Here is a 110,741-nt window from a genome sequence, read left to right as displayed (position 1 = left end):
GGATCTCATTATGATCTCCTTGGGATCAATTATTGGATCGAGACCATGAATAACCCAGATACAAGCCCGGAAGCGCCACACCAGATATCCAGAACCCTGGCCTTATTTTCCTGAATACGCTCTGGAAGATTGAGATCTACAGGTACAACAATGAAACATTGACTGCGGTATGCTGAGTCGTCTTTCCTCTTCCTCGACACAGATGCGGTAAGCATCATACCATAGTCAATATATTACATACCGCAGTCAATTTCATTATTACTGGCTGATCCCGAGCCATCTTTAGCAACCCGACGTACGTGCAATCTGTGAATTCTGTGATTTTCCGCTTCCTCGCCGCTTTCTCACTGTGTGAGATCGCTTACTGCGGCGAGCGGCAGTGATTAATATTGCCTGCGGTATGTACTCTTTTGTAATCCCCTGCGTTCTTTCATTACCCAATGTGGTTCACTTTGCACTTTTTCGTGTACTTTGCGATTTTATTGTTGCTTTGCAATGAATTCCAAGATTTAATAAAATAATGCAAAGTGATGATTAAAGGATGTTCAGTATGGGACTCATGGATACACTCAACCAGTGCATAAGTGCTGGTCATGAAATGACGAAAGCAATCGCCATTGCACAGTTTAATGATGACAGTCCGGAAGCCCGGAAAATAACCCGGCGCTGGAGGATTGGTGAAGCGGCAGATTTAGTTGGCGTGTCATCTCAGGCTATCAGGGATGCCGAGAAAGCTGGCCGGCTGCCGCACCCTGATATGGAAACCCGTGGGAGAGTTGAGCAACGCGTTGGTTATACCATCGAACAAATCAATCACATGCGGGATGTATTTGGTACACGACTGCGCCGTGCTGAAGATGCGTTTCCGCCGGTGATTGGCGTTGCAGCTCACAAAGGTGGTGTTTACAAAACCTCAGTATCCGTTCACCTGGCTCAGGATCTTGCTCTGAAAGGACTCCGTGTTCTGCTTGTTGAAGGCAATGACCCACAGGGAACTGCTTCTATGTATCACGGATGGGTGCCCGATCTTCATATTCATGCTGAGGACACTCTCCTGCCCTTTTATCTTGGGGAAAAGGATGACGCCAGCTACGCTATAAAGCCCACCTGCTGGCCTGGCCTTGATATCATCCCGTCCTGTCTGGCACTGCACCGCATTGAAACCGAGCTGATGGGGAAATTTGACGAAGGCAAATTACCTGCTGACCCGCACCTGATGCTCCGTCTGGCCATTGAAACTGTCGCTCATGATTATGACGTGATAGTTATCGACAGCGCACCCAACCTTGGTATCGGTACGATAAATGTTGTATGCGCTGCTGATGTTCTGATTGTCCCTACTCCGGCAGAGCTGTTCGACTACACCTCCGCACTGCAGTTTTTCGATATGCTTCGTGACCTGCTTAAGAACGTGGATCTTAAAGGCTTCGAGCCAGATGTCCGTATTCTGCTTACCAAATACAGTAATAATAATGGCTCGCAGTCCCCGTGGATGGAAGAACAAATTCGGGATGCCTGGGGAAGCATGGTCCTTAAAAATGTTGTGCGCGAAACGGATGAAGTCGGCAAAGGTCAGATCCGTATGAGAACCGTTTTTGAACAGGCTATTGATCAACGTTCTTCAACCGGTGCCTGGCGTAATGCCCTCTCTATCTGGGAGCCTGTTTGCAATGAGATTTTTGATCGTCTGATTAAACCACGCTGGGAGATTAGATAATGAAGCGTGCTCCTGTCATTCCAAGACATACCACACATACTCAATCGACTGAAGATACTTCATCACCGGCGCCGGCCGCGCCGATGGTGGATTCATTAATTGCGCGCGTGGGTGCTATGGCCCGCGGTAATGCAATCTCTCTTCCGGTAAGTGGACGGGAAGTAAAATTTACCCTTGAGGTGCTCCGGGGAGACTCTGTTGAGAGCGCTTCACGCGTATGGTCAGGCAATGAGCGCGATCAGGAACTACTTACCGAAGATGCTCTGGATGATCTCATTCCTTCATTTTTACTGACCGGTCAGCAGACTCCAGCTTTCGGCCGCCGGGTTTCTGATGTCATAGAAATTGCAGACGGCAGCCGTCGCCGTAAAGCCGCAATCCTGACGGAAAGTGATTATCGCGTTCTGGTTGGTGAACTGGACGATGAGCAGATGGCTGCATTGTCCCGACTGGGTAACGATTATCGGCCGACGAGTGCTTATGAACGTGGCCTGCGTTATACAAGCCGGCTGCAGAATGAGTTTGCAGGAAATATTTCTGCGCTTGCCGATGCGGAAAACATTTCACGTAAGATCATTACCCGCTGTATTAATACGGCCAAACTGCCTAAATCCGTTGTTGCCCTGTTTGCACATCCTGGAGAACTGTCTGCCCGGTCAGGTGAAGCCCTTCAGAAGGCTTTTGCAGATAAAGAAGAATTACTGAAGCAGCAGGCTGAGACTCTCCACGATCAGAAGAAAGCGGGACTAATCTTTGAAGCTGAAGAGGTCATTAGTCTTTTAACATCCGTACTGAAACAATCTCCCGCATCAAGAGTTAATCTGAGCTCACGTCATCAGTTTGCTCCAGGGGCAACAGCATTGTATAAGGGCGATAAAATGGTGCTTAACCTGGATAAGTCCCGCATTCCTGCGGAGTGTATAGAGAAAATAGAAGCCATTCTTAAGGAGCTTGAGAAACCAGGAGTCTGATGCGGACACGCATTAGTCTACGGTGATCTCCCTTTACTTCATTTCCTTTCTCACAGGCCAGAAAACATAACTGGCCTGAATATTCTCTCTGGGACCACGGTCCCACCTGCGTCATCTGTCAGCTTATCTGCCTTGGACCACGGTCCCACCTGCATCGCCGGTCAGGTTATCTCCCTGGGACCACGGTCCCACCTGCATCGTCGGTCAGCTTATCTGCCTGGGACCACGGTCCCACCTGCATCGCCGGTCAGGTAATCTGTCTGGGACCACGGTCCCACCTGCGTCATCGGTCAGGTTATCTGACTGGGACCACGGTCCCACCTGCGTCGTCGGTCAGGTTATCTGCCTGGGACCACGGTCCCACCTGCGTCATCGGTCAGCTTATCTGTCTGGGACCACGGTCCCACCTGCGTCATCGGTCAGCTTATCTGTCTGGGACCACGGTCCCACCTGCATCGTCTGTCAGGTTATCTGCCTGGGACCACGGTCTCACCTGCGTCATCGGTCAGGTTATCTGTCTGGGACCACGGTCCCACCTGCGTCGTCGGTCAGGTTATCTGACTGGGACCACGGTCCCACCTGCGTCATCGGTCAGGTTATCTGTCTGGGACCACGGTCCCACCTGCGTCATCGGTCAGGTAATCTGCCTGGGACCACGGTCCCACCTGCGTCATCGGTCAGCTTATCTGCCTGGGACCACGGTCCCACCTGCATCGTCTGTCAGCTTATCTGCCTGGGACCACGGTCCCACCTGCGTCGTCGGTCAGGTAATCTGCCTGGGACCACGGTCCCACCTGCATCGTCGGTCAGGTAATCTGCCTGGGAGCACGGTCCCACCTGCATCGTCGGCACATTATTAGTTTGGGACAACGGTTAAGCAATGCCTGTCACGAACAGGTATTGGCTTGTCGCCAGCAACCTGTTGAGCGGAGTAATCACGCAGCAGGGCGGCTATTACAGGTGATGGTGAAAGCTCTGTTGGGATCTGAACGAAGCATGTTGAGTGAAATTTGCAAAATTTCGCGGGGTGTGCGGCTTAATTTTAAATTTCCGCCAGCATTTTTAAAACCAGCTGCCGCCGCTGCGCGTTGGCCGGTCCTTCGTCCGGCCGGTAACCAGTCCCGGCCGTTCTTACGACCCTGGATGAACATGGTCCCGTCATCAGCGTCTCCAGTGTGATGTCGTTTGTCACGCCGTCCGAGGGGATATCAGGGACACAACATATGGTAGAAAAAGCAGCTGTCTGAGACACAATATATTGATTATCCACAGTAACGGGGGATAACCGTGTGGGTAACATATTGAAAGTCCAACACGTTATCTGATTAACTGACTTTGTAAACGCCGCTGAACCATGAAAAAAATCCGGGGGAATCATCACAGCGCATAAACATACCGTTATGTTTTTGGGTGACGGCAAGGAGGCCCCTGTTATCACCACATACCTTGTCAAAGGTTTCCATTCCTATCCTTATCAGGCTCTTTTCGTTATTTTCGGGAGAGATCCGGAGATGTTTTGTCAGCCAGACAGGATAGGTATCAGCGTTACGCCAGTACTGCAATTCAATCACTGAAGCCATTCCCCAGACAGTGAAGAATAAGAAAACCACACCTGCGATTTTGCTACCCATATTGTTCCTTAACATTGATTTAATACATTCCTTGCTCCTCGCACCGGAGCACATCACAGATACTGATTGAGATCCACTCCACGCAGCGGCTGGTTTTGACGTTCTGTGATCAATTGCACCAGGTCTTTTTCGTCCAGCGCATCGAGCATTTGTTCATACAGAGCCGCGGGCACACAATAAAAAACAGGGCGGTTGCGGTCAATAATCGCGACCGGGTAGCCGCCGCCGGCACTGGCGGTGGCCACCGGATCGTTTTTAAGTTCGCTGACGCTGGCAGTCACATCACACAGAATGATGTTTGTCATGGTTCCCCCCTGAGACAAGTCATCTGTATGATCGGTAAAGTAAGCTCTGGCGGCAAGTCCCTTCTGTCATTTCAACGGTCAGAAACGGGCAACCGGCAGCTCCTTCCAGCGGGTGGTATATGCCGGTGACAGCATCTCCCGTTTCATCTGCCAGTCCGGCGCAATACCCCGTCCGGCAAACCAGACTTTCCCGAGTCCGGAATGATTAATACCGTCGAGCACCTTCATCAGCGCATCGCTGTGCGGCCGTGGCTGCACGTCATCGAACAGATTCAGCTGTGCAACGCCGTTCGGGCTGAAATCATTGAGCATTATCCCCGCTTTTGCGTAGCGGTGGCCATCGAGCCAGATCCTGTCCAGAGACCTGACCGCTGCCGCTATAATGTCCCGGGTGTCACGGGTAGGGGTGTTCAGTTTCTCAGTGGCCACGTTACCGTAGTACGGTTCATTAACCGCAAAAGGGGAGGTTTTGATGAAGATGCTGATATGCCGGCAGTACTGCCGCTCACCTCGCAACTTTTCTGCTGCGCGCTCGGCGTACTGGCAGACGGCCTGGCGCATTTCTTCATAGGTGGTGATCCGCTGCCCGAAGCTGCGACTGCAGACAATCTGCTGTTTCGGCGGCGGCGCTTCCTCCAGTGAAATGCAACTCTCGCCGTTCAGCTCACGTACCGTGCGCTCCAGCACTACGTTGAAGTTTTTGCGGATAAACGCGGGGTTCGTCAGCGACAGCTGCAGGGCGGTGGTGATCCCCATAACGTGCAGCTTTTTCGCTATCCGGTTCCCCACGCCCCATATTTCTTCCACCGGCTGCAGGCTGAGTAATTTTGCCGTCCTGCGTGGATTATCGGGCGACAGCGCCAGCACCCCCCTGAATTGTGGCCATTCCTTTGACGCCCACTGCGCCGATTTGGCCAGTGTTTTTGTGGCGCCGCAGCCGACACCGATCGTCAGTCCGGTTCCACTGAGAACGTGCCCACGCAACTGCCTGCCAAAATCCTCCAGATCCATACATTGGCCAATTCCCCGGGCATCCAGGAAACATTCGTCTATCGAGTATTGTTCGACGCGGGGAGACAGCTCCTCCAGCAGGGCGACCACGCGGTTACTCAGGCTAGCGTAGAGCTCGTAATTGCTGGAAAAAACGTACAGTTTTTCAGGAAACTGCGCCTCTTTGAGCTGGAACCAGGGGGTTCCCATCTTTATACCCAGCCGTTTGGCTTCAGCACTCCGGGCAATAACGCAGCCATCGTTGTTACTGAGAACGACGACCGGTTTTCCGCGCAAATCCGGCCTGAAAACCCTCTCGCAACTGGCGTAGAAGGAGTTGACGTCGGCCAGGGCGAACATCAGTCTGTCCCCCGGGTTTTATGAATGAAGGCCGTCACCACACCGAAAATTTGCAGCGTTTCCGGATCCGGGTACAGGGAAGGGAAGTCCGGGTTCATCGCCTGCAAGGCCGGCCGTGGCGTCAGAAGCAGGCGTTTTACCGTAAATTCACCCTCAATTTCCGCGATAACAATATCCCCGTGCCGCGGCTGTTCTGCTTTATCCACGACCATCAGATCGCCGGAATAGAGGCCAATATCAGTCATTGAGTTGCCAATCGCCCTGACAAAATAGGTGGAGTGGCGCCGGTGAATGCAGTACTCATTCAGATCCAGTTCAGACTCAGTGTAGTCCGCAGCCGGTGACGGAAAACCCGCAGGGCATCGCTCTGTGAACAAAGGAATTTTTACTATGCTGGCTTCTGATACTGCAGGAATGAACTTCATCGTATTTTCCCCTCGCTTGAAACTGTATATATATACAGTGTGCGCCGGGAGACCGGTAAAGATCAAGGGGTGAAAGTCCCCGACCATTGAAGGACCAGCAATCCACAGGGTCCCTGAGTCATGCGTTGTATACCGTGAGGTATGGGGCGAAGCGTTGACAGGGGTGTTGACAGGCCAGCCATTGAGCCACGAAATGTATATTAAATTCCCGGGTGCCGACGTTGTACTGTTTACGGAAGGCAACATCATAGGGTGCGTTACTGCGAGTGCCATATGGACCCGGCGGGGTCTGAGACCCTGGCATGTCAATACGATCTTTACGCGGGAACCGGGAGATCTCCCCTCTGACCATCTGCCAGTGCCGGAGATGGCCCGCACCGGGAAGGCGAGGAGCCGAAGCCGGTGATGTACGGAGAGGAGAAGTCGGACTTGCTCATAGTAGCTGCGAAGCTGGCGAACAATCCGCAAGGAGCGGAGTCAGTGGAGCGAAGGAGCGGGGCCAAGGGAAACGCGGAACAGCCACACATGCGCCGGACGCAGAGCCGGGAAAGTATGTCACAGAGGCTGTCACGCGTGCGGGAAGCTGCGAAGCAGCGGAAGAAAGAACGGTTTACCGCATTGTTCCACCTCCTGACAGCAGAGGCACTGGAGAACGCATTCCTCTCCCTGAGCAGGAAAGCGGCTGCCGGAGTTGATGGTGTCAGGTGGAAGGACTACGCCGAAAACCTGAAGGTCAACATAGCAGATCTGCACCGGAGGCTTCATCAGGGCAGTTACAGGGCTCAGCCCGGCAGGCGGCACTACATCCCGAAAGCGGATGGAAAACAGCGCCCGCTCGGCATCGCCTCACTGGAGGACAAAATCGTCCAGTATGCGCTGGTTAAGATCCTGAATGCAGTCTACGAAAATGACTTTATGGGGTTTTCATACGGGTTCAGACCCGGGCGAAGCCAGCACAATGCGCTGGACGCACTGGCCACAGGGCTGGTTCGGACCAATGTAAACTGGGTACTGGATGCCGATATCAGTCAGTTCTTCGACAAGGTAAGCCATGAATGGCTAATCAGGTTCATAGAACACAGAATCGGCGACCAGAGGGTAATCAGGCTCATACGAAAGTGGCTCACAGCCGGGACCTCAGAGGAAGGAGAATGGCGGGCATCGGAGGAAGGCACCCCACAGGGTGCGGTTATCTCGCCGCTGCTGGCAAACATCTACCTCCACTATGTCTTCGATCTGTGGGCGCATCAGTGGCGACGCCGCCATGCCACAGGCAATGTGGTCATGGTCAGATACGCAGATGACATAGTCATCGGGTTCGACAAGCGAATCGACGCTCAATGCTTTCGTAGGCACTGTTGCAAATAGTCGGTGGTGATAAACTTATCATCCCCTTTTGCTGATGGAGCTGCACATGAACCCATTCAAAGGCCGGCATTTTCAGCGTGACATCATTCTGTGGGCCGTACGCTGGTACTGCAAATACGGCATCAGTTACCGTGAGCTGCAGGAGATGCTGGCTGAACGCGGAGTGAATGTCGATCACTCCACGATTTACCGCTGGGTTCAGCGTTATGCGCCTGAAATGGAAAAACGGCTGCGCTGGTACTGGCGTAACCCTTCCGATCTTTGCCCGTGGCACATGGATGAAACCTACGTGAAGGTCAATGGCCGCTGGGCGTATCTGTACCGGGCCGTCGACAGCCGGGGCCGCACTGTCGATTTTTATCTCTCCTCCCGTCGTAACAGCAAAGCTGCATACCGGTTTCTGGGTAAAATCCTCAACAACGTGAAGAAGTGGCAGATCCCACGATTCATCAACACGGATAAAGCGCCCGCCTATGGTCGCGCGCTTGCTCTGCTCAAACGCGAAGGCCGGTGCCCGTCTGACGTTGAACACCGACAGATTAAGTACCGGAACAACGTGATTGAATGCGATCATGGCAAACTGAAACGGATAATCAACGCCACGCTGGGATTTAAATCCATGAAGACGGCTTACGCCACCATCAAAGGTATTGAGGTGATGCGTGCACTACGCAAAGGCCAGGCCTCAGCATTTTATTATGGTGATCCCCTGGGCGAAATGCGCCTGGTAAGCAGAGTTTTTGAAATGTAAGGCCTTTGAATAAGACAAAAGGCTGCCTCATCGCTAACTTTGCAACAGTGCCTTCTGACGCCGGACATCGGCGGTACGGCAAAAACCGCGGATGTGACCAACGCCGTGGTTGAATTTATCACCTCGAAGGCAACCGTAGCTGAGACGGCATAACGATGAGAAATGAACAGGCCGCAGAGATTCTGCAAAATATCTTTCAGCGTGCTGTTGACAGTGCCCGTCCCGGGCCTGTCATACCCCCGGCACTACCTGAAAAACCGAAAGGTCGTTGTGTAGTGATTGGCGCGGGTAAAGCCTCTGCCGCGATGGCCGCAGCGGTAGACGCGGCCTGGCCGGATGTGGATGTCAGCGGTGTCGTGGTAACTCGCTATGGTCACGCCGTCCCTGCCGGTCGTATTCGTATTCTGGAAGCGGCTCATCCGGTGTCCGATGCCATGAGCGAAATCGCCGCGATGTTGATCGTGGAGTCGTTGCGTGGACTGACCCCGGATGATCTGGTGCTGGCGTTGATTTCCGGTGGTGGTTCGGCGCTGATGGCACTTCCTGCACCGGGGCTGACCCTGGCCGATAAGCAGGCGATTACCCGCGCGTTGTTGCACAGCGGGGCCAATATCAGGGAGATGAATCTGGTGCGCCGCCATCTGTCAGCGGTTAAAGGGGGCAAACTGGCGCTGCTGGCACAACCGGCACGGCTGGTTTCTCTGATTATCAGCGATGTTCCGGGCGACAACCCAACCGACGTGGCGTCAGGTCCAACGGTTGCCGATAACAGTACTCCGGGGGATGCGCTGAAAGTGCTGGAACGCTATGGCATTCCCGTCGCAGAGCCGGTGCGTTATGTGCTGACTCATCCTCAGCAAGGACAACCGCAGCCTGGAGATGCTGAAACTAAACTGATTGCTACCCCGGCATTAGCCCTTGCCGCCGCAGCAGCAGCCGTGCGGCAACATGGCTTAACGCCGTTGATCCTCGGTGATGCTATCGAAGGTGAGAGCCGCCAGGTTGCTGTCGTGATGGCGGGGATTGCCCGATCGGTGAAACAGTATGGTCATCCCGTTAAAGGGCCAGCGGTGTTGCTGTCAGGAGGGGAAACCACCGTCACGGTGACCAATGGCCGCGCAGGTAAAGGCGGGCGTAATACTGAATTTCTGCTCAGTCTGGCCTGTGCCTTACAGGGAGAAGCCGGTATCTGGGCGATTGCCGGAGACACTGACGGTATCGATGGTACGGAAGATGCAGCCGGTGCCATGATCTCACCGGACACACTGACACTCGGGAAACTGAATGGTCTGAATGCCGCCATGTATTTGGATGAACATGACAGCTACAGTTATTTCCACTCCATTGGCGACCTGGTGATAACCGGTCCCACCCTCACCAACGTGAATGATATTCGCGCCATATTAATTGCCTGATTGCCTGACTCTACCCCACAGTTTTCCCGGACATCCGGGAAAACTGTTATTTCTGTAATCACCTTCGTGATTTATTAAATATTTTGAGATCAAAAAAGGCTTTGGTGAATAAATCGAACTTTTTTTGAGTTGAAGGAGCAGAGCACGCATCTGATCCACCGAAACACCATTTTTCAGTAGGTTTCGATTAGTCACTTAAACCTGCCGTCAGAAGAGTCAACTTTAAAGTCCTAAGGAAATAAGCTCCTTGAATTAGGAGGATGTCTAACAGAGGACACTCCCCCTGAAGGTCACCAGGGGGCCAGGCCGTGATGTAAAAACCATTACTAATTGTCCTTTCCTGAAACCCCCTGTCGGACCATCAGTGTAGGGGGCCGCTTGGAAAACGAATCTATGGTCACTCCCGTTTTTGCAACACCGATTTTGACGACAAGTTGGCTTGCTTGAATCTATCCGGCGTCTGAATGGGATTTTATTCCCGCGCCTTGATGAGTTCCGCGCCTGATGAACCTCCAGAAAATATACGGCTTCAATGAGCCTTTCCGTTTTACAGGTTCCTCAACAGGCCGGTGGGCCGTTAGTATCATCAATATCAGTATTCGCAAAACCAGATCAGTAATTCTTTAAACCGGTGTATTTCTGCCGTTATGCTACATAAGTTTGCTGTCGTGCCGTTAGGGCCCAGGCTATTCTGGCCAGCTTGTTTGCCAGAGCACAAGTGACGACAAAGTTGCTTTTCCGGCACAGTAAATCCCTGACCCAATCGGCCAATTTGCCAGACTGGTGTTCCAGTTTTTGTATGAATACCCTGGCACATTGAACCAACAAAGTTCGGATCTTTTTATTACCTCGCTTACTAATTCCCAGCAATGTCGTCCTACCTCCCGTGCTGTACTGCCGAGGTACAAGCCCTGTTGCCGCCGCAAAGTCACGGCTGCTGGCGTACTGCTTCCCGTCGCCAATCTCAGTTGAAATAGTACTCGCTGTCAGTGTTCCGACGCAGGGAATGCTCAGCAAGCGCTGTCCAACCTCATCTTCGTCCAACTTTCGTTTCAACTGGGATTCCAAATCTTTAATCTGCTCAACAAGATAGTGATAATGCTGTTGTAATTTCAGCAATAACTGGCTGAGGTAAAGAGGCAAACTATTATCCTCAAGAATGGTACTCAGTCGGCTAATAACGGCAGCTCCTCGGGGAACGCTAATGCCAAATTCCAGCAGAAAAGCATGCATTTGATTGGTTGTTTTTACCTTATCCTGAACCAGGGATTCACGGACACGATGCAGAGCCCGCATTGCCTGCTGAGATTCCGTTCTGGGCTGCACAAAACGCATAGACGGACGCGATGCAGCTTCACAAATAGCTTCGGCGTCGACAAAGTCGTTTTTATTGCTTTTAACGAACGGGCGGACAAATTGTGGTGATATCAGCTTTGGGGAATGCCCCAACTCTTCCAACTTGCGTGCCATAAAGTGAGAACCGCCACAGGCTTCCATTGCGATGGTTGTAGCGGGGCATGTCGCCAAAAATTCGATCAACTTTGGCCGGGTAAATTTTTTACGGTAAACAGCCTTCCCGCGACGATCCTGGCAATGAATATGGAAAGAGTTTTTACCCAGATCGATACCAATGAGCGCAATGTTTTCCATGATAGTTCTCCGAATGAAAGCCTGTCCTCAGCATAGTACCGGGAAGGAGGGAGTGACCATCTCATTAAATATCCTACTATAAGGGCTTCCCCGAACAGTCAACGCCGGTTTTTAATTTCTGTCTGTTCATCAATGAAAGGCAAGGGATAAGACTGCGCTACTATAAACGGTCATGCTGAATCGCTAGTGATTCGGACCCTGATGAAAGACGCTCGTGAGATCCTCCTTCGTTAATCGGATAGTGATATCCAGTAGGATATGCAGATACTTCTCACGGGGGTCTAACCCTTTACCATCAACAATTTACAGTTCAGTTACTACTCAGTTAAATTTTTCATGTTGTTGAATACAGTCTGAAGTCATCGCCGTAATGTAATGATGCCCAGCACAACCTCGCATTCTTGGCGGCGATTGCAACGACAGCACGCCAGTATCCCCGCCTACCAATCAACGAGCAGACCCAACGGCTAAACGGGTCCGTTCTATTCTCTGCCCCTACCATTACAGAACGGGCTCCCTGGACCAGTAGGGTTCGCAGATAGGCATCACCCGCTTTTGTTATCCTGCCAAGCTTTGATTTTCCGCCACTACTGTATTGTGATGGCGTTAGCCCCAACCAGGCTGCCAGTTGGCGCCCGTTCTTAAAATCATGGGCATTGCCAATACTGGCGACCAGCGCACTCGCTGTGGTGGGCCCAACACCTTTCAGTTCCATTAACTGCTGGCTGCGATGATCTGTTTTGGCCACACGAGATAATACCCTGTCATATTCGGCGATTTTCTCTTCAATATTAGTGACATGTGTCAATAGATCATCAATGCACAGCCTAACCTGTACTGGCAGAGTTTCCTTCTGGTCAGAAACAACATGACGCAGAGCATCAGTGCTTTGTGGGGCAATAACCCCGAATTCAGATATCAGGCCCCGAAGACGGTTATACGTTGCTGTTCTTTCCTGGATAAATCCCTGTCTTGTCCGATGTAAGCATTGCATTGCCTGCTGGCTTTCGTCTTTGACTGGTACAAAGCGCATATGCGGCCGCTGCACTGCCTCACAAATAGCTATTGCATCAGCTGCATCATTTTTCCCGGTCTTACCCGCCATGCGATAGGGTGAGACAAATTTCGGAGCCATCAACCGGACATCATGGCCATACTGCCTGAATAATCTTGCCCAATAGTGGGCACCCGAGCAGGCTTCCATTCCAATGACACAGGGAGGTAAACCTGCGATGAGTTCAGAAAGTGCTGCACGCGACACCTTGGGTTTAACCAGAACAGCTTTACCATTTTGGTCAATGCAGTGAACAGCAAACACATTTTTAGCAAGATCGATACCGACAGTGGTGATGGTCATAACGAATCCCTCTGGGTCAATGTTTATCCTATGATTGCACGAAAGTTAATCAGGCGCATATCTAGGGGAAGTCCCTTCCATTCGTTAAGCCTGTTTTTTGAGCTGGCATGACGGGCAGCTATGAGCGAAGTATAGTCATTCGCCCTATCTCTTTTGTCGCACTTTCAACAAGGGGGTCGCTTGGAAAGCGGAACGAGGTCAGTCTCCGCCCGGACTGCTCAGCTCTTTAAACAGCAAAAGAGAGGCATCTTATGAGAAGGGATTGTTCAGTATGTCAGGGCAGACTGCTTTTTCATCCGCAGGTACTGAGGGTAAATGCTCAATTCCGGTACGATTCTTACTCTATAGCCAGACAGAATTCAGCATTGTGCTGAACCCGAATCTTTTTTTACTCTGACAGGCCTGTTCATCAGAACCCTGAAAAAACAATTTTCCCGTTCACATTTTTATTTTCCATGTCCTCATGAGCCCGGCGAAGTGCTTTAGCATTCAGCCTGCCATACTCTGCCAGCAACGGAGGTTTGAGCTTACCGGAATCCAGCATGCATGAGAGTTTGTTAAGAATATCATGCTGTTTAGACATGTCCGCAGTAGCATGCATGGGGCGGGTAAACATTGCCTCCCAGTGAACAGAAACGCTCTTAAATTTGATCAAACGCAGATCCAGTGGTTCAGGGTCGTCGATGAGTCCGATACGGCCTTGTGGGGCAATAATTTCGGCCATATTTTCCCAGGCAGATGGCGTGGTGTACGTTGAGAAAATCCGGGTAACGGGAGGAAGCCCAGCAATACTGGCAACCTGTGGCGCAAGCGCACATGAATGATCCAGGACATAATGCGCACCAAACCCGCGAACCGCTCTGACACTCTCCTGCCGGGAGGCAGTCCCGATGATGTTCACCCGACTCAGAGTGCGGGCAAGCTGTATAGCCATACAAGGGACTCCGCCCGCACCGCCAAGCATCAACAGGGTCTGATCAGCATCTCCGTTCACTGACAACTGCAGACGATCAAATAACATTTCCCAGGCTGTCAGACCGGTCAGAGGAACCGACGCTGCAGCTTCAAAACTTAGTGCTGCCGGCTTTATCCCCGTAATGCGTTCGTCAACCAGCTGAAACTCTGCGTTGGCTCCCTGGCGATCGAGCACACCGGCATAGAAAACGTGGTCACCTGGCCTGAACAGCGTCACATCTGGTCCGGTTGCTTCAACAACACCGGAAGCGTCGTATCCCATAACTACCGGATTGCCTGCAGAGGGACTGATGTTTCGCCGGCTTTTCAGGTCCCGTGGGTTAACCGCGACCGCCCTGACTCTGATCAAAAGATCACGCCCCTTGGGCATGGATGGGTGGGGAAGCGACAAATCTTCAATAACGGATGTACTTTCCCCGGGTTGCCAGAAACCAACGGCTTTCATTCTGTCTCCTTAAAAAGGTCAGTCACCAGATAAATAAATGTAAAAGTGTGCGGAACGCGATACCCGCCAGTGCCCCCGGCAGTGCAAATCGAAAAATACGCGGAAAGCGGGCGCTGATGCCCATGAATATACCAATGCCCGGCAAATCAAAACTGTTGATGAGAAATCCGGCTGACCGGTTAATTTCGTTAACGGTCAGGTTACCGCTATGGATAAGGTCAGTCGGTAATGCTGTCAACCTGTTGATGACTATTTTAATCTGTAGTCATTCAATCCTTGTAACATCAGGATGATCCTGGTGTCAGTGAAAATACGAAATCAACACGTTGGTATCATTACCCACCAGTGAACTGACGTCGGCATTTTGAATCTCACTTCGGCGTGCCCCCTCCGAATGGCGCAAAACATTTCGTGGTATGGCATGATAGCACCCGAAGAGAGTCAATTCAGGGTGGTAAATGTGAAACCAGTAACGCTATACGATGTCGCAGAGTATGCCGGTGTCTCTTATCAGACCGTTTCCCGCGTGGTGAACCAGGCCAGCCACGTCTCTGCGAAAACGCGGGAAAAGGTGGAAGCGGCGATGGCGCAGCTGAACTACATTCCCAACCGCGTGGCACAACAACTGGCGGGCAAACAGTCGTTGCTGATTGGCGTTGCTACCTCCAGTCTGGCCCTGCACGCGCCGTCGCAAATTGTCGCGGCGATTAAATCTCGCGCCGATCAACTGGGTGCCAGCGTGGTGGTGTCGATGGTAGAACGAAGCAGCGTCGAAGCCTGTAAAGCGGCGGTACATAACCTTCTCGCGCAACGCGTCAGTGGTCTGATCATTAACTATCCGCTGGATGACGAGGATGCCATTGCTATGGAAGCTGCCTGCGCTAATGTTCCGGCCCTATTTCTTGATGTCTCTGACCAGACTCCCATCAACAGTATTATTTTTTCCCATGAAGACGGTACGCGACTGGGCGTGGAGCATCTGATCGCATTGGGTCACCAGCAAATCGCGTTGTTAGCCGGTCCATTAAGTTCTGTCTCGGCGCGTCTGCGTCTGGCGGACTGGCATAAATATCTCACACGCAATCAAATTCATCCGATAGCGGAACGGGAAGGCGACTGGAGTGCCATGTCCGGTTTTCAACAAACTATGCAAATGCTGAATGAGGGCATCGTTCCCACTGCGATGCTGGTTGCCAACGATCAGATGGCGCTGGGCGCAATGCGCGCTATTACCGAGTCCGGGCTGCGCGTTGGTGCGGATATCTCGGTAGTGGGATACGACGATACCGAAGACAGCTCGTGTTATATCCCGCCGTTAACCACCATCAAACAGGATTTTCGCCTGCTGGGGAAAACTAGCGTGGACCGCTTGCTGAAACTCTCTCAGGGCCAGGCGGTGAAGAGCAATCAGCTGTTGCCCGTCTCACTGGTGAAAAGAAAAACCACCCTACCGCCCAATACGCAAACCACCTCTCCCCGCACGTTGGCAGATTCCTTAATGCAGCTGGCACGACAAGTTTCCCGACTTGAAAGCGGGCAGTGAGCGCAACGCAATTAATGTGAGTCAGCTCACTCATTAGGCACCCCAGGCTTTACACTCTATGTGTCCGGCTCGTATGTTATGCGAAAATGTGAGCGGATAACAATTCACGCAGGATACAACTATGACAATGATTACGGATTCACTGGCCGTCGTATTACAACGTCGTGACTGGGAAAACCCTGGCGTTACCCAACTTAATCGCCTTGCGGCACATCCCCCTTTCGCCAGCTGGCGTAATAGCGAAGAGGCTCGCACCGATCGCCCTTCCCAAGAGTCGCGCAGCCTGAATGGTGAATGGCGCTTTGCCTGGTTTCCGGCACCAGAAGCGGTACCAGAAAGCTGGCTGGAGCGCGATCTTCCTGACGCCGATACTGTCATCGTCCCCTCAAACTGGCAGATGCACGGTTACGATGCGCCTATCTACACCAACGTGACCTATCCCATTGCGGTCAATCCGCCGTATGTTCCCACGGAGAATCCGACGGGTTGTTACTCGCTCACATTTAATATTGATGAAAGCTGGCTACAGGAAGGCCAGACGCGAATTATTTTTGATGGTGTTAACTCGGCGTTTCATTTGTGGTGCAACGGGCGCTGGGTCGGTTACGGACAGGACAGTCGTTTGCCGTCTGAATTTGACCTGAGCGCATTTTTACACGCCGGAGAAAACCGCCTCGCGGTGATGGTGCTGCGCTGGAGTAACGGCAATTATCTGGAAGATCAGGATATGTGGCGGATGAGCGGCATTTTCCGTGACGTCTCGTTGCTGCACAAACCGACCACACAAATCAGCGATTTCCATGTTGTTACTCACTTTAATGATGATTTCAGCCGCGCTGTACTGGAGGCAAAAGTTCAGATGTACGGCGTGCTGCGCGATGAGCTGAGGGTGACGGTTTCTTTGTGGCAGGGTGAAACACAGGTCGCCAGCGGCACCGCGCCTTTCGGCGGTGAAATTATCGATGAGCGTGGCGGTTATGCCAATCGCGTCACGCTACGTCTGAACGTCGAAAACCCGGCGCTGTGGAGCGCCGAAATCCCGAATCTCTACCGTGCGGTGATTGAACTGCACACCGCCGACGGCATGCTGATTGAAGCAGAAGCCTGCGATGTCGGTTTCCGCGAGGTGCGGATTGAAAATGGCCTGCTGCTGCTGAACGGCAAGCCGTTGTTGATTCGCGGTGTTAACCGTCACGAGCATCATCCTCTGCATGGTCAGGTCATGGATGAGCAGACGATGGTGCAGGATATCCTGCTGATGAAGCAGAACAACTTTAACGCCGTGCGCTGTTCGCATTATCCGAATCATCCGCTGTGGTACACGTTGTGCGACCGCTACGGCCTGTACGTGGTGGATGAAGCCAATATTGAAACCCACGGCATGGTGCCAATGAATCGTCTGACCGATGATCCGCTCTGGCTACCCGCGATGAGCGAACGCGTAACGCGAATGGTGCAGCGCGATCGTAATCACCCGAGTGTGATCATCTGGTCGCTGGGGAATGAATCAGGCCACGGTGCTAATCACGATGCGCTCTATCGCTGGATTAAATCTGTCGATCCTTCCCGCCCGGTACAGTATGAAGGCGGCGGAGCCGACACCTCCGCAACCGATATTATTTGCCCGATGTACGCGCGTGTGGATGAAGACCAGCCCTTCCCGGCTGTGCCGAAATGGTCCATCAAAAAATGGCTTTCGCTGCCTGGAGAACTGCGTCCGCTGATCCTTTGCGAATATGCCCACGCAATGGGTAACAGTCTTGGTGGCTTCGCTAAATACTGGCAGGCGTTTCGTCAATACCCCCGTTTACAGGGCGGCTTCGTCTGGGACTGGGTCGATCAATCGCTGATTAAATATGATGAAAACGGCAACCCGTGGTCGGCTTACGGCGGTGATTTTGGCGATACGCCGAACGATCGCCAGTTCTGCATGAACGGTCTGGTCTTTGCAGACCGCACGCCGCATCCAGCGCTGACAGAAGCAAAACACCAGCAGCAGTTTTTCCAGTTCCGTTTATCCGGGCAAACCATCGAAGTGACCAGCGAATACCTGTTCCGTCATAGCGATAACGAGCTCCTGCGCTGGATGGTGGCGCTGGATGGCAAGCTGCTGACAAGCGGTGAAGTGCCTCTGGATGTCGCTCCACAAGGAAAACAGTTGATTGAACTGCCTGAACTACCGCAGCCGGAGAGCACCGGGCAACTCTGGCTAACGGTTCACGTAGTGCAACCGAACGCGACCACATGGTCAGCAGCCGGGCACATCAGCGCCTGGCAGCAATGGCGTCTGGCGGAAAACCTCAGCGTGACACAACCCTCCGCGCCCCACGCCATCCCGCAACTGACCACCAGCGAAACGGATTTTTGCATCGAACTTGGTAATAAGCGTTGGCAATTTAACCGGTTGTCAGGTCTTCTTTCACAAATGTGGATCGGCGATGAAAAACAACTGCTGACGCCGCTGCGCGATCAATTCACCCGTGCACCGCTGGATAATGACATTGGCGTAAGTGAAACGACCCGCATTGACCCTAACGCCTGGGTCGAACGCTGGAAGGCGGCGGGCCATTACCAGGCCGAAGCAGCGTTGTTGCAGTGCACGGCAGATACACTTGCCGACGCGGTGCTGATTACCACGGTCCACGCGTGGCAGCATCAGGGGAAAACCTTATTTATCAGCCGGAAAACCTACCGGATTGATGGAAGTGGTCAAATGGCGATTACCGTTGATGTTGAAGTGGCGAGCAATACGCCACATCCGGCGCGGATTGGCCTGACCTGCCAGCTGGCGCAGGTAGCAGAGCGGGTAAACTGGCTCGGATTAGGGCCGCAAGAAAACTATCCCGACCGCCTTACTGCGGCCTGTTTTGACCGCTGGGATCTGCCATTGTCAGACATGTATACCCCGTACGTCTTCCCGAGCGAAAACGGTCTGCGCTGCGGGACGCGCGAATTGAATTATGGCCCACACCAGTGGCGCGGCGACTTCCAGTTCAACATCAGCCGCTACAGTCAACAGCAACTGATGGAAACCAGCCATCGCCATCTGCTGCACGCGGAAGAAGGCACATGGCTGAATATCGACGGTTTCCATATGGGGATTGGTGGCGACGACTCCTGGAGCCCGTCAGTGTCGGCGGAATTCCAGCTTAGCGCCGGTAGCTACCATTACCAGTTGCTCTGGTGTCAAAAATAATAATAACCGGGCAGGCCATGTCTGCCCGTATTTCGCGTAAGGAAATCCATTATGTACTATTTAAAAAACACAAACTTTTGGATGTTCGGTTTATTCTTTTTCTTTTACTTTTTTATCATGGGAGCCTACTTCCCGTTTTTCCCGATTTGGCTACATGACATCAACCATATCAGCAAAAGTGATACGGGTATTATTTTTGCCGTTATTTCTCTGTTCTCGCTATTATTCCAACCGCTGTTTGGTCTGCTTTCTGACAAACTCGGGCTGCGCAAATACCTGCTGTGGATTATTACCGGCATGTTAGTGATGTTTGCGCCGTTCTTTATTTTTATCTTCGGGCCACTGTTACAATACAACATTTTAGTAGGATCGATTGTTGGTGGTATTTATCTAGGCTTTTGTTTTAACGCCGGTGCGCCAGCAGTAGAGGCATTTATCGAGAAAGTCAGCCGTCGCAGTAATTTCGAATTTGGTCGCGCGCGGATGTTTGGCTGTGTTGGCTGGGCGCTGTGTGCCTCGATTGTCGGCATCATGTTCACCATCAATAATCAGTTTGTTTTCTGGCTGGGTTCTGGCTGTGCATTCATCCTCGCCGTTTTACTCTTTTTCGCCAAAACGGATGCGCCCTCTTCTGCCACGGTTGCCAATGCGGTAGGTGCCAACCATTCGGCATTTAGCCTTAAGCTGGCGCTGGAACTGTTCAGACAGCCAAAACTGTGGTTTTTGTCACTGTATGTTATTGGCGTTTCCTGCACCTACGATGTTTTTGACCAACAGTTTGCTAATTTCTTTACTTCGTTCTTTGCTACCGGTGAACAGGGTACGCGGGTATTTGGCTACGTAACGACAATGGGCGAATTACTTAACGCCTCGATTATGTTTTTTGCGCCACTGATCATTAATCGCATCGGTGGGAAAAACGCCCTGCTGCTGGCTGGCACTATTATGTCAGTACGTATTATTGGCTCATCGTTCGCTACCTCAGCACTGGAAGTGGTTATTCTGAAAACGCTGCATATGTTTGAAGTACCGTTCCTGCTGGTGGGCTGCTTTAAATATATTACCAGCCAGTTTGAAGTGCGTTTTTCAGCGACGATTTATCTGGTCTGTTTCTGCTTCTTTAAGCAACTGGCGATGATTTTTATGTCTATTCTGGCGGGCAATATGTATGAAAGCATCGGTTTCCAGGGCGCTTACCTGGTGCTGGGTCTGGTGGCGCTGGGCTTCACCTTAATTTCCGTGTTCACGCTTAGCGGCCCCGGCCCACTTTCCCTGCTGCGTCGCAAGGTGAATGAAGTCGCTTAAGAAATTAATGTCGGATATGGCGCGAACGCCTTATCCGACCAACTTATCAGGACGGAATGTTAAAAATGAACATGTCGATGACAGAAAAAATAAAAGCAGGCAAGCTATTTACCGATATGTGCGAAGGCTTACCTGAAAAAAGACTTCGTGGGAAAACATTAATGTATGAGTTCAATCACTCGCATCCATCAGAAGTTGAAAAAAGGGTAATGACTCCAACTTATTGATAGTGTTTTATGTTCAGATAATGCCCGATGACTTTGTCATGCAGCTCCACCGATTTTGAGAGCGACAGCGACTTCCGTCCCAGCCGTGCCAGATGCTGCCTCAGATTCAGGTTATGCCGCTCAATTCGCTGCGTATATCGCTTGCTGATTACGTGCAGCTTTCCCTTCAGGCGGGATTCATACAGCGGCCAGCCATCCGTCATCCATATCACCACGTCAAAGGGTGACAGCAGGCTCATAAGACGCCCCAGCGTCGCCATAGTGCGTTCACCGAATACGTGCGCAAACCGTCTTCCGGAGCCTGTCATACGCGTAAAACAGCCAGCGCTGGCGCGATTTAGCCCCGACATAGCCCCACTGTTCGTCCATTTCCGCGCAGACGATGACGTCACTGCCCGGCTGTATGCGCGAGGTTACCGACTGCGGCCTGAGTTTTTAAGTGACGTAAAATCGTGTTGAGGCCAACGCCCATAATGCGGGCGGTTGCCCGGCATCCAACACCATTCATGGCCATATCAATGATTTTCTGGTGCGTACCGGGTTGAGAAGCGGTGTAAGTGAACTGCAGTTGCCATGTTTTACGGCAGTGAGAGCAGAGATAGCGCTGATGTCCGGCAGTGCTTTTGCCGTTACGCACCACCCCGTCAGTAGCTGAACAGGAGGGACAGCTGATAGAAACAGAAGCCACTGGAGCACCTCAAAAACACCATCATACACTAAATCAGTAAACCACTTCACATTAATGGCAGCAAACACCCGAACCGGCAGATGAGCTCCGTGTTGTTCTACGGCGCAAATAGGTAGTACGGCGACGATATTCGCCATATCCAGTTTACTGAATTCCCGCGTGGTGAGATCACACCACTAGGGAGAAGACGGTTTAAGCATGTTTACCTCCGGTTTTGTCTAACAATAAAAGATACGGTACGTTGCATTTAGGGCATTTTAGACCGGCTCTATGTCCTGCTATGTGCTAACTTTTCCAGTTTAATGGCCTCTCGTCGAGTTGTGTGGCAACAGTGTTGCCACCGGCGGAAATCCGCCGGTTTGAATGCTTTTTTGTTCAGCAGGCGACGAGGTGCCCGTCGCCAAAATCGGTAAAGCGCTGCGGTACTCTCTGATAGCCGATGGGTTTGATCGGTTCTGGTCTTATCGGCATTGCGCTGGTGGCTCGGGGTTGCCGTCTTTGCTGAACGTCAGGTATAGGAACGGCGCTGAGCAAGTGCTGAGTATAAGGATGCTGCGGATGGTGCAACACTCGATCTCGTGGGCCGATCTCCACGAGCTGGCCGCCAAACATCACCGCTACCCGGTGGCAGATGCGCTCCACCACCGCCATATCATGGGAAATAAACAGATAGCTGAGCCGATAGCGCTGACGCAAATCTTCCAGCAGCGTCAGCACCTGCGCCTGTACTGAAACATCCAGCGCGGAAACCGATTCATCGGCGATGATCACTTTCGGGTTCAGCGCCAGCGCGCGGGCAATGCAAATGCGCTGGCGCTGGCCGCCGGAAAACTGGTGCGGATAACGCCGCATCGCTTCCGCTGGCAGGCCGACCTGCTGCAATAGCTGCGCCACCCGCTCCGTGCGCTGTACTGCGGGCATCTGCTCATGAATCAGCAGCGGCTCCCCAACCAGGTCGAAAATAGTTTTGCGCGGATTGAGCGCCGCCCAGGGATCCTGAAACACCATCTGCAAATCGCGGCGTACCGCTCTTAACGCCTCGTCCTTCAGGCCGTGCAGCTCCTGTCCGTTAAGCTGCGCGCTGCCGCTAAATGGCACCATATTCATCAGCGCTTTTGCCGTCGTCGATTTACCGCAGCCGCTTTCACCGACGATGCCCAACGTCTCGCCGGGGAAAAGATCGAAGCTGACGCCATCGACGGCATGGACTTCGCGACGCACGCGCAGGCCGTCGCCGCGCACCGGAAAGCGCACGCTGAGGTCGCGGACGCTGAGCAACGGTCGCGTCGCCTCGACCGGCGCCAGCGCGGGCGCCTGGCCCAGCACCGGTACCGCCTGCAACAGCTGGCGGGTATAAGCCGCCTGCGGCGAGGTAAACAGCGTTTTTGCCGGAGCCTGCTCCATGATTTTGCCGTGACTCATGACCAGCACATCATCGGCCATTTCTGCCACCACTCCCATATCGTGGGTGATCAACAGCAGGCTGGTGGAAAACGCCTGCTGCAGTTCGCGCATCAACTCGAGGATCTGCGCCTGAATAGTGACGTCGAGGGCCGTGGTCGGCTCATCGGCAATCAGCACCTGTGGCTGGCACAGCATTGCCATGGCGATCATCACCCGCTGGCGCATACCGCCGGAAAGCTCGTGCGGATACTGTTGCAGGCGCTTCTCCACATGACTGATTTTGACCGCGTCCAGCATCGTGCTGACCCGGCTGCGCCGTTCACGGCGGCCCAGCACTTCGTGGCGTTGCAGCGTCTCTTCCAGCTGCTGGCCCACCGTCATCAGCGGATTGAGCGAGGTCATCGGTTCCTGAAAAATCATGGCAACCGACTTGCCGCGCAGCAGCTGCATTTGCCGCTCCGGCAGGCTGAGCAAATCCTGGTTATCAAAAATAATCGCGCCGCCTGGAATCTGTGCCTCCTCCGGAAGCAAACCCATGATCGCCAGCGAAGTCAGCGATTTACCGCTGCCCGACTCGCCGGCAATGCACAGAGTTTTTCCCGGCCAGAGCGCAAAGCTGACGTCATCCACCACCCGCTGTGTACCAAACTGGATCGACAGGCGCTCGACCGAGAGCAGCGGCGCCGGAAATAGGACTGCTGACATAACGCTCCTAATTAAACACGCTGTTGGGAAAATAGAACGACACCACCCAGTTAGGCCGATCGACGATTTCGCTGATGCGCAGATCGCCGCACACGGAGCAGAGCATATAGGCCTCTTCCGCCGACATCCCTTGTTCGCGGCACAGCGCATCGATGGTATAGCTTACCGCGTCGCGGGCGGCGGTCATCAGGTCAGGGCCAATGCCGGTGAAGGCGCTGTAGCCGTGCCGATCCAGATGTTGGGTCACTGGGCCAGGGGTGGCGAAACGCGGCGTTTTCAGCGGCATATCTTTAACCACTTCCAGCTTCACCACCACGTCCATCGCGCTTTCAATCGCCGTGCCGCAGACTTCACCATCGCCCTGCGCGGCGTGGGTGTCACCAATAGAAAACAACGCGCCTTCTACTTCCACCGGTAGCCATAATGTGCAGCCAGCGGCCAGATCGCGAATATCCAGATTGCCGCCCACGCGGCGCGGCGGCACCACCGAATGATGGCCCGCGGCGGCGGGAGCGACGCCGAGGGTACCGGCGAAGGGTTTCAGCGGTACGCGGCCATATCGGCCAAAGGCGCAGGGGGTTAAGCCCTGGCGGTCATATTGCCACAGCGTCAGCGCCGGATCAGAAAACTGATCGGCCAGCAGGCCGAAGCCCGGGATATTCGCAGTCCAGCCAAAGCCGCTGGGACGAAAGGATTCCAGCGTCACCTTTAGCGCATCGCCCGGCTGAGCGCCTTCCACATAGACCGGGCCACTGACCGGGTTGAGCTTATCAAACGGCAGCGTTGGGATATCCGCTGCGGTAGAACCGGCGTTGAACCAGCCGTTAGCCGCATCCAGGCAGTGAAACTCCAGTTGGCTGCCGGAAGCTACGTGCAGGACCGGGCTCAGGCTGTTATCCCAGCCGAAATGATGTTGAGCATGATGAATGGTCTTCACCAGACAATTTTGGCACATCCTGACTCTCCTTTAAGCAGCGGCGCCGTCCCGGCGCCATCAAATTATTTCAGTCCGATATAGTCGTAGTTGACTGGTACATGCACTGGATCGACATACAGCGCGTCCTCGCCCCCCATGCGTGCGGAATGTACGGTGTAGCGCTTCTCGTTGAATACCGGCACCCAGGGCGCGTCATCCATTGCAGTGATGAAGATTTTGCGCCAGGCTTCAATGCGCGCGTCCTGCTGGTCGGGTTTCACCATGCTGTCCGCCGCGGCCGCCTGCGCGTCCAGCGCTTTGTTGCAGTAGCGCGCCCAGTTCCAGCCGCCCTCTACCGCCCCGGCGCAGCCGAGGATCGGGCCATAGAAGTTGGAGGGATCCGGGAAATCGGCGATCCACGCCATGCCGCCGGACCAGACCATCGGCGCTTGGCTGGCGGAGCCGCCCGCCGCAATCACATTCGCCTGCGCCAGGGATTTGATGCTGGCGTGGATGCCCACTTTGGCCAGATCCTGCTGGATAGACTGGGCGATACGCGGCTGCGGATCGGTATTCATCACGTACAGTTCGGTAGCAAAACCGTTGGGGAAACCCGCTTCGCTGAGCAGTTGCTTCGCTTTTGCCGGGTCGTAGCTGAAACCCTGATATGCCTTGTCATAACCGGGCATGGCGGGTGGCAGTGGCTGGTTGGCCGGCGCCGCGCGTCCATTAATGATGCGCATGATGCGATCTTTGTTGACCGCCATGTTCACCGCCTGGCGGACTTTGAGATTATCGAAAGGCGGCAGCGTGGTTTTCATCGTCACGTAGCCGGTCTGCAACTGGTCGCCGGTGACCATCAGGCCCTTATAGGCCGGGTTGTTTTTAAACGACAGAAACTGTGCGGGCGGTACGCCGTCGCCGGCAATATCCACTTCGCCTTTTTCCAGCCGCAGCAGAGCGACCGAGGGATCCTGTCCCATTTCGAACTTTATGTGATCCAGCCGCGGCACGCCGGCTTTAAAGTAGTTCGGGTTTTTGCGGAAGATCAGCTCCTGGCCCAGCTTCCACTCCTGGAGCTCAAACGCGCCGCTGCCGACCGGATGCTTGCCGAAGTCGGCGCCCCATTTCTCCACCTCCTCACGGGGAACCACCGAGGCAAAGTTCAGCGCCAGCACATGCAGGAAGGTGGCGTTGGGCTCTTTCAGAGTGATTTTTACCGTATGATCGTCGACGACCTCGATACCGCTCAGGGTCGTGCTTTTACCGCTGGCCTCCTCGTCATAGCCCGCGATGGGACTGAAGAACCCGGCGCCCGGACTTTGGGTTTTCGGGTTGACTGTGCGTTCCAGAGAATATTTCACGTCCGCCGCCGTGACCTCGCGGCCGTTGTGGAATTTCACCCCTTTGCGTAGCACAAAGGTGTAGACCTTGCCGTCCTCGGAAATGGCGTAGCTCTCCGCCAGGTCGTTCACCAACTCGGTGGTGCCGGGACGATAGTCCATCAGGCCGTCGAACAGGCTTTTGATCATCGACCAGTTTTGCCAGTCATAGCCAATGGCCGGATCGAGGGTCGCCACGTCGTTCTGGTAGGTCACCACGATATCGCCGCCGGTCTTCTCGTCAGCCTGCGCGCCATAAGAGAAACAGGCCGCGGCCACCGCCATTGTCAATAACGCATTTTTCATCATCTTCCCCTGCTACTTTTTGACATCAATGCGCGGATCGACCCACGGCAGCACCAGATCCGCAATAAGGTTGCCGCCAACAATGGCAACCGCTGACACGGTGGTTACCCCGACAATCACCGGGATATCCACCTGTTGAATCGCCTGCCAGGCCAGCTGACCGATACCCGGCCAGCCAAAGACCGATTCGACTACCACCAGTCCGCCCATAAAAATGCCGATATCAATGCCTATCATCGGAATTAGCGGCAGCACGGCATTCGGCAGCACGTGACGCAGCAGTACGCGGGTTCGGCCCAGCCCTTTGGCCCGCGCGGTACGGATAAAATCCTGATGCAGCACCTCAATCATCGACGAGCGCAACATGCGTGAATACCAGCCGCTGCCGAGCAGGCCGAGGGTTAGCGCCGGTAGCGCCAGATGGCTGAAGCCGCCATAGCCTCCCATCGGGAACCAGTTGAGTACCACGGCGAAAAGATAGAGAAAAAGCATCGCGGCGATGAACTGCGGCGCCGAAACACCGATAAAGGAGAGCGCCATCAGAAGCCGGTCCGCCAGCCCGCCGCGTTTTAACGCCGCCAGGGTGCCGAGGGCGATCCCCAGTACCAACTCGCAGAGAATACCCGCCGCCATCAGCTGCAGTGACGGCCCGATACGGGCGGAAACCAGTTCACTCACTTCGCTGCGCTGAATAAACGAGCGTCCCAGATCGCCGTGCAGCAGCCCCTGCAGATAACGCCAATATTGCTGATAAAACGGCAGATCCAACCCCAACTGATGGCGGATGTTTTCGACTACTTCCGGCGTGGCACTGCGCCCGGCGATTTGGCGCGCTGGATCGGCGGGCAACATAAACAGCAGCAAATAGCAGATCAACGTAACGCCAAGCAGGATCAGCCCGGCATGCAACAGACGTTTTCCCAGAAATAGCATTAGTTTCGTCCTTTTAAGCCGGGATCGAGGGCGTCGCGCAGGGCGTCACCAGCGATATTGAAAGAGAGCGACAGCAGCACAATCGCCGCGCCGGGAAAGAACACCAGCCAGGGAGCCGAAGTAAAATAGCTCTGGCTTTCAAAGATGATGTTGCCCCAACTCGGCGTTGGCGGCTGTACCCCCACCCCGAGGAACGATAGAGTAGCTTCCAGCAGGACTGTGGTGGAGATGCCTAGTGTGGCCCAGACCAGCACCGTTGGCGCCAGATGTGGAATTAAATGCACGCCGAGAATACGCAACGTTCCGGCCCCCAGGGTGCGTTCCACGGCGATAAAGTCGCGGGCGCTAAGCGCGCTAGTTTCGGCGTAGATAACCCTGGCGATCTGCACCCAGTTCACCATGGCGATCACCAGGGAGACGATCCAGACACTTGGCTGGAAAATCGCCGCCAGGGCAATCGCCAGCAGCAGTGCGGGAAACGCCATCATCAGATCGGTAAAGCGCATCAGCAGCCCTCCGATACGCCCCTGCAGATAACCTGCGCTAAGCCCTACCAGGACGCCGATCAGTACTGCAGTGCCGTTGGCGACAACACCGATGAGTAACGAAGTACGAGCTCCGTAAATTAAACGCGAGAAGAGATCGCGTCCCAGCAGATCGGTTCCCAGCCAGTAAGTGCTGTTGGGAGAAAGCGGTGCGCCTTCCAGGCTCAGTCCCTCGACAAACTGTTCATCGGGATCGAAGGGGGTGAGCCAGGGGGCAAACAGCGCGCTCATCACCACCAGGAGAATAAACAGCAGCGAGAGCAGCAGGGCTGGCCGGCGCAGAAAATATCCGACTCTATTCATTGTGCTCCCCGCTTGCCGGACGACATTCGTAGCAGCCACTTCTGCGCCACCTGTGCCACCGACTGGTTCGTACACATTGATTCCGAGCGCAGGCGAACCCATGCCTGTTGTTCATCAATACTTTCCGCTTGCATCTGGGCCGCCAGAGCTTGGGTAATCTGCGGCATTGCTGCCAGACGCTGGCGCAGTAGCATCTGTTGCTGTTGAATGTCATGCAACTGCTGACGCAGCCCCACTGCCATCATCAGGGTGGTATAGATGGCTCGCTGTGTAATAGGCTTGGTAAGGAGCGCTGTTGCCCCTAACTCCAGCGCGCGCTGTACCTGGTAAAGTCCCTCATGTGAGGTCAGCGCGATCACCGGTATTCCCGCCAGATTGATCTGGCTCAGGGTTAGCGGGCTGGCGAATGCCTCCAGTTCCACCAGTACTGCACAGGGGGTGAGAGGAGGTAAAGCCTCATCTCCGGTCAGGTGATGCCAGCGGATACCCATCCGCGTCAGGTTTTTTTCCAGCGCTTCGCGACTCCTTGCTTCACAGTCTACCAGCAGGAGCGGCTGAGCATCTAAATCCGGGGACAGCAGCGTTTTCATTTAACAATCCTCAGAGCAGGTCTGGCTGCAACCGTTCGGCTTTCACGTAGCTCGGTCGCGGAGAGATAGGGATCGGGCATAACCGGCAGCGGTTCGCGATGCAGTATCTGAAAGCAAGTTTGTTGCAACTCAGCGATGTAGCAGGGCAAACAGGCGTGGTTGTTTCGAGCCATTACTGAGCGAGCGCCCGGAGAATCAACGTCGTGCTGACGATGCAGTGCCGCCAGCACCGCACCCGGCTCGCTGTTTCCGGCCTCGCGCAGGCTATTGGCAAACAGCCTTACTGCCCGCCAGCCGCCGATATAGTAGTGGGAGATGCGCTGTGCGCCATGTTGCAGGTGCTGCCGCGCACAAAAATCGAGATCGACGCTCTCAAAAAACGGTCCGCAGGAAAGCAAACGTACCGCCCTTAGTGGCGCGACTTCGGCGACTTCGGCTTCGGTAAAATTACAGCTGAGCACCGCTAACGTCCGCCGATCGCGAAGACAGGCCTCGTCCAGTGCGCGCAGAAACGCATAAGAGGTTTCGCCTACCAGGTTATTGAGCACAAAATCTACCTCTGTGCTGAGAATCGCCTCAATCAACTCGGTCACGTTGCTGTTTCTCAGGTGCAGATATTTTTCGCCCACCACCGTACCGCCGGAACCTTCCACTACCTCACGGGCGATACGATTGCTTTCCCAGCCCCAGACGTAGTTAGAGCCGATCAGCCAGGAGCGATTTCCGAACATATCCAGCGCCAGCCGCAGGAGTGGCAGCAGAGTCTGGTTCGGACAACCGCCCAGATATACGACCTGCTCGCAGCTCTCGAACCCCTCGTAAGGACAGCCATACCACAGCAGCAGGTTATGCTGCTCCAGGTCCGGGATAATCTCCTTCCGACTGGCAGAGGTAATGGTTCCGAAGATATGGCGGATGCCGTGAGCGATAAAGGTGCTCACCGCTTCACTGTAGGCTGCGAGTTCACCCGCAGGGTTGATATGTCGGGCCCGCAGCTGAAAAGGATAAGCAGGATCGGCATTGATTTCCTCTAAGGCATGGCGCGCACCAAGCAGTGTGCTGTTCGCCAGGTGGCTGTAGGTACCTTCTGTGGAAAGCAAAATTCCAATATCAATAGTTTGCACGTATGTTTGCTCTCTGCATTAATAAAAAAGCCTGATTGTCCTTATTAGGACAATCAGGCTTCATTACCTGTCGATATTTAATGGATTCAAGGCTTAAGGGTTGCCCCTGCTTGCATATACCCGACATGAAAAATTCATGCCATTTTTAAAGCACAGTTAAATCAATGGATTATTTATTTTTGGAGACACTTTTGCACCAATGGGATGCGGCTTGCTCAGTTATGGTGCAATTTTCTGATGCAGTCTGGTCTCTTCAACATGAGGTGGAGTAATGCACACCTGTTTTAGTTCCACGCACTTTTTGAGAGTTCCGGTTTTTCAGCCATCAGCAGGTGATCCTCCGGCGTCAGGTTATTCAGGGATTCATGGGGACGCTCTGGATGGAAGATCCTCGTGACGAAGCCGAATTTGCCCCCGGCCACGTGCTTTTTTTCGAGCGTAATGTTGTCCATGCATTACCAACCCTTCTTGAAGAACCCGTAATATTTCTGTCATTGGCCAGCCCTCGTCGTGATCCTGAAGATATTACCTTTGTTGACCCGAAAGATGGCACTGCCAGAACCTTTATGGGGTCAGTTTGGATATAGAGAATTATTGTACGGTAAGCCTGTTTTTTGAACAGACTTACCTATAGCAATAGGGTGTACTCCCGCGCTATACGGCATTTTCAGAGGTTTGACCTTAATCGGATAACCTAAATGCGATACTGCAAGAGCGACAACTTAAAAGCGATAGCCACTGACGCAAAATCAACCCCTTACGAACCAAGATTGGTTAAATAATGCTCTTAACGTACAAAAATTTCCGATCTCCAAACTGACCCCGGATGGCAGACAGGAGCGCGAGCTGTGCGTAGCGCGACCCTGAATGTGCCGCAGGCACATGCCGGCGGAAATAATGCTGAATGCGGCACTGATCTGGAATCCGCCGGAGGACCCGGCGAAGCCGGCTTCATGATAGATGATCGCTATTAACCCCTCCGCCCTGCAAAGCCATAATCCGCTTAAAGCGACTCTGGTGCCCCTGTACGCGGTCGGAGTGGTCACGTCGAGGCTTTGCCGAAGACGGGGCGTATCTCCGCGTTAGCGGCCCGTAGGGGCGCTTACGAGCGTGTTCATCAGGACTTATAGCGAAGAGACTTACAGCAACGCCAATCGTTAGTTACATCATCCATCTTAAAAGCGATGTTGTTCCGGGCCTCCGGCCCGGGGCGGCGGCGCTTTTCAGGGTGGGAAAGGCAGAGGAGTTTCAGATTTGCACTTTCTGTTGCTCTCACAAATAGACGTATGTTGTAACTAAATACGGATTTATGCCCGTCGCATGGCGACGGGAGGTACCTGTCTTTTTCCGAACCGCGCGAGCGTTAGCTCGCTGCAGGGGCGGGCATTATCTGAGCCTGTCCACAGGGCAGGCGACGAACAGGTTATGTATTTAAATGAGAAAGAATAAAGATATTTAAAAGAAGTACAGAGCAGGGGTTTAAAAGGAACCACGCACCCTGAAACGATATCGTCTGGCACCCTGTAACGATTACGGTTGTCGCTTAATGGAAAGTTCCCTTGCAGTTATATGTCAACAAATGAAAATCGAAGACGAAAATCACACCGGCCGTTATTTTTCCGGCCATTCTGCCGCGTTCCCGAATGCGGCACAGAAGAAATCCTGCACTACGTTGTTCATATAGTGAGCGGAGCCGTGCTACAGGCGTGCGAAATCCTCCGGAGCGAACCGGATATTAAAAAAAAGGGGGTCAGGAGGTGAGCGTGGCCAGCCGCGTGTAGTTATGGCCCCGGGACATCAGCATGCGTTCTTTGACGCGTCTTGCCTGCTCCCGGCGAACGGCGTCCAGGTTACCGGTAAAACGTCCCTCAGCAATCTCACGCGTCAGCTGGCGTTTCACGATAGTCTCAATATCCCGGCGGGTACGGTCTGCATCCCGGCGGGCACGGGCACGCTTAAGGCCATGCTCCTTACGCTGAGACTGATAGCTGCGGAACCGCTCACGTACGTAACGCCAGGCTCTGGCGATCAGCTCGTCCATTTCCAGTCGCGGCAGCTGCTGCTTTTCACGTTGCTGATTTTCCCACTCCACGCGGCTGCGGCGCGCGGCCGCCACTGCCACGTCTGAAACGTCTAGCGCAGAGAAGAATGCCGGCGTGAAAGTGATATCGGTCGGGATGTTACAGCCAATCTCCGGATCATATTCGGTCTGGTAGGTAATCAGTCCCAGCTCCGCTATAAATTTCAGTGCCCGCGTGGCGCGGGTGATGGACAGATTGCCACTTTTCGATTCTGTGGCCAGGCCGCACTCAATGGCCAGATTGGTGATGGAGCGCTGGACGCGGTTGGCCAGAGGATCATAGTGAAAGGACAACCCCTGCAACAGCGCATCGATGGCGCGCCTGCGCAGTAACGGTGGCATACGGTGACGCATACCCAGCGAACGGGCAAAAGCAACGTGCATGGTAAAATCAAAACGCGATGTGAAGCCTTCGGCTTTCGCCATCAGCTTACGGCAGAACGGCAGGGTCTTTTTGCCCTCTCTCGGCGTGAAAACCGGATTCGGGTTTTTTACCTGCCGGTAAAATGAGGTGTTTTCAGGTTTCTGCTCAGTCATTCCTTCCTGCGCTTATGTTGCACAGAAGGAGCTCGCTCAGAAGGTCTTGCAGTTTTCCGGGCATAAAACTATACTCCCCGCATAGAGCAACAGCTTCTATGCAGTTTCTAAGGACCCCGTTAATCTTCTTATCCGCCAAGATTTGGAAAGATTATCGGGGTTTTGTCTTTTCTGGTTCCGGGTAGACACCTCATCAGAACCAGATCCCTGCCACCTTATGGCGTGGCCAGCCAGAATTCATAAACGATCTGCAATCTATCACTTCAACGGGCATACGACAAGAAAGTAATACCATTACCTATTTATCGAGCTCATCAAATGCCTGTTGTAATAAGCGTTCTATATACTCTGCCTGAGTCAGACCAGCTTTCTCACACTCAACTACAAGCCTGTCTTTAATAGCGTTTCGCAGATAAATCTTCAGCTCTTTATGCGTAAGTTTTTTTCTGGCCACTGCAGCCTGCTGTTTCTCAGAGGCCGACATAGGGCTTCCTTTACGATAAGGTCGCTTGGTCTTTGTTGAGGTAGTGGCTGCATTTAAAGGCTGCGACATCTCTGCCTCCACAGGATCAAAAAAGGATCAATTGGCAGAGAATACTACAGTTATCTGAAATCAGCGACTTAACTTTACCGACGCTGTGACCCGCGTTGGCGCGCGGGTTCACGGGTTGAGATGAGTGATACAGGTGTTATGAATCAGTACGAGGGATGCCAGTCGGCACCGGCATCCCAGCGGGACTGCCAGTGCGCCAGGTAAGTCTGTGCCAGAGACGGCATATCCCGTACAACCAGTGCATTCTCGGAATTGGTGTTAGCGGCGCTGCGTGTGTAGTTAAACGACCCCAGCTCCACGTTCTGCCCGTCGGTGATGATCACTTTGTCGTGCATAATTTTGTACTGTCCGTTGGTCCGTAGCGGAATGCCGGCACTGGCCACGACGTTCATCGCGGCCTGGCTGGCTTTGCCGAGGTTACCTTTTTCGTCCACCACGACCCGGACGTCCACGCCCCGGCGTTTCGCGGCAACGAGTGATTTCACAACGTCCGGAGATGTGAAGCTGTAGCCCATCAGGCGGATACTGTCGTGCGCGTCGTCCAGCGTCCGGATGACCAATTGCTCTGCACTCCCCTCGGGTGAAAAACCAACATCGACAGAGGGGGTGGCCAGAGCAACACCGGTTGATGTCATCAGCCACATGACCGTGGCGACGCCTGCTATTCTGAATCTCATATCTCTTCCTTTTTCATCATTCCGGCGGATGCTGGCCGGATTAATAACCTGCTGTGTCTTTTTATAGTGCGGCACATTACCGGCATACTGCCTGGCTCCGGTGCCATACTCTTATTTCCCTTTCGCCCTGGCAATGGCCTGCTGCATCACTGCCTCGCTGACCACACCAGGGAGTACGGTGGTGTTTTCCGGGGTGGCATTCTCTGCCGGCATAACGATGATCCCCGGCGTTCCGGTCAGTCCCAGCACACCGGCCAGTTCATCATTGCTTTTGATGAGCGTATCGGACTGAGCGTAACTGTTCACATCTTCCGGCCCGGCCCCGGCCGCAGACGCCACTGACTCAATATCCTGTGCCGTCAGGTGGCCCTCATTATGACCGGTACGGTAAATCCCGTTGTGATACGCCATATACGCCTCTGCGCTCTGTTTGCGGAAAATAGCCAGTCCGCGTCGCGAAGCCTGTGTTGACTCCGCATAACGTGAGGCAAAAATCGTCCAGTCCCGGAAGACAAACCGCACGTCCGGGCTGGCTTCCATCACTTTCTCCATGACCGGTGCCATCGCGCTGCAGGCGATACACTCATAGTCGAAAAATTCCGTCACAATCACCGCAGAATTGGCCGGTCCTTTTACCGGCACGCCATCGAGCTGCATCAGCAGGCGATGCGATGCTACTGCTGCCTGCACATAAGCCTGATTACGCTTCTGCGCCTGACGGGCCTGCAGTTTCTGACTCACCTCGATGAGCACGTCCGGATGCGCAACCAGGTAATCGGCGGCGATTTCACCGATGCGGTCCTGCTGCGCGGCCGTGAAGTCAGTTCCGTCTGCAGCAGAAGCAGGAACAGAAGAAATGAGCGTGCTCATGGCCAGCATCAGGATGGCCACGTTGATGGGGGATTTTTTCATGTTTGTCTCGTGTATGCTGCAGGAATCCCTGCAGGATAAGTGATGCGGCCTCCGGAAATGCCGGCCGCACGGATTAACGTTCTTTCTGAATATGTCGGGTGATTTCAGGTGTCGGGAGTTCACGTTCTGGCTCCCGGCCACGGGTTTCTGCTGGCATCTGCGGCTGCGCCTCTCGCGCCAGTTCACGGGCGGCGCTCTCCACCGCCTTAGACGACACGGTGACGGAGATTTCATTGTCAGCGGCCCGCGTCCGTCCCAGCTCATCCTGTACCTGCCTGACCACCGATGCGGGAATGATTACCCCATCCGGCGTATCAGCAGGCAGCGAGATACCCCGGGGCAGACCGCTACCGGAAAGGGCATTCAGAACAGCGCTGATCGCCGCATCCGGTGCTGCACGGTCATCCCGGGCAAGGACCTCTGACGCCTGTCTCACTAATGCGCTGTAATCGGGTGAAGTTTCCCCCGGAAGAGCAGGTAACTTAGCCTGAATGGTTTCCGCCAGCCGTGCAGCCAGCTCTGCTGTCAGCGCTGCTTTTTCCAGTCCGTCAGCACGTTGCTGCGTGATTTCTCCCGTTCTGATTTCCGGTAACGCTGTGGCTTTATTCAGGGCGTCAAGCGCATGACGGAGTGCCGCACGGTCATCCGGTACGGGGACATCTGATGGCAACCGGCTGAGAAAGTCCTGCAACTCCGCCCGCACAAGGCTGAGCAGTGTCGCATCCGGACGTTTGGCCTGTTCATGCTGGCCGCCGGCCACTCTGAGCAACTGAGCCGACGGAGACTGCCTGCCGGTTAGCAGCAGCACCCCCACATCAGGCTTATCCCGCGCGGCGGCCAGTCCCTGTGCCAGATCGCTGACGATAAGGGTTTCACCGCTGCGGCTTTTCTGCAGGATGGCTGCCTGTGCGCTTTCCGTGGCCAGTTGCCGGGTTTTCCCGGGCGAAATGACACCTTTTTCATGGAGGAGCGGAACCAGCGTCAGCCCGGCGGCTTTGCCGTTACCGTCAAACGCTGGCAGTGCAAGGTGCGGCTGCGGGTATTTCCGCGTGGGCGGAATAATCCGGGCCGTTACGGACGCGTCGGCAAGCCCCTGGCCTTTCAGAAATGCACGGCCGATAGCCGTTTTTGACACCGTTTTCCCCATTGCCCAGATGCTCCGGGCCTGCTTACGTTCAGTCTCGGGTGACAGGGCGTCATGCGCCGTTTTAATCCCCTTATCCTCCCGTGTGAGTGCCTCCACCCACTTCTGGAGACTGTCGGTATACACCTGAACATGCTCCTTTGCCCTGGACAGACTGATGTAAAAGGCCCGCATGCCACTCATCACACCACGCCGCCCCAGCGCACTCTCCAGCGCGATGACGAAACGGCTGCTGGCAGCCTGCGCGCCGTACCCGGTGACGGCCCACGCATAATCGATGTGCCTGTCAGCCTGAATCTCTCCCGGATTGATGACCTTCTCCCCTGCGGCACCACTGAGCACAATATCGCCGTTATCCCACAATGCCGACACGCGGTACTGTTCGTGTGCCGCGTGGCCCATATCCCGCCGGGTCTTGCTCATCCTGATGCTGTCTCCGGTACGAAGCTCCAGTTTCTCCTGTCTGAAGACCTCAATTTCGGTGGCATTCAGTTCAGCAGGCGAGTAGTAGCGCATCCTGCCCTCTTCATCCCGCAACAGGACATTCTTTGTGCCCCGGTCAACACCCGTCACCGTGAGGTAACGTTCGCTGGCCAGCACCACCTGCCCCGTCTGCCAGGCATCAATACGGTTAAAGTCATGCCGCCCGCCACTGACACGCTCCAGTACCGGTACCACAACAACCCTCTCACCGAGTTCTTTTGCGTCGACCATCGCCTGGTGAATGCCGGCATTGACCGCACGCCGGTCGTCATTAAGCGAGACCACAATAAGCGTTTCTTCGCGCGCCGCAGGCGTCCGGCTCATATAGTCGCTGACAATCGCATCAATCACCGTGGGACCGGGCTGCAGGTATCCGTTTTCATCCTTTTGCGGTGGGGGGATCTCGGTTACCGATCGTGCCGGTACCGGAGAACCTGACTGGCGCGGAACGGCGCCCGGTGACACCCGGTCAATCTTCTCTAAGGCAGCCACGGCTTTGTTCTCAATGACGCTGTAGACTGCACCGCGCAGGTCATCATTAAGCTGACGTTTAATTTCCTTCATCACGGCAATGTCGATTGGGCTGCGCTCCTGAAGAAGCCGGAACGGTGAACCGCTTTCCGGAGACTCCAGCTGTGCCACGTCACCGACCATCACGGCGCGGCCATTGCCCGCCGCGATGGCGCGTAAGGCTTCTGCCGTGTCCTGGTTACCCAGCATGGAGGCTTCATCGATCAGAAACAGGGAGTTGTGATAACTGACCTGCTCCCCGGCCGCCGTTCGCTGCTGCCAGTCCATCAGGAAGGATTTCATGGTCTGGCCGTCGATGCCGATACCCCGCATCTCCTTCACCGCACGGTGTGTCGGCCCCAGCCCGATGATGACCGGACGTACCGGCGCTGGCAGAGTATCAATGGCCGTTTTCACCGCGTTAAATTGTGTGGTTTTACCCACACCGGCGTACCCCTGCACCGCCGTAAAGCGATCGGTACTCTGCAGGATAAGGGAGGAGGCTTCACTCTGGCCGGCAGTCAGGGTGGCAGGCAGAACCGCTGCGGGATCACCCATCAGTGGTGCCACGGTATTTTTACCGGCTTCCACCTCCCGGATGATGGCTTTTTCCATCTCCCAGGTGACCCGCGCAACATAGCGGACCTCACCTCCCCAGGGCACTTTAATGAGTTCACCTTCACTCGCAAGACGCGCAATTTCGCCAGTCAGTCCCTCTGTGGAACCGAGAAAACCGGCCGCCTTTTCCGTCAGCAGCGCGGAAGAAAACGCCACCTCACGCATGTTGGCCACTGCGCGCGATACCGCTTTCTCCACATCCGTCAGCAGACCGGTTTTCAGCGCACTGATGGCTTCACCGGCGTCCTCCCGGCCACTCAGCTGACGCACCAGTGCAAGGGGAGATCGGTTGTCACGCAGTCGCGCCAGCTTTTCCTCTGCCCTGTCCTGCGCCTCACCGGTAAAGATCTCCGCCACGTGCCCCGACTGGGCCAGCATGTTTATCATGTTCGCCGACAGATCGCGCATACTCAGCGAGGCCAGCACGGTCCCGTGTTCATTATCCCGGCTGCCCGGTGCACTGACATAACCGTGCGTGACGTAAAGCGGCGCATCCGTCCCCAGACGAAGCGGTTTCTTTTGCCCCTCCCGCTGTACGGTCAGTTCCCCCTCGCCGACGGCGGTCACCGTAAGACGGTCGCGGGCTTTCAGCCCGGCAGACCTGTCGCCGGCCAGCGCAAACAGCTGCTCACCCTGCGCCACACTCAGTTCACTCTGTGTGAACAGACGCCAGTCACCGCTGAGCGTACTCAGTTTCACCCGGCTCAGCACACCGTCACTGTCAATCAGCGACAGCATACGGGTGTCTTCGTGCACCCTGTCGATAACATAATGACGGGTCTCATCCTTCTCTGTCCGGTCTTCCAGCACCATGCCGGCACGGTAGGTTCCGGGCAGTTTACGCGTCCTGGTGTTCACAAAAACCGGGGTGCGTGCCTGGATCGTGACGGTATCCTGTCCCAGTTTACCGGCGTTCTGCAGTGCTTCACGGATGGCGCCGGTCAGTTGCAGCTGTTCACGGACACCCGCCACTACCGCCGTGACCGGACTGTCCGGTCCGCTCAGTTCCGCAAAGCGCTCAGCCAGTACCTGCTGGCGTTCCCGTTTGTCCTGAATACTGATGACCCGGGCTTCCAGTTCGGATGACGGCGCAGTGAGGCTGAAGCGTTCGGCGCCTGCAGAGGCCAGTACTGAAAGCGCACTGGCATCCGACTGGCGACCCGCGCTGTCCAGGAACAACAGCTGGGCATTTTTCTCTCTCGCCTCGCCCGTAAGAACCAGCATCTCTTTCAGCCCCAGCTTTTCCGCCCCCTCAACGATGAGTGTGCTCTGTATGCCCAGGCTGAAAGAACTGTCCAGCACACGGCTGCGTGACAGGATGTCATTTTTCAGCAATGGGGATTTACCGAGGCTCAGCGCGCGTTCCGCTGAACTGGCCAGCACCCTGACCTCCCGTCTCTGTTCACGTGACATTGTCACCAGTTCTTCGGCGGTTTCGCGCAGACGCTGTACCGATGCCGGCGCATTCAGTATGGCCACGGGGATGCGGGACGCTTTCTGCAGATGCGCAGGCGGCTCTTTTGCTGTGGGCCTGAAACTGACGACTTTGTTCTCTTTCAGTATGTCTGCCGTCAGCGACTGCACGGACAGCTCATCCAGCAGGTGAATATGTGAGGTGAAGACGCCCTTTTCACCATCAAGCGGCGTAAGCAGATCTTCACTGATAGCCTGTCCGATGGCACGGCGCAGGTCCGGCAGAGACTGCTGCATTTCGCCGGATTCGTGTGCCGTCAGAAGAAGGTCGCCGTAAGTAAAACGGGTACGTGTGTCACTCAGAACAGAGATGGCATTGCGCACCGCCGCCATCGCTTCCGGAATATCCGGTAATGTCTCTTCCGGTGCCGACAGTATGGCCTCCCGGGCTTTTGCCTCGTTAATCACGCTCCCGATATCGAAACCGACATCGTCCATCTGTCGCTGCCAGCGCTCACGCAGGCGCGCACGTCCGTCGGCCGTTTCAGGTTTGACGATTGGCGCATCCGGCTCCCTGACAGATTCCTGCTCCGGCTGTTCCACGGTTACCGGACTCACACTCCGGGGGGCGGTCACCTGCGGTGCCTCTCCGGATACGTGGTGATACTCTGCCGCCGCCGGTGTTCTCCCTGCCGTTACGGACACGTCTGCCTCCCGTCTGTCAGGTGACGGAACGGGACTGCTCTCAGACTTCTCCCGACGGCCCTTATCTTTTTCTGTCTGCGGCAGACTGTCCTCGCCGTAGCGACTGATATCCTGCTTGCGCTGGCGCGTATCGAGCGCCGCCACATCGCGACTTTTCAGTGAGGCTTCGTCACCCACGCGGGCGACAATCTCCCGGTGGCGGGAAGAGAATTCCTCGATCACTTCCCGCGAAAAGCCTTTCACTTCCCATAACCCGTGTGGCCCCCCGGTCAGTTCGGTCTCATACCCTATCGCCTCGGTCTTTCCCTTCATGATGTTCCGGTAAATTTTTCCGTAGATAACCTGGTTGCGATAGACCGTCTCGATAAACCCTGCGCCGTGAATGGTGTCCGTGGCCAGTGCTTTCCATTTACCGTCGAGCTCCGTCACGTTGGCCACTACCGCATGCGTATGGATTTCCGGGTCAAGGTTACGTGACGTGTCGTGCGTGAACAGCGCGGCCACCATCTTGCCGGTGGGAACAATACGGGTCACCCCCTCCTTTGTGTCACGGGCGCTCACCATCTGTTCCATGACAGCCAGCGTTTCCCTGACGGCGTCGTGATGCGCCTCCAGCAGACGTTTGTCGCCGCCCGCGAGGATCAGCATTGAGACACTCTTGGGGGCGGAAAAGGTAAAATCGTGTCCCGGACGATGGACATGGCTGCCCTGCACCTCTTTCCCCAGCTCAGTGCCGTTGGGGAGTTTGCCGTGCAGGATTGCGGTGAACGTATCAAGGTCGACCGGCCCCTCCAGTCCCAGTTCTCTCGCCCCTTCACCCAGCCACTGCGTGGGCATGTCGTCCAGAAAATAGTAGTTATCCTTGCTGCTGTAGTAACTGGCAGCGTCGGCGGCCGAGGCCACCGGAGCAGGCGTCATCATCGTTCATATCCTCCGGGATCAAGGTGTTCCTGCATTTCCTGATACGCCTCGTAGTCGTCACGATGACGGAGAATGTTCTTTTCCTCGTCCGCCATGCTTCTGTTCGCGTCGCTGTAGCGCCCTGCGTCGTCTTCCTCAGTGCGTTCAGGTTCGGCCTTGTGGTATCCGGCGCTTCGCACCGTCAGCGTTCCTGCGTCATCTTTTTCCATCTGCATATGCAGCTCGGGGGCTTCACCCTGTGCCGCACTGTCAGCAGCGTCAGCATCACTGTCTGTAACCGGCTTGCCGGCGCGTCTGGCCAGCATGTCCAGCGCACTGAATCCCGTCTTAACGGACGCCGGGGCGACCGGAGGCACAACCGGCTCAGGAGGCGCTGGTACTTTTTCCGGCTCGGGCGCTTTTTGCGGCTCAGAAGGTGGTTGTGCGGTCCTGATACTGGCGGCAGGCGCTGGCCGGGCGACAGGTTGCGGGAATGGCCATACGTTTGAAGGCGGTGGTTCGCTGGCACTGACCGGCTCTGATACGGGGCGCACAGGCGGGGCTTCTGGCCCGTGAGTGTCGGTTGTCTGCTCCTGCGTCAGCGGGATAACGGAAGCAGGACGTGGCGGCGCTTTTTCGGGTACCGGCTTCGGTGTTGACGCCTTACCCGGTTTTTGTACCGGCGGCTTTACGGGTGTTTCAGTGGCCGGAATAGCGGAGGGAACCTGCGGTAACTCAGCACGGGTTGTTTCCGTTCCTTCCAGTATTTCTTCACCCGTCGGGAAACGAATCCCCGCAGCGGCAGCGCTGCGTTCATTGCCGGCAATAATGCTCTCCAGGACAGGACTCAGGCGGTCATGGAAATCGCGTTCGATAAGTGCGGGGTGATATTTCTTCTGCCTGCGATATTTGAGACTGAGTTTCACGACCGGATACTCACCCGGGAGGCGAATGTAAAACCGCAGGTTCGGCATTTTCATGACCTGGTCATAGTCCACAACCGGCTCGTTGACCTTATCCTTACTGATGGAGATACCGTCACGAACCTGGTCAAGACCGTAACTGTTCTGTTCACGGGCTTCACGCCGGCGCTGATGGCCAAGCTCCTCCTCCACCATCTTCGCGACCTCAGCACTCGGTGAACGTCCATACGCGCGGGTGTTAAGCAGGTCGAAAATGGCTTTGGCCATCTCGCGGCCATAAATGTGGATTAACTGGGGGATGTTCTGCACGCCCAGCACAAAACAGCCGCCAAACTTACGGGCCTCAGCCAGTGTCTCATTCAGTTCAGGGATTTTTTGCAGGCTGGCTATCTCATCGCCGATGAACCACACACGGCGTTCACTGTCCTCACCCATGCTCTGGAGCAATAACGTAGCCAGAGAAAGCCACATGGAAATCAGCGGACGTACGGCCTTGCGATGACGGGCCGTCGTGGAAATAAACAGCCAGCTGTCGTTGTACTGTTCACTGGTCATCCATTCACGGATGCTGAACTCAGGTTTGCCCTCTTTATCCAGCCCCTGCAGATACCGCAGTGATTTGGCATAGTTGGTTAACACGGAACGGATAGAGATGGCGGTCTTTTCTATCTTTTCCTCAACCAGGTTGGCTGACGGCGTATTCCTGAGAAATTCACGCAAGCTCTTGAGGTCGATAGACAGCAGGGTTTTCAGGAACTTCTCGATGCTACGATCCGGGTCGTTCGCGAACTGCATTGCGCCATCACTGAAGATGGTCCGGGAGGAGGACACCCAGAACGGGTCGGAATCCCCTTCCACCGGCATCAGGGCCGCCGTCATGTTTTCGTAATCAACCACGTCCCGGCATTCCCGCCACAACACCCAGTTTTCACAGCGTTTGTCGTGCGCACAGAGGATTTTGTCACGCCGCTCATCGTAGTGTGTCTCGATGAAGGTGCCACCGGAGTCATAGATAATCGCGCGGTCGCCACGCCGGCGAATGTAGTCCAGCAGCCAGCGAATCAGGGTGGACTTACCTACGCCAATCGTGCCGTGAATAAGAAAGTTCATCACCTCTGCATCTTTGACCATGTAGAGGCCGCCTATCTGCAGATCCGACTTTTCACCGGCTTTTTTGAGTAACCGGTTAACCTCCCGGGGCTTGTCGGTCAGCGTCATGCCCGAGATGAACTCATCCTCACTCTCTTTTTTGCCAATACGGCCCACGTACCAGGCGATAAGGCACCAGAGCAGAAAGGCCACCAGGCCGCAGGCTGAGGCAATGAATCGCAGATTTGCCATAAACTGGCTGCCCATTTCCTGCATCCACGGGTCAGCCAGTAGCTGTGCCGGCGTCATCTTCGTGGTACACAGCCGGCTGCCATCACCGCAGTGCCAGGTAATATCCCATGTCGCGGTGGTACTGCCCGGCGACAGCCCCAGTAACGAATGGGTGGGCCAGGCTGACCAGTACCAGAAGCCATTACGCAGGACATCGTCTGTCGTGGTAAGCCAGAACAGCACGCAGGTCGACACAATGAACAGCATCAGCATCCAGTGGAAAATCCAGTTGCTGACCTGGCCGAACATCCGCAGGCGATAGGCCGTCATCTGGCCGCCCTGCGTCAGGTATTTAGGGGTAAAGCTCATACGACACTCCGGATAATGCGCAGGGGTAATCCGCCCGTGTGAAACGGGCCGACAGTCTGTACAAGGGAATTAAGTATGTGGGCCGGGACCGGCCCGAAGGGGCTGATTATAAGGCGCGATGTGACGTCTTAATCTCGCTTCATCTTTCAGATTCCGCGCCCCGTTCCGTTCATTACCTTCAGACCGGACGGCGCAACAGATGAAAGATACGTTTAGCCGTGCGTTGTGCGTCATTCAGAATGCCGACCGTCAGAAAGGTCAGCATGGAGGCCAGGGCACTGACAGCGATGAAAAACAGAATAAACACCATCAGGTTCGTCAGCCCCGTCCAGTTCCACGCGCCAGCCCCGGCATCCTGCAGGACGGTCGAGTAGCTGAACAGGACTGAATTCTTGGCCAGCCATTTGATCACTGGCGCACCAAACTGTTCGGTCAGGAATGCCATCCAGGCGGACAGGACGAAAATGAAAAACATGACTTTTATTGATGTACTCATAAATGTTTTTTGCATGGGAATGTTCCTTAAAAATCAACAAAGCGTGTTCTGTTGCTTTTGGTGAAGCGAGGACTGAAAAAGGGATGAGTGCTGACAGGGAACGCGAATGAATACCTACCAGCCGACAGCGAGGCCACCGGCCACGCCTACCGCCTGGCTGGAATCCCATGTCAGGCTGACGCGCGCATTAACCCTCGGGCTTAACTGCCGCTGAATGCCACCGGCAATGGCCGTTTCACCCCGGTATGATCCGATGGCCATCCCGAAACTGTTGTCGACGTCTTTAGTCAGATAGGGAATATTTGTCAGTGCCATCACGCCGGCGATACCGGCATTGGCGCGACGTTCATTACGGTTAACCCGGTCATTGAGTTCGCTGAAGCGCTGGTTGGTATAGTTGCCGGCGCTGGCAAGCGTGTTCGCATCACCTGCAATGCGGGCGTCATGCTCACTGGCTACCAGGCTGTCTGTCCGGGAGTTGATGGCTGTTTCCCGCTGGTCTGTATACGCTTTTGCGCTGCCCAGCGTCTGCCGGTCCCCCTCGATACGGGCCAGTTGTTCTGTATCCATCATTTTGTCTGTTCGTTTGTTTATCGCCGTTTCACGGGTGTCGGTGTAACTCCGGGCACCGCTGAGCGTCCGGGCATCACCACTTTCCCGGGCCTGCTGCTCGCTGGCTATCAGGCCGTCGGTCCGCTGGTTAATGACCGTTTCCCGCGTATCGGTATAGCTTTTCGCACTGTTCAGCGTGGCGGCATCCCCGTTCTGGCGCGCCTGCTGCTCGGCGGCCATCAGGCCATCCGTCCGCTGGTTGATGGCCGTTTCCCGGGTGTCGGTATAGCTTTTTGCACTGCCCAGCGTTGCTGCGTCACCTGCGTCACGGGCCTGCCGCTCGGTGGCCATCAGGCCGTCCGTCCGCTGGTTGATGGCCGTTTCCCGGGTGTCGGTATAGCTTTTTGCACTGCCCAGCGTTGCTGCGTCACCTGCGTCACGGGCCTGCTGCTCGGCGGCCATCATGCCGTCTGTCCGCTGGTTGATGGCCGTTTCCCGGTTGTCTGTGTAACTTTTTGCACTGTTCAGGGTGGCGGCGTCTCCGTTCTGGCGCGCCAGTTGCTCTGTGGCCATCAGAGTGTCAGTGCGCTGGTTGATCGCAGACTCACGGGTGTCGGTGTAGGTATTGGCTGCCGAGAGTGTTTCCGCATCACCGGCAATACGCTGCGATTTTTCGTCCGCAACCAGTCCATCAGTCCGGGCATTGATCGCCTGTTCCCGGGCGTCGGTATAGCTGTTTGCGGTACTGATTGCGACGGCAGTCTGCTGGTCATTGTAATTACCTGATTTTGCGAGGTTGTCAGCATCGCCGGTTATCCGATCACTTTTCTCCTGGGCCAGCAGAGTATCAACGCGGCTGTTAATGACCTGTTCGCGTGCATCGGTATATCCCTTTGCACTGTTCAGCGTGGCAGCATCGCCGGCCTGGCGTGCCTGTAACTCGGTAGTGAGGAGACTGTCAGTCCGGGTGTTGATCGCTTCCTCACGAATATCGGTGTAGCCCGTCGCGCTGTTCAGCGTGCTCACGCTGCTGCTCTGACGTGCCTGTTGCTCTGTGGCCAGCAGAGTATCAGTCCTCTGGTTGATAGCCGTTTCACGTGTGTCGGTGTAGCTCGTCGCGCTGTTCAGCGTGGCCGTATTTCCGCTCTGGCGCGCCTGCTGTTCGGTGGCCATCAGGCTGTCAGTCCGCTGGTTTATCGCAGCCTCGCGGGTATCAGTGTAGCTGTTCGCACTGTTCAGCGTGGCCGTATTTCCGTTCTGGCGTGCCTGTTGCTCGGTGGCCATCAGGCTGTCCGTCCGCTGGTTAATCGCAGCTTCGCGGGTGTCGGTGTAGCTGTTCGCACTGTTCAGCGTGGCCGTATTTCCGCTCTGGCGTGCCTGCTGTTCAGTGGCCATCAGGCCGTCAGTCCGGGTATTGATGGCGGTTTCACGGGTGTCGGTGTAGCTGTTCGCTGTGCTCAGTGCAACGGTGGCCGCATCGTGCAGCTGCTTCACATTCACGGCATCGGTGTCTGCCGTTCCGGTAGCGACATTCGTTAACTGGCGCTCATTGCCGGTGCTGCCAAATGACACGCTGCCTGCCCGGCTTCCAACAGAGTTATACCCAATTGCAACCGCGCCATTGCTGGCGTTTGCGTTCTGCCCGATAGCAATAGAATTGGCATCTTTTACTGTGGTTGTCGTACCAATACCAATGGCATCATCGGCATAGCTCATCTGGCTGCCAAAGCCGATAAGAATACCGCCACTGTCATGTTCGCCGCCGGTGATGGTGTTGTTATTGCCGAGGATAGCGGAGTTGCTGCCGGCACTGACCGTATTGCTGTTTCCGGTAATACTGGTGCCGTCAGCGCTGGAGCTGAAACTGGTCGCTGAAAGGTCTTTAACCGTATTATTCGAGCCAAAAATATTGCTGCTTGTTGCCTCAACAACCGTATTGCCGTTACCGATGGCATTGATACCGTCAGACTGAACACTGCTGCTGTAGCCGAATATGTTATTGTAATTACCCGAAGAGGTAATATAGGACCCGGTCAGGTTGGTTGAAATGCCGGTGGTTCTGAGTTCATTGCCCAGCGTAATATTATTTGTCCCGGTCGCATTAATCGTAAAACCAAACGCGCCATTCCCCGATCCATCAATCGTTATCCCTGAACCAAACGCATTTATGTTCCCGTTTTTTGTATTATTATTGTCGCCAAAAACATTCGCATATGTATTAGCCAGTTGGTTATTCTGCCCCATCACATTCACGTCGCCACTGTTTACGACGTTGGCCGAACCCATAATTTCTGAGCAACTGAGATTATTGACGGTGTTGTAACTGCCGTAAATATCTGAGACGGAGTCAGGAGAAGTACAGCCATAACTGGCCCAGGGGCCTGAAAAAGTCGAGACGTTTCCGTCACCGAAAAATGTCAGTCGCGTCTGTGACGGATCTTTAGTATTGGCCGCATGAGCAGAAAAGCAGATCACACCGACAACAATCAGTGCTATTTTGCTGAACGTAGTTTTCATTGGGTATTCCTGAAATGCTGAACGGGGTTATCTGAGAGGGCTACAGGCGGGGCGTGCTGGAACACGCTCCGCCATCCCCATAATCTGGCCGGGTGGAAGAGTTTGTGGGTCAGGCGTAATTCAGGGTTGGGTTTTCATCCACAGGCGCTCGCCGCAACCATGACAGGGCAACGCGCTGTCATGGGAGGAAGCGAAATATCCCCGAAATAACATCATGCACTTACGCTACCAGCCCGGAGACGAGCACGGTGGACGTTCAGAATGACGAAAGAAGGTTTGTGGCGGACACCACAACCCGGGATGTCAAAGGATGCCGGCGATAGATTTGGCCAGTTGCGCTTCAAGTACCGGTTTCGCTTCTTCGAATTTGAGATTCACCTTGTTCGCGTTCGATACCACGCGGGTCTGGTATTTCGTGCGGTTGCCCTGCTCCGTGCTGGTCTGCACTTTAACCCCTGAAGTACCCTGTTTGAGCGCAGCCACATTACTGGTCGTCACAGGCGCTTTACTGCGTTCTGATATCTGCAGATCGGTCACCATTGTGTAATTCACGTCCTCAACCATTGCATCTGCGGCCATACCGACCAGACCCGTAGCCAGCCCGACGCCGAGCGTGGTACCCGCAGACCCGGTGTTATAGGCGGCAATACCCGCCCCCAGTGCCGCTGCGGTTGCACCCCCTTCATAGCCGCTGCTGAGAAATCCCTGGGACTGGCGCAGATCCATTTTTTCAGCTTTGAGCACACTGGCCTGTACCCAGAAATAAGCAGTATCAGATGAGGGCGTAACACGGTAGCCTTTCGCTGTCAGTTCTGACGCTATCTGCGACTGTAATCCCGACATATCCTTATCAGACGTATTCCGCACCTGAATAAAGACTGTCTTTTCAGACGTTGGCTCCAGCCAGATGGTTTCGCTCATCTGAGTTTTGACATCAAGGTCACGCTTTTTGATTGCAGTGCTCATGGCACCACAACCGGATAGCAAAAAGCAGGCAGCAGTCATCGCTGCCACGAGAGCATGGCGGTGTTTCATGGATGTATCCTTTTTGATGATAAAAACGGAACCAGCGCACCTGGGGAGGCACGCTTTTTCAATAGGTATTATTCGGGGAGAACCCTTCCTTCAGGAGTGCGGAAGGGCGCTGTAACAAAGAAAGATGGATTAAATCTTTTTGAGCAGATTACTGACTTTCTCGAGCGCTACTCCCGCACCGAGGCGGTTAATTTCCATTCCTACAACAATATTGACGATAAAAAATAAAGCAGCCTCAGAAGCTGGAACACCAAAAGCAAGCCAGGGAATGAAAGCACACAATAGTGTTGAAAGAAGCATCACTCCTAAAAAGAAAACTACAACTTTCTTAACAACCTTCTTCAAGTGCCTCAAAACTAATGATTTCTCCCGAACTTCATTAGAGATAGTAAGATACAATATAAGGTTGTTGTAAGTCATGAAGGAAAAAAGCAGTCCAATAATTACAGTCGGTGCAATTACTACCCACCCTTCCGATGTTAAAAAATTAAAAAAGCCATCAGAATATAAATTCTTATACCGGTGCGAATCCACAAGGTAAAAAACTAATGTGCTTACTAAACTGAGAATGAGTGACACTACTGGTATAAAGAAACACCTTCTAAGCAAGTCTGAATTAGAAGGAATAATTCTATTTCCTGACGAAATATTGTCAGCAAGCATAGCTATATCTGCATCAATTTCGGTTTTTGTGAAATTACCCATATTCCCTCTCCATTTAGACTCTACTATGAGGCTTTATTCTGTTGAGCTCTTAGTGTTTCTAGTTTTTCTTGAAAACCGCCCCTTTTTTCTGAGCTATCCCAAATTGGCAACGTTTGCTTCAAATCTTCTTCGGTTCGACCAATCTGCTGGCGTTTCACCGCCCCCTGATGCTCTCCCTTGAGTATATCACTGGACGTCTGAACAGTGTTTTTATTTTCGTCAATTTTTCCGCCATTTTCCCTGACAGTTTCCGTATTGCCAGATCTTTGTGCTCTTACACTACTGGCCACATCATTACGGATACCGGCACCGGAAGCCTGCTCGCTTATCCGCTGCGTACCCTGACGAAAATCAGTGTTCATCATTTCCGAAGGGCCACTGGCAGGCGTACTCAGGTTACGCTCATGAATACCGACGTGTACATTTTCCTGCTCACGGCGGACCGGTGTGGTGGAAACCGTTCTGCCAGCAGGCTCATTACCCGGCTGAGACCGGTGCAGTGAACCTGCGCCAGGTCTTTCGGACTCCCCGCCCGGCATTCCCTGCTGCGTCTTCTGTCCCCCGGATGTGCGAACCGTACCCTGTACGTCATAACTGGCGTCATAGCGAGACGGCGTGCTACCTGCCGGTACAACCGGAGAAGAACCCGCAGGCTCACTCTGACCTGCAACTCGCTGACGTCCGCCGCTGATTGTGCCCCCTGTTTCACCGGATGGCGCATTCCGGACCATTGACGTTTGTGGGTCCGGTGTATTGCGACCTGTCACAGTCCCCTCCTGGCTGGACTGCACCGGGTTTTCCAGTGTGCGCGACGGTTGTAATGGCTCACTGTTAACCTGCTCCGTTCGGGCGCCGTAGTTCCGCATGATTTCCGGCTCAAGCCGCTCGTGCATGAATTCCGTCGCTGCTGTCTGCGCACTTTTCACATTGGTCAGGATGTTCTGCGCATCGCTGCCGTACTTCGCCGTTGTCCAGTTCACAAACTCCTGATTGTAGTTGGCATCCAGGCTTGCACTCTGCGATTGTGACAGCGTGGCCATGCGGCTGAATTCCTGGCTGCGTGTGCTGCTTTCGGTGTACTGATGGTACTGGCTTTTCGCATCGTTCAGCGTGGCTGCGAACTGCTGTGCCTGCGAGCTGGACTGGTTGTCCGTATGGCTTCCCGACTGACTCAGGCGGGTCGAAGTGACCATATCCATCCCTTCACGGAAGTCACGTGCTTCCTGGCTGTTCTGGTCATGCCGGTTATCCCGGCTTTCAGAATTGGTGTCCTGTGTGCCGTGCGCACTGCCGGAAGTATGTTGCCAGCCGGTATTAACGCTGGCCTCCCCGCCTACGCTGAGACCGGTCGCCCATTTACCAAGTTTGCCGGCGAGCTGATCGCCGGAATCAAATTTGATGTACGCTTTGCCATCAGCCCCCATGCTGCCCCGGTTAGTGATATCCATGAGCTGGTTATACGCCTGCTGTTCGGAGATATTGTGGGATTTGGCATAACTTTCCACCGCCGACTGCATTTTGCTCGCGCCGCGACTGACATTTGTCGCCACACTGCTGTCGCTACCCTGCGTCATCGTGTCGCTGTTGCCGCTCTGACGGGTCAGCTGGTTCATCTGCTGGAAGCCACTGGTAACGCTGTGGTTGTAGCCATCAAGTGAACTCTGTGCTTCCTGTTGCGCCTGGCGCGCCTGTTCGGAGTACCCACTGCTGGCCAGTGCGCTGAGCCGCATATTCACCGGCAGGTTAGAGATGGCTCCGGAGGTGTCATAGACCTGACTTCCGTCAGCCGTCTGTGTATGCATTGAGCCGTTGGTGGTCTGGAATGCCTGCGAGCCTGAGCGGTGCATCATGTTGGTGTCAAACTTGTTGGCATTCACATTATCCATCGACATGTTGTTAAACGACCAGTTGCCGTCCGCCGTGGTGGAGGCCTGCCCGCCAGTTGCAAACGCCGCCGAACTCATAATGCTCCCCACAGCCTGCGAAGCCACCGAGGCTGCCCCCTTCGTCAGGAAGAAGGCCAGAATCGGTATCGACATGCTGAGATAACCAGCAATGTTGGCCGCATCCGAGTGCTGCAGTGCCACCTGGTCCTGGTTCGCCAGTACCAGTGCCGTGTTACCGGTTTTCGTCTGCAGATAGAAGTTAGCCAGTGAGTTGAGGATGGCAAACATCACCGGCCACATCTGAAAGTACAGAAAACCTCCGGCATAGAGTTTAAGCGTGTTCAGCCCGAAAATACTGTGGTTAACCAGTGCGAGCGCAATGACCAGCGGGAACAGTCCAATCAGGACCAGCATCATCAGCGACTGGAACATTGGCAGCGTGCGTGCGGCTATCACACCACCCGCACCCCAGCTGATGCGCTGTTTGGTCAGGCTGGACTCCGTGGCCAGGTTGAGCAGGTTCGCGGTGTCCGAAGACCGGGCCGCGAAGCCCTTCCAGCCGTCGCGGATCGCAGCATTGGTGATGTTGTTGCGCATAATCTGCGAGGCACTCAGTCCACCGGCGTAGAAAAAGTTATAACTTTCGTTCATTGAACTACTCAGTAGCGCGTTTGCATTGATCCGGTTGCCGAACAGCCGTGTCGCTAACGCATGCCAGGTGGTGCCCCCAAAACTGATATCCGCGCCGATCAGATTCTTAATGACACCGGCGGCCTGCTGGCAGGTAACGAACTGGCGCCCGCCACCGGTATCCTGATACACACCTCTTAACGGACTCGGGTTGTCAGTAATCAGCGTCAGCGGGTCGGTACTGTTCAGCAGCTGTGCCACGGTGTATTTGCTGTTGAGCAGAATGTCACCCACCACACAGTTTTCCACGTAGTCGGTGAGCATCTGAGCAAGCTGTGGGTTTTGTGTCCGGAAATCGGACGACTGCGCCACAATCTGAGAGCCAAAGAGCATGCCTGATTTTGTGTATGTCAGCGAATCGGGCCGTGCGAGCGCATAATCATAAAGCCGGGCGACAGAGAACCCGACAGAAGTCGATAAACCGGCAATGCCTGCCAACCCGGCCGGCACATTATCCACCTCATAGACCGCTGCCGGGTCAGTGATATCAATAATCTGCACGCTACGCTTGGGTACCAGCAGTACCGAGGTGATGATGAAAAAGATGGCGACCCAATGTAGAAATACCATCGGATTGCGTGATTTGATGAAGCTCGCCATCACGCCCAGCACTCCGAAAAGCCCCACAATGCGTTTCAGTGTGCTGTAGGTATCTGAGCCAATAATGGTGACCACGCCATTAAACGTCTGCCGCCACATATCTCCGCCGTAAATGGTCCAGACCTCAGTCATTGCCGGTACCCCACTGGTAGTTGCTCTGATAGGACGTTGAGATAATTGTCGAGACCTGCTGTTGCAGGTACTGCATGTTCCGGTCGATACCGTCGAGGGCATTCTGGTCGGCAGTCGACTGCAGTTTCATCTGCGCCAGCAGTGAGGTCACCGCCAGTACGTTATTACGCAGATCACTGGCGGCCTGTTCCGGGAAGTTTTTACCTGCCAGCGACTGACTTGCCTGTTTTACCAGCTCCTGCAGGTACTGGATCATCATGTCCTGGGCCACAAAGTCTGCGACCTGTAACAGATAGGTTGGACTCATACCCATACTGCGGGAGTTGGTCAGGTATTTCAGCACCGGCACAGACGTGGTATTGATGAAGCCCTTTTCCTTATCCGACAGACCGGTATCGCTACTGAGTTTGCTGTCGATGGAGACCATCAGATTACGCACCTGCGAAACCAGCGCGACGTCGCTGCTGATGGTTACATCCTTTACGGTGGGTCCCAGACACAGGCTGGACTCATCACATCCATATATCTTTGCCGTACCTCCACGCATTAATACACCGACAATGTCACGGTTATCGACCAGCGGAGTGAGGATGGTGACCTGTCCCTGCGCGTTGAAAATGATGGAGCCCACCACACTCATCACAAGCTCTTTAAGCTGCTGATTACCATCGAACAAATGATTGCGCCCCAGTGCGTCCCAGATGAGGTTTTTATTCTTGAGCACCTGGTCTTTTTGGGCATCGGACGCCTTGCTCGTCACGTTGTCGCCCTGCCCTCCGACCGTGCACCCCTGACGCGATGCCGCCCAGTCAGCGAACATGTTGCTTTCGCCGGCGATGTCCTGGCAGATTTTCTGGTTCGACACCTGTGAGACGGGCCACAGCCCGCCGATGATGCCTTGTGCCGCCTGACAGGAGCTCATGTTCATGGAATTAATATCACTGGCCAGTTTCTGCAGAAAGTCTTTCGCCTGCTTGAGTTCCGGGACCATTGTCTGCAGGGCCAGATCAAAAGCATATCCGGCTGCGTTGGACATTATTTGCTTTGCAAAGCGCTGGATTTCCTCTCCACTTATCATGGAGAACGCCCCGAGGTAGGCGTCAATACCGCCACAACCGGCATTGAGTGATGGTACCTGCATGGAAATAAGCTGTACCTGTTTGACGGGATTTCGCAGGTACACTGAGCCACCGGTGAAATACCCGGCTGCCTGCCCCTGCCACGCCTGGGCTTTTGAAACATTCCCGTCAAAACCGAGGCTGCCAAAATAGCCGTTAAGGTCGCCCTGTACATCGGCGAACGCCGGTGTACTGAGACCCAGCACCGTCACAGCAGAAAGAAGTAACTGACGGAGTTTAATCATGCTGAACGCCTCCCCTGGCCGGTTCAGGTTTAAGACACTGGCGGACAACGTAGTGCCCCAGCGCGGTACTGATGAAGCCTGCACTCAGGGATATCATCAGCAGGACCGGACAGTCCTGCAGAATAGTGACAAGTGTGTCAGCGCTCATGGCCCTGACAATCCGTCCGGCCAGCGTGCCGTATATCACCGCAGAGGTGAGAAAGGCGATGGCGAAAATCAGGCATACTTTTTCGGAACGCGATAACGCATACATGGATGTGCTCATTGTTAATCCGCCTGTATTACTGAGTTGTCAGCGCGGCGCTGGCCGGAACCGGCCCCAGCGTGTCCGGGGAAAGATGATCAATATCCGCCTCAATCATCAGCGCGAGTCGCTGACGAAGCGTATTCACATCGGTATCGCCCTGATAAAGCGGATAGGCCGTGTTGGTATGGACGTTGACCATAAACGTGGTGGGGGTGGCAATCGGCAGGCCATTGCCAAAGAAGGTCAGAATTTCACCAGCTATCGGCTCATTCGGTCCGGTTTTGCGCGGGATAAGTGCCACCGGGAAAGCGGTGTCACCGTAGCCATCCAGTGTATAGGGATACACTTTGATCCCTTCCTGGTCTGCCCACGTTTTTAACTGAGGATCAAATTTCGCACTGTACTGACAGCCGCGCTGCATAAAGACCACGATGGCATAGTCATTCAGGTTCACCTGGCGACCATCGGTCAGCGTCATCATGTGCGGCGCTTTCACCGCTGCCGGTCGTGCAGGCTGTGTCCCCGGCAGACCAAAATCCAGCAGGGATGTTCCATGTTGGGCTTTCACCTGCTCCAGCCGGCTGATCTCATCAGCAACACTGGCCTGCACGGCCACCGGGCAGAGCAGTGCCAGCGCGGTAAGCAGTTCACTGTATCTCATGACTGGACCTCCGGTCACGACGGGCGCGTCGGTACGCGACCAGTTCCACTATCAATGCCAGTGCAACCAGTGAGAAGCATATTACACTCCCGACCACCAGGACTTCCCGTGTGAGGATGACAGACCAGGCCAGTAACTGGCGCAGGCAGTTCAAAATGATGCCGGTCATAAAGAGCGTGGCGATGAGAGGAAGTCGTTTCATCTCTCACCTCGCATGGTGGGGAGTATTTTCCCGGCCTTTTCTTTTAGCCAGAGGACAATGACCAAAGATTCCTTCATGCCATTCCAGGACCACCATATAACCGCGCCCAGAATGGCCAACCACAGATAAACATGCTTGATGAAGGTGTCAGTTGACCGCTGCCAGGTGTCAGCATCGACAAGAACACGTTCACATACTGGTTTCACAGAAGGAACGGGGGGAAGGCTGTCTTCCGGCGAGGTGTTACGTGGTGGAACACAATCCCACACCTTACCGGGTGGTGCATCCGCAACCAGACTACGGGCTTCCTCCATAAACTCCCCCGCGAGAGAGTTATTAAAGGAGAGAAAAACAAAGCCGACAAAAAAGCTCAGTGCCGGCGCGGTGACAAAACTGAACCAGAGGGCGCGGCGAAATGTGCACGCCACGCGCCAGGTGCTGATGTTACTCATGGGAACTCCTCAGAAATTGGGTCTGAACCCGGTGGCCACATTCAGGAACCGTTTTGCCAGGTCATCCTGCGTCATGAAGCCGTACGCCAGTGGCCGGTAGTCCTTCGTGGCCGGGTCGACAAGGTACAGTGCCGGGAAATGGCTGATGCCCATTCGCGCACTCTGCCCGGTGTCCGGACGGGTGTCCGGCACCTGTGGGGACACGGTGCCATCCACACTGACCGGTATCAGCGAGATATTGCGCAGGCGGGCAAAATCCGCGACCACGCCAGCCATCTGTGCGTCAATCGGGTTACTGCCCCGGTAGAAGTAGAACAGGCCGTACTGCCCGGCCAGCTGGCTGATGGCCTGCGACTGTTTTTCCTGATCCCGTGCCTGCTGGAGTGGGGCTGTGCTGTTATAGTGCGGATGCTCCAGGTTGTAATCGAGATCCGGATGCGCAAGTTGCGCCACCGCGAACGACTGACTGAACATTGACGCGCGGTCCGTCCAGAACTTCTGCCAGCGCAGAAAAGTGGCCGTATTCTCCGCCGAGGGGTAGAGCATGGCGCGCGTCATCGCCTGTTTTGTATAGCCTTTCAGCACCTCAGCCTGCTCAACCGGTGACAGTTTGCTGAAATCCGGTACCTTCTGTGGCGCAGGCACTGGTGCAGGCACCTCCTTCGGCTTTTTCGGTTCGTTGTACCAGTGCCAGCCTGTAAAAGGATCGGCTGGCGTAACCACGGTATCTGCGGGGGGAGGCTCATCGGCCAGCACCGGTGCGACACCGGATATCAGGAGACAGGCAAGCAGCAGTTTTTTCATCATTTTCCCCCCATCTGATTCACCTGGGCGGCCACGCGGTCTTTCGCCAGTTGGGCCATCGTGGACGCATCCGGGATTTTCTGGTTATTCATCAGGTCTTCGTAGAAGTCCGCGAAGTTAATCAGATCGAAATTGATATCCTGCAGCTCCGGGACCGTAATACCCCGGCAGTCAGGGTTATCACCACTGCCAAAACTCACCCCCAACTGGTCACGACGCCCCTGCTCCTGAATGATGCGCGCCAGCTTGCCCTGGAAAACGCAGTAGACCTGGCTTTTCTGGACGCAGGCCCCGAGGACTTTGTGATCACAACGCTCACCGACACTGACGGTCACCTTTTTGGCTTTGGCCTTACCGATGGCCATCTCATCACTGTTGCAGGCCGCCAGTCCGGCATCCGCACCCCAGCCTGAGTCCTTACAACAGTTGTTGAAGCCGGCGAACGCCTTGCGGCAGCTCATTGCCTGGCCGCTAAATGCCCTGACGTTGACCTGGTCATCCCTGACGTTTTCACCAGCCGAGGCCAGCCCCGCCAGTTTGGCAACCGCCGTATCAAAGCCGCTGTCACCCGCGCCATTGGTATCGCTGCAGTCTCCGGTTTTGCAGAAATAATCCCCGCCACAGACCAGGCCACTGGAGGAGTAGACCTTCTGGCACTGGTAGGTTTCTGTCTGATGGAGACACGTACCTGTTGCTGCATCTGTGTCAGTACAGGTATGAGCGGAAAGCGTACAACTGGGGTTGTTGATTAGAGAAGCACAATTACCGGTAGAATTTGTCCCTGTTACATAGGAATCTGTGTATCCCCAGCAATCGCTGTACTGACTGTACTGGACACCGTCAACCGTAACAGTTCTTGTTCCGCCAGGGTCAGTACAAATACTGCCAGCACTTGACTTCGCAGTAGCGGTATCAAAGCCGCAACTGCTACTCCAGGTGACCTGTGGAACATATTTTTGTGTCCCTGTACGGAACGTAAACACTATCTGGAAATGCCATATGGGCGACCCGCCGGGTGATGAAAATAAATCCTCGACCATATAGGGAACGTTCTGTTTGTTATTCACTACAATTCGTAATAACTCATCTTTGTTAAAAGCATTGCCTGCAGGCAGTGTGTAGCTACCTGATGTGTCATACATATTCAGTGTTTGGCCTAGCAAAGTGAGATTCAGAAAATAAAGGTCATTGCTTTTTGCTGCTGACCGGTCAAAGGTATATGTCATAGTTGCTGAAATGACTTCACCAGAGGGCACCGGAACGTCGTAGTAATAAGGTCCTTTATCCCCGCTCCCCTGAAGAGGCAGAGTCTGCCCCCCGGCGCTTAATTTTCGGTTCGTAAAATCAATGGTGTAAGTGGTATACGCATAATCATCGACATATGACCCTGTAATGGATGCTGTTCGTCCGCACGTTTCGATGTCACCCACATCACGGTCACACTGGAAGTTTTCAAATGTGGATTTGGACACTGCGGTACTGGTGCACTGCTGGCTGGTTCCGTTGAGTACGCTTTCAGAGCCACTCTCTGCCGCTTTGCCCGCCGTGATGAACGGCGCATTCGGATCAATCACTGGCGACGGGTTTTTGGTGCTGGCGTCAATGACGGCCTGACCGGCATTACTGCCCAGCAGGGCAGACTGGCCTTTATCACTCAGCCCGCTGTCCCCGCCTCTGACACCCCCGTAGTAGTTTGTCTCGGACGGATTACTGGTGTATCCCGGGATAGCGCTGTTCACGGCATCGGTGTTCTTTAGTGCAGACGTCCCCTGTGATGCGCTGCCTTTCCCGAAACTGGACCCCGCCTTATAAGCGTCGCTGTTCGCATCCGCAAAGGCCATTCCGCTGAACAGCAGAACGAGAATAGCGAGAGACATTTTCATCGGGCCGCCTCCAGCAGTTTGCGCGCCGTGGCAGCGCAATCGCCCTGCTCTGCGATTTTACCCAGCGCGTCGCGCAACGGCAGGCTGCCCCGGATGACGTCGTAATGCCCCGGGCAGGTGACAACCAGCGCCGGCACCGCCGTAACGTGGTAATCGCTGTACAGCGTCGGGTCTATCTGCACCCCGATATTTTTATCTTCCTTCGTCAGCTCGAACATCATGGCGGCCGTCTTGCGAAAATCATTATCAACAAGGCCGCGTAATGTCGCCGGTATCTTTAATCGTGCAGCATCCTGCAGCATGGGCAACAGGCCTTCCCGGGGGATACCGAGGCTGACAAAGTAAATGGCATCCGGAGTGCGCTGTTCCCCTCCTTCCTGAGCAGTCTGGTCATTGCGAATACCCTGCTGCAGTTTCTCCACCAGGTCCTGTTGTGCAGGGGGCAGAGTCAGCGTCTGGCCCGACAGGGAATCTTTAAACTCCTGCAGGGCATTTTGCTGCTGTTTCATCCACTCGCGGTCCCGGCCGTTAACGGCAACCTGATCGCTGGCGAAAGAAACGGACATGCTTAAGAGCAGGCCACTGGCGAACAGGGCCTGAAAACGGCGTGTATTCATGATCGGTTCCTACAGAAAGACGCAGTTGCGTTTGCGCCACATCAGATAGCCAAAATTCTTTTTGGACTGTGGGGTGTTGTGCGTGGTGCCCCACAGCTGCGTACTGGCGCCGAAGGGGTGACAGCTCGACGTCTCGGGATACATATTCACCATCTGGTAGCGCCAACGCTCCTTCGGAATGATGGGCGACGGGTATTGAAAACAGACGGCGGTGTCTGCCCCCACGGAGTTCATCACCAGGCCCTCCCGGTGCAGTTTGTAAGCCATCCGCTCACTGACCAGCAAGGAGGATTCGAGCGGCGAAAACTCGCCACTGGTATAGCCCGTAAACGGATACATCGAGCCCTGTGCACCGGCGCACCAGAACAGGGGTGACAGGGGCAAACCGGCAGAGCTGGCAGCGGCATCTGCGGCACAGGCAGCCTGAGCAATCAGGTTGCCAAACAGCGCGGCCTCCGGGTTGATGATCATCGAGAGGGTGGAGTCGTTCCACATCGGGTCGACCTCAGACAGATACGCAATGTCCATGTCCCCGGTCTGCATGCAGCCGATACTGGTGATAATGTTCAGCCAGAAAATCAGCGGATATTTATACCAGTGGACGTGGTAGAACGCGCCCGCAGCAGGCCGGTCACTCTGTCCTGCCGTGCCTGTACCGGTCCTACCCAGGTCAATCTTGAAGCCCCCCATATTGACCATCACGCCCGGTTCCCGGGTCACGTCCGTCATGGCCATCGGTTCCCAGAATCCAATAGCCAGCCCGATACGATAGAGAATACCGACCGGGCAAATCTGGATGGGTGATGCAGGATTGGTTGTGTCCGGTTGCGGCCCGTATGCCAGCGGGATACTGCCGAGCGTCATCGGAAACAGGCATTTCCAGCAGACGTCTGAAATGGGGTTCACCCAACGACCTTCACCGGCATTACTCCCCGCCGCCATTACCGGTTGTGCCAGCATGGCGGAAAGGAGCAGGCAGGTGATCAGGAAGAAACGCTTCATGAGGCGGCCTCCTCCCGGCGGCGCAGCCAGATACAGACGGCTCCGTCATCCGTATCGTGAATACTGCCGGTAAACCAGCCGCCACCGGCGGGTACAGAGGGTTGCCAGAGACTGCAGTTACCGGTTTTCCAGAATGTGTCCATCATCCAGTCCGGTACATCGTTTTCCATCCAGACGGTCGCTGACTGCAGGTGGTGTTCTGCAAGCCAGGCTTCAAACTCGCCCGGGCGCGGAAATTCACGCGAGTCAGACGGTGAAAAAAAGTCAGGGTGTGTCCAGCCGCCCCAGCGATCGCGCACGACCGGCTGAGCCGATATTTCAGCAGGTTTGGTCATAATGGTGGATTCCGTAAAAACAGCAAAAGAGGGTCAGAATGGCTCTGGTTAAACGGCCTGAACCGTTATTGTCCGGTCAGCCCGTTCGTCGTGCAGTTATTCACTTCCTGTCTGACGACATACCAGCCGGTCGATTCTGCCGCCTGGCAACACCAGTCGGCCCAGCTTTCCGTATAGCCATCATCAGCGGCCTGCTGCAGTATCTGTTCAAGGACCTCGCCCCTGCGGGACGGCGAAACATACTGCTCACGTGCCCGCACGATGGTGGCCCCCACGCGCCTGCGGGCGTCAGGGGACAACACCACTTTGTCATGCGCCGTCCTGCGCAGCGCATACCCTTCCTCATCGAGCGCATCTCTGAATGCGGACAGAAGTGACTGCCAGTAAGCGGCATTCTGATCTTCTGCTGCACGGGCGGCCATTTCCCGGCTGCCAAACGTCAGGGCCACAGGGGCGGGCTTTCCATACTGCCTATCCGCGGTTTTCCGGCGTCCGGCAACCACGCGTCCTGTCCGCAGGATAACAATGGCCAGTGCCAGAAGAACAACGAAAAGCCCGACGGCCGGAAGATGCCCTGTCAGCTTACTGAACGCGTTGATGCCGTCAGGAGAAAGACCGATTTCGGCACGGCACACCGGCGTTTGCGAAAACGCTGTCGGAACGGGCCGCAGGAGCGCTTCGTCATCAGGCGGCTTCATGGCCGTCTGCGTCGCGACCGGCAGCTCCGGGTATTCAGTTGACATGCGCTCCTCCCTGGCCCGTCAGGTACCCCATGCCGTGCCGGCGGATGACGTCGCTGACATCTTTCTCATTCAGCGAAGCGAGAACGATGGCGGTTCTGACATCGCTGCTGCAGGCCAGCAGCACCTGAAGTGCCGCCCGGATAATAATCGATTCAGTGTAGAGAGGATGTTCCTCCGTCATACTGCGCAGACCGTCTTTATCAGCATCATTAATGCGCACTGTGGTGTTATGACGTTTTACCTGTTCAGGAGCCCGCGACCCCCGCGTGTTGTGACTCATTTCAGTGCCACCTCCTCCACCTTAAGCCAGCGGTCATCGCGTGTAATGCGGACCGGTGTATGCTCAAAGCCGAATTTTGTTGTTAGCGTGCCGTACTGATCGAAGTACACCGGCTCGTCCAGCGCCAGACTGGTATCCCGGATGTTGCCGTTCACCAGAATGACTTTGAAATTTTGCTGCCCGGACAGCTGCTGCCTGATCCACGTCATCTGCACCGGATTGTCGCCATCAATGAAAAACAACGTCTCACTGAACGGCACCTTATCCAGCGGATTCACCCGGTCACCTGCCCGTGCGATGACATTGCCGCGCATATCCCGGATGGTTTCATTTACCGTGAAAGTCGGGTCATAGCGGAATGCCCTGTCCTTTGTGGCGGGAGTGAGTCCGGCCACCGGCGCAGGACGCACCGCGTGGGCTTTCACCCGCGCTTCGGCATCCCGCTGTATCCTGTCCAGCTCGCCACTTTCCTTCATTCCTTCCAGGCGCTGGCCGATAAAAGCCAGCAAATCAGGCTCTGTGACAGGAAACAGGTGGCCGAGGGTACCGAGGTCTTTCGCACCGGCGGGTAGTGACAGCATCGCACCCAGCATGATGGTCACAAGGCCGACTCTCATGGTGCCCCCTGCATCTGACGGGCGATGTCCGCCTGTATTTCCGGCGTGATGTCCACCGCGCCCGACACCACGGCACCTTTTACCAGAATGATGCCCCCGTGCGTCGCCTGCCAGCGGGTCAGACTCGCATCCAGCGACGCCCCGAAGCGTTTTGTCAGCGCCTCAAGCGCTTCTTTTGTCAGCGAAGACTGTGCCGTCTGCTGTCTGAAGGTATCGATGGTGCCCTTCATATCGAACACCACATACGCCGGCTGCATCATCGTTGTGACAAGCACGCTGATGCCGGCACTGAGCATAAGAACCAGCACAACACACGCGGCAAGGTAAACGCGGCGCCTGCGCAGTAAGGGACGTTTACGCGGGCGGTTTTCGTCCGTGAGACGCGCTGCAGCATCCGGCGCACTGTGCTCCGGCACTGAAACCTGAGTATTTTCGTCCTGCATATTGGGTACTCCTCTTATACGCTGGTCAGTCCGGCCCAGCGTTCCAGTTCCTGCATTTCGGTCTGATACATATGCGGCTCGCAGGCCAGCAGATAAGCCGCTTCCTCACTGGTTGCCCCCGCCGCCTGCGCATCACTCATGTACTGATAGTCTTCCCCACGGGTACTGAACATCGCGCGCGTGACCGGGTCCACAAACACCCGGTGGAACGAACTGTATTCCCCACTCGAGATCATGACTGAACTGAATCCCGTATCACGTGCTGGCTGGAAGCCACGGATAACCTGCGTTTCCATCTCGCTGAACTGGTCAGGGTTGGCGTTAAGGTAAGTTTTAAAGGCTTTGGCGTCCTGCAGGAGGGTGACTTTCGTTCCTGAGCAGTCCCACGCCGCTGCTGCTGCCGGCGGCGCGGCCTGGTCTTTGGTACCGGTGAAATCCTTGATGCCCTGCGTGATAGTAATGAATGCCCCACGATGGCGGCGAACCGTCCGGTAGCCGGTTTCGATAAAGCGAGCGGCATGCGGGTTAGAACCACTGAACAGACGCCAGGCTTCGTCGATAATGGCCACTTTTTTCAGGCTGCGCGGCGAGTGGTACATCTTTTCCTGTATCGCCAGAATCAGCGAATAGAGGATAGCGGAGAGCAGGTGAGGCTGATTTTCCAGACTCAGCAGCTCCAGCACGGCAAAGCGGGTATCACCATCGAGCGTCGGGCTGTCCGAATTGAAATAATCGCCATTTGCCCCCCAGGTACACCACCGGTCCAGTAGCAGCACCAGTTCGTTGATGCGGTTCATGATGGTCGGCTGGTCACCGTACTCTTCCCTGACGGCAGGAGACTTCATGTACAGCACCACGTCGTCGATACGGGCTTTGTTCTTTTTAGCCTCGAATGCCGCCACCACGCCCTTAAGCAGGATGGTTTCACTGACTTTATCCAGCGGCTCATTAGGACTGGCCAGTACCGTCAGAAGCCCCTGAACCCCTTCTGCTGATTCTTTAATGTCGCGTATGTTGGCAAACGGGTTAAAACGCAGCGTGGCCCCGTCCAGATAGGCACCGCCCGCCTGTTTACAGAAGTTGCGGTAACTGCCCCCCATGTCGATAACCCAGCCGAAGCCTCCGGCATTCAGTACCTGCCGCAGAATTTCCTGGATAAAGAAGCTCTTGCCCGCGCCGGTGGTCCCGGTGACCGCGATGTTAAAGTTGGTGGCACCGTTGCTTTCGCTGAACATGTCAAAGAACGCCAGCGCATTGCGGTAGGTCGGTAGCGGACTGCCGGACGCCGCCATCTGCCGCTCTGCCACCACCGGCATCAGATTGACGGCATTGAAGCTTTTGCAGCGCAGCGTGGCATTCATGTGCTTCATATCGTCCCACAACCCTTCCTGCATCAGGAACGGGAACGTGGTGAGCCAGTTACGCAGTTGCTGATAGCGCGGAGCGGATATCTCCAGGTCATTTTTGCGGAACACGTTGATGGCCGAGAGTTCGCAGGCCTGTTGTTTGCTGTCATCATCCGGGCAGAACAGCGTCAGGTTCAGACCAAAACTGCACATTGCGATTTCGTTACTGGCCAGTCCCATACGCAGGTCGCGCCACTCTTCGTAAGTACGCTGCGTATTGGGAAACAGTTTGCCGTAGGAAGAGTTGGCCTTTTTGCCCATATCCTGTTCCCTGCGGAACGCCTCGTTCTGGCTGCTGACCTGATCTTCAACACAGATGGTCCAGCTCAGCAGGAACGGACAGGGGATACCGAGGTCCGGGAAGCGCATGTTCTGCAGATTGTCTGCTGCCTGCCAGAGTGCAAACTTTTTCGGCACTTTGGTCAGTTGCATATTCACCACCCGCGTACTGGCAACGGTGGTATCGCCCTCGTCCCCCATGATCCTGTCACCGGGCTGGCGTGAAGTGGTCAGGCGCAGGTAACCCGGATGCACTTCCATTTCGGTACTGTGGTCCACGCACTGGCGGTGCAGCTCCTGATCCGGGTTCCAGTTTTCATCACCGGCATTGACCTGTCCGGGACGATAATTGATCTGCTCGCGCAGAACGGTCAGGAACTCCGCCGCACCGACACGGCGGGTGTCCATGTGGGCCGCCATCATCGACACGCGCAGGGTTTCACGTATCTGCGCCACTTCATCCATCACCTTTAATCCACCCGTTCCCGGATGGGCATACACCAGAAAGACTCGGTAACTGCGCAGATAGAGCGGATATTCCCGGTTATTAACCAGCCCTTTCAGCGCTGAACGCTCCCAGTAGGCTTTGGTAATGGCGTTGAGGCGTGGGGCCATATCGCCTTTCCACATATCGCGGCTGAGGCCGTTTTCCAGCATGTCCCCCACGCACTTACTGGCTTCCATCAGCACCGTGACCGGTGTTTTACGCGGCAGTTTCTTGCGCAGCAGATCATCCAGCGCCTGCACCACCTGCTGGTTGGCCCCGGCGAGGGGGGCCACTTCCATAATGAACCCAACCGATCGGCTGTTAATAAACAGGTCGGATTTCTCATCATATTCGCGGTAGGGCAACAGACTGGTTATAGAAGGATAACTGAAGGTTTCCTCCAGCTTCTGACGCGCCGCTTTTGCGCCACCCTCATCGCGACTGCTGCTGAGGATACCGGTGAGGTGTTCGATAACATTACTGAGCATCCTGTCCTCCCCGGCGCTGAGAGCACGGACCAGTCAGACCGTCAGCTAACACGCGTGTTTTTCCCATGCCGCAGCGGCCACAGATAACAACGTTGCTGTCAGCAGACTCACTGGCTGTGAGGTCTGCCCGGGACCGGTGATGATGGTACAGCGCCTGTGCTGAGGCTTCGGTGACCAGAATGTGTGAAGACAATAACGCCCTTCTGCCCGTACCGGTTCCGGTACGTGATGGAACAGATACTATTGTTCCCATACTGAGAATGCGCTTTTTCATTATTCCCCCTCATGGATAACCCGGAAATCATCGTTCCAGCGTGATTTTTGTTTCACAAACTCCACAACAGCGGGCTGATGGAAACTGTCCTGCTCATCCACCCAGGGGGCTATCCAGAGCCGTTGTGTGGTATCCGGGATACGCATGGCCTCGACCTGCCCCGGCCCGCTGTACCCGGAAGGGGTGATGCTGCCGTCGGGTATGGCTACCGGCCGTATCGGGGCGGTGGAGGTGGAGGTGTGAAGCCTGCCGGTATTCACTGCCTGTCCGGCAACGGGACGCGGCGCAAGGGTTGCCACACTGACGGGACGAGCGGGGTTAATGGCAGGCTTCACATTGCCGGGCGTCGCCAGTGCCTCAGCCGCAGGCTTTGGGTTGCTGCCCTTCGCCGTATTCAGATCGTCCAGACTCTGGTGTTTTGAGGCCAGATGGCTGGCGTCAGACATCGACAGGCACTGGTCGGTGGCGGTTTTGTTGCAGTCGAAATCAGAATTCATACCGGCGCAGCCGGTTAAAGCGCCGCACAGCAGTGCGGCACCCAGTAATTTGTACATGGGTGTCTCCGGGTGTTATGGGAGGAATTAAAAAAGAAGATTGTCTAGGGGGGATTAATTAATGAAAAAATTCCTGCATGTCAGTTCGTAGTGAGATAAAGCCCGCCTCACCGGTGGCATTGTTCACGACCCGCCTCCCCGGTTGGCTCCGGAGCGTTGTCCAGAAAGCGCAACGGTCTTTTATCTGACGGAGACACGGTTCCACATTCTCTTTCATACCAGCATTCAAGATCCTGCAGTTCAAGGTGTCCCTTTTGTCGTGCGGTCTCCTGCAAATCATGCCAGGCCATCATGTTACGGGGCTGATACGCAGACAGTCTGAAATCCAGCGTGTGACTCCATGTTTTCAAGGCAGTGGCTGGCAAATTCCAGGCGATAAGCCCTGACCCGAAAACGAAAAGCGACAAAAACAGAGCCGCGTTAACCGGGTGCACAGGTAACTTCATGGCAGTCCAGAAACCCATTGCAGCGAGCGTAATCAGGATAATCCAGAACCGCCTGATGCCGGGTGGGGAACCGCCTGCACGCCACTGTCTGATATCACTGCTTATCTGGCCCAGCGTTTGAGCGTTAGTCTTTTTTTTCACGACGTTCCCCCTCCGTTAATGTCAGTCAGCCGGTTCATGCTGCAGCCTCTCTCGCGACAATATGAAAGCGCATGCTGCTGTTTACCGGGACGCGCACCTGCTGATTCATCAGGTTCAGGAGGAGCATGGCCCGCTTCATGCCGTCCGGTTCATACCACACGGCTTCGATACCTTCGAATGCACCATCACGGAGCATCACCCGGTCCCCGTGCTGTGGGGCGACTGTCTCCGGTGGCGCACTGCTCCAGCCCTGGCTGAGTTGTGTAATCACGCTGTCCGGTACCACGGAAGGCAGGCCACCGAAGCTGATGAGCGTCGAGATACCACGCGTGGCTTTGATGGCCGTGGTGTGCACCACCTCCGGGTCAAAACGCACAAATATGTAGTTCGGGAACATCGGCTGCGGCGTTACCCCCCTGACCCTGCCATTGTGCAGGCGGACCTCGGAGAGCATCGGCAGCAGGCACGTCACCCCCTGACTCTGCAGCTGTTGTTGCGCCCGCTTTTCCTGGGCGAACTTCGTCTGTGCCACATACCAGTTTTCCATCACGTCCCCTGTCAGTTAATGGTGTCACCGAGACGAAGCTGGCTTGCCTGCCGCAACACTTCATCCGGATTCAGCACCGGTGCGTTGTTGCTGTTGCTGGCATTCGTCGCCGGGGTGGCCGCCGCGGTCTGCTGGGAGGCCGTCTGTGCACCGGTTTTCTTCTCTTTTTCTTCTTCCGCATCCTCAATGGTTTCCAGGCGGAAGCCCTGCTGGAAGACCACCGTCACGGCATTACCAGCCCCGATATCAATCACCGGGTGATACTGCTCAGCACGTTTAATCCAGTACTGGCTCAGTGTGTCAGCCGCCTTACTGGCCCCGCCGCCAAATCCCTGCTTGAGGATGTCGCCGGCACCGACGGAGGCAGAACCACCCAGCCCGACAGTCGGCGTGGCTGCAGACTTAATACCCTCGCCGAAGCCTGATAACAGCCCGGCCGCACCGGCGTTGGCGATGATGGCACCGTTACGCATCACCGGCTTGCCACGGATACCCTGTTTGCCCTGGAAGGAAACGTGCCCGTCAAACGCCATATCGATGTGCTTGCCATTTTTCAGGATGCAGCTGATGTTTTTTGTGCGGACTTCGCCGCGTTCGCTCGAGATATCGCCGTACATTTCCCCGGTCACGCGGCACTGGTCCATGTTGTACGTTTTGCCGTTGGGCATCGAGACATCACCGAGCAGGGTGATAACCACGGGTGAGGTATTTTGCTGACCGGTCACACTGGCATTGGCGTCTGCCCCTTCAATCAGCACTGCCTCAGAGAATGACCCTGACGGTATCCAGGGGAGTTTTGTCTTTTTCGCGGAGAGTGAGGCGTAGGTGAATGTGTCCCGTTTCAGTCCTCCGGTACGCATCGTACCGGTGCCGGGATAAAAGCCCTGCCCCTGCCCCTGACCCTGCGGATAAAAATGACTGCCCTGCCCCGCAGCGGGTGCGCCGGACTGAGGCGTGACACTCCACTGTGCCGGACCGGAGGGGCCACCAGGAACCGGTCCGTTAGCGGGAGCACCGGGCGGAACAGCCGTACCCTGCCCCGGCCCGGTGGGGGTTTTACCGCCCTCTGTCTGCTGCTTCTGCAACTGACTCAACACTTCTCCCATTTTAGCCAGCTGGTTTCTCAGGTCATCGTTCTGGGTTTTCAGGGTGGCGGCCAGCGTGTTCATGTCTTTCTCCAGCCCGGCCGTCTTGTTCTGCTGTTGCTGCAGCGCCGATGTGGCCACTCCTTCGGTAAAGGAGGTATTCACCAGGCTCCCTGTCAGGTTCGGGGCCGCTTTGGGTGCAGGACGGTTAAGTTCTGCCTGATGATGTGACCAGGCCCAGATACCGCCGCCCGTCGCGAGCATGACCGCTGCGGAGATACCGGCAATCATCCACTGACGGCGGCGCGTGGCGGTATTGATGTTACTCATGCCCCCTCCTCAGCCGTGGAAAAAATTACCCAGACAAAACCCTCACCGCCGGCGTACAGGGTCCGGGTGGAGAGCATCACCGCCCGCACCCCTTTCTGCCAGAACTGCTTTTCACTGAGCGGGCGGCTGATGTAGCCGGTGTTTTTCATGCGATACCGCACCACCTGCAGGTGCGAACCGACGAGCTGGCGCTCAGGCGTCAGCTGGACGCCGGCGGGCGGGTTATACGCCGGACCCCGTGCGACTTTCATGTCGGTGTACCCTTCCGGTACCTCGCCGTTGACGACGTGGCGGGCCACGCTGACCAGTGTTTTCTGAAACGGCTGGCTTTCTTCCCAGGCTTTTGCATCCGGATTGGGTTTGAGGGGGACGCTTGCGGGGATAAGGTGCAGGGTGCGCCCGTTCCCCGGTTTTGGCGACACATCAATTGAGACGCTGACGCCACCGGCGGTCTCCAGAAACAGCGTAAAGTCCTGACCGGTCAGCGGAGTAATCATCAGTGCGCCGTCGGCGGTATTGTCTTTCGTGTACGCGTTTTCCGGCCCCGTCACGCCGGTAATCAGTTCGCCGTCGATGATGATTTTATTGGGGCTGGTATTACTCATCTGCGCTTTGAGATGCGCATTATTTTCAAACGGAGTTCCGGCCGGGCCGGGTACCGCAGCCAGTGCAGTTGTGGACAGGCAGACCAGCGCGCCTGCCACAGCCAGTGCAGAAAGGGTTATCTTCATGGTTCAGTCCTGTTTCGGGTGGCTGGCGGGTTGCTGCCAGGGAACCTCAGTGAACGCCGTCAGGCGGATGAGACCATCCACGTAATGCACACTGAGCCGCCAGGCTTTGTGCGCATCCGGCAGCGAGATTTTCAGGTTACCGTTGGTGGTACTGGCACTCAGCGTGCCCTGCGCGATGATGTCACCGGTGGCCGTGTCGGTGATTTCATCATCGATACGGAACACAGAGGACACACCGTTCTTTTTGATGTACTCCGCCTCAGCAGCCAGTTGCTTTTTTATCTCGTCACGGTATTCGGCCGGAACCTGACGCAGCAGGGCAGCATGCTGGGCGTCCACGGTTTCGGGCGTGACGGAAAGACGGAGGTTAATGAAGGAACGAACCAGCATGCCGTTCAGCGCTGCATCGCCGGAGGCGGCATCGGAGATAAACGGCCGGTCAAATATCATGGGCGTGGTGAGTGTCTTCTGCGTTTTATAGAAGTGCCACGCCATTGCACCGTTAATGCTGATACCAATGGCCAGAATAAACACAAGCAACACCAGTGATGAGATAACCAGGATGACCACCCGGTTACGCCCTTCCCGGACCTGATACTTCATATGCATTTTCCTTCTGAGGGAAATAAGCGCCACCCGGAGGCGGCGCGCGGGTTACTGCATCCAGTGCCGGTTGCCCGAATCGGGCACCCGCCGGAACTGCAACCGGAGCAGTGCGGTCGGCAGATACCAGTAAAGGAGGTTCAGGAGCCACCAGGTGCCCTGCCCCTTCTTCAGATGGCGGATTAACAGCCAGAGCGCGGCAGCCACAAACAGCATCACAATGAACATGTCGCAGAGCAGACCGATACCGGCGCACACAACAATGACAAAGGCCTCCTCGGGCGGGAGTCCGATAAAACGTTTCTGCTGATTGAGGGTTTCCGGGAACTGGTACTGAAGGGAGTCCCTGTCCATGACAGGATTAGCCAGCGAGGGCGAAGAAGCTGCGGGTGATAACAATCAGGAATGCCAGGCCACCAACAAACAGCATCGGGTTACGGGTTTTCATATATGCGGCAGCGGAAATGAGGACCTCAGCAATATACAGACCCCACTCCACCGTACTCCCGTGCCCGAAGGTATCCTTCGCATCCTGTTTCTGACCGGAGAGCAGGTCTTCCGCGTGTCCCAGATGGGGCAGCGCGATGAAAACCACCGCCAGACACAACAGCAACAGATTAATGCGATGGCGATAAATCAGACTGAAGGCACCACGCAGCATGCCGATAAACAACGATGACGCACCAGTCCGGACTTCCGGGCAGGCTTCCGCAGCCCCCTCCGCCAGCGCCGGTTGAGTTAAGACGACTTTCATGTCAGTTAGCCTCGATTTAAGTTAAGGAAATGTCATTGCGCGTAAACAGACGTAACGCGCGGTAAGTGTACATTTTCTCAAAAAAAAAAAATCCGTGACGCAGATCACGTTTTTAGTGAGTGCGACGTAATTTTTTAAGATTAATCCTGAAGCGTGGTGGAGTAGGCTTGCTGCCTGAACAGGGGATACCTCGTGAGGAGGTTTTTTGCATGAAAGTAAAAGAAAAAATGGGTGATGGTCGTGGCAGGCCGCGAAAATATGCCAGAGGAGAAATGCAGTACCGGAAATTATGGTTACCGGAAAATTTACTAATGGAGCTGCGGGTGGCAGCAAGGGTCAGAAATTTCACCACTAATGATGAAATCATCAGCCGTCTTATTGCTTCGTTAAACTTTTCGCCGCGCCGGCATATTATCAAAACGGATGAGGGACAACGTCTTGTTGCGCTTGCACGGTTATTTGATGAGTTTCTTCAGGCAAGACTCGATGTGATTCGCAAAAAATATCAGACCGAGAAAAGCAGTGACAACGGTAAAAAAACATTTGTCCCGGGAAAGAACCGCGCATTCAGCAGCAGTTTCCCGGAGAATTTACGCCGGGATATGGAAGTGAGCGCCCGGTTTAACCGGCGAAGTATGAACAGGGAAATCATGGAGCGGCTTCTGGATTCACTGAATTATTTAACCGAACAGCAGTTACCCGAAAATGAGGAAGTCTGGCGACTGCGTGAACTGGCAATACTGTTTGATGAGTTTATTTCAGGGAAAGTGGTAAAAGCAGAAAATCCGCTCACGAAGGAAGTGGCAGGTGAAGAGAAAAAAGAAGAGTGAAGTTATCAGCAACCATTACGCATTATTAACGTTCTGAATCAGTACGGGCATTGTCTGTTTCACTCTCTAAATATACACACCGCATTAAGGTTCCGTAATGTCACGGGCTAACACATCCCGATATTATTGCCATATCACGGCGGCTTATCACAGCGAATAAGGAAATCAGAAAGCGGGTGGCGTAAATGCCACCCGACACCGTCTGTAAAAACACACTGAAAAAATGCAAACGGGTCACCTTAGCGAAATTCAACGATAAGTCTGTCCACAGCGTTATTTCGCGTATCTGTCCGCCCACAGCCATAACAGAATACACAGCCAGCCAGGACACAACGCCAGTGCCTTTCGATTTACAGAGCACGCCACAGAGATATCCTTCGCATGAAAACAGGACGGTAAATATTCTCCCGTCATCCGGCATCAACATCACACATACAAATCAGGGGGAGAAAACCGTCAGTACTGAGGGGGCACGTTCAGACCGGAAGCATAAACAAGACCGGCACACTGCCGGCCATGCTTTATTTTTTAAAATAGGGTATTTATTCTTCCTGAATAAAGTGCTTACTTTCCGCCTTATCTTCCGCATCGGACATCCCGGTAAGATTCTGGTCCATAAGCGCTTCCAGTTTATCGTGAGTGTTCTCTCCCCTGAGGTGCAGATACATTTCTGTCATCATGGCCATCATGATACTCGTACCTTCACGTGTACCGGCCACCCTGCGTATTAAGTCACGATTGAATCCTTCCATATCGAATTTATTCCCTTCGCTCTGATGTTTTTTGACCATCAGGCCAATGCCGACCAGTTCATTCACCACGGACGAGAAATTAACCTCGCCATGCGTGGCACCGTTCTGCATTTCAATCTGGACCAGCTCCAGCACTTCCCGCTCGGTCTTTTCCTTGAAGTAGATGTTTCTTCGGCCCATTGTCCTGTCACCTCATGCCGCGCATAATGAAAACGCCCGGCAGTTATATGAATTAACGTAAATACACTCACGCGAATGTAATATAAATTTGATGCGCGGGGATAACCTGTCCCGGATAATTATTCTCTCCGCATTAAGTGTGTGTCAATCCGGCACTGATTAATATTTTTATCGGGTGTGTGAATCCGGCACTGCTCGCTCCAAAAAGGTGTGTTAATTCAGCACCATGCATCTAAAATGTGTGTGTCAATCCGGCACTATACTGCGTTTTGGTGTGTGTTAATTCAGCACTACGCCCTGTTTTTATGTGTGTTAATCCGGCACCACGGCCTGATTATTAATAGATAACCATATGATTAACATCGATAACCACAATAAACACACCACACAGTGCCGTTTACAGTGCCTGATTGACACACAAAACGGCACTGTATTAACACACATTCAGGCACTGCATTAACACACAATCCGGCACTGAAACATGTGTTAATTAACACACACTTTAATTTGAGCAGGCTAAAAACAGGCAAAATATCAATGTAAGCAACTGTTTTAAAAAACAAAAACCGCAAGATGAAATCTTGCGTGGGGTGTGATAAAACTAAAAGAAGAAAAAGCGGCTTGTGAAATAGATCGAAGTTGTTGGATTTATTATATCTCTGTCTCCTTTCAGGGATGTGCAGCAAGCGCCCCGTGCGCGTCTGTAACGAATTATCTTGCAACGGATGATCTGAACGCGTATTTTTCACAAAAACCCGTCAGGCACATTTTGTGCGCGCATATGAGATTATCAGAATGAAATGGTTAGCTATCGCTGGCTTTGCTGCCGTATTCAGCGCACAGGCTGCGCCGGAATTATGTTTCGATGAAGCTGGTCGCGATTATGGTATAGATCCCACGCTTCTGATGGCAATATCAATACAGGAGAGCCGGTTAAATCCGACAGCCATTAACAGCGCCAGTGCGGGCGGTACAGAAGACGTCTGTGCGATGCAGCTCAACAGTAATAATTTTGCCAAACTGAAAAACTTCAATATCACCCGCAAGGATCTGCTTAATAATCCCTGCATCTGCGTGTACAGCGGCGCATGGATTTTAGCCAGAAATTTCCAGGCCTACGGCAGGAACTGGGACAGTGTGGGAATGTATAATACAGGACCGAATCCAAAACTGATAAAAGCAAGGCGTGAATATGCGAGGATCATAAAAAGTATCTACACGGTACTGCTCGCCAGAAAACAGTTACTGGAGAAAGGCACAGGCGATCCCGTTAAAACGTCGCCATTCAGTGAAAATGCTGACCAGAGAACACCGGTGAAAGACGAAAAAAAGCCCGGTTAACCGGGCTTTTTATTTTCTAGCTCTTGAGCTTCGCAAACTCTTCGGCCATTTTCCACAATGCCTGATTAAGCTTTATGTCTCCGTCAATCCCTGTTACCGGGAGTGTGGTTTTATTTTTTCCTTTGGGCGTTCTGCCACGTAAACCACCCTTGATCAGGTTTTCCTGCACAGTGTTGTAGGTTGTCCAGAGGTCGGTTTGTTTATCTTCATAACGGCGCGGAACAAGAATTTTCTCTGCCGTGACGGGCGCTTCTTTGCCATCGTATTTAATATCGAGTGCGGTATTAGCGAGAAGGATTCTTTCGTCAGGAGAAACCCTGATCCCTTTCATCATCTCAATATTTTCAGTGACATTATCAAATATCCCGAGCACCTCATATGCCCCTTCGATAACCTGCCCGACAATATCCCCTTTGTGAGGCACATTGATTTCCCCGAATGACTTCCAGCAAACCAGACCATTCGAGCAGACCTGCCGATACATACCGGGGATCATTTTATAACTGCTGGACCCGTCGTGTGAGTTCAGTAAAAGAATCTCCGGCACTTCTTTACCCGAAAAATTATCGCCGCGACGTAAACGCAACATATGTTTCGTGAATTCCCGGCGGTCCGGATTACGTACACGTGACTGGCTGGCGTAATAAGGCTGGAATCCCTCTTCACGCAGGCGATCCAGTAATGCGATGGTCGGAATATAGGTATATCTGTCAGAGCGTGATTCGTGTTTTTCCACTGAAAACGCGCTGGGAACAACACGCATCAGTTCATCATTCGTGAGGGGACGATTCTGGCGAATTGATGTCGGCGCAGCATAACGTGATGATAAACGGATCATGGTTATCTCCTTAAAAATAATTAGCAGGTACAACACGAAATAAAAAATCGAGTGGCAGAGCAGCTGCAACTGGCCAGCCGTTGCTGATCCAGACAGCGCAGTAATCCGGGATACCCTTTTCAAATACGTTGAGTTCTTCCGCATCTGCGGGTGGGGTGAAGTCGTGGCATTTCGCGCCCGGAATATCATCCGTCGCAGCAAAAACCCAGTTAAAGAGGTCGATGATCTGCCTGTCAGTCAGGCATGTGTTTTGATCACATCTTCCGGCGGTTTCTTCTCCGGCGCTTTTGACGTTGACGTTCTGTGTGTGCATCCTGGTTTTCTCCTTCGGTGATGGTTAATCCATCTCCCTTGGCTGGTACTCTCGCGGCAACGGGCCAGGTAGCGACGGCGAACGGAAAAGACCAGGGCGCGCCTGCGCGTGCACTTCACCCTGGTGTTTTTCGGGCGAACGGTGCTACAGCAGCCCTCCGCGTGAGGACAGCAGGGGAGATGGCCTCACCGGACTGACAGGATGCACACACCCGACCCGGCAACGTCACATCGCCGGGTCGCCCTTAAAGCACCGGCGGCCTCATCGGCGGTGCGGTGAGAGCGGCGCGTCCTCCGGACGCAGCAAGCGCGCCCCGGACGTTGCCATCGGACACTAGCGAGCAGCCCGAAACCGCGCAGCGGGTTCGGCGGAGCTTAGCCGGCGGCCTGCCGCCGGGTTAGCGGAGTGTGGCCCTGACGACCCGGCCGGAACGGACGGGGAGCCGAAGGGGGCCAGTGCCCTGTTTGTGGTGTTGCTTTGAATGCATCGGGGCACACCCGGTAACAGCATGCAGCCAGGCAGCCACAGGAAACCGCAGCACACCCGGACACATGCCCCGGATATCATGGTAAGAGTGACGCCGCGAAGGGGGAGGCCCGGTGCGTCAGCACCGGCTTCCCCCGGCACGCAGTGCCAGGGGTTTTCCGGCCGTACAGCAGGGCAGGACACCGGAAAAACGGCTCCCGGTCTGGATACGCACCAGGAGCCTGTGGTGATGAAATAACTCAGACCGGCTGCTTTCTGTTAAACGTGACGGCGTAATCGTCATAACTGATACAGCCCCGCAGCCGCGTGAGCCTGACCACATTCTCCGCCAGGCCATTCATCGTCAGTATCCGCTCGATACCCGCGAAGAGGTCTTCACGCTCACTGAGCGGAAACCAGAGGTTGCTGTTGCTGCCGCTCAGGAGCGGATGGCAGCAAAAATGTACTCCCCTGCCCTGTCTGGTCAGGCAGACCGTAACAGTAATATCAGCACGGATATGCTCTGCTGATGCACTGAGACCAGATTGTCCGGTCATTTCCATGATGTTCTCCTTCCTGCGAATTCAGATGATGTGTCACCCCGGCAAGGCCTGCCGGGGTGTGGCGCCGTGATTCAGCGGACGTACTGCCAGTGGCAGAAGGGACTCTCGTCGTCCCCTTTTTTCAGGTGTTCGCGGGCGTACTTCTCCAGTCCTTTGTGTTCTGCCTCAAAAATCGCTCTTGCAGCGTCGTTCATCTCACCGGAAGCCATATAGACCTGCGTTGTTTCGTACTCGGCTGTTTCCGCGCACTCGTCATCGCCGATCCGGTTAGCACAATGCACTACCCTTGCTACCCATTTTTCCGGCACGGCCTGCGGCTGCGGGCGGTATACAAACACCGTGACCAGCAGTTTTTCCTGCGGTTTTATCAGCATCATCTCGATACCTGAACGGACACACCTGTCGCCAAAAATTCGCTCATCGAGCGTGAACGTCGCGGCTGACAGATTCTCAATGCCCATGTCAAACGACGTGCGGATTGCAGCCGTATTCACTGCCGGGAATCCGGGAATAAACAGGCTGCGGCGGAAGGTACGAACGGTACGCTCCTGACGGGCGGAAACGGGAAGGTTTAATGCCGTTGAATTCTGGTTTTCACCCCCTGTTTCGGCGGTTGTGGTTGCGGCGGTTTTGCTGTTCTGTGTTTTCATGCTGGTTCTCCTGTGTTGGTTACTGAAACCCTGTTTCGGTCGGAATGGCGCGGCAAAGGGCCAGGTAGCGACGGCAGACGAATGACCGAATGGGCGTCACCGGAGGCCGCAGCGCAAGCGAGCCGTTTACGGCGAGTGCGAACGGGCGAGGAACGGCGAGGCGTACCCATTCAGGGCAGGCGGATGACGGTGCTACAGCAGCCTGACGCAGCCATCGCCCGGAACAGGCTGTACCGGCGGAGGATGAGCATGAAAACAGACAGAACAGTGCCCCTGCCCTGAGAGGCCGCGTGCGGCCGGTGAGAGCGGCGCGTCCCCCGGACGCAGCAAGCGCGCCCCGGACCTTCGCCATCGGACACTAGCAAGCAGCCCGAAACCGCGCAGCGGGTTCGGCGGAGCTTGGCCGGCGGCCTGCCGCCGGGTTAGCGGAGTGTGGCCCTGACGACCCGGCCGGAACGGACGGGGAGCCGAAGGGGGCCAGCTTTCAGAGGTTCATTTTTCTGTTTTTTGTGGTGCTCCGGCGTATGATGGCGTTGCGCAAAAAACGCGCAACCGGAGGCGTTCGCATGTCAGAAAATGATGATATTGATGCTGAAGAAGCGTTTTACGACGAGACGTGCAGGATAGTGGGCCAGTGCTGCCTGATGCTGGCCAGCAACGGCGCAGAAACCGACCGGGCGCAGCTGGTCTACCAGCTTAAAAGGCTTCACTGGAAAATCATGCAACTGACCAGTGAATCCCACAGCGGGATACTGATGGCCATCGAGCAGCTGGAGACGGCGGAGATGTATGAGGAGAGAACGGGCAGGTGGCGGGAGTAAAGCGGAAGCGCCGCAGGCGCATCCGCCCTTCCCCCCGTTCCCCGGAGGGGAACAGTGTTTCCGGGATGTTCATGCATGCGGTCGCGCCCGGAACAAAAAGGGGGCTGCCAGTCGGACAACTGACAGCCCCTTGTAAAGGCGCTTTCGGCAAGCCTGGACTCCCTCAGCCCTGAAAAGGCGGGGTTTCCCCCGCCTCCAGGTAGCTTACTTACCGGATTCGTAAGCCATGAAAGCCGCCACCTCCCTGTTCGTGTCCCTGTACCGGATTTCGCAGAGCGATTTACGGGTCAGGTAAGTGAATATCAGCAGTGTGAGACACACTATTAACACGCACCAGAGCAGGGTACTTCGTGGCAGTTTCATAGCTGACTTCTCCTGTCAACGCAAAGCAGAAGTGTCACCATCGGTGCGAAACAGAGATGTCATGCTTTGGTTCAGAGAATGCGTTTGACCGCCTCGCTATATACTTCCGAGCGTTCTCTTTTCCCAACAGAAATCACGAAAACGACAACTTTCTCGTCTATAACCTGGTATACAAGGCGATAGCCTGAAGACCGGAGCTTAATCTTGTAACAATCAGGCATACCACGGAGCTTGTTTGCTTCAATCCGGGGTGACTCAAGTACTTCAACCAGCTTCTTTTTCAACTGTTCACGTACCGTCGAGCCCAGCTTTCGCCATTCCTTTAGTGCCCGCTCGTCAAAATCCAGAAAATACGCCATCAGAGTTCATCCAGCGTCACACGTACTGGCTTAGGATTACAAAGTCGTTCTTTCACTATCTCCACAAGTTCAGCATCTTCATCACTCAGGAGTGTCTGTTTGAACGGCAAGCGTTCATTGTCAGCGATATACTCGAGCATGAGACGAAGCGCTTCAGAAGGAGTTACGCCCATTTTTTCAAGCGCGGCGTAAGAACGCGCTTTAAGTTCATCGTCAATACGTAGGTTAATGCTACCCATGTCTTACACCCCTTGTAATTACAAATGTCATTACAAGTATCGCACTACAACATGCTTAGGGCAAGTCACGAAGTAAGTCAGAAAGTAGTCGTAAGAACGGTGATCACTGTCCGCTTTGTGCCAGAAGTGGACGGCAGGATTTGTTGAACATTTCAGACAAAACCAAACTCAAAACAACTATTGAAATCAAGCCAGCATAGCGGATACATTACGCACGTTGTTACTTTGTATCATCAGGATGCCGTTAACTGTGTTTATCAGCCGTGAAGTCATTTCCAGAATCGTGCTTATCATCATGGCTGTTGCCGTGCTGAGCAGTTCGTTTATGGCAAAGCCACAGGCTGCATACAGCGTTCAGGAAACAACGTCCATCAGTGACCATCAACACGACAGCGATGAACCACTGAATGAGCACGATCCATTGTTGTTTCACTCCCACGGTAGCGTGCATCACCTCAATGCCGATCATTCCCACGATCTGAATAAACTCTTTGCTCTGCCTACTCTGCACGCATGGAATCCGGGCATGCGGGTGATATATGCGTTGAGTTCAGAACAAATACTGCAAATGCCGCAGTCCACCCCCGAACGCCCTCCGAGAATCCTGTCTGCGTAATAACTTCTGCTAATTCGTTATTATTCAACATGTAAGGATTTTTATGTATACCAGCCTTGATACACAGGGCCGGTTGAGCGCTCGCCTGCTTTCAGCTCAGGCGCGTTCGGCTTGTCTGTTTTTCCTGTTGTTACTGCTTTTCTACAGCCAGGGCGCGTATGCGCACGGCGTGGCGGAAGGCGACAAAGGGTACATCCAGGAAATCACCGGGGTGAACATCATCCCGTTTATCTACCTTGGCGCGAAGCACATGGTGACCGGTTACGATCATCTGCTGTTTCTGTTCGGGGTGATTTTCTTTCTCTACAAAATGCGTGATATCGGGCTGTACGTTAGCCTGTTCGCTATCGGGCATTCAACGACGCTGCTCATCGGCACCTTCTTTGATATCAGCGTCAGTGCTTACCTTATTGACGCCATTATCGGGCTGTCCGTGGTCTATAAAGCGCTTGATAACCTCGGGGCATTCCAGCGCTGGTTTGGCGTTCAGCCCAACACGAAGCTTGCGACGCTCATCTTTGGATTCTTCCACGGTTTTGGTCTGGCAACCAAAATCCAGGAATTCGAAATCTCTCCCGATGGCCTGTTTGTCAACCTGATTGCCTTCAACATTGGCGTTGAGATCGGCCAGCTGCTCGCGCTGAGCGCCATCCTGATCGTTATGAGCTACTGGCGGCAAACGGCGAGCTTTTTCCGACACGCTTATACCGCCAATGTGGTGATGATGAGCGCGGGATTTCTGTTAATGAGTTACCAGCTTTGTGGCTACATTTTAGCCTGAGGGAGACAAAACAATGTACAACACTGATTTACCAACACGCGCAGAATTACCTTCTGCCATCAAACTGATGCAGTCCACTATCCTCGCCGCCATCGTGGCGCTGACGCTGCTGATCACCGTCGTCATGCCTTCGGAATACGGCATTGATCCTACTGGCGTGGGTCGTTTACTGGGGCTTAAGCAGATGGGAGAAATCAAAACGCAGCTTGCCGAAGAAGCTGATGCCGATAATCAGGCCAGCGCTGTTCAGCAAGGACAGCTGGCTGCGCCAGTTAATGAGCGACCGATCCCGGATAATCCTCCGGCAATAACGCAGAACACCTACCCGGAGCTGAGCGTTCCGGCGACCACGCGCGCGCCGGAAGTACCATCGGCTGGCTCGCAACGTCATCAGATGCTCATCACCCTGAAGCCTAACGAAGCTGCTGAAGTTAAACTGGAAATGCGCAAAGATGCCCGCGTGACCTATCAGTGGACAAGTTCCGGACCGGTAAACGTGGATGCGCACGGCGATCCGGTCAACGCCCCGAAAGGCTTCTACCATGGCTATGGTAAAGCCCGGCAGATCACATCCGGAGACGGCGTTTTACAGGCCGCGTTCGAGGGTAAACATGGCTGGTTCTGGCGAAATCGTGGTTCTGAGACCATCACGATCCAGCTTGATACAACCGGCGACTACCTGAACATCAAACGGGTTATCTGATAAATCAGGGGCAGGATAACCTGCCCCTTTTCACACAGCTGACAGCCCGGTCAGGCGGAGTATCAGCCCGGCGAGAGCCGCCATGGCAATAACGTGCGTAACCTTCCATTTTAATCTGAAAAGCGCAAACGCAGCGGCGACGGCAATCAGGGCGGCAGGGATATCGATCCCTCCCTTTGCGCCTTCCGGCCATACGGTATGCCAGATAAAAAACAGCCCCAGATTAACAATGACGCCCACTACGGCCGCTGTGATGGCGGTTAAAGGTGCCGTGAAACCCGCCTTGTTGTGGGTCGTTTCGATAAACGGCCCGCCTGCCAGCACGAAAATGAAGGACGGGAGAAAGGTAAACCAGGTCACCATGCAGGCGGCAACGGCGCCGCCGACAAACAGCATATCCGCGCCAAAAACGGCATGGGTATACCCGCCCACAAATCCGACAAACGTGACCACCATAATCAGCGGGCCGGGCGTGGTTTCTCCCAGCGCCAGCCCGTCCATCATCTGCCCGGCAGTCAGCCAGCCAAAATTGACGACAGCACCCTGATAAACGTATGGCAGGACGGCGTAGGCCCCACCGAAGGTAAGGAGCGCAGCCTTGGTAAAGAACCAGCCCATCTGCGTCACCGGATGCGCCCAGCCCAGCCCCAGCGTCAGCACCGTCATGGGAATAAGCCAGAGCAGTGCACCCGCTGCCACAATCCTTAACAGTTTCGCCCAGCTGAACAGGGCATGCGCCGGTACGGGCGTATGATCGTCAATAACCGCAGCATCAACGGCGGCTTTCTCCTGTTTGTTATGCCCGCTGCCGCTGTGAAATTTTTCCGGCGCGATGCGTCCGCCGATAAAGCCAGTTATCGCTGCTGAAATAACGATGACGGGAAAAGGAACGTTCAGGGCGAAAACGGCCACAAAAGCCGCAGCAGCTATGGCCCAGTGGGCACCGTGTTTCAGCGCACGGGAGCCGATGCGATGCGCCGCCTGCAGCACGATTGCCGCCACGGCGGGTTTAATGCCGTAAAAGATACCGGCAATAATGGCAACGTCTCCCCAGGCGATATAGATCCACGACAACGCGATAAGAATAAAAAGTGAGGGAAGGATAAATAACAAACCCGCTATCACTCCGCCCAAGGTCCTGTGCATCAGCCAGCCAATGTAGGTGGCAAGTTGCTGAGCTTCCGGACCGGGCAGCACCATACAGAAATTGAGTGCGTGGAGAAAACGGGACTCGGAAATCCAGCGCCGGTTCTCGACCAGTTCCTGATGCATGATCGCAATCTGTCCGGCAGGACCGCCAAAGCTGATAAAACCCAGCTTCATCCAGAACCAGAACGCCTCCTTCAGGGGGACCGGCTTGGGCTTAACGTTTTCCTCTGCCAGCGTCAGCAACTCCGTTTTGTTCATCATGGCCGGACCTCATTTCAAACGTCGTTAACAGACCGTCAAACAGCGAACAGGCCGCTGTGAGTAATGTGTCATCATCCGTAATGCTTTCACGCAATCCTGCCAGTACACTTTCAACGCCAGCGGCTTCGGGGGGCTGAACCCCGCCAACATCAAGGTAATGCACAAGCATCCCCAGACCATTCAGGGCATCCCCCGTCAGCCCGAAGCGGACCATCAGCACTTCAAAGGTCACACGATTGTCGATGTGGCTGAAGGTCGCGCCATCAAAATCAAACCCCACCGCCTCTTCCGGGCAATCGTTGCCATCCTTAAGCCAGAGAAACTGCGCATCCTGGTCGATAAAACGCCGTATAAGCCAGGCGCTGGCAAGCCTGTCAATCCATGGCCGGCGACGCGTAGCCCAGATCCTGTTATGAAAATCCTCAGGCTTCAGCCGTGTCAGCAAGCCACTGACGGCATGAGGCTCTCCGGGAGAGATGAACCTGTTAATGCCAGCTTCCAGTTCTGACAAGGCAAAAATGGCCTGCGCCTGCGCTTCACCAGGAAAGAAATCAATCGCCACAATCCGATCCAGCTCGCGACGAAGTTTTCTTACCATCTTCAGTTGGCTGACCGCGGTTTCCTCATTAAGGTCGTTTTTACAAACCTGAAGGCTCTCCATCAGGATCAGGTACTGCTGAGAGCGATCGAATAACGGGCGAATTTTCTCTTCGTCGGAAGTCTCTGCGTCAAAAACAAAGGCCGTTCCTCCCTCACCGCTGATTTCACGACTCATCTCGTTAAAAATCTCATGGCTCTGTTGCGCTTCAGGCAACAGATAAACGCCGTCGCGCAGCATGGCGGCACCGGTATTTTTTAATGCCCGCCAGACACGCATACGTAATGTGGCCTGCTCAGTGGGCAGTGTCAGAATAAGGATATGTAGTTTCATAGTGTAGAGATTAATACATATGGTAGAGATTGCTACATATTTTCAGTCTTTCTAACCGTACATATCGCTATCTTTTTATGGTGCTCATAATTGCTCTTATCGGTACCGGTCTTGCTACCGTTGCACTGGGCCTGCTGGCGGGCGACAGGGCAGGGGGAGTCGGGAACGGCGCTGGCAATGAAGATGCTTGCTTATATTCTGGTCGCCCCGGTCGCTGATGCATTATGCGGGCCTTTTTATTCATATCGCCAATACAAGACTTTACATTCCAGCCCTTACATCCTCCCCGGGGGGATGCTAATCTTTTTATACCGTTGTCATTGTCTATTGAGGAAAGCAATCAGCGATGTACCCGATGTTTAAACGTTCGCCCCGTTATGTTCTGATGATCGTCATCATGGCCATTGGCATGATGATGTCGTCGATGGTGACGTTTGCGTCGCACGGTACAAACGGCCTGACAGGCTACGAGATGAATCTGCATGACGCAGAAGTCACCATGTCAATGCAGGATCACTCTCACGATTCGGATATCCCTCAGTCTGGCCACGCAGGCCATCATCAGACAGACCATTTCCATGAAACCCCTGAGCAGCCGCCCTCTGTAGAGATTTCCCTCTCTCCTGTAACAGACAGATGGTTGCCGCTTGCCGATCTTCGTAGCCCGGTTAAGGCCACGGACATCATTTACCGTCCTCCCAGCATCCGCCAGATCTGATCGCTGTTACCGGCAGTTTTTGCTGCCCGGCTTTAATCAACTTCAGATTTAGCGGAGAGGCTATGTATAAAGACTCTATCCAGGCGCGTCGAGAGATTGCGCGTAATTTCACTGCACTCAATTATCGTGTTGATCCCCTGCACTGGCAGACGCTCTGCATGGGCGTTAATCGCGACCTTCAGGCCAAAAAAATGCGTCCGAATGTCCCGGTTCCTTCACGGCGTAAAGTCATTCTGTTCCTGAAAATGATGCATCAGGAAACGGGCTCGATGCTCAAAGCGATCCTTGCCTTTGGCTTTGATGGCCCCTGGACATCCAGCGGCGGTTCATTTCGCCTGGCGCGAGAAATTGGGTTCGACATCGCCCACTATGCGAAAAACATTCACCACAAAAACGGGAAAGTCACCTTCCTGGAAATTGGTGCCGCCTGGGCGGGTTTTCGCGCTGAGGAATGTGCCGGCCATCAGGCGACGATTTCCGGGCTTTCCGGGGAGTTCAGGGAGCAACTTGGGGAAAGCGTATTCCTGCACTTCACTAATCTCACACCGTGGCATGCATCGCTGCCAAAAGGCGTGACTGAGCATCCTTACGTGACAGCAGCCGGGCTGGGAGCGCTGGAAAACAGAGGTGTTCAGGCAGGTGAGGTCGATATTATCTACTCCCAGGCAGCGGCCTATTTCGAACAGGATTACACGGCTTTCCTTCGCAGCGCTGCACGCCTGCTGAAAGAGGATGGCGTCCTGATCTTCAACCATGACCCTGTTCTGGCGAGCGCGATGGATGAAGTCGCCTGGGAGCACGGACTGCGGCTGGTCAGACGTAAGCAAATGGGAGGAATGAATGGCGCGATTGCCCGTTATCACCGGCTTCGTTCGTCCCCGGTAAGTCAGATGGTCTTCCCCGGCGTAAAGCGGGCAGAGGATGAAGAAGTGGTCTGTGAATCACTGGTTATGTCGGCGCTTCGTCGCAACGTAGAGGTGTAACGCCCGATATGTTGACGCGCAGACATTTTCTCACCACCACAGGAGCGTTGCTGATGACAACATTACTGCCGGGGGAAACCCTGGCAGCCTCTCTGGCTGAAAAAGTCAGTGAAACATGGCAAAAAATAAACACCCGCCGCAATCAACAAGAGGCGATAACGCCGGGCTGGGTTTTGCAGTCGCTCGGGCTTAAACCTGGCTCAACTGAACTGCGAAGAGCCATTTTTGAGCTGGTCAGGCGGATACCCTATCAGCTCGGTGCATGGAATGGCGAAAGCATGAGTCTGTTTCAGCAGGGCTTTGGCGACTGCCGTCATAAAGCCGCTGCTGCCGAACGACTGCTGACCGATGGTGGCATTACGGCAAAGCGAAAGCTGGTGCGGTTTGACTGGGCTGATTTGCCTGTACCTGCGGATATTCTGGCAATTTTGCCGCAAACACAGGGATTTCATGACACTGTGGCTTTTGAGCTACAGGGCAAAACATACCTGTTTGATGCCACCTGGGATATGGCCTTGCGCGGAGCGGGTTTCCCGGTGATGCCTTCCTGGGATGGCAACTCTGATACCTGGCCGGTGACTTCCCGGATGTCGACGCAGCAAACCGTACTAATGCCGCAGCCAGGGCAGGACATTTACAGCACTAACCAGATGAGCTGGCCGCAGCGCGAGAAAACCATGGCGTTTAATCAGGCACTGAATAACTGGCTGGAGGTCATTCGGGCTAACCGTGATGACTGGTGCACCATTATCCATAGTGATATTGAAGCCACCCGGTTGAGCCTGAAAACCTGTCTGGGACAACTGAGTTAATTCCCTTCTCGTCAGGAGGGGCTGCGCAGGGAAGCGGCGATAACACCTTCGACACTTTTTATGCTGCTTCAGGTATAACGCTGGGATACCTGAAGCTTTTTTATTTAACATCCAAGATAACAGACGAATCAGTATCCTCCTCACCCGGATAAAGCTTGTCATTTTTTTCAGGTCCCTCTATGCTTTGAATATCCCCCTGGGGGGGATGTGATTTCAAACCAAGAGATTTCCTGATGCTCAACATTCTTTCTAATCGTACCTATCGCCACCTGTTTATGGCACAGGTTATCGCCCTTATTGGCACCGGTCTGGCGACCGTTGCGTTAGGGTTACTGGCCTACGATCTCGCAGGTGACAGAGCCGGGGCAGTGCTGGGTACCGCGCTGGCTATCAAAATGAGCGCCTATATTCTTGTTGCGCCCGTGGCGGCGGCTTTTGCCGATAAATTCCCGCGTCGCACCATGCTGGTAACACTGGACCTGGTTCGCGCTCTCGTGGCTATCACGCTGCCTTTTGTCACCCAGATATGGGAAATCTACATCCTGATCTTCATTCTTCAGGCTGCCTCGGCGGCGTTTACGCCTACTTTCCAGGCAACTATCCCGGATATTCTTCCTGACGAACGTGAATATACCCGGGCGCTGTCTCTGTCACGTCTGGCCTACGATCTTGAAAGCGTCATCAGCCCTATGCTGGCGGCTGCACTGCTGACGGTCATGAGTTTCCACAACCTGTTTGCCGGTACGGCAGTCGGGTTCCTTGCTTCAGCAGCTCTGGTTGTTTCCGTGACACTGCCGAAGATGAAAGCGTTAACGGTCAAACGCAGCATCTATGACAAAACTACACGAGGTATGCGCATCTTCCTGAAAACGCCCAGACTGCGCGGCCTGCTGGCACTCAACATGGCCGTAGCGGCAGCGAGTGCAATGGTTATCGTCAACACCGTCGTTCTGGTTCAGGCGGACTTTGGTTTCTCACAGCGGTCTACCGCTATTGCGCTGGCCTTCTTCGGCGTGGGGTCCATGGTATCGGCCCTGGTTCTCCCCAGACTCCTCGACAACATGAGCGACCGTATGCCGATGCTTGCAGGTACGGCGCTTTTAGTCATTGGCCTGGGGTCAGGCATTTTCCTGAAGGATTACATCACGCTGGTTGTGCTCTGGGCACTGCTGGGGGTGGGCTATTCACTTTCTCAGACACCGGGTGGTCGCCTGCTGCGCCGTTCGTCAACAGCGGAAGACAGACCGGCGCTGTTTGCCGCCCAGTTTGCACTGTCACATTCATGCTGGCTGGTGACTTATCCGCTGGCCGGATGGGTTGGTGCGGCATGGGGGACACAGGCTTCATTCATCGCCCTGACTGTTGTGGCAACATTGTCGCTGGTCACCGCCGTACTTATCTGGCGTCCTGAGCATGAAGTGTACGCTCAGGTTCACAGCCACAAAGACCCGGAAACAAACAACGAATCGACCCATGAGCATGATTTCGTCATTGACGATGAACATCCGTCCTGGCCGAAGAAAGAGAAGTAATTTCCCAAAAAAAGACAACGTATCAGGAGAGGATAAGCCGATAAAAAGTGTGACCATGGCGTTGATACACATTATCTTATCCCTTCCACCTGGAGAGGATAAACCATGACCGTTCATGCATCACACCCTGACATTATTAAAAGACTTAAACGTGCCGCAGGGCACCTGAAAAGTACCATCCAGATGCTCGAAGATGAGAAAGCATGTCTGGATATCGCCCAGCAACTGCACGCTGTGGAAAAGGCGATAACGAATGCGAAGCGTACCTTAATTCATGACCATCTGGATCACTGCCTGGAGGATGCCCTTCATGCTGACCACACGGAGTCTGATAAGACGCTTAGCGAATTTAAAGAGATAACTAAATATCTTTAAGGCAAGCGAAACATGACTGATTTTTCCACTCTTTTACAGCAAGGCGTGGCCAATGCCTGGCTGTTCATCCCCAGCGCTATTTTGCTCGGTGCGCTTCACGGACTGGAGCCAGGGCATTCCAAAACGATGATGGCCGCCTTTATTGTGGCCATCCGGGGAACGGTCAAGCAAGCGGTATTACTGGGGCTTGCCGCGACAATTTCTCATACGTCTGTTGTCTGGCTCATTGCGTTCGGCGGAATGTATATCAGTCAGAAATTCACTGCTGAATCAGCCGAACCCTGGTTTCAGCTGATTTCCGCCGTCATCATTCTCGGTACGGCGGCATGGATGTTCTGGCGAACCTGGCGCGGCGAAAAGCTGTGGAAGATGGAGCAGGAAGAGGAACACAGCCACGGTCATCACGATCATGACGAAACCCGCATCATCGATACGGGCCATGGCAGCGTTGAACTCTCGATTTTCGAAGAAGGACAACCCCCTCACTGGCGTTTACGCTCGCTCAGCGGCAAGAAATGGGAAGCTCGCGACATTTCTCTGGTGACCAACCGTGGTCCAGGGACATTTTCACAGGTATTTGATTTCGTCGAAAAAGACGGGTTTATGGAATCGGCCCTGGCGATCCCGGAGCCACACAGCTTTGATGTTCGCCTGTCTTTAGGCCATCGCGGCCATGTGCATGATTATGATGTGGAATTCCGTGAACATGAACACGACCACGATCATTCCTCGCTGGAAGGTCTGGATGTTAATTCTCGCGAATATCAGGATGCTCACGAAAAAGCGCATGCGAACGACATCAAAAAACGTTTTGCGAATCGCAGCGTAACCACCGGACAAATAATCCTGTTCGGCCTGACCGGCGGCCTTATTCCTTGCCCGGCAGCCATTACCGTTTTGCTGCTCTGCATCCAGGTGAAGGAATTTACGCTCGGTGCCGCGCTGGTACTGTGTTTCAGCATCGGTTTAGCGATCACGCTGGTTTCAGTGGGCGCAGCGGCGGCTTTCAGCGTTCGTCAGGCAACCAAACGCTGGAGTGGCCTGGATACGCTGGCGCGGCGGGCTCCATACTTCTCAAGCGTACTGATTGCACTTGTCGGCATTTACATGGGCTATCACGGCTGGATCGGCGTAACGAGCTGATTTTCTCCTGTATGAATCTCACGCCTGAACCCACCAACCGGTGGGTTTTATATTTCTGAAGCCCATCATATTTTTATCCCCCTGCCGGGGATAGGAATTGAGCTTTTATAGCCGCTCATTTATCATCGACAATATCCCCCATGGGGGATGTAAAATTATAAATGGAATCTGCTATGCAAAAACAATATTTCAGTCAGTTCGTCACCGGAGTGTTACTCACTTCGTTCATCGCCATTCCTGCTCTGGCAGCGCAAGGTGGCTTCTCCGCAGAGAAAGAGCCTGTCGTCACTGAGCACATGTATGCCGGTCATAAAGTTCAGCAGGAGAATAGTCAAAGCCGGATTCAGATCGTATCGTCAATGCACGAAGGGGCGTGGATCACACTGGAAGGCAATGTTGTCAGCCAGCAGCAGGACGAGTGGTATACGTTCCGCGACCCAACCGGTACCATCAAAGTCCGCATCCCGCAGAAAGTCTGGAACGGGCAGCACTTCGATGCTCAGGACCTGGTACGGGTCAGTGGACCGGTAAGCCATGAAAATGATGGTTCAATTTTATATGTTGCAGTTATCAGCAAACCCTAAAACACAATTCTGACGGGCTATGTTTTTTTATATATATAGTTCGTCAACCAAACGTCCGCTTCTCGCTCTTAGCGGACATTAGCATAGGCTATTTACCATAACGCCGCATTACGCGCACCGCCCAGACTGACTCAGCGCGTTTCTGGCATATCCCCGGTAAAACAAGTAACAAACCACCCGAAAATGAACACCAGAAACGCGACTTAAGAATCTACCCTATGAATGGATATGCACTCAACCGAATCGATCTTGGTTTCAATCTTTTTTATCGGGATCAGGCTTCTTTTTAGGTAACTTCGGGGGCTTAACTTGCTGATGACTTTGCGTTCGGCGCGTAAGCCAGGGATGGTCAGCTTTAGGTTTAACATAGTATTTTGAGCGTAAATCAATACGGGCATTATCCACTCGTTCATGGACACTCTTTTCATCATCCAGTGGTATAGGCTCCGGGCCATCAACATACTTTTCCCAGCCCAGCGCTTTCCCGTCATACAGAACGTTAATTTCACCGTCAAAGTTCTCGCATACAGTAACAACCGAATGCCTAAGTCGATATCCCCGGCCCTCACTGCGTACCTGAAACGCACTGCTTTTGTACTGGAAAGTGAGATTTTTAGACAGAACGCGCTTCGCCTGTAGGCTGAAGATATAACCCAGTTCCTCTTCAGAATGGTGCACATCAAGATGAGCATTATCAGTAGTACGAGGCGACGTAGCGAACCGGTTGTTATAGGCTTCAATAAAGGTCGGCAACCATGCATTTGCTGTTTCAATATCACTGATATTCTGAAGCCGCATTTCTTTGACCAGCCTGTCCTGTAGTGTCTGATTGGCGCGCTCTACCCGCCCTTTTGCCTGCGGGCTGTTGGCATGGATTGGCTCGATGCCCAGTGTCTTTATCGCACGAGTGAACTGGGTCAGCTCACCTTCCCGCTCTGGGTTATTTACCCTGAATATACTGTGTCTATCAGAGTAGAGAGCGAGCGGTACGCCATGATCATTAAGGTAACCCCGGAGGGTTTCCATGTAAGCCCGGGTTGTTTCAGCAGGCACAAAACGCAACGCCATCAACGCACTGGTGGCATCATCAATGAAAACGATCAGTGTACATCTGGGGCCTCGATTTTCAAACCAGTCATGAGGTGAGCCATCAATCTGGATCAGTTCACCGTAAGATGGTCGTCGCATGCGGCGTTGATATATACGGGCAATTTTACGACGGCGTTCACGCCATAACCCCTCTTCTATCATCCACTTTCTGAGAGTTTCAACGGATAAAGATAAACCGTGTATCTCGCGCAATTTTTCGCACGCAAACGTAGGTCCAAAATCAGCGTAACGGCCTTTGAGGAGTGAAATTACTGTTGCTCTGAATTCAGTAGAAAAGGAATTATTAGGACGCTTTCCACGTCGGTGGGAAACCAGACCAGAAGGCCCTTCATTTCTATACCGTTGCACCAGACGTTTAACCTGCCGAATAGAAATGCCAATGCGTGCCGCAGCTTGTTCCTGAGTAATATGTCGATTAATTGACTCCTGAATAATCTGAAGTCGGTGGAGTTCCTTATGACTCATCGTAACAGTCTCTTTGATCATGAAAAATCCCCCAGAGAATTGTCTGGGGACATTTTAGAATGGTTCAAAGGGGACATTACAGCTTGGTGTTAACAATAGCTGACTTCTCCTTGCCTTTCGGCAGGTAAGCGGCTAATCTGTTGGTGTCTAGTCATACAGATTAAGCCTCGGGTTAATTGAAAAAATTACTCGGGGCTTTCTGCTTTTTGCCACACAACATGGCAACAAACCACCTGAACATCATGAGGCAAAAAGCCTCAAGCGCCACCGCCATTATACCCCGGAAGCGGGTATTTTCACCAGGACTCTCCCCGATTTTCAGGCAGTTATCTGCGACTATTTTCCACTGAAATAGTCCGGCCTCGCCTCCAGTTCCCGCGCGATCAGTTCGTCAGCAAACAACGGCGCCAGCCTGTTGACCCTGCGTTCCAGATTACGCTTCCGTGTCGCGGCTTTACGCTCCGGGGACCAGCGTTTTATCTCCTCATCAGACAGAAAATCGATGCAGACTGCATAGCCACTGTTGAACGTGTGTGCCGCCAGCACCTCCGGCGGCGCAACGGCTCCCGCCGGGACGATCATCCTGATAAGTTCTTTTTCGCCGGGACAGGGCAGATGCCGCAGGCTCCAGCGCACGGAATACATCCACTGCATAGCGTCATCCTCGTCTCATATCCCGGAGTTTATTGGGCAGGCTGAGAGAATCCAGCCAGTGTTCCGCCTCTGACCGGCCTGCAAGTGGTTCTTCCAGTTGTTTGATAATGGCCCACAGGGGTTGCCCGGAGTACAGGCAGTCATACGGCAGACCGCTGAACCGACTGCTCCAGGACTGAACCATGTCGATCAGGTCATCGTCATAAATCCCCTGTCGTTCCTGCCGCTGATACCACGCAACCAGTCCTGCGGGCGTGACAAACGCCAGGTCAATTTCGGCCTGCGCCACCTGAGTCTGATAACGCCGTCTTTTCTGGTGCTGCTCCTTTTCCCGCTGTCGGCTGCGGCGCGATGCCGCCACATCGAAACGGCGATAATGCCGCTCACGCTCCCGGAATCTGACCTCCGGGAAATACATATCCACGGTCGACCCGGACAACGGCATCGGACAGACATCCCCGCGCGTTTCAATCAGGCGGTCCAGGGCTTCAATGTATTTATCCTTGTTGTAGCCGTCCCGGCTACCCGGCTCATAACCTGACGTGGCGCACATAACATCTTTCGCGGTGATCCGGCCTGCCTGCTCCGCACGCAAGCGTCTCAGTAACGCCATCGCCCAGGGAAAACGCCCCAGCCGTTTTCCTGCCATCAGGGAAGATTCAACGTCAATAATGGCAAGCTGTACGGCCTGCTGAAACGGATTAACAGCGACCAGGGAAAAGTGATTCGGGATCATGCCACCACCTCCGCATTCAGAAAATCCGCCACCGTGGCTGCGGTACAGTGAAAGCGGTGCATCCCCGCCACCTGAGAAAGCAGGTTCGCAACCGTATCAGGCGCAAGGACATCAGCCTGGTGCAGAACGCGTGCCAGTGTGCCGTCGCCGGACAGCAGAAACAGCGTCCAGGCTGGCAGCGTCTCGCCTGGACTGCACAGGCAGAGAAAATATTCGTCGTTTTCGTCCGGCGCGTAGCGCAGCTGCACAGGGAACAGACCGCCAAACTCGCCACGGTACTCGGCGTTAACGCGCCAGCCTGCCGGGACGTCAATCATGCCCACCACCGCATCACTCAACTGGCGGCGTGGTTCGTCGCCCTGCTCGCGGACAGATTCCAGCTCTGCGGGGATCATAAAATTCAGGTTCTCAAGTGTGTATTTCATGGCTGTTCTCCGGGTTGCCCCCGAAGGGGCAACCGTCTCCTGAGTTATGCGGCGTGGTCTGTCGCGGAAGGGGTGGCGGTCGTGTCGGTGCTGGCGTCGTCGGCAGCGGTCAGCGGCTGTGGACGGGTCATCCAGTCCGGCACCCAGCGAGTGTCAGTGAGAATGTCCTGCGCGAGCGTAGCGGCATCCCCTTTTTTGAGTTTCAGGACGTCGCGGGAGCGTTCGGCAAATCCGGCCTCCTGCACCGCATCGGCAATCTGATCTTTGCTGATTTTGCTGAAATAGTTCTCAGCGGTCGGTTGCCACCAGTCGTACAAGTCGATATCGAGCGCGGTTTCCAGCACGTCCAGTGGGCTGCGGTCTGTTTTGCCGTTTGCCCGTTTCTGCACTCCGTTGACGGCAGAGGCCACGCAGAAGGCCAGCAGTGCCTGGACAGCCTGCTCGCTCCATTCGAGCAACCAGGTAAAATCCTGTTTCCAGTTCGCAGGAAGCATTGCCTGGAGTGCTGCCTGTTGTCCCTGAATCGCCAGCCATGCCGCCCCCTCCCTGCCTGACGGCGCATTACTTTGCAGTGTCCAGGTCTGCTGATGCAGATTGATACACAGTGGGGCCTGCACACCTGTACACCAGTCCCCTTCAAACACCTCGCGGCAGAATGTCCAGGTCAGGAGCGCCATCGCCACTTTTGGGCTTGTTGCGAGGACAGCCTGAGTGACAAGGGAACGTTCAGCGGACAGCGTTTCGACCAGGTTTGCTGAAAATGCGTCTGCTTTGATGTCCGGCTGACGCAGGGTGATCACGCCGTTTTCATTTGTAACGTCTGCATCCTGTGAACGGGTTTTCGGCAGGTCTTCCACTTTGCCGATGGCTCGCTGGATGTAAAAATCGCTGCCGTCACGACTCATGGAAACCACAATGCCCAGACCCGCCTTAAATTCCGGTGTCAGCTGGCGATTAACTGCCGCCGCCTCCAGATCTTCCAGTTCCTGCTGGAACTGGTTTTCGTCGTCATAGTTATCGGATTCCTCAAGGGCAGCATCCAGTGCTTCAATGCGTTGCCGTTCGGCAGCGGTGTACTCCGGTTCAGGCATGGCGAAATACCAGGATTTATTATCCGGATGGTAATTTTTGACAGGTTCAATACGGGCCAGGCTCCAGCCCCACCCTTCTTCCTGTTGCAGGCGCAGCGCCTCTGCATCAAGTTTGCTCTGAACAAGACGGTTAACCAGCAGGGTGTCTGCCCATCCTTCCGTTTCTACCGAGAATAAATCGCGGCGCAGTGCTCCCCCTTCGGCTTCATAGGCTTCCGGGCCAACAAATCGGAATGCCGGAGAGGCCATCGTCATTTCCCCGGATACGATCTGATTACGCAGCCAGGTCAGTTGAGGGACGCCGTTGCCATAATATTGTTTTGCCGCCGTCCAGATTTGCACCTGACGGGCCTGATCAGGCTCCAGCGTCAGTACCTGGCACTGTTCCAGGGTGATGGCATCGTTTGCCAGTTCCTGAATCAGTTCCGGGGCAAGGTTTGCGAGTTTCAGACAGCGCTCCACGTGGCGTACCGTGTAGCCCAGCAGATCAGCAATCTGTGCGGCGGTCTGCCCTTCCTCTGAACGCATGCGGAAACTGATAAGCTGTTCTGCCGGATGCATGGCCTTGCGCTTCATGTTCTCGATGTAGGATGCATCCTTTGCCAGTTCGACCGGGATGGCCTTTACCGGGACAAAAAGCTGGTCAGCGGCGATAAAACCTTCTTCAACCAGTTTTGCCGTGGCGGTCATGCGCCCACGTCCCCCGACCACACCCCGGCGGCCCCCCGGCAGATTAATGACAATCAGGTTTTGCAGGATACCCACCGCTTTGATAGTCGCCGCCAGACTCGCAATCTCTTCCGGGGTGTGCGGGATAATACGGGCGTTATATTCCGTATCGACCAGATCAGAAAATGCCACCATTTCAAGCGGAGACTGTGCCAGTGCCGCCTCCACGCTGGCAGTCTGTACGGCAGTCGCTTTTCGTGCGCGGGTGGATTTGGCAGGTGCTTTTGCCTTAGTATTGGTGTCAGCCATTAGTGTTTCCTCTACGTTACGTTGATGGTGATGCCGTGACCGGATAGCCCTCCGGTCACGGCGCTAATATTCAGTTATGCGTTATCGATTCGCGCCGGATGTACCGCCAGCTCTGCCAGGACGGTTACAGGGAGCTGAGTTTCAGTCGTCTGGATCAGTGAACTGTTTTCAGGTGTGGTCATAATGCTCTCCGGCGTTTCCTTTAAAAGCCGCCCCTGTGGGCGGCGGCGTGTTAAATGTTGATCCCATTGCGCGCGATCAGACGCACAAACTGTTTGAAATGGTCAGCCTCGACCACCGGAACGTGGCAAAAATCTTTATCCACACCCGCACTGACGATGTAGTGATAAGCCCTTTTCATTTTTTCCGGGGCGCGGCTGCGATAGCTTTTCAGCGACGCGAGGGAGTCGAACTCCAACACATCCATTTCCTCCGTTGAGTTTTTCTCGCCTTCGGCGATCAGAATGAGTAAAGGCGAGGGGTTTTTAATCCATCTTCCGGCGGTTTCTTCTCCGGCGCTTTTGACGTTGACGTTCTGTGTGTGCATCCTGGTTTTCTCCTTCGGTGACGGTTAATCCATCTCCCTTGGCTGGTACTCTCGCGGCAACGGGCCAGGTAGCGACGGCGAACGGAAAAGACCAGGGCGCGCCTGCGCGTGCACTTCACCCTGGTGTTTTTCGGGCGAACGGTGCTACAGCAGCCCTCCGCGTGAGGACAGCAGTGGGAGATGGCCTCACCGGACTGACAGAATGCACACACACGACCCGGCAACGTCACACCGCCGGGTCGCCCTTAAAGCGCCGGCGCCCGTCGCCGGCGCGGTGAGAGCGGCGCGTCCCCCGGACGCAGCAAGCGCGCCCCGGACGTTGCCATCGGACACTAGCGAGCAGCCCGAAACCCGAAGGGGTTCGGCGGAGCTTAGCCGGCGGCCTGCCGCCGGGTTAGCGGAGTGTGGCCCTGACGACCCGGCCGGCACGGACGGGAAGCCGAAGGGGGCCATGTTCAGGCTGTTTTCAGTGAAGCTGGCCGGGTGCCAGAGACAACGGCAGACCACAACCCACCGGAACAGGACGCATAACGGCACTGTCTGCACGACATCCCGGCAGACCTGCATAACTGAACGATGTAAGGTGGGGAGAGACGCCGCGCCCGTGGCGCGGGGTTTCCCGCACCGCCGCGCAGCGGCAGGGTTTTCCGCCGTCCCAAAGGGGGGCACCGGGCTTCCCTGCCCGTCTCTTATTTGCCCAGCGTTTTTCTCAGAGCGTCCAGTGCCCGGGCCTCATCCGGGTAGTTGCGCGCGGCCGCCCCCTCTCCCCCCTGTATGTCCTCCAGTCGCATAAATTCACCTGCCAGCGCCAGCACATTTTTCAGCGCGGCGGCAGGCACACTGATTTGACGGTGCCAGGCTTCTTCCTCACGCAGGTTTTCCAGAATGCACACGAGGGTATCCTCCCCCACGCCGCACACATGCTTGTCATCCAGACTGTCAATCAGCGCGACGATGCGCGCCGCCATAATCTCAGTCACGTGGTATTCAGCCAGGCAGTCCTGCACGTCCTCTTTTGTCCAGACAATCAGTGCCAGCGGCTCATCCGGTTTGTATTGCTCAGTCAGTGCGGCGCACAGCGCCTCAGTGGTTCCGTACATATTTTTTCTCTCTCAGGGGCGGCAACGCCGCCCGGTCAGACTATCGTGCTCATCAGGGCACGGCAGGTACTGGTGAACAAAAGCGGGAGTCCGCTTTTTTACGGTGTTCTATTCGCGTGGAACAGTCCGGCCACCCTGTATGATGAACTGGTTGCATAAATACACGCTGACCTGGCATGTCATGTATTCACACATCGAATCGAGGATTTTTGCGGTAGTGACGGGAGGCAGCTCCATGTCCCGGCGGCGTTGGTTAATCAGTTCCTTGTACTGCCTGAGAATATTGCGGGTATCAGTGCTGAGTTCCATGTTTATCTCCTGGGGGGCGGCAGCGCCGCCCCGTTGTGATTCTGTCAGTCCAGCGCGCGCTGAATAACAGCGGCATCCGGGTGGGTTTCAATAAACGCCATGAGCGCTGAAAAGCGGTTGCAGAAATGGGCGCACAACTCGTCATTGTCATGGTGACTGTGATAAAAACTGCGGTGATTGAGCACCAGTGCCGTCACGATGATGCCCGCGACTTCGCCGCTCACCTCCTGCTCAAACCAGTTATCCGGGTTGCAGAACATGACAGTTTCCCTGTCCGGCACCATGAAACCTGCACCATCCGGCAGGCTGTAGTACTCCCAGAATCCCCCGTTGTAGCCGTCGATATACCGGCTGGCATAGGCATACACGGACAACTCGGACAACATGAAATCGCTGCTGAACAGGGACGGCAAAAAAGTCAGGCGCTGTGCGCCGTCAAGACGTGTCGCATCGGTGTGGCTGAGTGTGGTGATCATAAATCCTCCGCTGGTTAAGTGGGTTACTGTTCCGGCTTGCGCCGTGCCGACACGACAGCCCGGCGGTCAGCGGAAGAATGCAAGGGCGACACCGGAAGCCGCACGCGCCGTTGTGAGCGGGCTGAATGCGCCGCGAACAACGGGGAACGGGTGAGGATGGCGAGCGCCAGCGTCCCTTGCAGGCGCCGCAGCCGGGCTACAGTGAAGGCACGGCGTTAGCCGTCACCGCACGGAGGTCAGCATTATCAGTGGTCCGGTCGCAGCCCGCAGGGATACGGCCGGACATCAGGGAGGAGCAGCGCGACACCCTTTTTCCCGTAAGGCGTCGCCCGCCAGGGTGAAGCCGGGTAACAGCGGAGCCGGCGACAACCTTATGGGCTGCAAAAAGCCGGGGGAATCCCCCCGGCCTCATCAGGCGGCCATCAGCGTTTTGATGGTGTCCACATCCTGCATGGCGCGTTTAATACTCACGGGTGTCGGATGCCCTTCTTCCCATGCAAGCCCTTCCTGGTGCACCAGTTCGGCTTCATGGCGGGCAATCAGGCGTTGCAGGACATCCACCGGGACCGGTACTGTCCGGGTTGCATCTTCCCGGATACGTGCCAGCAGGGTTCTCACCGTCTCATGCGAAAATCCGTCTCGCTGGTAGTCCGCCATTGAAAGGCTTCCGGCCTGCAACATGAGTTGTTCTGTTTCCTGGTCTGACGGGTGCATACTGTTGCAGGCGGCCCGGATACTCTCTTGTGTCCAGATGAACAGCAGCAGGGGCTCTTTCGCTTTGAACATACGGACCAGTTCGTCACAGGCTTCTTTGCGGTTACGGTACATCGTGATTTCCCTCTTTTTTGTCAGTTGACCGGGCATGTCATGCCCGGCAGTGGTGTTAGTCCTGAAAACTCTCGTCCAGCTCCAGCATCTCCCGGTAGGCCTCCAGAAAACGGGCATTGATCCGTCTCAGGGTCTGAGCGGCCATGCGTCCGGCCAGCGTGGCCGAATCATGCCGGTGCTCTGATTCCAGACGGTTCAGCATCATCCGGACGTCACACATGGCGTTGCTGAGCGCTGCGACGTCGGCGCGCAATGCTTCCAGTCCCGGGTAATTCATGCGGCCTCCGGCCAGTCAGGATGAAAGGCGCCATCGTTGGCCGCCGGCATCCGGCGCGCCCGTTCGACCTGCGCCAGACGGCGGACGCCGGCGGCGTGGTATTCCTCAAGCAGTTCGATGCCGATATAACGACGGCTGGCTTCGGCGGCTGCCACGCAGGTCGATCCGGAACCCGCAAACGGGTCGAGGATGATCGCACCCGGGCGTGTGAGGGATTCGATGAGCGGGCGAAGGCTCTGCACCGGTTTTTCCGTCGGGTGGTGGCGGTTGCCCGTGTATTTCCAGGGAATGACGTCAGGGATGGGGCAATCCGGTGTCTGCGGCCGCCCTTTGGCCAGCAGATAGGCACTTTCGTGGGTGTAGCCCACAAACGTGGATTTCGAGGCATACGTTTTGGCAAATACCACGTGCCCGACAATCCGGAAGCCGGCCTGTTTCCAGGCGTTAATGAACAGATCGGCACGGTTCCACGCGTAGAAACTGACCATCAGGCTGTCCTGTTTCAGCACGCGGTACATCTGCTGGCAGGCAGGCTCCAGCCATTCCGGCGTGTTATCGCCGGCGAGCGTGCGGCCTGAACGGTCGCGGTAGCCGACGAGATACGGCGGATCGGTCAGAATAAAATCGACGGCACGGGACGGAAAACGGGACATGACCTGCACACAGTCACCCAGGATAAAACGGGACATAGCACTCTCCTCTCTCATATGCGGCACCCTCTTGCGCCGTGCCGACACAAAAGCCCGGCTTTAAGCGGCAGGCGAAAAGGGCGTCACCGCAAGCCGCACGCGCCGCTGTGAGCGGGCTGAATGCACCGTGAACAGCGGGGAACGGGTGAGCAGTTGTGTTTGATGTCAATCTGGAGGGGTAATAGATGAACAGCAGCAGTAATAGATAAATGTCCGCTATACTGACAAAGTGGATCTTAAGTCCGTGTAAAATCCTCCCTATAGCCTCTTTTAATTTCCATATCACAAACAAAGTAGCCTTGGTAACTACCTATCCTCTCAAGAGCACTATCTTCAATATCCCTTAGGTGCTGTAGACACCAAGAAGATGTACTGTTTAAATATCCAGACAAAACAATTCCCTCTGGGTTAAATGAGTGATACAGTTTCACCCATAAGACCCAATGGAGGCATTATGTCTGAATTTGAATTACTGGCGCAGGACCTGCTTGAGAAAGCAGGGATGGAGGAAAAACTGCGGCAGGAAAATGATAAGAAACTGATCGAGCAGGTACTGGAAATCTATGATCAGAAGTACGTGGCCGAGCTTCTCAGAAAAGTAGGCAAAAACGAATGGAGCCGCGAAACCCTTAACCGCTGGATTAATGGCAAGTGCCCACCAAAGTCGCTGACTTCTGCTGAAGAAACTCTTCTCCGGAAAATGCTACCAGAACCGCCTGCACATCATCCGAACTATTCCTTTCGGTTCATTGACCTGTTTGCCGGTATAGGCGGTATACGAAAAGGTTTTGAGACCATTGGTGGCCAGTGTGTTTTTACCAGTGAATGGAATAAAGAAGCGGTGCGTACTTATAAAGCCAACTGGTTTAACGATGAGCAGACACACAAGTTCAATCTTGATATCAGGGAAATCACGCTCAGTGATAAACCTGAAGTGTCAGAAATTGATGCCTATGCACACATTGATGGCCATATACCGGATCATGATGTACTTCTGGCTGGCTTCCCATGCCAGCCGTTCAGCCTTGCTGGCGTGAGCAAGAAAAACTCTCTTGGTCGTGCACATGGTTTTGAATGTGAGGCACAGGGAACGCTTTTCTTCGATGTAGCACGTATTATACGTGCAAAACAACCGGCCATCTTTGTTCTGGAGAACGTTAAAAACCTGAAGAGTCATGACAAGGGCAAAACCTTTAAAGTCATCATGGAAACCCTTGACGAACTGGGCTACGAAGTTGCAGATGCGGCTGTTGCAGGTAAAAACGACCCTAAAGTCATCGACGGCAAGCACTTCCTGCCTCAGCACCGCGAACGTATTGTTCTGGTAGGTTTCCGCCGCGACCTGAATATTCATAATGGCTTTACCCTGCGCGATATCAGTCGTTTTTATCCGAAACGACGTCCTTCATTGGGCGAGTTGTTGGACTCCGTGGTTGACAGTAAATATATCCTGACACCAAAGCTCTGGGAGTATTTGTACAACTACGCCAAAAAGCACGCGGCAAAAGGGAACGGCTTCGGTTTTGGTCTCGTCAACCCTGAAAACAAGGAAAGCATTGCCCGTACGCTTTCCGCACGCTATCACAAAGACGGGTCTGAAATACTGATAGACCGCGGCTGGGATATGGCTATAGGTGAAACAGACTTTGCAAACGAAGAAAACCAGGCACGTCGTCCGCGCAGGCTAACTCCCCATGAGTGTGGACGCCTTATGGGATTTGAGAAACCGGACGGCAAACCTTTCCGTATCCCGGTTTCTGATACGCAGTCATACCGACAGTTCGGTAACTCTGTCGTTGTACCGGTATTCGAAGCCGTTGCCAGATTGCTGGAACCTTATATTCTGAAAGCTGTATCTGCCGACGCCGATGAGGGTGAAAAAACCTGAGCAATCCTCCCGGCATTATATGCCGGGAGCTTACTTAGGGAAGTTCAGCGTAAAGCCCAGAAAGCTCAGCAATGAACGCACCAAGTGTCATCAATTCCTCTCTGATCGCTTCCGGATATTTTTTATGTAGCGGAGACGGAACAACCAGCCTGACCCCCGCATCCTGCATTTCCCTGTACTGTGCCTGAGATACTCCCTCCTGCAACGTAAACAGGTGTACCTGATGGATTTTATCTGCTTCGTTCAGTATTTGGCGCCATCGATCTTTACAGGTGGTCTTGACCGCCAGCATGCGTAGCTTTTCCCCCGGAAACGAATCGTCATGGTAAGCTTCCGCTGAAGGGAACAGAAAGTCCGGTTTTTTATTGCCTTCAGTGACTGCCTGCGTGGCAAATTGTCGCAGGCCATGCTCAATGAAAAGTTGTTCCAAATGCAACTCTAGTGATTTGCCTGCACGGGATTTACGGCGATTACTGACGGAGTTGGCCAGCGCAATAAATTCATCCACGGAGCCAAATCCCCTCCGAATGATGTCCAGAACGTGAAATTCTTCAACCAGCAGAAAGATGTCATACTCGATGCGCCTACGATCGATAAGTTGCTCATCCGGGTCTTCGGAATTTTTCACGTAATGAACGCCGGCATACTGAATAATTTCATTTCCAGACGGAAAACGCCGCTTCCAGTCTTCAGGAATATCGTATGTATGATTTACAGGTACATACTGAATAGACAGGCCGCCCAGAATTTGTCCGGCTGGCCCGGAGATAAAAGTGCCGGGAATAATTTCGCCTATAGCGGCCTCAATAATGTCCTCTTCATCAGGACTAACGCAGACCCAAATATCTACCTCCGAACAATCTCCACCCTGTTCATCGAGTCTAAAGGCCAGAAGCGTCAAAGCTCCGGTATTTTCAGGGTCTTGTAGTGGGCTTCCTCTTCCCCAGCGCGTGATGCGTTTTTCGTTTCGGGTCTTACCAAAATGACGATTGTTATAATAAATTGCTCGAGCTTCGCTGTCCGGACAATCATGTGACGACACGTGGGCAGTGAGAAAGACCGAAGGGTTCAACTCAAGAGTATGGTTGATGGACGGAAACAGTTTTTCAACGATTCCAGAAGGAATATAAAGCCCGACCTGATGACCACCTGTTGCGCCTGTATCGTTGGCTGACAGACGTTTGATGTAGACAAAGTACTTTCCGTCTGCAATTTCAAGCAGCCAGTCATGAAATACCGACATAGGCCCCACCTCTGTATTTGTTACCCTGAAATTCGAATTACTATTTTTTCATAGTTATACAGAAGCAGCCAGTAGCCGATGTTTAGAAGAAGTATGCCTGACGCGCAATTGACGTACTATGCCTCCCCCGGAATAACGATGTCATCATGGAGCTGGCCTCATTTAACCCTTCGGTTACCCTGAAATAGGATGCAGGGTTTCGTGTGCCGACAAAGGAGCCGCCTATCGATCCACAGCATGACTCTCCTGTAGACTGATAACCTCCCCCCTTTGTTTTGCACAGGCTAGCCCACAACGTCTGCTTATGACATAAGCAGACTATCAGGGAGCGCCCTGATAAAGTCATGCCAGCCGAGTGTGAATGTTTGAAAATTAGGTAGTGTGAAGACCACCAGTATCCCCATAAATCCAATCTTTTTGATCGCGGAACATGGCATTTAGTATCGTAATGAACTTTCTTATACAGGCAGTAAGAGCCACTTTTTTTGGTTTTCCCCTTGCTAACAGTCCGTTAAAGAAAGCTTTGATTTGAGGATTAAAGCGCACCGCTGAAAGCATGGCCATAAAAAGGGTAGCGCGCAGACCAGACCTTCCCCCCCAGATCGCCCTTTTCCCTCGAAGTTGTCCACTGTCTCTGTCATAAGGACAAACGCCAACCAAAGCTGAAACCTGCCGACGAGTAAGGGATCCTAGTTCTGGAAGCTGTATCAAAAGTGTGGCCTGCGTTATGGGCCCTATACCTTTTACCTTTTCAAGCAACCGACGTTTCTCATCCAGAGTTTCATCCAGGCGAAGCCGTTGCTTGATTTCAGCATCCAGATTATCAATCTCAACACAGAGCCATTCGATGTGCCGTTTGATTCCTTGCTCAATATAAGCCCCGCATCGTTCTTTGAAACGGTTGGTTTCCATCACACGGCTTTGAATTAATTGACGCCGACGGGTCAAAAGTACGGCAAGATATTGTTGCCCTTCGCTTTTTACCGGTCTGAATTGTGGCGTCATGCGTCGACCATACTCGCAAATAATTCTCGCGTCGATTGGGTCACTCTTTGCCACCCTGCCCATCGCTCTGGCAAAATTCTTTATTTGACGAGGATTAATTACAGCAACAGGAAAACCCGCTGCAGTTAGCATTATTTCAGCAGTACAGTGATACCGGCTTGTTGCTTCCATTATAATTCCAGTCACAGCAAACCCGCTTAGAGCTTCCTGTAATTCAAGAACTCCCGTAGCTGAATTTTCCAGATGTAGTAACTGCCCGGTAGTGTCGATAAATACTTCCAGAGTGTTTTTAGCTACATCTATACCGATCGTGGTTTTATCACTCATGTTCAGTTCTCCCAGCCTTGCAGATACGGGCTGTTTGCACACCCCGGCAATTGTTCGGGCTAATACTGATACTGATGTTGCGCAATGATGCTCACCCACGGGCTCATATCCCTGGACGACGGACGTGCTGCAACACCAGGTAAGACACAATGAGTGTATACGTTTCTCATTGTGATACTAAACATACAAGGATGACGGCGTCAGCGCACCCTTAGAGACGACGCGGCCGGGCTAGCGTGAAGGCACGGCGTGCAAACACACCGGCGCCCGTCACAACGGGGGACGGTTCTGTCGCGGAGCGCAGCGACCTCCTTTCGCAAAAGAGGCCGCCCGAAGGCGACCGGCAGGCTTACTACTCCCGCATCCTTTCGATGGCCATCTCCAGTGTGTACCAGTTGAACCCCACCTCTGCATCATGCTGGTCGTCGGCGATTTCCATCGCCGCCTCAATGTCTTCATCTGTCAGCGAGGGATCGAGAGAAAGAAAATCCTCCGCCAGCCAGAACGTCCCCAGACAGAGGGCATCTTCCGGGTATCTCTGCAACCGCGCGATAAGGCCGGCAATGGTCATTGGGGATCTGTGCATGTTTGTCTCCGGTATAGTGCGGCCAGACAGGATTGCCTGCGCCGTGCCGGCACACAAGCCCGGTGAAAAGCCGAAGTCGGAGGGGCGACACCGCAAGCCGCAGCGCAAAACCTTTACGGGCTGAATGCGCCGTAAAGGGTGCGAACGGGTGAGGATGGCGAGCGGCAGCGGTACCCGGATGACGATGCGGCCGGGCTACCGTGAAGGCACGGTGCAGGTGGAAGCATATCCGGCTCCGGCTGGCGAATTTCGTCAGTCCGGAAAAAAGCGGGCCAGGCCCGCTTCGGATATCAGCAAAGCCGGGACATAAATGCCCGCATGGCCTGGATGCGCTCATGCGACCGTATCCGTTCCTGCCAGTCATTGAAGAACCAGACTGGAGTATGACGCGTCAGGTTCATCTGCAGTGTCAGGGTATTGCCGGTGTTCACCGTGGCCGGAATGCCCAGCAGGCTGAGTTGCACAAACGTCATGTCTGCCGCCAGTGGATCGATATCAATGGTGGTGACCAGAAGCTGTGTCGCGGGATTCAGCCCGGCCTGCAGCATAATCTCCGCAAATGCAATGACCATGCCCCCTGCCCCGCTTGTTGGCTCCTGCAGACTGATAAAGGGGCAGGATTTCAGCTGCGCCAGTAAGTCACCGGCGGCCAGCTGCGCCAGCAAAGATGAAACGGAATGCGGCGTGAAGTATTGCCCCATCTCATCGGCTCCCAGCTCAAGCTCCATGTAAACCGAACCCAGAAAATCCTGGTGCGCTTCTGAGAGCGCAGCGACCATGAGCGAAAACAGCGTATGCATCCGGTCGATATCCGACGCTTTATAGCGGGCGATAATCTGGCTGCAGCGCGCCCTGCTTTCCGGCGTGTGAATGCGGACCAGATCCAGTTCGCTGGCCGCCAGGGTGACAAAATCACGAAAGACCTCACTGCGCCGCAGATACGTCGCTGTCTGGCAGAATTCATCAATGAAGGCCTGCCGCGTTTGCCCCCGGACTTTGCGTGCAGGAACGCTAACAACTGCGGGCAGTGCCCGGGCAGCTGTCAGGTCTGAAACGGGTACTGATGGCGTGATGGCCATATCCGGTGCATCAAACATAGAGAGCTGAGACATTACGCCCCCTCCCCTGGCAGCGTGATAAAAAGACCGTCCATGGGTGCAGCTGCAGCAACAGGATAGCCTGAGACAATCCAGACCTGCAGATAATCCGGTCCCGCATCCCAGAAGGCCACAAGTTCTTCGCTGTCTGCCGGTGGGGTGAAATTATCCGGGAACTGCAGACCGGGCACAGTCATGATCCAGTCAAACAGGTCCAGGACCTGGTCTGTTGAAAGTGATGATTCTTTAGATTCTTTTGCTGCGGTGTTGACGTTTTTCTGTGACATGTTGGATTTCCTCCGGGTTAAGTTGATGTTTCTCTGAGTTCCTTCGCCGCAGAAACAGGCAACCCACACGGAGACAAGGAGGATGCAGGGAGAACGACAAAGCCGCAGCCCGGAGCCTGCGAAGGGACCGGGTGCCGTCGTTCAGCTCTGCGGTCCTTGCAGCCGACGGCCGTGTGGGACAGTCCTGTGCGGTGAAGAACGGGAGAGACATCAGTTCGGGGACAGAACAGGTCACAGTTCCGGAACGCAACGCGTGACGGGCTAAAGCGTGCCGGTACGGCACAGTGAAAGCGACATGGCCAGAGGCCATTGTCAGCGCATAAAAAAACCCGCGGAAGCGGGTTTATGTGTCGCAATATGAGAAGGGTTGGTTACTTTTTCTTTTCTTCCACAGTCAGTATCACCCCGCCGCAGATCAGCAGGGCATACACCAGTTGCAGTATGATTTTCACGGCAACCGACACATCATCAAACATTACAAGCGGGACGATCGCCAGAGTGCTGGCAAGAAGCATATTCTGCCCCACCGACTTCATGCGGGTCCGCAGCTGCTGTTCTGGCACACCGGCCTTAAGGAACATGGTTGCAGTAACGCTTTTAACCCGGGAGGTGAATGTCATTTACATCCCCTTTTTAGACTGGCCAAACATCGCCCTGGCATTGTCGCGGGTCTCGTCATCAGACGGAGCCGGTAACCTGTCTTTTGAGTCGCGATCCTGAACCACTGTCGCTGCTGGCTTACGGTTAACCAGCCCCTTCATCTCTTCGGGAAATACAGCCTGCATCACCATCACCATTTCTTCGAAAGTGGTGTTTTCGTTCAGCAGCTCGGCCAGCATATTTGCCAGCCGGGGATCCTGTTTACGCAGCGCAAAACCAGCCAGCATCGTGGCACGCCAGACACGGCCCCTTTCTCCCTGAGAGATTCTGTCTATTTCATCACAGACATAGCGCTCTGCCTCACTGCTCTCCGGGTTCAGGTAAAACATAATCTTGCGACGGGTATCCGGTTTGTCCATGTTCTCAGCCAATTTCATGCATGCCATTCACCAGGTCATATTGCGGACTCTCGCTGATGAAAAACCTGTCTTCACGTAGCCCACAATGTTTTTTGACCGCACCGGCGATGAGTTCAGCACCGCCACCAATAACCATAACATGAGAATACCCGTTAAAGCTGCTGATCGGCTCAAGAACACGTGTGATCAGGCGCTGATGTGAATCATGGAGTGCCGCCTTCACAAGCTCAAGACGGGAGAGATCATTAATACGCTTACTCAGGAATTCCTCATCATGGCGGTGGATAATGATTTCATCCGCAAGAAGGCTGCTGCTGCGGGTACGGGCCATACTCAGTGCAGCGCGCACGTCCTGGGTCATCAGCGAGACGCCCAGTTCCGGGTTGCCATAAATACGTGAAATACCGCGCATACGCGCCCTGACATGAGAGATATCGAGCGTGGTCCCGCCCAGGTCAATAATCAGCATTGAATCCAGATCATCCAGGTCCTTCACCACGCTGTAGCCTGCCGGGATTGACTCAGGCATTACGTCGACGTTGCGGATAACAAAGGTTTTCCCGCCATTCAGCGTCACCGGCCGCATCAGGCTCTCCTGCTTGCGCCGGATATTTTCTTCGCAGGGCTGGTTGTCACGGTTGTAAAACTCGGCGAGCGGCAGCGTGACAACAATATCCACTTCCTGTGGTTCAATTCCCGTTTTCAGGAGGGCGTGGTGAACGGCCACCACATTCACGTCACTGTACTGCCAGGCCACATTGGTGGTCACCAGAGCGTCCGCGCTGATGGGATCGAAGGAATACTGCTCACCGTTAAAGGCGTAGTTAAACACCGGCTCTGAACCGAAGGTCACCGCCCACTCACGCTTAAAGCTGTTGGGGCTGATAAGCCGTTTGACTTCGTTGCCGTCCGTCCACTGCATTTTGATATTGGTGGAACCATCATCGATAAAGAACTTCATGCTGTGACTCCTGAGATTTTTTGGTATATGTAATAGTCATAAAAAGGTAATTATATGAGATAAATAAGAGAACTATTTATACAGTACACCCTAAAAGGGACGTTATCAATACAAAAAAGAGATAAATTAGAGAACTATTAGTAATTAATTGGAGACTTCACAGAGAAAATTTGTGTAAGGCAATACTGATTTGTAGAGCTTGAGAACAGTGCATCGGCAACGACAATGTCGCCGTGATGTGCCGGCACGCTGGATAAAAGAGGGCTGGAGAGCTGAGGGAATTTTCTATATGCACCGCAGAGAGAATTACCCCGGCCAGTTTGATCGTTTTCATCGCTTGAAATCGCGTGTTGCACCAGTAGTAGCGTTGGCTCTGGCCTGCTAAATAGAGCTTTCAACCGGAGGAAAATACATGAGACTTGAAGCTTTTCAGATAAACAATATAGTCAGGGATGATCTGGGTATTTTTACAGACGGGGTGATTATTCGCGACAACCATGTGTTAATTACGCTGAATCTCCCAGATGGCCAGAAAACCGCTATTGAGGGTGAATGGCGGCATATATCGGACGCCGATAGACTGTTAGATCGTATTGAAATGCTGCAATATGCGATTTATGAGCAGTATCAGGAATATAGAGCAATTATTCCTGCCAGATGGGCCAGATAAAATCACCGGCGAGCAGGACGTTCGCCAGTGGCCTTTTTTAATCCCTCTCATTTATCCCCGCTTCCCGTGGTCAGCCCGCTGATGCAGTACACCATTCATTACCCACATGGTTATCCCCCGTTTCTGTGGATAATCAACCTCTAGCAATGCGGACTGACTACCGGAACAACGCATCCTGTGTCATCCCCAAAAGCCGTACAGTCCTCCCCTGACCCGCTGCCCCCCCTAAAAATTCTTTCACACCTGGACAGTCCGGCACTATCGGAAAAAATGACCAGACAAAGAGCCCCTGAGACTCTATTTATTTTTGATGAAAATACAGCCAATTAAACTCCGGACGCACGATTGATCTTGAAACCTCAGTAAAACAAGAAATAATACTGTATATAAATACAGTATAAAAAGGAGGTTTTATGTTTCATTTTACTCGCCCGGCTATCAACCCGGAGCCATTCACAGCCCCTTTGTTTACGGAACGGTGCCAGGCCGGGTTCCCCAGTCCAGCCCAGGACTATGTTGAAGCAGAACTGGACCTGAATGAGTTTTGTATCCAGCGACGCAGTTCAACCTATTTTGTCCACGCAATAGGTAACTCCATGACCGATATAGGATTACACTCGGGGGATTTACTCATTGTCGATAAGGCTGAACGGGCACGTCACGGCGACATTGTCATTGCCGAGGTGGATGGAGAATTTACAGTAAAACGTCTGCTTTTAACTCCCCGCCCTGGCCTGCAGCCCATGAATCCTTCTTACCCTACTCTCTGGCCAGACCCGGAACACCTTCAGATATTCGGTGTGGTGATGGCATTCGTGCACAAAACCCGGGGACATGACTGATGTTCGCCCTTGCTGACGTCAATTCATTCTATGCAAGCTGTGAAAAGGTATTCCGGCCCGATCTTCGCACTGTTCCGGTAGTGGTTCTCAGCAATAACGATGGTTGTGTAATTGCAAGGTCGAAGGAAGCCAAGCAGTTAGGTATAAAAATGGGGATTCCCTGGTTCCAGCTGAAGAATATGCAATTTAGTGAAAAAGTGTACGCGTTTTCAAGCAATTATGAGCTCTACGCGAGCATGAGCAATCGTGTTATGAGCCATCTGGAAGAACTGGCTGTCCGGGTGGAAGCCTACAGTATTGATGAAATGTTCCTGGATATTCGCGGCATCGATGCCTGTATGAGCTTCGAGGATTTCGGCCGTCAGCTGCGCGAACATGTCAGGAACGGTACCGGCCTGACCATTGGTGTCGGTATGGGGCCTACCAAAACGCTGGCGAAGAGCGCTCAGTGGGCCTCAAAGGAGTGGACGCAGTTCGGGGGCGTTCTGGCCCTGACTCCCGGAAACCCTAAGCGAACGGAAAAAGTACTCTCTCTGCAGCCGGTCGAAGAAGTCTGGGGAGTCGGGAACAGAATTGCCAAAAAGCTCAGCATCATGGGCATTAAATCTGCACTACAGCTCGCACGCTCCAATACAGCTTTTATCCGGAAAAATTTCAGCGTCGTCCTCGAGCGCACTGTTCGGGAACTTAACGGAGAGAGCTGTATCGCGCTTGAAGAAGCACCACCGGCTAAACAACAGATTGTCTGTAGCCGGTCCTTCGGTGAAAGGATCGTTACGCTTGAGGGCATGAGGCAGGCAATATGTCAGTACGCTGAGCGTGCAGCAGAAAAATTACGCGGAGAACGTCAATTCTGCAGTCACATCTCAGTCTTTGTTAAATCATCCCCGTTCGCCGTAAACGAGCCGTATTACAGCAACGTAGCCTGCGAAAAACTACTTACCCCTACTCAGGATACCCGTGACATCATTGCCGCATCCCAGAGAGCGCTGGAGCGTATCTGGCGTGACGGCGTGCGGTTTGCCAAAGCAGGTATCATGTTGAATGATTTCACTTCGTCAGGGGTAGCTCAACTGAATCTGTTCGATGAACAATCGCCCCGGCCACACAGTCAGGAGCTAATGGCTGTTCTGGACAGTATCAACCAGTCGCGACTCGGACAACTGTGGTTTGCCGGCAGAGGTACTGCTCCTGAATGGCAAATGAAACGAGGAATGCTTTCGCCAGCTTATACCACGCGCTGGAAGGAAATTCCGAAAGCCAGGATCGGTTAAGCCCTGAGAATGCAGGCAGTGCTCGCCGCAGCCGAGTGACCGGGCAAAGCACGCGAGTGAGCGAGGAAGCACCAGGGCGCTGAGCTATATTTTACCTCTTACGCTCTGAGTACAGTTGAAAGCAAAGCTATAGGTTTAAAATCATGGCGATTTCACTATGAAATTCTATCGGAAAACGATAGTAAAACATGATGTTACAGTTGAAATCGCCATGGCGAATTTAACTTGAAAAATGCTTTTTAAGGATTGATTCGATCGCATTATCTATATCGTTTTGAACCTCTTTAGACATACGGTTGAATTCATAGGTAAGGTTGCGACCTTTGATTTTCTTGCGCGCGAATTTATCCTTTTCATCAAAATCCCAAAGAGGTGTAACTACTGCTTTATCTTTCAAAGGTGGCGAAACTAAAGATAGAGAAGTTTTAGATATCAACTTGAGCACTGCGTTTTTTTGTTCATCCTCAGCAAAACTGTCATCAGCGATAATGCTGTCCAGCTGGCTGGCTATATTCTCTACCAACACTTGGTAAGAGATTTGTTTTTGGCTTAATGACAGATCAATATCAAGTAGCGCTTTATAGTCACTAAATGATAGCTCTGATTGGATTGGAAAAAGCGAAATCAACTCTTGTGGTACCGCCGCCGCCTGCATCGCTCTTGTTACTTTAGCTTGAGAGAGTCCTTCCTGTTCAGCGATCTGTTTCTGACTCAAACCTGTTTCTTTCATAGCCAAAAGTCTGAGACCTATTTCACGAAGGTTATGTTCTTTGGCAGTCTGAATATCTTTGGCAAGTTGTCTTGCTTCTTCGTACGTTAACGACTCCGTTGTCGTCATCACATCGAGTGGAGCATGCACAAATATCGCAGCAGCCCGCCTGCGAGAACCATCGAGTATTTCAATTTTTTCTCGTTCTGTTACCCCTATACATGGGAAGAACTGCTGTAACTTGATGGTCTTGATAATATCTTTAAGAGATTCTTTTGTAAGAGCAGCCTGATCTCTTCCATTTGTTTCTTGTTTAACAAATGTTTGAGTAGAAACATCCGAAGCTGGAACTGTCATAAAACTAAATTTTACTTTACGCCCGGTTTTGAGTGTAAATATTTGCGTTCTTCCTTCTGCTGCCGTTGGCTCAACTGACAGCTGGGTATTTAATTGCCTTCCTATAGTTTTTCTCGACATTATTTACCTCCGTTTGAACGAACAAACTCAATCCGATCGAAGACTGCTTTAGCAAAGTCCTCAGCTGCTAATTTCGCATTCTTGAGTGCATCACTGCTTCCATCATATGTGACCGGATTGGCTGATATAACAGTATCAAATGTCTCCCCACTTCGTTCAAAACCATCCAGCCTGGGTAGAACCGCATCCAGCATGTCAGCACCAAAAACTTCCTTTGCCTGACTTAAACAAATTTTATGGTCAGGTTTATTCAGTATTTTTGACATGTAACCTATGTTTCCGATAAGCCGACATTCATGCCCTTCGGCCTCAATGCTTCCAATTAGATCAGGAAGACTCGCAACGAATTTCAGTGAAGAATGAAAATCGATGGTGGCAGGGGGAAGCGGGGTGAGGAGGATGTCAGCCGCTCCAATGCCATTTTTAAGGAAAGCATCAAGATGGGGACCAGTATCAATAAAAATAAAATCGTAATCTTTTTCTAACTTATCGATGATATTTTCTCTGAGCACCGCATGTATGTTTTGACCTGGCAAATTATCGTTGCACAGTTCTTTCCACCGTTCAGCCAAAAAAGCATCATCAATTGAAGCCGGAATAATATCGACTCCTGGAATCGTGGTTGGAACGATAAATTCTGACATCAGTTCTTCACGGCTTACATTCTGAAGCATTGCCTGAGCAGCCGTCTCTTCAACCAGGCCAACTGAAGATTCATGGCGAAGTAACATTGTCAGAGAAGCCTGAGGATCAAAATCGAGTGCTAAGACTCTGATATCTTCATAGAGAAGATGCGGGTGAGCCCTGAATGCATGTGCAAGCGTGGCTGTAGAAACAGATTTAGACCCACCACCTTTAAGATTCGCAACAAAAATTGTGAAAGCTTTTGGATGACGATCTCTGTACTTTGGTACTCCACGGTGTCGATATAAATCGATGACGTTTTGTAACGTCATCGCATACTTGACGGTATTCCCAGATGGTTTTTTATTGAATTCATAGCCATCTGATTCCATTTCATTCACAGCGTATTCAACACTGCCTTTGCTTAGCTTGGGTAATTTATAGAGAGATGCTTTGCTGTATACCTGGTAAAATTCATTTTGTTTTAATTCCTGTTTTTCTTCACGAACGTGTTCACTCAATGAAGTCAACATTTTGTGTGCTCTTGATGCTACCTTCTTCAACTGATCTAAGTTTCGCATGATGTTTACCTGATGACGTTTTTTGTCATTTTGACCAAAAAGCTTCATGTTGCAAGATATTATTCATGAGATTTTGGTATTTAGCACATTTCTTTCGAGGTAGTGT

At 54.0% G+C, this 110,741-nt stretch carries 108 protein-coding genes and 8 pseudogenes; 30 read left to right on the top strand and 86 right to left on the bottom strand.

Annotated features, from left to right (window positions below):
* Positions 1 to 550: 550 nt before the first annotated feature.
* Together sopA and MRY16398_RS30135 are read left to right on the top strand one after the other, a co-directional pair.
* Complete coding sequence (sopA, locus tag MRY16398_RS30140) at positions 551 to 1,717, top strand: plasmid-partitioning protein SopA (RefSeq protein WP_000523812.1); 1,167 nt, start codon at positions 551 to 553, stop codon at positions 1,715 to 1,717.
* Entirely contained in the window at positions 1,717 to 2,688 is a 972-nt protein-coding gene (locus MRY16398_RS30135; RefSeq protein WP_004206785.1) for a ParB/RepB/Spo0J family plasmid partition protein, read from the top strand. Before sopA ends, MRY16398_RS30135 begins: the two co-directional genes overlap by 1 nt.
* Positions 2,689 to 4,013: 1,325 nt before the next feature.
* Here the strand turns inward: MRY16398_RS30135 and MRY16398_RS30120 are convergent.
* The 4 genes from MRY16398_RS30120 to umuD (MRY16398_RS30105) all read right to left on the bottom strand — a co-directional run bounded on the left by MRY16398_RS30120 (position 4,014) and on the right by umuD (MRY16398_RS30105) (position 6,399).
* Positions 4,014 to 4,319, bottom strand: a complete 306-nt coding sequence (locus MRY16398_RS30120; RefSeq protein WP_047368871.1) for a hypothetical protein — start codon at positions 4,317 to 4,319, stop codon at positions 4,014 to 4,016.
* 53 nt (positions 4,320 to 4,372) lie between these two features.
* Positions 4,373 to 4,624 (bottom strand): type II toxin-antitoxin system Phd/YefM family antitoxin, encoded by a 252-nt coding sequence (locus MRY16398_RS30115; RefSeq protein ID WP_047368872.1) that lies wholly within the window; start codon positions 4,622 to 4,624, stop codon positions 4,373 to 4,375.
* Positions 4,625 to 4,702: 78 nt separating this feature from the next.
* Positions 4,703 to 5,974, bottom strand: a complete 1,272-nt coding sequence (locus tag MRY16398_RS30110; RefSeq protein ID WP_004206782.1) for a Y-family DNA polymerase — start codon at positions 5,972 to 5,974, stop codon at positions 4,703 to 4,705.
* A complete protein-coding gene (gene umuD, locus MRY16398_RS30105) occupies positions 5,974 to 6,399 on the bottom strand; it encodes a translesion error-prone DNA polymerase V autoproteolytic subunit (RefSeq protein ID WP_009309980.1) in 426 nt (141 codons plus the stop codon). The genes MRY16398_RS30110 and umuD (MRY16398_RS30105) overlap by 1 nt, the downstream gene beginning before the upstream one ends.
* 402 nt (positions 6,400 to 6,801) lie before the next feature.
* Between umuD (MRY16398_RS30105) and MRY16398_RS30095 the strand changes: the two are divergent.
* The 4 genes and pseudogenes from MRY16398_RS30095 to MRY16398_RS30085 all read left to right on the top strand — a co-directional run.
* Positions 6,802 to 7,749 (top strand): annotated as a pseudogene (locus MRY16398_RS30095) (reverse transcriptase domain-containing protein); the annotation flags it as partial.
* Between the two features lie 64 nt (positions 7,750 to 7,813).
* Entirely contained in the window at positions 7,814 to 8,518 is a 705-nt protein-coding gene (locus MRY16398_RS30090; RefSeq protein ID WP_001067858.1) for an IS6-like element IS26 family transposase, read from the top strand.
* A 51-nt stretch (positions 8,519 to 8,569) separates the two neighbouring features.
* Positions 8,570 to 8,671: pseudogene (locus tag MRY16398_RS31495) on the top strand (hypothetical protein); the annotation flags it as partial.
* A 2-nt stretch (positions 8,672 to 8,673) separates the two neighbouring features.
* Positions 8,674 to 9,933: a glycerate kinase type-2 family protein gene (locus MRY16398_RS30085; RefSeq protein WP_047368874.1), complete on the top strand. Its 1,260-nt coding sequence runs from the start codon at positions 8,674 to 8,676 to the stop codon at positions 9,931 to 9,933.
* Positions 9,934 to 10,578: 645 nt separating this feature from the next.
* Here MRY16398_RS30085 and MRY16398_RS30080 read toward each other — a convergent pair.
* From MRY16398_RS30080 to MRY16398_RS31365, 4 genes are all read right to left on the bottom strand, one after another.
* A complete protein-coding gene (locus MRY16398_RS30080) occupies positions 10,579 to 11,583 on the bottom strand; it encodes an IS110-like element IS4321 family transposase (protein WP_000427623.1) in 1,005 nt (334 codons plus the stop codon).
* A 334-nt stretch (positions 11,584 to 11,917) separates the two neighbouring features.
* Positions 11,918 to 12,940 carry an IS110-like element IS5708 family transposase gene (locus tag MRY16398_RS30075; RefSeq protein WP_000156884.1) on the bottom strand — a complete coding sequence of 341 codons (1,023 nt, stop codon included), beginning with the start codon at positions 12,938 to 12,940 and terminating at the stop codon, positions 11,918 to 11,920.
* Between the two features lie 409 nt (positions 12,941 to 13,349).
* Complete coding sequence (locus tag MRY16398_RS30065; RefSeq protein ID WP_047368875.1) at positions 13,350 to 14,360, bottom strand: zinc-binding alcohol dehydrogenase family protein; 1,011 nt, start codon at positions 14,358 to 14,360, stop codon at positions 13,350 to 13,352.
* 22 nt (positions 14,361 to 14,382) lie between these two features.
* The gene (locus MRY16398_RS31365; protein ID WP_032439631.1) at positions 14,383 to 14,598 is read right to left on the bottom strand and encodes a hypothetical protein; all 216 of its coding nucleotides are present in this window, start codon (positions 14,596 to 14,598) and stop codon (positions 14,383 to 14,385) included.
* A gap of 222 nt (positions 14,599 to 14,820) precedes the next feature.
* Here MRY16398_RS31365 and lacI point away from each other — a divergent pair, with 222 nt between their 5' ends.
* From lacI to MRY16398_RS30040, 4 genes and pseudogenes are all read left to right on the top strand, one after another.
* Complete coding sequence (lacI, locus tag MRY16398_RS30055; RefSeq protein ID WP_047368876.1) at positions 14,821 to 15,903, top strand: DNA-binding transcriptional repressor LacI; 1,083 nt, start codon at positions 14,821 to 14,823, stop codon at positions 15,901 to 15,903.
* A 121-nt stretch (positions 15,904 to 16,024) separates the two neighbouring features.
* A complete protein-coding gene (gene lacZ, locus MRY16398_RS30050) occupies positions 16,025 to 19,099 on the top strand; it encodes a beta-galactosidase (RefSeq protein ID WP_044349011.1) in 3,075 nt (1,024 codons plus the stop codon).
* Positions 19,100 to 19,150: 51 nt separating this feature from the next.
* A complete protein-coding gene (lacY, locus tag MRY16398_RS30045) occupies positions 19,151 to 20,404 on the top strand; it encodes a lactose permease (protein ID WP_044349013.1) in 1,254 nt (417 codons plus the stop codon).
* A gap of 65 nt (positions 20,405 to 20,469) precedes the next feature.
* Positions 20,470 to 20,610, top strand: a pseudogene (locus MRY16398_RS30040) (maltose acetyltransferase domain-containing protein); the annotation flags it as partial.
* Between the two features lie 14 nt (positions 20,611 to 20,624).
* Here the strand turns inward: MRY16398_RS30040 and MRY16398_RS30035 are convergent.
* The 46 genes and pseudogenes from MRY16398_RS30035 to MRY16398_RS29805 all read right to left on the bottom strand — a co-directional run bounded on the left by MRY16398_RS30035 (position 20,625) and on the right by MRY16398_RS29805 (position 69,058).
* Positions 20,625 to 21,319 (bottom strand): annotated as a pseudogene (locus MRY16398_RS30035) (IS1-like element IS1A family transposase).
* 50 nt (positions 21,320 to 21,369) lie between these two features.
* A pseudogene (locus MRY16398_RS31125) lies at positions 21,370 to 21,519 on the bottom strand (creatininase family protein); the annotation flags it as partial.
* 175 nt (positions 21,520 to 21,694) lie between these two features.
* Positions 21,695 to 23,428 carry an ABC transporter ATP-binding protein gene (locus MRY16398_RS30025; protein WP_004118832.1) on the bottom strand — a complete coding sequence of 578 codons (1,734 nt, stop codon included), beginning with the start codon at positions 23,426 to 23,428 and terminating at the stop codon, positions 21,695 to 21,697.
* 7 nt (positions 23,429 to 23,435) lie between these two features.
* Entirely contained in the window at positions 23,436 to 24,383 is a 948-nt protein-coding gene (locus MRY16398_RS30020) for an acetamidase/formamidase family protein (RefSeq protein WP_004118225.1), read from the bottom strand.
* A 44-nt stretch (positions 24,384 to 24,427) separates the two neighbouring features.
* The gene (locus tag MRY16398_RS30015; protein ID WP_024196104.1) at positions 24,428 to 26,032 is read right to left on the bottom strand and encodes an ABC transporter substrate-binding protein; all 1,605 of its coding nucleotides are present in this window, start codon (positions 26,030 to 26,032) and stop codon (positions 24,428 to 24,430) included.
* Positions 26,033 to 26,044: 12 nt separating this feature from the next.
* Entirely contained in the window at positions 26,045 to 26,965 is a 921-nt protein-coding gene (locus tag MRY16398_RS30010) for an ABC transporter permease (protein ID WP_004118227.1), read from the bottom strand.
* The gene (locus MRY16398_RS30005) at positions 26,965 to 27,813 is read right to left on the bottom strand and encodes an ABC transporter permease (protein WP_004118228.1); all 849 of its coding nucleotides are present in this window, start codon (positions 27,811 to 27,813) and stop codon (positions 26,965 to 26,967) included. The genes MRY16398_RS30010 and MRY16398_RS30005 overlap by 1 nt, the downstream gene beginning before the upstream one ends.
* Positions 27,810 to 28,403 carry an ANTAR domain-containing response regulator gene (locus MRY16398_RS30000; RefSeq protein WP_004118229.1) on the bottom strand — a complete coding sequence of 198 codons (594 nt, stop codon included), beginning with the start codon at positions 28,401 to 28,403 and terminating at the stop codon, positions 27,810 to 27,812. The genes MRY16398_RS30005 and MRY16398_RS30000 overlap by 4 nt, the downstream gene beginning before the upstream one ends.
* A complete protein-coding gene (locus MRY16398_RS29995; RefSeq protein ID WP_004118840.1) occupies positions 28,400 to 29,527 on the bottom strand; it encodes a transporter substrate-binding protein in 1,128 nt (375 codons plus the stop codon). The genes MRY16398_RS30000 and MRY16398_RS29995 overlap by 4 nt, the downstream gene beginning before the upstream one ends.
* 284 nt (positions 29,528 to 29,811) lie before the next feature.
* Positions 29,812 to 29,913 (bottom strand): annotated as a pseudogene (locus MRY16398_RS31120) (integrase); the annotation flags it as partial.
* 1,364 nt (positions 29,914 to 31,277) lie between these two features.
* On the bottom strand, positions 31,278 to 32,144 hold the full coding sequence (repA, locus tag MRY16398_RS29980; protein ID WP_047368778.1) for an incFII family plasmid replication initiator RepA: 867 nt from the start codon (positions 32,142 to 32,144) through the stop codon (positions 31,278 to 31,280).
* Positions 32,137 to 32,208, bottom strand: a complete 72-nt coding sequence (tap, locus tag MRY16398_RS31360) for a RepA leader peptide Tap (RefSeq protein ID WP_071845819.1) — start codon at positions 32,206 to 32,208, stop codon at positions 32,137 to 32,139. The genes repA (MRY16398_RS29980) and tap overlap by 8 nt, the downstream gene beginning before the upstream one ends.
* A 234-nt stretch (positions 32,209 to 32,442) precedes the next feature.
* Entirely contained in the window at positions 32,443 to 32,697 is a 255-nt protein-coding gene (gene repA / locus MRY16398_RS29970; protein ID WP_071845811.1) for a replication regulatory protein RepA, read from the bottom strand.
* A gap of 143 nt (positions 32,698 to 32,840) precedes the next feature.
* Positions 32,841 to 33,374 carry a phospholipase D family nuclease gene (locus MRY16398_RS29965; RefSeq protein WP_047368780.1) on the bottom strand — a complete coding sequence of 178 codons (534 nt, stop codon included), beginning with the start codon at positions 33,372 to 33,374 and terminating at the stop codon, positions 32,841 to 32,843.
* Positions 33,375 to 33,485: 111 nt separating this feature from the next.
* Positions 33,486 to 34,286 carry a DsbA family protein gene (locus MRY16398_RS29960; protein WP_047368781.1) on the bottom strand — a complete coding sequence of 267 codons (801 nt, stop codon included), beginning with the start codon at positions 34,284 to 34,286 and terminating at the stop codon, positions 33,486 to 33,488.
* Between the two features lie 73 nt (positions 34,287 to 34,359).
* A complete protein-coding gene (mobF, locus tag MRY16398_RS29955) occupies positions 34,360 to 40,080 on the bottom strand; it encodes a MobF family relaxase (RefSeq protein ID WP_125125768.1) in 5,721 nt (1,906 codons plus the stop codon).
* Positions 40,077 to 42,671, bottom strand: a complete 2,595-nt coding sequence (traD, locus tag MRY16398_RS29950; RefSeq protein ID WP_047368785.1) for a type IV conjugative transfer system coupling protein TraD — start codon at positions 42,669 to 42,671, stop codon at positions 40,077 to 40,079. Before traD ends, mobF begins: the two co-directional genes overlap by 4 nt.
* A 178-nt stretch (positions 42,672 to 42,849) precedes the next feature.
* On the bottom strand, positions 42,850 to 43,182 hold the full coding sequence (locus tag MRY16398_RS29945; protein WP_047368786.1) for a hypothetical protein: 333 nt from the start codon (positions 43,180 to 43,182) through the stop codon (positions 42,850 to 42,852).
* A gap of 99 nt (positions 43,183 to 43,281) precedes the next feature.
* Positions 43,282 to 46,236, bottom strand: a complete 2,955-nt coding sequence (locus MRY16398_RS29940; RefSeq protein WP_071193745.1) for a YadA-like family protein — start codon at positions 46,234 to 46,236, stop codon at positions 43,282 to 43,284.
* A 303-nt stretch (positions 46,237 to 46,539) separates the two neighbouring features.
* Positions 46,540 to 47,271 carry a complement resistance protein TraT gene (gene traT / locus MRY16398_RS29935; RefSeq protein ID WP_047368788.1) on the bottom strand — a complete coding sequence of 244 codons (732 nt, stop codon included), beginning with the start codon at positions 47,269 to 47,271 and terminating at the stop codon, positions 46,540 to 46,542.
* Positions 47,272 to 47,400: 129 nt separating this feature from the next.
* The gene (locus MRY16398_RS29930; RefSeq protein ID WP_047368789.1) at positions 47,401 to 47,976 is read right to left on the bottom strand and encodes a hypothetical protein; all 576 of its coding nucleotides are present in this window, start codon (positions 47,974 to 47,976) and stop codon (positions 47,401 to 47,403) included.
* 23 nt (positions 47,977 to 47,999) lie between these two features.
* Positions 48,000 to 51,284 carry a conjugal transfer mating-pair stabilization protein TraG gene (gene traG, locus MRY16398_RS29925; protein ID WP_047368790.1) on the bottom strand — a complete coding sequence of 1,095 codons (3,285 nt, stop codon included), beginning with the start codon at positions 51,282 to 51,284 and terminating at the stop codon, positions 48,000 to 48,002.
* The gene (traH, locus tag MRY16398_RS29920) at positions 51,277 to 52,647 is read right to left on the bottom strand and encodes a conjugal transfer pilus assembly protein TraH (protein ID WP_047368791.1); all 1,371 of its coding nucleotides are present in this window, start codon (positions 52,645 to 52,647) and stop codon (positions 51,277 to 51,279) included. The genes traG and traH overlap by 8 nt, the downstream gene beginning before the upstream one ends.
* Entirely contained in the window at positions 52,640 to 52,912 is a 273-nt protein-coding gene (locus MRY16398_RS29915) for a hypothetical protein (protein WP_047368792.1), read from the bottom strand. Before MRY16398_RS29915 ends, traH begins: the two co-directional genes overlap by 8 nt.
* Before the next feature lie 16 nt (positions 52,913 to 52,928).
* A complete protein-coding gene (trbB, locus tag MRY16398_RS29910) occupies positions 52,929 to 53,555 on the bottom strand; it encodes an F-type conjugal transfer protein TrbB (RefSeq protein WP_047368793.1) in 627 nt (208 codons plus the stop codon).
* On the bottom strand, positions 53,542 to 53,757 hold the full coding sequence (locus MRY16398_RS29905) for a hypothetical protein (RefSeq protein WP_125125767.1): 216 nt from the start codon (positions 53,755 to 53,757) through the stop codon (positions 53,542 to 53,544). The genes trbB and MRY16398_RS29905 overlap by 14 nt, the downstream gene beginning before the upstream one ends.
* A complete protein-coding gene (locus MRY16398_RS29900; RefSeq protein WP_125125766.1) occupies positions 53,754 to 54,209 on the bottom strand; it encodes a hypothetical protein in 456 nt (151 codons plus the stop codon). Before MRY16398_RS29900 ends, MRY16398_RS29905 begins: the two co-directional genes overlap by 4 nt.
* A 9-nt stretch (positions 54,210 to 54,218) precedes the next feature.
* Positions 54,219 to 55,013 carry a type-F conjugative transfer system pilin assembly protein TraF gene (gene traF / locus MRY16398_RS29895; protein ID WP_125125770.1) on the bottom strand — a complete coding sequence of 265 codons (795 nt, stop codon included), beginning with the start codon at positions 55,011 to 55,013 and terminating at the stop codon, positions 54,219 to 54,221.
* On the bottom strand, positions 55,013 to 56,896 hold the full coding sequence (gene traN, locus MRY16398_RS29890; RefSeq protein WP_125125765.1) for a type-F conjugative transfer system mating-pair stabilization protein TraN: 1,884 nt from the start codon (positions 56,894 to 56,896) through the stop codon (positions 55,013 to 55,015). Before traN ends, traF begins: the two co-directional genes overlap by 1 nt.
* On the bottom strand, positions 56,893 to 57,513 hold the full coding sequence (gene trbC / locus MRY16398_RS29885; RefSeq protein ID WP_125125764.1) for a type-F conjugative transfer system pilin assembly protein TrbC: 621 nt from the start codon (positions 57,511 to 57,513) through the stop codon (positions 56,893 to 56,895). The genes traN and trbC overlap by 4 nt, the downstream gene beginning before the upstream one ends.
* Before the next feature lie 9 nt (positions 57,514 to 57,522).
* Positions 57,523 to 58,515, bottom strand: coding sequence for a conjugal transfer pilus assembly protein TraU (gene traU, locus MRY16398_RS29880; RefSeq protein WP_125125763.1), 993 nt, complete (start codon positions 58,513 to 58,515; stop codon positions 57,523 to 57,525).
* Positions 58,512 to 58,850: a YdeI/OmpD-associated family protein gene (locus MRY16398_RS29875; protein ID WP_103244827.1), complete on the bottom strand. Its 339-nt coding sequence runs from the start codon at positions 58,848 to 58,850 to the stop codon at positions 58,512 to 58,514. Before MRY16398_RS29875 ends, traU begins: the two co-directional genes overlap by 4 nt.
* Positions 58,851 to 58,915: 65 nt before the next feature.
* On the bottom strand, positions 58,916 to 59,593 hold the full coding sequence (locus MRY16398_RS29870; RefSeq protein WP_125125762.1) for a hypothetical protein: 678 nt from the start codon (positions 59,591 to 59,593) through the stop codon (positions 58,916 to 58,918).
* Entirely contained in the window at positions 59,583 to 59,873 is a 291-nt protein-coding gene (locus MRY16398_RS29865) for a hypothetical protein (RefSeq protein WP_103244825.1), read from the bottom strand. The genes MRY16398_RS29870 and MRY16398_RS29865 overlap by 11 nt, the downstream gene beginning before the upstream one ends.
* Complete coding sequence (gene traW / locus MRY16398_RS29860; protein WP_103244824.1) at positions 59,870 to 60,490, bottom strand: type-F conjugative transfer system protein TraW; 621 nt, start codon at positions 60,488 to 60,490, stop codon at positions 59,870 to 59,872. Before traW ends, MRY16398_RS29865 begins: the two co-directional genes overlap by 4 nt.
* A complete protein-coding gene (gene trbI, locus MRY16398_RS29855; RefSeq protein WP_103244823.1) occupies positions 60,487 to 60,933 on the bottom strand; it encodes a type-F conjugative transfer system protein TrbI in 447 nt (148 codons plus the stop codon). Before trbI ends, traW begins: the two co-directional genes overlap by 4 nt.
* Positions 60,934 to 60,947: 14 nt before the next feature.
* Positions 60,948 to 63,593: a type IV secretion system protein TraC gene (gene traC, locus MRY16398_RS29850; RefSeq protein ID WP_125125761.1), complete on the bottom strand. Its 2,646-nt coding sequence runs from the start codon at positions 63,591 to 63,593 to the stop codon at positions 60,948 to 60,950.
* Positions 63,583 to 63,867, bottom strand: coding sequence for a hypothetical protein (locus tag MRY16398_RS29845; protein WP_125125760.1), 285 nt, complete (start codon positions 63,865 to 63,867; stop codon positions 63,583 to 63,585). Before MRY16398_RS29845 ends, traC begins: the two co-directional genes overlap by 11 nt.
* Positions 63,867 to 64,421 carry a type IV conjugative transfer system lipoprotein TraV gene (gene traV / locus MRY16398_RS29840; protein WP_047368804.1) on the bottom strand — a complete coding sequence of 185 codons (555 nt, stop codon included), beginning with the start codon at positions 64,419 to 64,421 and terminating at the stop codon, positions 63,867 to 63,869. Before traV ends, MRY16398_RS29845 begins: the two co-directional genes overlap by 1 nt.
* 107 nt (positions 64,422 to 64,528) lie before the next feature.
* The gene (locus MRY16398_RS29835; RefSeq protein WP_047368805.1) at positions 64,529 to 65,008 is read right to left on the bottom strand and encodes a hypothetical protein; all 480 of its coding nucleotides are present in this window, start codon (positions 65,006 to 65,008) and stop codon (positions 64,529 to 64,531) included.
* A gap of 34 nt (positions 65,009 to 65,042) precedes the next feature.
* Complete coding sequence (gene rfaH / locus MRY16398_RS29830; RefSeq protein WP_047368806.1) at positions 65,043 to 65,555, bottom strand: transcription/translation regulatory transformer protein RfaH; 513 nt, start codon at positions 65,553 to 65,555, stop codon at positions 65,043 to 65,045.
* 11 nt (positions 65,556 to 65,566) lie between these two features.
* Positions 65,567 to 66,970: an F-type conjugal transfer pilus assembly protein TraB gene (gene traB, locus MRY16398_RS29825; RefSeq protein WP_047368807.1), complete on the bottom strand. Its 1,404-nt coding sequence runs from the start codon at positions 66,968 to 66,970 to the stop codon at positions 65,567 to 65,569.
* Entirely contained in the window at positions 66,967 to 67,701 is a 735-nt protein-coding gene (gene traK / locus MRY16398_RS29820) for a type-F conjugative transfer system secretin TraK (RefSeq protein ID WP_047368808.1), read from the bottom strand. Before traK ends, traB begins: the two co-directional genes overlap by 4 nt.
* 3 nt (positions 67,702 to 67,704) lie before the next feature.
* Positions 67,705 to 68,304: a TraE/TraK family type IV conjugative transfer system protein gene (locus MRY16398_RS29815; protein ID WP_047368809.1), complete on the bottom strand. Its 600-nt coding sequence runs from the start codon at positions 68,302 to 68,304 to the stop codon at positions 67,705 to 67,707.
* Between the two features lie 51 nt (positions 68,305 to 68,355).
* The gene (gene traL / locus MRY16398_RS29810) at positions 68,356 to 68,658 is read right to left on the bottom strand and encodes a type IV conjugative transfer system protein TraL (protein WP_047368810.1); all 303 of its coding nucleotides are present in this window, start codon (positions 68,656 to 68,658) and stop codon (positions 68,356 to 68,358) included.
* Between the two features lie 7 nt (positions 68,659 to 68,665).
* Positions 68,666 to 69,058 carry a type IV conjugative transfer system pilin TraA gene (locus tag MRY16398_RS29805; protein WP_047368811.1) on the bottom strand — a complete coding sequence of 131 codons (393 nt, stop codon included), beginning with the start codon at positions 69,056 to 69,058 and terminating at the stop codon, positions 68,666 to 68,668.
* Positions 69,059 to 69,225: 167 nt separating this feature from the next.
* Here MRY16398_RS29805 and MRY16398_RS29800 point away from each other — a divergent pair, with 167 nt between their 5' ends.
* Entirely contained in the window at positions 69,226 to 69,888 is a 663-nt protein-coding gene (locus MRY16398_RS29800; protein WP_232034445.1) for an Arc family DNA-binding protein, read from the top strand.
* A 542-nt stretch (positions 69,889 to 70,430) separates the two neighbouring features.
* Here MRY16398_RS29800 and MRY16398_RS29795 read toward each other — a convergent pair.
* Positions 70,431 to 70,820, bottom strand: a complete 390-nt coding sequence (locus MRY16398_RS29795; RefSeq protein WP_110296205.1) for a relaxosome protein TraM — start codon at positions 70,818 to 70,820, stop codon at positions 70,431 to 70,433.
* Between the two features lie 795 nt (positions 70,821 to 71,615).
* Here MRY16398_RS29795 and MRY16398_RS29790 point away from each other — a divergent pair.
* Positions 71,616 to 72,161, top strand: a complete 546-nt coding sequence (locus tag MRY16398_RS29790) for a lytic transglycosylase domain-containing protein (RefSeq protein ID WP_125125759.1) — start codon at positions 71,616 to 71,618, stop codon at positions 72,159 to 72,161.
* Positions 72,162 to 72,177: 16 nt separating this feature from the next.
* Here the strand turns inward: MRY16398_RS29790 and MRY16398_RS29785 are convergent, their stop codons facing one another.
* The 4 genes from MRY16398_RS29785 to MRY16398_RS29770 form a co-directional block, all read right to left on the bottom strand.
* Positions 72,178 to 72,996, bottom strand: coding sequence for a DUF932 domain-containing protein (locus tag MRY16398_RS29785; RefSeq protein ID WP_172600722.1), 819 nt, complete (start codon positions 72,994 to 72,996; stop codon positions 72,178 to 72,180).
* A 13-nt stretch (positions 72,997 to 73,009) separates the two neighbouring features.
* On the bottom strand, positions 73,010 to 73,312 hold the full coding sequence (locus tag MRY16398_RS29780) for a hypothetical protein (protein ID WP_047368814.1): 303 nt from the start codon (positions 73,310 to 73,312) through the stop codon (positions 73,010 to 73,012).
* 725 nt (positions 73,313 to 74,037) lie between these two features.
* Positions 74,038 to 74,340: a hypothetical protein gene (locus MRY16398_RS29775; protein WP_125125757.1), complete on the bottom strand. Its 303-nt coding sequence runs from the start codon at positions 74,338 to 74,340 to the stop codon at positions 74,038 to 74,040.
* Positions 74,341 to 74,411: 71 nt separating this feature from the next.
* Positions 74,412 to 74,990: a hypothetical protein gene (locus MRY16398_RS29770; RefSeq protein ID WP_125125756.1), complete on the bottom strand. Its 579-nt coding sequence runs from the start codon at positions 74,988 to 74,990 to the stop codon at positions 74,412 to 74,414.
* Between the two features lie 566 nt (positions 74,991 to 75,556).
* Here MRY16398_RS29770 and MRY16398_RS29765 point away from each other — a divergent pair.
* Entirely contained in the window at positions 75,557 to 75,811 is a 255-nt protein-coding gene (locus MRY16398_RS29765) for a DUF2767 family protein (protein WP_125125755.1), read from the top strand.
* A 204-nt stretch (positions 75,812 to 76,015) separates the two neighbouring features.
* Here the strand turns inward: MRY16398_RS29765 and MRY16398_RS29760 are convergent, their stop codons facing one another.
* From MRY16398_RS29760 to relB, 3 genes are all read right to left on the bottom strand, one after another.
* Positions 76,016 to 76,174, bottom strand: a complete 159-nt coding sequence (locus tag MRY16398_RS29760; protein WP_014063856.1) for a type I toxin-antitoxin system Hok family toxin — start codon at positions 76,172 to 76,174, stop codon at positions 76,016 to 76,018.
* Positions 76,175 to 76,245: 71 nt separating this feature from the next.
* Positions 76,246 to 76,533: a type II toxin-antitoxin system mRNA interferase RelE gene (gene relE, locus MRY16398_RS29755; RefSeq protein ID WP_000323025.1), complete on the bottom strand. Its 288-nt coding sequence runs from the start codon at positions 76,531 to 76,533 to the stop codon at positions 76,246 to 76,248.
* Positions 76,533 to 76,772 carry a type II toxin-antitoxin system antitoxin RelB gene (relB, locus tag MRY16398_RS29750; protein ID WP_004196370.1) on the bottom strand — a complete coding sequence of 80 codons (240 nt, stop codon included), beginning with the start codon at positions 76,770 to 76,772 and terminating at the stop codon, positions 76,533 to 76,535. The genes relE and relB overlap by 1 nt, the downstream gene beginning before the upstream one ends.
* Before the next feature lie 24 nt (positions 76,773 to 76,796).
* Here relB and ydfV point away from each other — a divergent pair.
* The 4 genes and pseudogenes from ydfV to MRY16398_RS29735 form a co-directional block, all read left to right on the top strand.
* Positions 76,797 to 76,895 (top strand): annotated as a pseudogene (gene ydfV / locus MRY16398_RS31110) (protein YdfV); the annotation flags it as partial.
* Positions 76,896 to 77,022: 127 nt separating this feature from the next.
* The gene (locus tag MRY16398_RS29745; RefSeq protein ID WP_009651956.1) at positions 77,023 to 77,388 is read left to right on the top strand and encodes a hypothetical protein; all 366 of its coding nucleotides are present in this window, start codon (positions 77,023 to 77,025) and stop codon (positions 77,386 to 77,388) included.
* A 43-nt stretch (positions 77,389 to 77,431) separates the two neighbouring features.
* Complete coding sequence (locus tag MRY16398_RS29740) at positions 77,432 to 78,169, top strand: HupE/UreJ family protein (RefSeq protein ID WP_008460272.1); 738 nt, start codon at positions 77,432 to 77,434, stop codon at positions 78,167 to 78,169.
* 13 nt (positions 78,170 to 78,182) lie between these two features.
* On the top strand, positions 78,183 to 78,872 hold the full coding sequence (locus MRY16398_RS29735) for a hypothetical protein (protein WP_004196322.1): 690 nt from the start codon (positions 78,183 to 78,185) through the stop codon (positions 78,870 to 78,872).
* A gap of 30 nt (positions 78,873 to 78,902) precedes the next feature.
* Here the strand turns inward: MRY16398_RS29735 and chrA are convergent, their stop codons facing one another.
* Both chrA and MRY16398_RS29725 read right to left on the bottom strand, forming a co-directional pair.
* Positions 78,903 to 80,279 (bottom strand): chromate efflux transporter, encoded by a 1,377-nt coding sequence (chrA, locus tag MRY16398_RS29730; RefSeq protein ID WP_004196363.1) that lies wholly within the window; start codon positions 80,277 to 80,279, stop codon positions 78,903 to 78,905.
* A complete protein-coding gene (locus tag MRY16398_RS29725) occupies positions 80,236 to 81,213 on the bottom strand; it encodes a chromate resistance protein ChrB domain-containing protein (protein WP_004196334.1) in 978 nt (325 codons plus the stop codon). Before MRY16398_RS29725 ends, chrA begins: the two co-directional genes overlap by 44 nt.
* A 29-nt stretch (positions 81,214 to 81,242) precedes the next feature.
* Between MRY16398_RS29725 and MRY16398_RS29720 the strand changes: the two are divergent.
* The 8 genes and pseudogenes from MRY16398_RS29720 to MRY16398_RS29685 form a co-directional block, all read left to right on the top strand.
* Positions 81,243 to 81,450, top strand: a pseudogene (locus MRY16398_RS29720) (MFS transporter); the annotation flags it as partial.
* Between the two features lie 118 nt (positions 81,451 to 81,568).
* The gene (locus tag MRY16398_RS29715) at positions 81,569 to 81,931 is read left to right on the top strand and encodes a hypothetical protein (RefSeq protein ID WP_223883548.1); all 363 of its coding nucleotides are present in this window, start codon (positions 81,569 to 81,571) and stop codon (positions 81,929 to 81,931) included.
* Between the two features lie 62 nt (positions 81,932 to 81,993).
* The gene (locus MRY16398_RS29710; protein ID WP_125125754.1) at positions 81,994 to 82,914 is read left to right on the top strand and encodes a methyltransferase domain-containing protein; all 921 of its coding nucleotides are present in this window, start codon (positions 81,994 to 81,996) and stop codon (positions 82,912 to 82,914) included.
* A gap of 53 nt (positions 82,915 to 82,967) precedes the next feature.
* Positions 82,968 to 83,726, top strand: coding sequence for a hypothetical protein (locus tag MRY16398_RS29705; protein WP_004196325.1), 759 nt, complete (start codon positions 82,968 to 82,970; stop codon positions 83,724 to 83,726).
* A 233-nt stretch (positions 83,727 to 83,959) separates the two neighbouring features.
* Positions 83,960 to 85,258 carry a Metal Resistance gene (locus tag MRY16398_RS29700; protein WP_004196314.1) on the top strand — a complete coding sequence of 433 codons (1,299 nt, stop codon included), beginning with the start codon at positions 83,960 to 83,962 and terminating at the stop codon, positions 85,256 to 85,258.
* Between the two features lie 105 nt (positions 85,259 to 85,363).
* Positions 85,364 to 85,633, top strand: a complete 270-nt coding sequence (locus tag MRY16398_RS29695) for a nickel-sensing transcriptional repressor NcrB (protein ID WP_004196355.1) — start codon at positions 85,364 to 85,366, stop codon at positions 85,631 to 85,633.
* 12 nt (positions 85,634 to 85,645) lie between these two features.
* Positions 85,646 to 86,776, top strand: a complete 1,131-nt coding sequence (locus tag MRY16398_RS29690) for a Ni(II)/Co(II) efflux transporter permease subunit NcrC (protein ID WP_004196366.1) — start codon at positions 85,646 to 85,648, stop codon at positions 86,774 to 86,776.
* Positions 86,777 to 86,937: 161 nt separating this feature from the next.
* Positions 86,938 to 87,360, top strand: coding sequence for a nickel resistance OB fold protein NcrY (locus MRY16398_RS29685; RefSeq protein WP_032072095.1), 423 nt, complete (start codon positions 86,938 to 86,940; stop codon positions 87,358 to 87,360).
* Between the two features lie 255 nt (positions 87,361 to 87,615).
* On the opposite strand, the gene MRY16398_RS29680 is transcribed toward MRY16398_RS29685, so the two are convergent.
* The 12 genes from MRY16398_RS29680 to MRY16398_RS29625 form a co-directional block, all read right to left on the bottom strand.
* The gene (locus tag MRY16398_RS29680) at positions 87,616 to 88,956 is read right to left on the bottom strand and encodes an IS1202-like element ISEsa1 family transposase (protein WP_004196353.1); all 1,341 of its coding nucleotides are present in this window, start codon (positions 88,954 to 88,956) and stop codon (positions 87,616 to 87,618) included.
* A gap of 315 nt (positions 88,957 to 89,271) precedes the next feature.
* Complete coding sequence (locus tag MRY16398_RS29675; protein WP_125125753.1) at positions 89,272 to 89,589, bottom strand: theronine dehydrogenase; 318 nt, start codon at positions 89,587 to 89,589, stop codon at positions 89,272 to 89,274.
* A gap of 4 nt (positions 89,590 to 89,593) precedes the next feature.
* Positions 89,594 to 90,325, bottom strand: a complete 732-nt coding sequence (locus MRY16398_RS29670; RefSeq protein ID WP_125125752.1) for a plasmid SOS inhibition protein A — start codon at positions 90,323 to 90,325, stop codon at positions 89,594 to 89,596.
* Positions 90,322 to 90,750 carry a conjugation system SOS inhibitor PsiB gene (gene psiB / locus MRY16398_RS29665; RefSeq protein ID WP_125125751.1) on the bottom strand — a complete coding sequence of 143 codons (429 nt, stop codon included), beginning with the start codon at positions 90,748 to 90,750 and terminating at the stop codon, positions 90,322 to 90,324. Before psiB ends, MRY16398_RS29670 begins: the two co-directional genes overlap by 4 nt.
* A 44-nt stretch (positions 90,751 to 90,794) precedes the next feature.
* Positions 90,795 to 92,819: a ParB/RepB/Spo0J family partition protein gene (locus MRY16398_RS29660; protein ID WP_125125750.1), complete on the bottom strand. Its 2,025-nt coding sequence runs from the start codon at positions 92,817 to 92,819 to the stop codon at positions 90,795 to 90,797.
* 232 nt (positions 92,820 to 93,051) lie between these two features.
* Positions 93,052 to 93,366 (bottom strand): hypothetical protein, encoded by a 315-nt coding sequence (locus tag MRY16398_RS29655; protein WP_223883549.1) that lies wholly within the window; start codon positions 93,364 to 93,366, stop codon positions 93,052 to 93,054.
* A 689-nt stretch (positions 93,367 to 94,055) separates the two neighbouring features.
* Entirely contained in the window at positions 94,056 to 94,466 is a 411-nt protein-coding gene (locus MRY16398_RS29650) for a DUF1380 family protein (protein WP_047368823.1), read from the bottom strand.
* Positions 94,467 to 94,574: 108 nt separating this feature from the next.
* Positions 94,575 to 94,775, bottom strand: a complete 201-nt coding sequence (locus MRY16398_RS29645) for a hypothetical protein (RefSeq protein WP_047368824.1) — start codon at positions 94,773 to 94,775, stop codon at positions 94,575 to 94,577.
* Positions 94,776 to 94,819: 44 nt separating this feature from the next.
* Entirely contained in the window at positions 94,820 to 95,251 is a 432-nt protein-coding gene (locus MRY16398_RS29640; protein WP_047368825.1) for an antirestriction protein, read from the bottom strand.
* A 411-nt stretch (positions 95,252 to 95,662) separates the two neighbouring features.
* Positions 95,663 to 96,079: a DUF1380 family protein gene (locus tag MRY16398_RS29635; RefSeq protein WP_047368826.1), complete on the bottom strand. Its 417-nt coding sequence runs from the start codon at positions 96,077 to 96,079 to the stop codon at positions 95,663 to 95,665.
* Between the two features lie 55 nt (positions 96,080 to 96,134).
* Positions 96,135 to 96,356, bottom strand: coding sequence for a hypothetical protein (locus MRY16398_RS29630; protein ID WP_047368827.1), 222 nt, complete (start codon positions 96,354 to 96,356; stop codon positions 96,135 to 96,137).
* Positions 96,353 to 97,045: a DNA methylase gene (locus MRY16398_RS29625; RefSeq protein WP_047368828.1), complete on the bottom strand. Its 693-nt coding sequence runs from the start codon at positions 97,043 to 97,045 to the stop codon at positions 96,353 to 96,355. The genes MRY16398_RS29630 and MRY16398_RS29625 overlap by 4 nt, the downstream gene beginning before the upstream one ends.
* A 454-nt stretch (positions 97,046 to 97,499) precedes the next feature.
* On the opposite strand from MRY16398_RS29625, the gene MRY16398_RS29620 reads away from it, so the two are divergent.
* Positions 97,500 to 98,933, top strand: a complete 1,434-nt coding sequence (locus MRY16398_RS29620) for a DNA cytosine methyltransferase (RefSeq protein ID WP_125125749.1) — start codon at positions 97,500 to 97,502, stop codon at positions 98,931 to 98,933.
* A 34-nt stretch (positions 98,934 to 98,967) separates the two neighbouring features.
* On the opposite strand, the gene MRY16398_RS29615 is transcribed toward MRY16398_RS29620, so the two are convergent.
* The 3 genes from MRY16398_RS29615 to MRY16398_RS29605 form a co-directional block, all read right to left on the bottom strand.
* Positions 98,968 to 100,176 (bottom strand): type II restriction endonuclease, encoded by a 1,209-nt coding sequence (locus tag MRY16398_RS29615; protein ID WP_125125748.1) that lies wholly within the window; start codon positions 100,174 to 100,176, stop codon positions 98,968 to 98,970.
* Between the two features lie 372 nt (positions 100,177 to 100,548).
* Positions 100,549 to 101,508, bottom strand: coding sequence for an IS110 family RNA-guided transposase (locus MRY16398_RS29610; protein WP_125125747.1), 960 nt, complete (start codon positions 101,506 to 101,508; stop codon positions 100,549 to 100,551).
* 352 nt (positions 101,509 to 101,860) lie between these two features.
* Entirely contained in the window at positions 101,861 to 102,094 is a 234-nt protein-coding gene (locus tag MRY16398_RS29605; RefSeq protein WP_223883550.1) for a hypothetical protein, read from the bottom strand.
* Positions 102,095 to 102,218: 124 nt separating this feature from the next.
* On the opposite strand from MRY16398_RS29605, the gene MRY16398_RS30775 reads away from it, so the two are divergent.
* On the top strand, positions 102,219 to 102,404 hold the full coding sequence (locus MRY16398_RS30775; RefSeq protein WP_158643682.1) for a hypothetical protein: 186 nt from the start codon (positions 102,219 to 102,221) through the stop codon (positions 102,402 to 102,404).
* On the opposite strand, the gene MRY16398_RS29600 is transcribed toward MRY16398_RS30775, so the two are convergent.
* The 5 genes from MRY16398_RS29600 to MRY16398_RS29580 all read right to left on the bottom strand — a co-directional run bounded on the left by MRY16398_RS29600 (position 102,385) and on the right by MRY16398_RS29580 (position 105,458).
* Positions 102,385 to 103,206: an N-6 DNA methylase gene (locus MRY16398_RS29600; RefSeq protein WP_047368829.1), complete on the bottom strand. Its 822-nt coding sequence runs from the start codon at positions 103,204 to 103,206 to the stop codon at positions 102,385 to 102,387. The two genes, MRY16398_RS30775 and MRY16398_RS29600, sit on opposite strands and share 20 nt — an antisense overlap.
* Complete coding sequence (locus MRY16398_RS29595; RefSeq protein WP_047368830.1) at positions 103,206 to 103,478, bottom strand: hypothetical protein; 273 nt, start codon at positions 103,476 to 103,478, stop codon at positions 103,206 to 103,208. Before MRY16398_RS29595 ends, MRY16398_RS29600 begins: the two co-directional genes overlap by 1 nt.
* A 371-nt stretch (positions 103,479 to 103,849) precedes the next feature.
* Positions 103,850 to 104,098 carry a hypothetical protein gene (locus MRY16398_RS29590; protein ID WP_047368831.1) on the bottom strand — a complete coding sequence of 83 codons (249 nt, stop codon included), beginning with the start codon at positions 104,096 to 104,098 and terminating at the stop codon, positions 103,850 to 103,852.
* Positions 104,099 to 104,515: a plasmid partitioning/stability family protein gene (locus MRY16398_RS29585; RefSeq protein WP_052958799.1), complete on the bottom strand. Its 417-nt coding sequence runs from the start codon at positions 104,513 to 104,515 to the stop codon at positions 104,099 to 104,101.
* Positions 104,502 to 105,458: a plasmid segregation protein ParM gene (locus tag MRY16398_RS29580; RefSeq protein ID WP_047368832.1), complete on the bottom strand. Its 957-nt coding sequence runs from the start codon at positions 105,456 to 105,458 to the stop codon at positions 104,502 to 104,504. Before MRY16398_RS29580 ends, MRY16398_RS29585 begins: the two co-directional genes overlap by 14 nt.
* 412 nt (positions 105,459 to 105,870) lie before the next feature.
* Here MRY16398_RS29580 and MRY16398_RS29575 point away from each other — a divergent pair, with 412 nt between their 5' ends.
* The 3 genes from MRY16398_RS29575 (at position 105,871) to MRY16398_RS29565 (ending at position 108,244) form a co-directional block, all read left to right on the top strand.
* Entirely contained in the window at positions 105,871 to 106,128 is a 258-nt protein-coding gene (locus tag MRY16398_RS29575) for a hypothetical protein (protein WP_047368833.1), read from the top strand.
* 413 nt (positions 106,129 to 106,541) lie between these two features.
* The gene (gene umuD, locus MRY16398_RS29570; RefSeq protein ID WP_047368834.1) at positions 106,542 to 106,970 is read left to right on the top strand and encodes a translesion error-prone DNA polymerase V autoproteolytic subunit; all 429 of its coding nucleotides are present in this window, start codon (positions 106,542 to 106,544) and stop codon (positions 106,968 to 106,970) included.
* Positions 106,970 to 108,244 carry a Y-family DNA polymerase gene (locus MRY16398_RS29565; protein WP_047368835.1) on the top strand — a complete coding sequence of 425 codons (1,275 nt, stop codon included), beginning with the start codon at positions 106,970 to 106,972 and terminating at the stop codon, positions 108,242 to 108,244. The genes umuD (MRY16398_RS29570) and MRY16398_RS29565 overlap by 1 nt, the downstream gene beginning before the upstream one ends.
* A gap of 220 nt (positions 108,245 to 108,464) precedes the next feature.
* Here the strand turns inward: MRY16398_RS29565 and MRY16398_RS29560 are convergent, their stop codons facing one another.
* Positions 108,465 to 109,430: a ParB family protein gene (locus MRY16398_RS29560; RefSeq protein ID WP_047368836.1), complete on the bottom strand. Its 966-nt coding sequence runs from the start codon at positions 109,428 to 109,430 to the stop codon at positions 108,465 to 108,467.
* A complete protein-coding gene (locus MRY16398_RS29555) occupies positions 109,430 to 110,635 on the bottom strand; it encodes an AAA family ATPase (RefSeq protein ID WP_047368888.1) in 1,206 nt (401 codons plus the stop codon). Before MRY16398_RS29555 ends, MRY16398_RS29560 begins: the two co-directional genes overlap by 1 nt.
* Positions 110,636 to 110,741 lie beyond the last annotated feature (106 nt).

Origin of the sequence: Phytobacter sp. MRY16-398 (genome assembly GCF_003925915.1) — a bacterium.
Classification (GTDB): domain Bacteria; phylum Pseudomonadota; class Gammaproteobacteria; order Enterobacterales; family Enterobacteriaceae; genus Phytobacter; species Phytobacter diazotrophicus.
The sequence above is the reverse complement of the archived record's forward strand: the minus strand, read 5'-3'. Positions and strand labels throughout refer to the sequence as shown.

Excerpts from the sequence above, each read along its gene's own strand:
- MRY16398_RS29875 (WP_103244827.1), bottom strand. The coding sequence starts at position 58,850 with ATGACCAAACCTGCTGAAATATCGGCTCAGCCGGTCGTGCGCGATCGC.
- MRY16398_RS30000 (WP_004118229.1), bottom strand. The coding sequence starts at position 28,403 with ATGAAAACGCTGCTGTCCCCGGATTTAGATGCTCAGCCGCTCCTGCTG.
- psiB (WP_125125751.1), bottom strand. The coding sequence starts at position 90,750 with ATGAAATACACACTTGAGAACCTGAATTTTATGATCCCCGCAGAGCTG.
- sopA (WP_000523812.1), top strand. The coding sequence starts at position 551 with ATGGGACTCATGGATACACTCAACCAGTGCATAAGTGCTGGTCATGAA.
- MRY16398_RS29650 (WP_047368823.1), bottom strand. The coding sequence starts at position 94,466 with ATGTACGGAACCACTGAGGCGCTGTGCGCCGCACTGACTGAGCAATAC.
- rfaH (WP_047368806.1), bottom strand. The coding sequence starts at position 65,555 with ATGGAAAACTGGTATGTGGCACAGACGAAGTTCGCCCAGGAAAAGCGG.
- MRY16398_RS29605 (WP_223883550.1), bottom strand. The coding sequence starts at position 102,094 with ATGCACAGATCCCCAATGACCATTGCCGGCCTTATCGCGCGGTTGCAG.
- MRY16398_RS29580 (WP_047368832.1), bottom strand. The coding sequence starts at position 105,458 with ATGAAGTTCTTTATCGATGATGGTTCCACCAATATCAAAATGCAGTGG.
- traC (WP_125125761.1), bottom strand. The coding sequence starts at position 63,593 with ATGCTCAGTAATGTTATCGAACACCTCACCGGTATCCTCAGCAGCAGT.
- traV (WP_047368804.1), bottom strand. The coding sequence starts at position 64,421 with ATGTACAAATTACTGGGTGCCGCACTGCTGTGCGGCGCTTTAACCGGC.
- MRY16398_RS29865 (WP_103244825.1), bottom strand. The coding sequence starts at position 59,873 with ATGAGTCACAACACGCGGGGGTCGCGGGCTCCTGAACAGGTAAAACGT.
- MRY16398_RS30115 (WP_047368872.1), bottom strand. The coding sequence starts at position 4,624 with ATGACAAACATCATTCTGTGTGATGTGACTGCCAGCGTCAGCGAACTT.
- MRY16398_RS29560 (WP_047368836.1), bottom strand. The coding sequence starts at position 109,430 with ATGTCGAGAAAAACTATAGGAAGGCAATTAAATACCCAGCTGTCAGTT.
- traT (WP_047368788.1), bottom strand. The coding sequence starts at position 47,271 with ATGAAACACCGCCATGCTCTCGTGGCAGCGATGACTGCTGCCTGCTTT.
- lacZ (WP_044349011.1), top strand. The coding sequence starts at position 16,025 with ATGACAATGATTACGGATTCACTGGCCGTCGTATTACAACGTCGTGAC.
- MRY16398_RS29735 (WP_004196322.1), top strand. The coding sequence starts at position 78,183 with ATGTACAACACTGATTTACCAACACGCGCAGAATTACCTTCTGCCATC.
- lacY (WP_044349013.1), top strand. The coding sequence starts at position 19,151 with ATGTACTATTTAAAAAACACAAACTTTTGGATGTTCGGTTTATTCTTT.
- MRY16398_RS30005 (WP_004118228.1), bottom strand. The coding sequence starts at position 27,813 with ATGAATAGAGTCGGATATTTTCTGCGCCGGCCAGCCCTGCTGCTCTCG.
- MRY16398_RS29945 (WP_047368786.1), bottom strand. The coding sequence starts at position 43,182 with ATGCAAAAAACATTTATGAGTACATCAATAAAAGTCATGTTTTTCATT.
- MRY16398_RS29795 (WP_110296205.1), bottom strand. The coding sequence starts at position 70,820 with ATGGGCCGAAGAAACATCTACTTCAAGGAAAAGACCGAGCGGGAAGTG.
- MRY16398_RS29620 (WP_125125749.1), top strand. The coding sequence starts at position 97,500 with ATGTCTGAATTTGAATTACTGGCGCAGGACCTGCTTGAGAAAGCAGGG.
- MRY16398_RS29685 (WP_032072095.1), top strand. The coding sequence starts at position 86,938 with ATGGAATCTGCTATGCAAAAACAATATTTCAGTCAGTTCGTCACCGGA.
- MRY16398_RS30065 (WP_047368875.1), bottom strand. The coding sequence starts at position 14,360 with ATGAAAGCCGTTGGTTTCTGGCAACCCGGGGAAAGTACATCCGTTATT.
- MRY16398_RS29775 (WP_125125757.1), bottom strand. The coding sequence starts at position 74,340 with ATGGAAATGACCGGACAATCTGGTCTCAGTGCATCAGCAGAGCATATC.
- traG (WP_047368790.1), bottom strand. The coding sequence starts at position 51,284 with ATGACTGAGGTCTGGACCATTTACGGCGGAGATATGTGGCGGCAGACG.
- MRY16398_RS29780 (WP_047368814.1), bottom strand. The coding sequence starts at position 73,312 with ATGCACACACAGAACGTCAACGTCAAAAGCGCCGGAGAAGAAACCGCC.
- MRY16398_RS29675 (WP_125125753.1), bottom strand. The coding sequence starts at position 89,589 with ATGCAGTGGATGTATTCCGTGCGCTGGAGCCTGCGGCATCTGCCCTGT.
- MRY16398_RS29625 (WP_047368828.1), bottom strand. The coding sequence starts at position 97,045 with ATGTCCCGTTTTATCCTGGGTGACTGTGTGCAGGTCATGTCCCGTTTT.
- MRY16398_RS29575 (WP_047368833.1), top strand. The coding sequence starts at position 105,871 with ATGAGACTTGAAGCTTTTCAGATAAACAATATAGTCAGGGATGATCTG.
- MRY16398_RS29915 (WP_047368792.1), bottom strand. The coding sequence starts at position 52,912 with ATGAGCACATCCATGTATGCGTTATCGCGTTCCGAAAAAGTATGCCTG.
- MRY16398_RS29705 (WP_004196325.1), top strand. The coding sequence starts at position 82,968 with ATGACAACATTACTGCCGGGGGAAACCCTGGCAGCCTCTCTGGCTGAA.
- MRY16398_RS29930 (WP_047368789.1), bottom strand. The coding sequence starts at position 47,976 with ATGGGTAATTTCACAAAAACCGAAATTGATGCAGATATAGCTATGCTT.
- MRY16398_RS29630 (WP_047368827.1), bottom strand. The coding sequence starts at position 96,356 with ATGAATTACCCGGGACTGGAAGCATTGCGCGCCGACGTCGCAGCGCTC.
- MRY16398_RS29900 (WP_125125766.1), bottom strand. The coding sequence starts at position 54,209 with ATGAGTAACATCAGCACCTGGCGCGTGGCGTGCACATTTCGCCGCGCC.
- MRY16398_RS29690 (WP_004196366.1), top strand. The coding sequence starts at position 85,646 with ATGACTGATTTTTCCACTCTTTTACAGCAAGGCGTGGCCAATGCCTGG.
- traN (WP_125125765.1), bottom strand. The coding sequence starts at position 56,896 with ATGAAAATGTCTCTCGCTATTCTCGTTCTGCTGTTCAGCGGAATGGCC.
- MRY16398_RS30090 (WP_001067858.1), top strand. The coding sequence starts at position 7,814 with ATGAACCCATTCAAAGGCCGGCATTTTCAGCGTGACATCATTCTGTGG.
- traL (WP_047368810.1), bottom strand. The coding sequence starts at position 68,658 with ATGGACAGGGACTCCCTTCAGTACCAGTTCCCGGAAACCCTCAATCAG.
- MRY16398_RS29600 (WP_047368829.1), bottom strand. The coding sequence starts at position 103,206 with ATGTCTCAGCTCTCTATGTTTGATGCACCGGATATGGCCATCACGCCA.
- MRY16398_RS29640 (WP_047368825.1), bottom strand. The coding sequence starts at position 95,251 with ATGATCACCACACTCAGCCACACCGATGCGACACGTCTTGACGGCGCA.
- MRY16398_RS29805 (WP_047368811.1), bottom strand. The coding sequence starts at position 69,058 with ATGAAAGTCGTCTTAACTCAACCGGCGCTGGCGGAGGGGGCTGCGGAA.
- MRY16398_RS29905 (WP_125125767.1), bottom strand. The coding sequence starts at position 53,757 with ATGAAACGACTTCCTCTCATCGCCACGCTCTTTATGACCGGCATCATT.
- MRY16398_RS30085 (WP_047368874.1), top strand. The coding sequence starts at position 8,674 with ATGAGAAATGAACAGGCCGCAGAGATTCTGCAAAATATCTTTCAGCGT.
- MRY16398_RS30110 (WP_004206782.1), bottom strand. The coding sequence starts at position 5,974 with ATGTTCGCCCTGGCCGACGTCAACTCCTTCTACGCCAGTTGCGAGAGG.
- traB (WP_047368807.1), bottom strand. The coding sequence starts at position 66,970 with ATGAGTAACATCAATACCGCCACGCGCCGCCGTCAGTGGATGATTGCC.
- MRY16398_RS29715 (WP_223883548.1), top strand. The coding sequence starts at position 81,569 with ATGTTTAAACGTTCGCCCCGTTATGTTCTGATGATCGTCATCATGGCC.
- MRY16398_RS29695 (WP_004196355.1), top strand. The coding sequence starts at position 85,364 with ATGACCGTTCATGCATCACACCCTGACATTATTAAAAGACTTAAACGT.
- MRY16398_RS30020 (WP_004118225.1), bottom strand. The coding sequence starts at position 24,383 with ATGTGCCAAAATTGTCTGGTGAAGACCATTCATCATGCTCAACATCAT.
- traH (WP_047368791.1), bottom strand. The coding sequence starts at position 52,647 with ATGATTAAACTCCGTCAGTTACTTCTTTCTGCTGTGACGGTGCTGGGT.
- MRY16398_RS29870 (WP_125125762.1), bottom strand. The coding sequence starts at position 59,593 with ATGTCAACTGAATACCCGGAGCTGCCGGTCGCGACGCAGACGGCCATG.
- MRY16398_RS29660 (WP_125125750.1), bottom strand. The coding sequence starts at position 92,819 with ATGGCTGACACCAATACTAAGGCAAAAGCACCTGCCAAATCCACCCGC.
- trbC (WP_125125764.1), bottom strand. The coding sequence starts at position 57,513 with ATGAATACACGCCGTTTTCAGGCCCTGTTCGCCAGTGGCCTGCTCTTA.
- repA (WP_071845811.1), bottom strand. The coding sequence starts at position 32,697 with ATGTCGCAGCCTTTAAATGCAGCCACTACCTCAACAAAGACCAAGCGA.
- MRY16398_RS30080 (WP_000427623.1), bottom strand. The coding sequence starts at position 11,583 with ATGGAAAACATTGCGCTCATTGGTATCGATCTGGGTAAAAACTCTTTC.
- MRY16398_RS30075 (WP_000156884.1), bottom strand. The coding sequence starts at position 12,940 with ATGACCATCACCACTGTCGGTATCGATCTTGCTAAAAATGTGTTTGCT.
- MRY16398_RS30025 (WP_004118832.1), bottom strand. The coding sequence starts at position 23,428 with ATGTCAGCAGTCCTATTTCCGGCGCCGCTGCTCTCGGTCGAGCGCCTG.
- MRY16398_RS29670 (WP_125125752.1), bottom strand. The coding sequence starts at position 90,325 with ATGATCCCGAATCACTTTTCCCTGGTCGCTGTTAATCCGTTTCAGCAG.
- MRY16398_RS29710 (WP_125125754.1), top strand. The coding sequence starts at position 81,994 with ATGTATAAAGACTCTATCCAGGCGCGTCGAGAGATTGCGCGTAATTTC.
- mobF (WP_125125768.1), bottom strand. The coding sequence starts at position 40,080 with ATGATGACGCCTGCTCCGGTGGCCTCGGCCGCCGACGCTGCCAGTTAC.
- MRY16398_RS29555 (WP_047368888.1), bottom strand. The coding sequence starts at position 110,635 with ATGCGAAACTTAGATCAGTTGAAGAAGGTAGCATCAAGAGCACACAAA.
- trbB (WP_047368793.1), bottom strand. The coding sequence starts at position 53,555 with ATGAGATACAGTGAACTGCTTACCGCGCTGGCACTGCTCTGCCCGGTG.
- MRY16398_RS29610 (WP_125125747.1), bottom strand. The coding sequence starts at position 101,508 with ATGAGTGATAAAACCACGATCGGTATAGATGTAGCTAAAAACACTCTG.
- MRY16398_RS29940 (WP_071193745.1), bottom strand. The coding sequence starts at position 46,236 with ATGAAAACTACGTTCAGCAAAATAGCACTGATTGTTGTCGGTGTGATC.
- MRY16398_RS29965 (WP_047368780.1), bottom strand. The coding sequence starts at position 33,374 with ATGAGATTCAGAATAGCAGGCGTCGCCACGGTCATGTGGCTGATGACA.
- MRY16398_RS29585 (WP_052958799.1), bottom strand. The coding sequence starts at position 104,515 with ATGAAATTGGCTGAGAACATGGACAAACCGGATACCCGTCGCAAGATT.
- MRY16398_RS29770 (WP_125125756.1), bottom strand. The coding sequence starts at position 74,990 with ATGAAAACACAGAACAGCAAAACCGCCGCAACCACAACCGCCGAAACA.
- MRY16398_RS29655 (WP_223883549.1), bottom strand. The coding sequence starts at position 93,366 with ATGCACACACAGAACGTCAACGTCAAAAGCGCCGGAGAAGAAACCGCC.
- MRY16398_RS29725 (WP_004196334.1), bottom strand. The coding sequence starts at position 81,213 with ATGAAACTACATATCCTTATTCTGACACTGCCCACTGAGCAGGCCACA.
- trbI (WP_103244823.1), bottom strand. The coding sequence starts at position 60,933 with ATGCAGGACGAAAATACTCAGGTTTCAGTGCCGGAGCACAGTGCGCCG.
- chrA (WP_004196363.1), bottom strand. The coding sequence starts at position 80,279 with ATGAACAAAACGGAGTTGCTGACGCTGGCAGAGGAAAACGTTAAGCCC.
- MRY16398_RS29960 (WP_047368781.1), bottom strand. The coding sequence starts at position 34,286 with ATGAAAAAATCCCCCATCAACGTGGCCATCCTGATGCTGGCCATGAGC.
- traF (WP_125125770.1), bottom strand. The coding sequence starts at position 55,013 with ATGAAAAAACTGCTGCTTGCCTGTCTCCTGATATCCGGTGTCGCACCG.
- MRY16398_RS29635 (WP_047368826.1), bottom strand. The coding sequence starts at position 96,079 with ATGTACCGTAACCGCAAAGAAGCCTGTGACGAACTGGTCCGTATGTTC.
- umuD (WP_047368834.1), top strand. The coding sequence starts at position 106,542 with ATGTTTCATTTTACTCGCCCGGCTATCAACCCGGAGCCATTCACAGCC.
- MRY16398_RS29765 (WP_125125755.1), top strand. The coding sequence starts at position 75,557 with ATGTCAGAAAATGATGATATTGATGCTGAAGAAGCGTTTTACGACGAG.
- MRY16398_RS29740 (WP_008460272.1), top strand. The coding sequence starts at position 77,432 with ATGTATACCAGCCTTGATACACAGGGCCGGTTGAGCGCTCGCCTGCTT.
- MRY16398_RS29815 (WP_047368809.1), bottom strand. The coding sequence starts at position 68,304 with ATGAAGTATCAGGTCCGGGAAGGGCGTAACCGGGTGGTCATCCTGGTT.
- traU (WP_125125763.1), bottom strand. The coding sequence starts at position 58,515 with ATGAAGCGTTTCTTCCTGATCACCTGCCTGCTCCTTTCCGCCATGCTG.
- MRY16398_RS29700 (WP_004196314.1), top strand. The coding sequence starts at position 83,960 with ATGCTCAACATTCTTTCTAATCGTACCTATCGCCACCTGTTTATGGCA.
- MRY16398_RS30010 (WP_004118227.1), bottom strand. The coding sequence starts at position 26,965 with ATGCTATTTCTGGGAAAACGTCTGTTGCATGCCGGGCTGATCCTGCTT.
- MRY16398_RS29590 (WP_047368831.1), bottom strand. The coding sequence starts at position 104,098 with ATGACATTCACCTCCCGGGTTAAAAGCGTTACTGCAACCATGTTCCTT.
- relB (WP_004196370.1), bottom strand. The coding sequence starts at position 76,772 with ATGGGTAGCATTAACCTACGTATTGACGATGAACTTAAAGCGCGTTCT.
- MRY16398_RS30015 (WP_024196104.1), bottom strand. The coding sequence starts at position 26,032 with ATGAAAAATGCGTTATTGACAATGGCGGTGGCCGCGGCCTGTTTCTCT.
- MRY16398_RS29680 (WP_004196353.1), bottom strand. The coding sequence starts at position 88,956 with ATGATCAAAGAGACTGTTACGATGAGTCATAAGGAACTCCACCGACTT.
- umuD (WP_009309980.1), bottom strand. The coding sequence starts at position 6,399 with ATGAAGTTCATTCCTGCAGTATCAGAAGCCAGCATAGTAAAAATTCCT.
- traW (WP_103244824.1), bottom strand. The coding sequence starts at position 60,490 with ATGAGAGTCGGCCTTGTGACCATCATGCTGGGTGCGATGCTGTCACTA.
- MRY16398_RS29565 (WP_047368835.1), top strand. The coding sequence starts at position 106,970 with ATGTTCGCCCTTGCTGACGTCAATTCATTCTATGCAAGCTGTGAAAAG.
- MRY16398_RS30120 (WP_047368871.1), bottom strand. The coding sequence starts at position 4,319 with ATGGGTAGCAAAATCGCAGGTGTGGTTTTCTTATTCTTCACTGTCTGG.
- MRY16398_RS29760 (WP_014063856.1), bottom strand. The coding sequence starts at position 76,174 with ATGAAACTGCCACGAAGTACCCTGCTCTGGTGCGTGTTAATAGTGTGT.
- MRY16398_RS29615 (WP_125125748.1), bottom strand. The coding sequence starts at position 100,176 with ATGTCGGTATTTCATGACTGGCTGCTTGAAATTGCAGACGGAAAGTAC.
- traK (WP_047368808.1), bottom strand. The coding sequence starts at position 67,701 with ATGAAGATAACCCTTTCTGCACTGGCTGTGGCAGGCGCGCTGGTCTGC.
- relE (WP_000323025.1), bottom strand. The coding sequence starts at position 76,533 with ATGGCGTATTTTCTGGATTTTGACGAGCGGGCACTAAAGGAATGGCGA.
- MRY16398_RS30135 (WP_004206785.1), top strand. The coding sequence starts at position 1,717 with ATGAAGCGTGCTCCTGTCATTCCAAGACATACCACACATACTCAATCG.
- MRY16398_RS29845 (WP_125125760.1), bottom strand. The coding sequence starts at position 63,867 with ATGAAAAAGCGCATTCTCAGTATGGGAACAATAGTATCTGTTCCATCA.
- repA (WP_047368778.1), bottom strand. The coding sequence starts at position 32,144 with ATGACTGAGCAGAAACCTGAAAACACCTCATTTTACCGGCAGGTAAAA.
- traD (WP_047368785.1), bottom strand. The coding sequence starts at position 42,671 with ATGAGCTTTACCCCTAAATACCTGACGCAGGGCGGCCAGATGACGGCC.
- MRY16398_RS29645 (WP_047368824.1), bottom strand. The coding sequence starts at position 94,775 with ATGGAACTCAGCACTGATACCCGCAATATTCTCAGGCAGTACAAGGAA.
- MRY16398_RS29790 (WP_125125759.1), top strand. The coding sequence starts at position 71,616 with ATGAAATGGTTAGCTATCGCTGGCTTTGCTGCCGTATTCAGCGCACAG.
- MRY16398_RS30775 (WP_158643682.1), top strand. The coding sequence starts at position 102,219 with ATGCGCCGTAAAGGGTGCGAACGGGTGAGGATGGCGAGCGGCAGCGGT.
- MRY16398_RS29595 (WP_047368830.1), bottom strand. The coding sequence starts at position 103,478 with ATGTCACAGAAAAACGTCAACACCGCAGCAAAAGAATCTAAAGAATCA.